Raw genomic sequence first — 111,809 nt, 5'->3', positions numbered from 1 at the left:
CGGCGACGACGTCGACCGGGCGATCCAGTTCCACGACGCCGACGCCGCCGAGCACCCGGACGTCGCTCACGCTCCGGAGGCCCGAAGCGGGACGCAGCGCGGTGGTCAAGGAGTGGTGCAGGGCGGTGGTGGACTCCCGCCAGGCGGGTTCGGACTCCCCCGCGGCGAGCAGGTCCAGCGAAGCCGCGGCCACCGCGCAGGCCAGCGGGTTCCCCATGAACGTGGGGCCGTGCAGGATCGCGCCGTGTTCCGATCCGGACAGGGCCGCGGCGACGCGCGTGTGGCACAACACGGCCGCCAGGCTCAGGTAGCCGCCGGTCAGCGCCTTGCCCACGCACATGATGTCCGGCACCACGCCGCCCCACTCGCTGGCGAAGAGTTTTCCGGTCCGGCCGAAGCCGGTGGCGATCTCGTCAACGATCAGCAGCAGCCCGTGCCGATCGGCCGCGCGGCGCAGCATCCGCAGGGCCTCGGGCGGGTAGACATGCATCCCGCCGGCCCCCTGCAACACCGGTTCGACGACGATCGCGGCCAGTTCCGCCTCGTGCGTGCCGGCCAACCGCCCGAGTTCGGCCTCCCACGCGGCCAGCGCTCCGGCGTCGTACTCCCAGGTCCCGGAATCCAGTGGCTGGCCGTCGGGCACGCGCAGGCGTGCGGCCGGGGGCCGCGGGGCGTGGACCTGCCCGGCGACGAGCCCGGGGAAGGCCGCGTGCATCCCGTCCACCGGGTCGCACACGCTCATGGCCGCGAAGGTGTCGCCGTGGTAGCCGCCGCGGATGGTCAGGAACCGCTGCCGACCCGGCCTGCCGGACGCGGCCTGGTACTGGACGGCGGCCTTCAGCGCGACCTCGACCGAGACGGAGCCCGAGTCGGCGAGGAAGACGTGCTCCAGCCCCTCGGGGGCCATGCGCACCAGGCGTTCGGCTAGTTCGACGGCGGGGGCGTGCGTCAGTCCGCCGAACATCACGTGGCTGAAGTCGCCGAGTTGGCGGGCCGCCGCGGCGTCGAGCGCCGGGTGCCCGTAGCCGTGGACCGCGGACCACCAGGACGCCATGCCATCGATCACCGTGTGGCGGCCGGCGCCGTCGTCCAACGTGAGCGTGGGACCGGACGCGCCCGTGACGGCGAACAGCGCCCCGCCGTCCAGCGGCGCGTACGGGTGCCACAAGAGGCCGGCGTCGCGCTCCAGGAGCCGCGGGCTCACGCGTTCGGGGCGGCGCCGGTTCCCGCCCCGCGCTGCCGGAGGACGGGGCTGGAGGCCGAGGCACCGGCGTCGTGCCCCAGGATGGTGAAGCCGGCGTCGGCGATCATGGCCAGGTCCGCCTCGGCGTCCTGACCCTCGGAGGTGAGGTAGTCGCCGAGGAAGAGGGAGTTCGCCACCTCCAGCGCGGTGGCCTGCAGCGAGCGCAGGTGCATTTCGCGGCCGCCGGCGATGCGCAGTTCCTTGTCCGGGCAGGCGAGACGGACCATGGCGAGGATCCGCAGGCAGCGCAGCGGGGTCAGCTCCCACGTGCCCTCCAGCGGGGTGCCCTCGAACGGCATGAGGAAGTTGACCGGGATCGAGTCGCTGTCCAGCTCGCGCAGCGCGAAGACGGCCTCGACGAGCTGCGCGTCGCTCTCCCCCATGCCGACAATCAGCCCGGAGCACGGGGACAGGCCCGCGTCCTTGGCCTTCTCGACGGTGGCGACGCGGTCCGCGTACTCGTGCGTGGTGCAGATGTCCTGGTACTTGGACTCGGCGGTGTTGAGGTTGTGGTTGTAGGCGTCGACGCCGGCCCCGCGCAGCGTCTCGGCCTGGCCCTGCTTCAGGATGCCCAGGCAGGCGCAGACCTCGACGCCGGGGTGCTCGTCCTTGAGCTGCCCCACCATTCCGGCGACGCGCTCGACGTCGCGGTCCGAGGGCCCCTTGCCGCTGGCGACCATGCAGACGCGCGTCGCGCCCCCGCGGATGCCGAGGGTTGCCTGCTGCACGGCCTCCTCCGGCTTGAGCCAGCTGTATTTGAGGATCTGCGCGGCCGAGCCGAGCCGCTGCGAGCAGTACGTGCAGTCCTCGGGGCAGAGGCCGGACTTCAGGTTGACCAGGTAGTTGACCTTGACCGTGTCGGCAAAGTGGCGGCGGCGGAGCGTTCCGGCCGCGGCGACCAGGCCGAGCGTTTCGGCGTCCGGCACGGAGAGGATGGCGAGCGCCTCCGCCTCGGTGAGCCGGTGGCCCTCCAGGATCCGCCGGGCAAGGTCCGCCGGACGCGCGCCCCCCGTTTCCGCCTGCTGTCGATCAATGGTTTCCGTCATGGCCGTCCTCCTGAACAGTGTTCAATTGTCTTGGCAACAGATTACACGGCGGACGGCACGGTGCACTGAAGAGCGCGGCGCCGGCCCGTCGGCCGGTGGCGCGGAGGCCCAAAAGGTCGCGGCAGGGCACTTTCGTGCGCCGCGCCCGAGCCGCAGCCAGCCGCACGGGAGACATCGGCCCGGCGGGGCATCCACCCCGCGCCGCCGCCTGGACTCCACGGACGGAGCACTGAGCGTTTGGCGCTTGACGGTGAACGTGGGCCTGATTACAGTTAGCTACCGAGCGATCGCTCGGTATGGTGGCGAAATGAACTTGGAGATCGATGAATTCGACAACTAGCCCGGAAAGCATTACCTCCGTGATGAGCCTTGGTGGGCGTCCGGCGAACAGCCGTCGTGAAATCAAGATCATCGACACGACCCTGCGCGATGCGCATCAGAGCCTCTGGGCCACCCGGATGCGCACCGAGCACATCGTTTCGATGGCCGGTGATTTCGACAAGGTTGGTTTCGAGCAGGTTGACCTCATGGCGCCGATCCAGTTCGACGTGGCGGTCCGCTACCTGAAAGAGGACCCGTGGGAGCGGGTACGGCTGGCTCACCAGAGCGCGCCCAACACCCGCTTCAGGGCACTGATTCGCTCCAAAAACATCGCCGCATTCGACTTCTTGGCCGACGACGTCATCGAGGCCTGGGTTGAGAACCTGTACGCCAACGGCTTTCGGGTCATTGGCTCGTTCGATGGCCTCAACGACATCGACAACATAGCTCCCGGCCTGATCCGGGCCAAGCAACTGGGTGCCTCCACCTTTGGCGCGGTTTCCTTCAGCGAGAGCCCGGTGCACACCGACGAACTCTTCGTCGCCAAGGCGCTTGAGTTGATCGAGAAGGCCGATGTCGATGCCATCATGCTCAAGGACGCCGCTGGACTCTTGACACCCGACCGCATCCGCACCCTTGTGCCCGCCCTCAAGGCAGCTATTGGGGACAGGTCCCTCGAGCTTCACAGCCACTGCCTGACGGGGCTCGCGCCGCTCGTCTACGTCGAAGCCGTCGAACTGGGATGCGACGCGTTGCACACCTCGATCGCGCCGTTGGCGAACGGCGCCGCACAACCGGCGACGCAGGACATCGTGCGCGATCTGCGCGCGCTCGGATACAAGGTCAACGTCGACGACGAGCGGATCGAGACGATCAGTAAGCAGCTGTCGGCCATAGCCGAGGCGGAGGACAAGCCGGTTGGCCATCCGGTTGCATACAACGGCCTGCACTTCATGCACCAGCTTCCCGGCGGCATGCTGTCGAACTTCCATTCGCAGCTGGCGACGGCGGGACTGTCGCATCGCTTCGACGAACTCCTCCATGAAGTGGCCCGGGTGCGTTCCGAGCTGGCGTTCCCGATCATGATCACTCCGTTCGCCCAATTCGTGGGGACCCAGGCGGTCATGAACGTGATTTCAGGTGAGCGCTACTCGATCGTGCCGAACGAGATCAAGAAATACGTCCTCGGCTACTACGGCAAGTTGTTGGCACCCATTGAGCCCGCGCTCATGGAACGGATCATTGCCAACGGCGCATCGAACATTGCGCTCGAACCCGCCCCGACCGCACCGATGCTCCCCGATCTGCGTGAACGCCACCCCGATGAGGGCATCGACTTTCTGCTCCTCCGGGCAATGTTCGCTGGTTCCCAGGTTGATGAGATGAAGAAAACCGTGCAGGCGGGCGGAAACGCCGAGGAGATTCACCGGCCGTTCCTTGGCCTGATCAAGGCACTCCATGAGAAGAGCGCGACCGGAACGAAGACGCTAAAAGCAGGACACCTGCAGATCAGCATTGAAAAAGGAAAGAGTGAAAATGCAGCTTAACCCACCTGATATCAAGGAACTCCGCGCGATCGTCGATTGGGTGAACCTCGCCGAGGACGTGCGAGAGGTCTCGCTTAAGTTCGGCGATGTGGAGTTGTTCATCTCGCGCGACCGCCAGCGGCCCGGCACCGCTCCCGCGACGCCAGTTGCGGCCGCGCCAGTAGCGGCCGCGCCGGTGGCCGCGCCCGCGCCGGTGGCCGCAGCGCCAGCACCCTCCGCGAGCGAACCGTCGCCCGCCGACACGCTGGCACCCGACGAGGTGCTGATCAAGGCACCGATGGTTGGTATCTTCTACGCGTCGCCCAAGCCCGGTGCGCCCCACTTCGTTTCCGTCGGCGACAGCGTCACTGCCGACTCGGTGCTATGCATCGTGGAGGTCATGAAGCTGATGAGCAACGTCGAGGCCCAGGTCGAGGGCACCGTTGCCAGGATCTTGGTCGACAACGAGCAGGCGGTCGAATTCGGTCAGCCGCTCATGGTGATTAAGCGCAGGGCATGACCGGTGGCGCAACAGGAGGAACGGATGGTTGAACCCCTTAAGAGCGTGCTCATCGCGAATCGCGGCGAGATAGCCCTGCGTGTCGTCAGGGCGTGCAAAGAACTGGGCATCCGTAGCGTGATCGCGCATTCGGAGGCCGACGCGGACTCCCTGCCCGTCAAAATGGCGGATCAATCCATCTGTATCGGTCCGGCACAAGCGAACCTGAGCTACCGCGATGCCCGCGCGGTATTGGGGGCGGCGTTGGCCTTCAAGGTTGATGCTATCCATCCCGGCTACGGCTTCCTGTCCGAGAACGCCGATTTCGCCGAAATGTGCGAACAGGAAGGTGTCACCTTCATTGGCCCCGCTTCCCACGTCATCCGGCGCATGGGCGACAAAATCGAGGCGAAGAAGATCGCGCGTCAAGCCGGGGTGCCAACCGTCCCCGGTTCGGCGGGAGCGATCGCCGAGTTCAGTGAAGCGCTGGCGGTGGCGAGCGAGGTCGGCTACCCACTTCTCATCAAGGCGGCTGCAGGCGGTGGTGGACGAGGGATGCGCGTCGTCCAAGCTGCGGAAACGCTCGAAAAGGACCTGGCAGAGATCATGTCCGAGGCCGAGGTGGCCTTCGGGGATCCCTCGGTATATCTCGAGCGCTATCTCACCGACATCCGGCACATTGAAATCCAGTTGATCTCGGATGGCCACACAGCACTGCATGTGGGGGAACGCGACTGCACCGCGCAACGCCGGAACCAGAAGCTGGTCGAGGAATCGCCCTCTCCGGTCCTGGATGCAGACCTGCGAGAAGGCCTGGCGCAGGCCGCGGTAGCCCTCTGCAAGGAAGCGGGTTATCGGAATGCCGGAACCGTCGAATTCGTTTTCGACAACATCGAGCGCAAGTACTACTTTATCGAGATGAACACCCGGATTCAGGTGGAGCACCCCGTTTCGGAGATGGTCAGCGGCATCGACCTCATCAAGCTCCAGCTGCACATCGCCGGCGGGTCGCTCCTGGGCTTGGAACAGGACGACATCGTTTTCAGCGGCCATGCGATCGAGTGTCGCATCAACGCAGAGGACCCTGAGAACAACTTCGCTCCGGGTCCCGGGAAGATTACCAACTTCCGGGCGCCTGGCGGCTTCGGGGTAAGGATGGATACCCACATCGAATCGGGTTACCGCATCCCTCCATACTACGACTCGATGATCGGCAAGCTGATTTGTTGGGGTCAGGATCGCGATGAGGCAATTGCCCGCATGATCCGTGCTCTCGATGAACTCGTCGTTGACGGCGTCACAACCACGGCGCAGTTCCAGAAGAGAATCCTCGAAAGCGCGGAGTTTACAAGCGGGGATTTCAATACCGCATTTGTCGCCCAGCTCTTGGAGCGAGAAAGAGCCGTAAGGGAACCCGCACTGTCATAGCCCCGGAGGGACATAACGGAGTTGCCGTACGATTCTGGCGTGATGCGGTGAGACCTACGGTTAGATGAAGCTGCTTGGCCCCGGTCTTTCACGGGGTGGCTGTCCCGGGTGTGCGTGAGAACGATAAAGGCGCTCCTGACCTGAGGAAACGGTATCGCGAGAGAGCTGTTTTCGACCGAAAAGGAGCGCCTTTGCGGTGAGGAAGTATACCCGTTTCCACCGAACTCCAGCGTCCCACTTCTTCGAGGCTTTTCAGGGCCCCTGCAGATGCTTCCCCGGCCCGCTTGGCATGGCAGAGGGGTTCCTCGTCCGGGACCGCGCGGTCCCCGAAACAAACGCGGTGCCGACATGGCTGTCCCGAGGCTGATTCGGCGGGGCGGCGCGGTCCTCCACAATTTCCGAAGCATGTGAAGCATCCAAAGGTGCTGTGCTCATGTGCGGCGTTCATTTCAGGAGCAGATCAGGCCGTGCCGCCGGCAGCCGCGAGGCCGCCATCGAGGGTCAGGACCTGGCCGGTCACCCATGCCGAATCCGCCGAGGCCAGGTAGGTGACGGCGGCTGCAATGTCCTCCGGCGTTCCCAACCGTCCGAGTGGGTAGTCGCGGGCCACCTCCTCCTCTTTGCCCTCGTAAAGGGCGCGGGAGAACTTCGTCTTCACGACCGCTGGGGAAACGGCGTTGACACGGATCTGCGGACCCAGCTCCACGGCCAAGGTCCGGGTGAGGTGGGAGACGGCGGCCTTGCTGATGCCATAGAGACCGATGCCCGGGGAGGGTGTCTGTCCGGTGACGGAGGACAAATTGACCACCGTCCCTCCTCGTTCCCGGAAACGGAGGCCGGGGTGGTTGACTGCGCCCTGCACCCAGGCCAACGTCGCGAATACGTTGACCTCGAAAATCTTGCGGGCCGCGTCGAGATCAAGGTCCAGAAGGGGTCCATAGACGGGATTGATACCGGCGTTGTTGACGAGGATGTCCAGTCCGCCGAACCTCTCCGCCACGGCGTCGAGGACTTCCCGCCGGTGGAAGGGGTCATCGGACGCGCCCGGGACCGCAATGACCTGAACCTCGGGAAAGCCTGCCGCGGCCTCCTTCAACGACTCGGGTCGGCGGGCGGTGATGCAGACCCGCGCTCCATGGGCGACGAGGTCACGTGCGACGGCCAAACCGATGCCCCGGCTGGCGCCGGTGACGATTGCCGTCTTTCCGGCGAGTCCGCGGTCGGTCCTCACCGCCGGCTCTTCCCAAGCGGGGCTCCCCGCAGCGCGCGGCGGCGGATCCCATTGGCCGGCGTCTTGGGCAGTCCGTCGACCATGTAAACGATGCGTGGATACTTGTACGCCGCAAGGCCCTGCTGGGTGAATTCAGTCATCTCTTCCTCGGTGATGGCTTGCCCCGTTTAGGCGGAGACGGAGGTGGCGGAGTGTTCGCAGAGAACGTCCTCAGCCGCCCGTGGCCGTAGTTTGTCGTCGAGACACTGATATCATCCTGAAGCCGGTCGACGATGTCGATTCAGGCACCTTCGTCCACCATGCGCATGTGGCCGTTCCGCGGCCACCTACTTACCGTACCGCTTCCGGAAACCCTTCACCGTTCAGGCGGAATCGGCCCTACAGCGCGATTGCCTACCGACCGATCGATCGGTACGCTGTGCGGAGTCGATCATACTCGGATGTCCGGATTTGAGATTTTGGAAACCCCAACGCGAGGCTGAGCTGTCATGACGAGAACTTCCGAGAATACCAACGGGGCCGAGGCGCCGACCGGCTCGTCGCAGTGGCGCGACTACGCCCAAGACGACCTCCCCCCGATGCTGGGCAGTGCGCTCGAGTGCTTCATGGAACAGGGTTACCACGGAACGACGATACGCCAGGTGGCGGCCCGCACCGGCCTCTCCGTTCCTGGGTTGTACCACCACTATCCCTCTAAGCACGCCTTGCTGGTAGCGGTCATGTCGCATGCCATGTCCGACCTGTGGATGCGCAGTCAGCTAGCCATCGCAGAAGCCGGGCCGTCCGTTCCGCGCCAATTCGACCTCCTTGTCGAGTGCCTCGTTCTGTTCCACGCGCGCCGCAGAGAGCTGGCCTTTATTGCATATAGCGAGATCCGGAGCTTGAACGGCATAGCGCGCTCCGAACATATTGCCGCCCGCGACCGCCAGCAACGGCTTATGGACTCGATCATCGAGCGGGGCGCCAGGTCGGGGATTTTCACCACTCACTATCCCCGGGAAGTCAGCACCGCCGTGATCACCATGTGCACCGGCGTCGCCCAGTGGTTCCAACCGGACGGACGGTTGACGCCCGAGGAACTGGTAGAGCGATACCGCGAGGTCACAACCATGGCCGTCGGACGACCGGCGGTGTTCTAACCGTTCGGCGGGCAAGGCACCGCCACGGTTGCCTCTGAGGGGCAAGGTGCGCGGCGTTCGCGCCCAGCGTGTCGAGGAAGGCCGGTATCGCCGTGGACGCGGGCGGCCCACCCCGGCGGCACGCCAAGCGATGCGCATCGACTGCGTGATGGTGGTGTTATAGCCCCGGGAGGCCGGCCCACGCACCCGGTGTACCGACGGTTAGGGGCCGGTTGCGAAAACTATGGCCAATCGCCAAGCCTTGATCCACCGGCGGCGGGCGCCGGAAACCGATCGGTGGATCAAGGCCGAGGGGCAAAAGTCTGCCGCGGACTTCCACGGCACCGGCGGACTCGGACCGGCAATGCCGCCTTCCGCGACAGTTGCCGGTTTCGTCAACGGACGGCCCGTGTCGGCGGTGCTGCGGCCGTGCATACGCACCCAACGGATGCGAGACACCGACCAGAGCCACCCATTGGAGCGGGAACCCGGAGTTCGCCACGGCAGGCATTCAGCTTCTCGGGCGGCCACGGGCAACGACGGCTGCTTCCGCCGACGCTCGGTTGAGCCCAGCCGGCTCGAGGTGTCCTTAGCCGCGATTACCCACTGGCATCGACGCCCGGAGGGGCAGGCTGAGCCTGATCGCTCAGCCTGCAGCGACGATGAGCAGTGTCCCGGCGAAGACTAGGCCGCTCAAGACCAAGGTGATGAATGTGTAACCGAGAATGTCGCGGATCTTCAATCCGGCCACGGCCAGCAAGGGGATCGCCCAGAACGGCTGGATCATGTTGGTCCATTGGTCGCCGTAGGAGATCGCCATGATCACCACGGCCTGATCGACATGCAGCGCATTGGCGGCCTCGGCGAACAGGGGGGCCATGACGGCGAACTGCCCGCCGCCGGAGGGAATGAACATGTTGAGCAAGCCTGCAGCAAGGAACGTCCACAGGCCCAGTGTCGTCGCCGAGGAAATCTCGATGAAGAAGTTGCTGATGATATTCACGAGCCCGCTGACGCTCATCATGCCAATGATGCCAGCGTAAAGGGGATACTGCAGCAGGACCTCGCCGACGGTTCGTCCGCCTCGGGCAATGAGGGAGGCCAGTTCGTTGGCGTTTCCGACCAGAAGCATGATCAAGCACAGGAAAGTCCAGTTCACAATGTTCAGAGTGAGCTGGAAGCCGTTGTTGCCGAAGTAGAGAACCAGGTATAGGCCCAGCATTACACCGAGGATCAAGGTGAATACCCTCAGCCTCTCCACACGTTCCGCCGGGGTCCGGCGGGACTTCGTGGCAACGTCCTCTCCGTCCGCCTCCGCGGCTTCGCCCTCGGCGAAGACGGCATCCGGGGCAACGACGATCTGTTCGTGATTCTTCGGTGACAACAGCATCATGGCGGCGGCGATAACCACCAAGGTGACAATGGTGGCAACGATGTTCCACGTGGAGAACGTGGTGCGTGTGATATCCACGAGACCGCCGGGGAGCGCCGAGTATGCGCCACCTTCCGTGGCTGCGTTCAGCGGACCGGAGCCGGAGTAGCCCATGTGCCAGACAACGAACCCGCTATAAGCCGACGCAACGAGCAGCGGATAGTGAAGCTTGGTTCCCCGGGACCGGGCCACGCGTGCAACCTCAACGGCGATGACACCACCGACGATCAGTCCCAGACCGAAGCTGACCAGAGAGGCCAAACCGCTGACGATCGTGACGAACCCGTAGGCCTGACGGGGCGTTCGCGGGAGCGACGCCACGCGCACGAGGAGCCGGTGCACGGGCCGCGTGTTGGCCAGTGTGAAGCCCAACAACAGGACCAGAGCCACCTGCGTCATGAACTCGAGCAAGCCCGTTAGCCCTTCGCCCCATCCAAGCACGAGGTCGTCAGGGGCGATATCCGTCATGAGCAACGCCATGGCAGCGACGGTCACCGTAAGGATCACGGCGAGAATCAACGGGCTGGGAAGCCATCTCTCCACGAGACGGCTCATTGGGCGAGACAGGGTCTGCAACATCTTTGTCATCCTTTTCTAATGGATATGGGCCCCGTTCGCCGCGAAGGGGCTGATCGATGGGGGCTATACCCGCGCTTTATCGCGATGCCATGCTGGAAGAATCGACGGCGACTCTTCCGGATTGCGCGACCGGCCTCCACGAATCGGCGCAGGATATTAGGCACGGTGGTCGCTGGACCCCGATACCGGACATGCTGGACGGCTCCAACGCCAATGGCGAGAGCCCCAACGCTTCGTGCACACCTGTGGCTCAGGGGACAGTCCGCTAGTGTCAGGTCATCGATGGCGCCTTCGCGGTAAGAAACTTATTCCGGCCATACATCCCGAGCGATCGATCGGTAGCCAACTGTAACGTGGGTCATACCCGGGGTCAAACTCCGCGTTGACTTGCCCAAGGCGTCCCCGTCGGCGGCACTCACCGAGACGGGCTTTGCCGGTTTGTCGCGTTCGACGACGTCGGCGTGCTGCGCCACGGCGGAACCCGCCGGATACAGGGTCCGGCAATCGGCTTGTGAGCGAGTCTTCGCCGCAGCGCCACCGGAAACCAGCGTGGAACACCATCGGCAGCAGGGCCTGGACAGGACCACGCAAAAGCCGGACCGACGGCGGGGCCCGCGCCCCCGCCTAGACTGTGGACATGGCGCTGACACGGGAACAGGTAGTGCGCACCGCCGTCGGAATTCTCAGCGACTTCGGGCTCGGGGACCTCTCGATGCGCCGGTTGGCCCGCGAACTCGACGTCCAAGTCGGCGCGCTGTACTGGCACGTCAAGAACAAGCAGGAGCTGCTTGTGGACGTCGCGGCGCAGCTGCTGAGGGACATCGGCGCCGAACCTACCCCGGTCGGCGCGCCGCGGGATGCCATCAAGCGCCTGGCCGGCGCGATCCGCGCCGCACTCGTCCCGGTCCCGGACAGCGCCGAGGTGGTCCAGTTGGCCCAGACGATGCAACCCGCCGCCCTGGCCCCGCTTACCCGGCTCCGCGATCTCCTGGAGGCGGCCGGCGTTCCCGCGGACCGCTCCGCGTGGGCCCAGCACCTGCTGCTCAACCACATCCTGGGCTCCGTGGCCGCGCAACAGGACCGGGCGACGCTCGACGCCGTCGGCGCGACCGGCGGTCCCGACCTGGGCGAGGCGGCGTTCGCGTGGGGCGTCCGCGCGATCCTCGACGGCGTGCTGGGCCGGCCTACGGAGCCGCTTCCGCATACCGCTTGAAGTTGGCGAGCTGGGTCTGGTCCGCCTCGGCGACCGAGGCGGCGATGTCCGACGCCATGTCCCCCAGCTGGTCGCCGATGTGGACGGTGACTTCGAGCGTCAGCCGCGTGTCCAGACCATCGGCCGCCAACAGATACGCGTAGTGGACGCCCGCGTCCCCCTCCCCCGTGGAGATGGTGATGCTCCGCCCGGGATCCAGCGCGGTGATCTCCGCGGTGCGGTCGTGTCCGCGCGCGTGGAAGTCGATCACGAGTCCCGGTTCAGTGGGTCCCTCCGCGTGCATTTCCGTCACTCCGGGCATCCACACCGGCGCGGCCACCCAGTCCGTGAGCAGGGCCCACGCGCGAGGAGGGGGAATGTGCACAACCACGCTCTCGGCGAGCGCCTGGACCGGTTCCATACCTGCATGATGCTCGCCCGCCGGCGATCTGGGAAGAGCGGTCGGTCCCGGGACCCCGGTCGGAGGACTCAGGATCCCAGCCGGCCGCCGGACGCCTCGAGGTAGCAGGACCCGCACAACGACTCGTACCAGACGTCCTGGCCGTCGATGGCGACCTGGTCGCCGTCGAACACGACGCCGTCCCCGACGCGACGGGTGTTGAAGATGGCTTTCCGCCCGCAGCGACAGATGGTCTTGAGCTCCTCCAGCGTGTGGGCGATCTCCATCAGCCGGTGCGATCCGGGGAACGCCCGCGTCAGGAAGTCCGTTCGGATGCCGTACGCCAGCACCGGCACGTTGTCCCGCACGGCGATGCGGAAGAGGTCGTCGACCTGCGCGCGGGAGAGGAACTGGGCCTCGTCGACCAGCAGGCACGCGACGGGCTGCCGGTCCACGTGTTCCAACAGGGCGTCGGGATCGTCGCCGGCCGCGTGCGCGGAATACAGGGCGCGGACGGGCGCGTCCGGCGGAATCAGGAAGTCCACGGAACGCGTCATGCCCAGGCGGGACACGATCTCCGCGTCGCCCTTGGTGTCGACGTCCGGCTTGGCCAGCAGGACGCGCTGGCCGCGCTCCTCGTAGTTGAACGCCGCCTGCAGCAAGCCGGTCGACTTCCCGGAGTTCATGGCGCCGTAGCGGAAGTAGAGCTTGGCCAAGGGGGTCCTTTCGACGGGTGCGGCTATCGATTCTATGCGGAGCGGCCCCGTAGCGTGGGGCCATGGAACGCTTCACGGGGTACATTGCCGGGTTCGGCACCACTGGGGGCCGGCGGCTGGTGGTCGGGCATTGGACCGAGTCCCCGCTGGGCGCCTTCACGGACGTGATGACGGAGGACCGAGCCGGAAACCGAACGTTGCTGGCCCCCAACCGCGCGGTCGCGGACTACGTGTGGGCGACCTACCGATTCGACGACGTCGTGGTGTCCCCACTGACCGCAGCCCTGACCGGGGACCTCGTCCTGCGGGTTTGCGGCGGTCCCCTGGACCTCACGGTCCACCTGGGCGCGGTCACCGCGCTGGGACGGGCGGTGGAGCGCATCCCGGCGCGTCTCGCCGTCCATCCCGCGTGGCTGGCCGCCATCAACCCGTTGGCGCGCGCGCTGGTGCCCGGCGTCGCGACGGCGGGCTCGGCCGGCGGGGGCCGCCGCGAGTTCTACGGAGTCCGCTCGATCCGCGGCATCGACCGGGTTTCCGCGGGCTGGGGCGGCGCGGACCTCGGCGCGTTGGCCCCGGTCGATCCGCCCGTGCGCTTTGGGTTCAGTTCGGTTCCCCGCACTCCCCAAGCCGTGGCCATCACGACGACGGTCCTCCCACCACGGCGCGGGGCCGCGGCGGAAGGACCGCCGTAGTGACCTGTGGCTATTCGCCGGCCTCGATCGCGGCCTTCGCCGCCGGGTCCGAATCGTCCAGGAACTTGCCGATCCGGTCGACCTCGTCCGCTTCGCCAATCGCCGCGGCCGCACGGCCCAGCGCGTACAGCGAGCGCAGGAAGCCGCGGTTCGGCACGTGGCGCCACGGGACGGGCCCCTGTCCGCGCCAGCCGGACTTCCGCAGCGAATCCAGGCCACGGTGGTAGCCCACCCGGGCGTACGCGTAGGACTCGACCGGGTGGCCCTCGGCGAACGCGTCGTCCGCCAGCAGCGCCCAGGCGAGGGACGACGTCGGCTGGGCCGCCGCGACGTCCACGGGCTCGTCGCCGGCCGCCAGGCGGGCGTCCACCTCCGTCTCGTCCGGAAGCAGTGTTTCGGGAATGCCGAGCAGGTTGCGGCCCAGGCCCTCGCTCACGCCGCCGCCTACTTCAGGCTCTTGCCGGCGGAGCCGAGCTGACGCGCGGCCTCCACGATGCGGGCGGCCATGGAGGCCTCGGCCGCGGCTCCCCAGACGCGCGGGTCGTAGGTCTTCTTGTTTCCGACCTCGCCGTCGATCTTCAGGACGCCGTCGTAGTTGGCGAGCATGTGGCCGGCCACCGGGCGGGTGAACGCGTACTGCGTGTCCGTGTCGATGTTCATCTTGATCGTGCCGTAGGAGACCGCGTCGGCGATCTCCTGCTCGGAGGAGCCCGATCCGCCGTGGAAGACGAGGTCGAACGGGTTGTCCTTGCCGATCTTCGCGCCGACCTGCGCCTGGATGTCCTTGAGGATCTCCGGGCGCAGCTTCACGCCGCCGGGCTTGTAGACGCCGTGCACGTTACCGAAGGTCAGCGCGGTGATGTAGCGGCCGTTTTCGCCTGATCCCAGGGCCTCGATGGTCGCCAGCGCGTCCTCGACCGTGGTGTACAGCTTGTCGTTGATGGCGTTCTCGACGCCGTCCTCCTCGCCGCCCACGGTGCCGATCTCGACCTCGAGGATCTGCTTGGCGGCCGCGGTGCGGGGAAGCAGCTCGGCCGCGATGCGCAGGTTGTCCTCGAGGGTCTCCGCCGAGCCGTCCCACATGTGCGAGTTGAAGAACGGATCACGCCCGGCCTTGACCTCCTCCTCAGATGCGGCCAGCAGCGGCAGCACGAAGGAGTCCAGCTTGTCCTTCGGGCAGTGGTCCGTGTGCAGGGCGATGTTGACGCCGTAGCTCTTGGCGACCTGGCGGGCGAAGGCGGCGAAGCCCAGCGAGCCGACCACCATGTCCTTCACGGATGCGCCGGACCAGTAGGCCGCACCGCCGGTGGAAACCTGGATGATGCCGTCCGACTCCGCCTCGGCAAAGCCGCGGATTGCCGCGTTGAGCGTCTGCGACGAGGTCACGTTCACTGCCGGGAAGGCGTAGCCGCCGGTCTTGGCGGCGTCGATCATGGCGTTGTACTTGTCCGGGGTTGCGATAGGCATGCTGACTCCTGATTCGATGGGATGGGAGTAGACGTCGTTGGCTCTGTCCATCCTAACGATTCCCCGGGCGGCGGTGCGTTCTGTGTCACACGGCTACAGGCGCCAGCAGCTCGAGGGTTGCCCCGCGCCGTCGAACCGCGCCTTGAGAAACGGCAGCACCCCCCGGGGTGGGGGCAACGTCGTCGAGCAGGTGCAGTCCCGGGTCCGCGCGCAGCCGTGGAGGTCGGCACAGCGAACGGGCAGGCTCCTCCGCTATGCTGGGCTGAGCGTGAGGGAGTATCCCCGCGCTGCACCCGTCAACACGCGAGGCACCGTTGCCGCGCCGGGTGCAGCGACCGGACGGCGTCCGGTGGAGAGACTCGCGGGAATCAACGTCCCCGAAAGGATCCGCCCGTGACCGTTCCCCCGTTTGTCTGGATAGCGACGATCATCGCCATTGTGGGCCTGCTGGCCTTCGACTATTTCTTCCACATCCGCAAGGCGCACATTCCGCAACTCAAGGAAGCCGCCATCTGGTCCTCCGTCTACGTGGGCTTGGCTATCCTGTTCGGAATCGGGGTGCTCGTTGTCGGAGGCGGAACCATGGGCGGGGAGTACTTCGCCGGGTACATCACCGAGAAGGCGCTTTCGGTGGACAACCTGTTCGTGTTCCTGGTCATCATGGCCAGCTTCAAGGTCCCGCGCGAGGACCAGCAGAAGGTGCTGCTCTTCGGCATCGTCTTCGCCCTGATCATGCGCACGGCGTTCATCTTCGCCGGTGCCGCGCTCATCAACACGTTCTCGTGGATCTTCTACGTCTTCGGCCTGATCCTGCTGCTCACGGCCGGCAACCTGCTCAAGCCGAGCGGGCACAGCGACGACCAGGCAAACAACTTCATCATCCGGCTCGCCAAGCGCTTCCTGCACACCTCGGACCACTACGACGGCGACAAGCTGTTCACGATCGTCAACGGCAAGAAGGCCCTGACCCCGATGCTGCTGGTGATGGTGGCGATCGGCGGGACGGACATCCTGTTCGCGCTGGACTCGATCCCGGCGATCTACGGCTTGACCCAGAACGTCTTCATCGTCTTCACCGCCACGGCCTTCTCCCTGATGGGCCTCCGCCAGCTCTACTTCCTGCTCGACGGACTGCTGGACCGGCTCATCTACCTCTCCTACGGACTCGCCGCGATCCTGGGCTTCATCGGCGTCAAGCTCTTCCTGCACGCGCTCCACGAGAACAACCTCCCGTTCATCAACGGCGGCGAACACGTGGACGTCATTGAGATCACCACCGCGCTCTCCCTTTCGGTGATTGTCGGCGTCCTGGTGCTCACCGTCGTCGCCTCCCTGGTCTCCAAGGCCGGCAAGGCCCAGACCGCCATCAACAACGCCCGCCGGCACGCCGAGACGTACCTGGACCTGGACTACACCGCCGACACGGCCGAGCGCGAGCGGATCTACACGAGCCTCGTCCAGGAGGAGGAGAACATCCGCACCATGGAGAAGAAGTACCGCGACAAGGCCAAGGACGTGGACGCGATCCGCGCGAAGGTCGCCCTCGCCCACGAACGGCACCGCGAGCTGGCGTCGGGCCCGGCCTAGGGAGGCGCCCCGGGGAACTCAGGCGGGAAGCTGGCCGAAGACGTGCCGGCGGATCCACGCGTGCATGGCAATGCCCGCGGCGGAGGCCGCGTTGATGGAGCGGGTGGAACCGAACTGCTCGATGCTCAGCGTGGCCTCCGCCGCCGCGTGCACCTCCTCCGAGAGCCCCGGGCCCTCCTGCCCGAACACCAGGACGCAGTTGCGCGGCAACTCGAAGGTCTCCAGCGGCACGGAGTCCGGGAAGATGTCGATCCCGATGACCGCGAGCCCCTCGCCGGCCGCCCATTCGGTGAACTCCGCGACGGTGGCGTGGTGCCGCACGTGCTGGTAGCGGTCGGTGACCATCGCGCCGCGCTTGTTCCACCGGCGTCGTCCGATGATGTGGACTTCCTTGGCGAGGAACGCGTTGGCCGTGCGCACCACCGTGCCGATGTTCATGTCGTGCTGCCAGTTTTCGATCGCGATGTGGAAGTCGTGCCGCCGCGTGTCCAGGTCGGCGACGATCGCCTCGTGCGACCAGTACCGGTACTTGTCCGCGACGTTGCGCCGGTCGCCGTCGCGCAGCAGCTCCTCGTCCCAGTGCGTCCCCTCGGGCCGCTCGCCCTCCCACGGCCCGACGCCGACGGGCGGGTTCGGGTCCTGCCACGCCACGGTCGGCTCCGCGGCTTCGGCGGGCGCGGCGGCTGAATCGGGGGCTTTTTCGGGGGCGTTCTTCACCGTCCAATCCTAGTTGGTGGAAGACTGGCCCTACCCGCACGCCGAAAGGAGCCCGCCCGTGGCAATTGTGGACAGCGCCATCTACGTCGACGGCAAGCGGACCGCCGCGCCCGCGGACTTCACGGAGACCTTCGAGCACATGAAGGCGGTCGGGGGCATGGCGTGGCTGGGCCTCTACCGCCCGGACCATGCCGAGCTGCGCGCCGTCGCGGACGAACTCAACCTGCACGAACTCGCGATCGAGGACACCCTCAACGGCCACCAGCGCGCGAAGATGGACCACTACGGGGACCACACGCTGGTGGTGCTGCGGCCCGCGCGCTATCTGGACGACGTCGAAAAGGTCGAGTTCGGGGAGCTTCACGTGTACACCGGCCCGGACTTCGTGGTCACGGTGCGCCGCGTGGAGGTACCCCATCTCGCGCCCGTGCGCCGGCGGCTCGAGGACGATCCGGCGCTGCTGTCCATGGGCCCGCACGCCGTGCTCTACGCGATCCTGGACCAGGTCGTCGACGAGTACGTGCCCGTGGCCGACGGCCTGGACAACGACATCGAGGAGATCGAGTCGGAGCTGTTCACCGGGAACACCCTGGTGGCGCGGCGCATCTACGAGCTATCCCGGGAGGTCGTCGAGTTCCAGCGTGCGGTCTCCCCCCTGGAGCGCATGGTCTCCGTCCTGCGCCGCGCGGCCGTCAACGACGACGCCGAACCGCGAGGCAGCGCCGTCGAGCGTCCCGGCGCGGACCCGGCGGCACTGGAACTGGACCGGCTTCTCGCGGACGTCCAGGACCACGTCATCCGCCTGACCGAGCGGATCGCCGCCATGCGCCAGGTGCTCACCAACGCGCTGTCCCTGTCCTCCACGCTGATCTCGCAGCGGGCGGCGGAGGCCAGCGTGGAGCAGAACGAGCAGATGAAGCAGATCTCCTCCTGGGCCGCCATCCTCTTCGCCCCCACGCTGGTGGGGAGCATCTACGGCATGAACTTCCAGCGCATGCCGGAGCTGTCCCTGGCCTGGGGCTACCCGGCCGCGCTCACCCTGATGGCCGCCACGAGCGTCTGTCTTTTCCTGGTCTTCAAGAAGAAAGGTTGGCTATGAGCCCCCTGATCCAAAGCCGCACCCCCCACGACATCGAATGCTGGCTGACCGACATGGACGGCGTGCTGGTGCATGAGAACCAGCCGATTCCCGGCGCGTCGGATCTGATTTCGCATTGGGTGGACACGTCCAAGCGGTTCCTGGTGCTGACGAACAACTCCATCTTCACGCCTCGGGACCTGCAGGCGCGGCTGTCCGCGTCCGGGCTGGACATCCCCGAGGAGAACATCTGGACGTCCGCGCTGGCGACGGCCGAGTTCCTCAAACGCCAGGTGCCGGGCGGCCGGGCGTATGTCATCGGCGAGGCGGGATTGACGACGGCGCTGCACGAGGCCGGCTTCATCCTCACCGACCAGGATCCGGACTACGTGGTCCTCGGCGAGACCCGCACCTATTCCTTCGAGGCGATCACGAAGGCGATCCGGCTAATCGACAGCGGCGCCCGGTTCATCTCCACCAACCCGGACGCCACCGGCCCCTCGACCGACGGCGCGCTGCCGGCCACCGGCGCGGTGGCCGCGCTGATCACCACGGCGACGAAGCGCACGCCCTACGTCGTGGGCAAGCCGAACCCCATGATGTTCCGCTCCGCGATGAACCGGATCGAGGCGCACTCGGAGACCACCGCGATGATCGGGGACCGGATGGACACGGACATCATCGCCGGCATGGAGGCCGGGCTGTTCACGGTGCTCGTGCACACGGGAATCACCCGGCCGGCGGACATCGCCGCCTACCCGTTCCGCCCGGACGCCGTCTACCCCTCGGTCGCGGAGCTGCTGCGCGAGATTTGACCAAGCCACGCCGTCGCCGCGTGGGCGATCTCGGCGGGCCCGGCGGCGATGTCGAACACGCGCCCGGACTCGTCCGTTTCCAGCTCTTCGAGCGTCGCGAGCTGGGAGTCCAACAGGCTGGCCGGCATGAAGTGCCCCGGCCGGTCTTCCATCCGCTCCCGAAGGAGCGCGCGGCTGCCGTGCAGGTGCACGAACGCGGCCTCCGGCGCGGCGGCGCGGATCAGGTCGCGGTAGGAACGCTTCAGCGCGCTGCACGCGATCACCAGGGTCTCCCCCGGGGCGGCGGAGGCCAGGCGTTCGCCGATCTCGCGGAGCCAGGGCTCCCGGTCGCCGTCGTCCAGCGGCTGGCCCGCGGCCATCTTGTCGATGTTGGCCTGCGGGTGCAGCGCGTCGCCGTCGAGGAACGTCCCGCCCAGGTCCTGCGCGGCGAGCGCCCCGACCGTGGACTTGCCACAGCCGGAGACGCCCATGACCACCACGCGGTGGCCGCCTTCGGTCCGGGTGCTCACCAGTCGTGGACCGTTCCGTCGATCAGGCGGTTGTACGGCAGGTAGGCCTGCTGGTACGGGTACTTCGCCGCCGCCTCCGCGTTGAACTCGACGCCGATGCCGGGCTTGTCGCCCGGGTGCAGGTAGCCGTCGGTGAAGGACATCGACTGCTCGAAGACCTCGTTGGTGGCCACGGAGTGCTGCATGTACTCCTGGATGCCGTAGTTGTGGATCGCGAGCCCCACGTGCAGCTGGGCCGCGAAGCCGATCGGCGAGATGTCCGTCGGGCCGTGGAAGCCGGACTTGATCTGGTACTGGGCGGCGAAGTCCATCATCTTCTTCAGCGGGGAGATGCCGCCGAAGTGGGTGGAGGCGGCACGCACGTAGTCGATCAGCTGTTCCTTGATGATCGCCTGGTAGTCGTAGACCGTGTTGAAGACCTCACCGATGGCCAGCGGGGTGGTGGTGTGCTGGCGGACCAGGCGCAGGGCCTCCTGGTTCTCGGCCGGGGTGCAGTCCTCGAGCCAGAACAGGTCGTACGGCTCCAGGGACTTGCCCAGCTTGGCCGCCTGGATGGGGGTCATCCGGTGGTGGCCGTCGTGCAGCAGCGGGATCTCGGGGCCGAACTCGTTGCGCACGGCCTCGAACACGGTGGGCAGGTGGCGGAGGTAGGCGCGGGTGTCCCAGTCCTCCTCCTGCGGGCACGCGCCGCGGCCGGCGGGCTCGTAGTCGTAGCGCTCGCCCGAGGACTGGGTCTGCGCGGCGACGCCGTAGACGGCCTTGATGCCCGGGACGGCGGTCTGCACGCGGATGGACTTGTAGCCCAGCTCCAGGTGCTCGCGGATGGAGTCGAAGAGCTGCTCCGTGTCGGTTCCGGAGGCATGCCCGTAGGCGCGCAGGCCGTTGCGGGACGCCCCGCCGAGCAGCTGGTACACCGGCAGGTTCGCGACCTTGCCCTTGATGTCCCACAGCGCCATGTCAACGGCGGCGATCGCGGCCATGGTGATCGGCCCGCGGCGCCAGTAGGAGGAGCGGTAGAGGAACTGCCACGTGTCCTCGATCCGGTGCGGGTCCTTGCCGATGAGCAGCTGGGCGACGTGGTCCTTCAGGTAGCTGGCCACGGCGAGCTCGCGGCCGTTGACGGTCGCGTCGCCGATGCCGACGACGCCGTCGTCCGTGGTCACGCGCAGGGTGACGAAGTTGCGCGACGGGCTGGTCACGAACACTTCGGCTTTGATGATCTTCATCGGTGGGGGTCCTCTCGGAGGTGGGATTCCGTGTAGTGGGAAGGAAGCGTGGAAGGTGTGCGGCGGGCCTAGCCGGCGATGGTGCCGCGCTGGCGCACGACGCCGGCGACGGCCTCGGCATCGTCGCCCAGCGCCGTGTCGACGACACGGAGCAGCGCTGCGGTCTGCGCCGTGGCGTCGCCCGCGGAATCCGCGAGGATGGACGCCAGTTCGGCCGCGGCCGGGTCGGAGATTTCGACGCCGGCGGCCGCCTGCGCGGCCATCTGGTCCGCCCACGCGGCGAGCAGCCGCAGCGCGGCCTCGCCGTCCCGGCCGGCCTCGCGTTCGGCCCGGTAGACCGGGACCGCGCGCATGGCGAGCTTGACGGACCCGTCCATGGCGATCTGCGCCAGGTGGTGGGCGATGCGCGGGTTCCCGAACCGGTCCAGCAGCGCGGCGCGGTAGCCCGGGACATCCAGCACCGGATCGGTCAGGTGGGCGGCGGCGGCGTCCCAGAACGCGTCGACCCAGCCGGCGACAGCGGGGTCGACGAGCGCCTCGGCGACCGTGGCGTGCCCGCGGAGCTGGCCCGCGTAGGCCATGAGCGAGTGCGCGCCGTTGAGCAGCCAGAGCTTGCGGCGCTCGAAGGGCTCGAGGTCGTCGACGAACACGGCGCCGGCCTCCTGCCAGTCCGGGCGTCCCGCGGGGAACTCGCCGCTCAGGACCCAGCTGCTGAAGGGCTCCGTCACCACGGGCGAGGCGTCGGCGTAGCCGGTGCCCTCGGCGACCGCGGCGCGGTCGGCGTCCGTGGTGCGCGGGGTGATGCGGTCGATCGACGTGTCCACGAACGAGACGTTCTCCGCGATCCAGGCGGCCAGCTGCGCGTCGACCAGCTCGGCCATTCCGACGACGGAGGCCCGGGCCGCGGCCCCGTTGCCGGCGAGGTTGTCGCAGGAGACGACCGCCAGCGGCCAGCCGTCGGCCGCGCGGCGGACGGCGAGCCCGGCGACGAGGCGCCCGGCCGCCGTCGTGACCTGGCGTCCGGTGAGGGATCCGGCCGCGTCGGGATCGGCGAGCTCCAGCAGCCCGTCGGAGTAGTGGGCGGACAGCGCGGCGGCATCCGCGGCGACCGCGGCGTCGGCGATGTCCAGCCGCGGCTTTCCGCCGCCCGGCGCCAGCTTGTAGCCGGCCTCGGTGACGGTCAGCGTGACCATGGCCGTGGAGGGCAACGCCAACAGCGAGGCGAGCGCGTGGAGGTCGGCGCCGTCGTGTGCCTCGACGATCGAATCGACGACGGCGAACGTGTCACCCTCCGCGCCGCGCTCGACGAGCGTGAACAGCCCGTCCTGTTCGGCGAGCTCGTCGGCGGCGGCGGCGCTACGGCCGGTGAAGGCGGCGATGCCCCACTTGTTGCCGCCCGCGAGCTGCGTGTACCGCGCCTGGTGCGCGCGGTGGAACGCACCCAGTCCGAGGTGGACGATGCGCACGGGGGCGCGCTCGCCGGCGTCGTACGTGGTGGCGTTCAGCGGACGCGCGGCCATGGTCGGCGCGCTCACAGCTTGAACGCCCGGCGCGGCGAGGTGTCGACGACGTCGACGATGAGTTCGCGGGCGCGCTCTTCGCTGACCCGGTGTTCGGCGACGAGCCGGGCCAGGAAAGCGGCCTCCGTGCGGCGGGAGGCGTCGTGGCGGGCCGGGATCGAGCAGAAGGCGCGGGTGTCGTCGATGAACCCGGAGGAGCGGGAGAACCCGGCGGTTTCGGTGACGGCCGAGCGGAAGCGCAGCATCGCGTCCGGCGCGTCCAGGAACCACCACGGGGCGCCGATGTACACGGCCGGGTAGAAGCCGGCCATCGGGGCGAGCTCGCGGGAGAACACCGTCTCGTCCATGGTGAAGAGGATGAAGTTGAAGCCCGGCGCGGTGCCGAAGTCCTGGAGCACGGCCCGCACGCCCTCGGTGTAGCTGACGGGGAACGGGATGTCGTGGCCCGTGTCGGCCCCGAACTTCTCGAAGGTCGGGAGGTGGTGGTTGCGGAAGGAGCCGGGGTGGACGGTCATGACCAGCCCGTCCTGGACGGACATGCGCGCCGATTCGTACATCATGTGCGCCTCGAAGACGTCGCGGTCCTCCGCCGTCGCCTCGCCGCAGCGCGCCTTGGTGAAGAGGCGCTCCGCCTCGGCCCGGTCCAGCTTCAGAGTCTGCGGCGTCTTGCTGCCATGGTCGGCGGAGACCGCGCCGTGCCGGATGAAGAACTGGCGGCGGTTCTCCAGGGCCGCGATGTAGCCCGCGTAGCCGGACGCGCCGTCGCCGGCCTCCCCGATGAGCCGGTCGACGTTCTCCACCCAGTCCGGGTGCGCGATGTTGAGGTAGGCGTCCGGGCGGAACGTGGGGACCACGCGGCCGGTGAAGGTCGGGTCCGCCGCGATGTCCGCGTGGTGCCGGAGGTCGTCCATCGGGTCGTCGGTGGTGGCGAGGACCTCGATGTTGAAGTCCTTGAAGAGCTGGCGGGGGCGGAAGCCCGGCTCGTTGAGGCGGAGCTGGAGCGCGTCGTAGGTGGCGTCGGCGGTCTCCTCGGAGATCTCGTCGCCGAGCTTGAACACGTGCTCGAACTCGGAGCGGAGCCAATAGCCGGAGGCGGTGCCGTCGAAGAGTGGCCAGGCCTTGCAGAACTCGCGCCAGATGGAACGGGAATCGACGTCGGGCCCGGAACCGAGGGTCAGGCGCTCCATGGGGACGCCGTTGGCGTGGATCAGGCGCTTGACGTAGTGGTCCGGCGTGACCAGCAGCGACGCCGGGTCCGGGAACGGGGTGTCCTTCGCCAGAACTGCCGCGTCGACGTGGCCGTGGGGGGAAATGATCGGAAGGTCTTCGACGAGGGCCAGCAGGTCCCGGGCGATGGCGCGGACGGCGGAATCGGACGGGAGGAGCCGGTCTGGCGCGGCGGCAATCGATGGGGACATGCCAACATCGTTTCCGTCCGGCGGGCCCGGGGTCAAAGAGTTGCCATTTGTTGGCAACAAAGAGGCTCAGGAGGGCGGGGCGGTCGTGACTCAGGCGGGGGCCGGACCGGTCGAGTCGCGCACAACCAGCCGCGTGGGCAGGACCACCGGCGTGTTGGACCTGGACTTCGCGCCGGCCGCGAAGGCCAGCAGGTTGTTCACCGCGGTCGCACCCAGCGAATACAGCGGCGCCTCGACTGTGGTCAGCGACGGCGTGACGAGCGCGGCGCCGTAGCTATTGTCGAAACCGACCACGCTGAGGTCTAGCGGCACGCGCACACGATACCGGCGCAGCGCCCGGATGAAGCCGATCGCCATCTGGTCGTTGTACGCGATCACGCCGGTGGTACGGTGCTGCAGCCATTCGGCCGCCAGCTCCTCTCCCCCGCCGATCGTCGGCGCCCTGGAGCTGGTCCGCCGCACGGAGAGGTCCAGTTCCAGCGCGGCCTCGCGGAGCGACCGCCACCTCATCCCGTCCGCCCAGGACGCCTCGGGTCCCGCGAGGTACGTGATGTTCCGGTGCCCCAACTCGCCCAGGTGCTCCGCGGCGCGGCGGATCCCGCGCGGGTTGTCGGTGACCACGCTCGCGACGTCCTTGACGGCGCGGTTCATCACGATCATCGGCTTCTGCTTGGCCAGCATCCGGATGGCGGAATCGGACATCCGGGAGCTGGAGAGCACGATCCCGTCCACCGACGCCAGCGCGCGCTCCAACGCCAGGCGCTCCTTGGCCTCGGACTCCTGGGTGTGGGCCAGCAGCATGGTGTAGCCGGATTCGGCGGCCGCAGCCTCCGCCCCACGCACTATTTCGGCGTAGACGGGGTTCCTGATGTCCGCGATGACCAGGGCGATCATCGAGGTCCGCTGGCCCTGGGCATGGCTGATGCCCCTGACGTGCGCGGAGCGGTATCCCACGGCGGCCGCCGCCTCGAAAATCCGTTGCGCCGTCTGGTGGCTGACGCGGCCCGGCCGGGCGAAGGCACGGGACACCGTGGACGCCGAGACCCCGGCGGCTTCGGCGACGTCGTAGATCGAGGGCAGTTTGGACGCATCTGTCATGTGGACCTCCCGCGCCAACTGTAGGCGCGGCGCGTGCAACTAGTGGCAACTTGTTGAAAAGTGAAGCTTAGGACTGGCTCCATAGAGTTATGGCAATGGCCCGCCGCCCCCGGCGGAAGGGTCTTTCGTTGCGAGTGAGTCGGCCGGACATCCGCGCCCTTACAGATGCCCATGAAGGGGCAGGAAAAGGTAAACCATGCGTACCACCAAGTTTGTTGGACTCGCAGGCACCGCGACAGTGATGATGCTGTCGCTCGCGGCCTGTGGCGGCGGCGCTTCGGAAGGCGGCGAAACGAAGGAGTTTCGCCTCGCTCTGAACCAGACCGAGACCCACCCCTCCTACATCGCCCTGGACAACTTCGGCACCAACGTCGGCGAAGGCACCGAGGACCGCGTGTCCGTCGACGTCTACGCCAACGAGACCCTCGGCGCCCAGCAGGAGGCCATCCAGCTGGTCAGCGACGGATCGGTCGAGATGGCCGTCGTCTCCGGAACGCAGCTGGAGAACCTGAACTCCGAGTTCCAGGTCTTCAACCTCCCGGGTGTCTTCGACAGCGTCGAGCACCAGATGAGCGTCATCGGCGACGACGCGATCGTCGGCGACCTCTACGCCTCGCTCGAGGACCAGAACATCACCGTCCTGGGCGGCCTCACCCAGGGCACGCGCAGCATCTACAACTCCGAGCGCGCGATCAACACCCCGGAAGACATGAAGGGCATGAAGATCCGCGTCCAGGAGTCCGACGTCCAGATGGACATGATCGAGAGCATGGGAGGCTCCGCCACCCCGATGGCCTTCGGCGAGGTCTACACCGCGCTGCAGTCGGGCGTGATCGACGGCGCCGAGAACAACGAGGTGTCCTACCTGACGCAGAAGCACAGCGAGGTCGCCAAGTACTTCTCCAACACCAACCACCTGGTGGGGCTGGACTACGTGGTCATCAACACCGACGCCTACGAGGACATGTCCGAGGAGGACCGCGCGGTCTTCGACGAGCAGTGGGGCGCGGCCGTCGAGGAGCACACCGAGCTCTGGACGACCGAGACGGAGAAGGCCCACGCCGAGCTGGAGGCCGCGGGCACCGAGTTCAACGACGTCGACACCGAGGCGTTCCGCACCGCTCTCGAGCCGCTGATCGAGAAGTACGTGACGTCCGATTCGGTCCAGGCAATCTACGACGCCGCACGCGCGGCCGCCGAGTAGCCAACGCATCGCCGACGAACAGGTAGTTCCATGCAAGTAGTCAAGAAAAGCCTCGACCGGGTCCTCGCGCTGGCGTGCGTCGCCCTCTTCGCGGTCCTCGTGGTGACGGTGGTCTGGCAGGTGTTCTCACGCCAGGTCCTCCAGAACCCCAGCGCCTGGACGTCTGAGTTGGCGCAGTACCTGTTCGTTTGGCTCGGCCTCTTCGGGGCGGCACTCGTGTTCGCCGAACGAGGCCATATCGCCGTCGACTTCCTGGTCCGCAAGTTCGCACCGGCCGTGGAGAAGGCGACGGCGATCTTCGTCCAGGTCGCCATCATCGCGTTCGCCGTGCTCGTGCTGGTCTGGGGCGGACTCCGGGTGACGGAACGGACGTGGGGGCAGGCCCTGTCGGGCTTGCCCGTCACGGTCGGTCCGCTCTACCTGGTCATGCCGGTCACCGGACTCATCGTCGTCTTCTACGCGGTCTACCACGCCCTCGCGATCATCCGCGGGGACGAACAGCCCACCGAAGACACCGAACCCGACGTTATCTAGGAGTCACCGTGGAAACTGCATTGCTCGCGGGGCTCATACTCCTCGTCGGGATCGTGGTGCTCATCGCACTGTCCGTTCCCATCGCCGTCGCCATCGCGCTTCCCTCCGTCGCGGCGATCATCGCCGTGATCGGCTTCGACCGCGCCGTCCTCACCACCTCGCAACAGATGTTCGCCGGCATCAACTCGTTCACGCTGCTGGCCATACCGTTCTTCATCCTCGCCGGCGTGCTCATGAACAACGGCGGCATCGCCGCGCGCCTGATCGACGCCGCCAAGGTGCTGGTCGGACGGATGCCCGGTTCGCTGGCGCAGACCAACGTCGTCGCCAACGCGCTCTTCGGCTCCGTCAGCGGGGCCGCCGTCGCGGCGGCCGCCGCCGTGGGAACCGTCATGGGGCCGCGTCAGGCCAAGGAGGGCTACGACCGCAGCTTCTCGGCCGCCGTCAACGTGGCCTCCGCGCCGTCCGGAATGCTGATCCCGCCGAGCAACACGTTCATCGTGTACTCGCTGGTCAGCAGCACCTCCATCGCGGCGCTGTTCGTCGCCGGCTACGGTCCGGGCCTCGTCTGGATCGCCGCCTGCATGCTGGTGGTCTACTTCTACTCGCGCAAGCGCAAGGAGATGAGGTCCACCGAGCGGGTCACGTTCGCCGTGGCCGTCCAAACCCTGCTCAAGGCCGTTCCGTCGATGCTGATGATCGTCATCGTGATCGGCGGAATCCTGGCGGGCGTCTTCACGCCCACCGAGTCCGCGGCGATCGCGGTCGTCTATTGCCTGGTCCTCGGGTTCGCCTACCGCGCCATCAAGGTCCGCGACCTGCCGGAGATCCTGCTCAACGCCACCAAGACGACTGCGATCGTCATGCTGCTGGTGGGCGTCTCCACGGCCATGTCCTGGCTCATGTCCTTCGCGAGGATCCCGGACCTGATCTCGGATAGCTTGCTGGGACTGACCGAGAACCCGACGATCATCCTGATCCTCATGATGGTGATCCTGCTGGTCGTGGGAACGTTCATGGACCCGACGCCGGCCATCCTGATCTTCACGCCGATCTTCCTGCCGATCGTCATGGAGTTCGGCATCCACCCGGTCCACTTCGGAACGATGATCGTCTACAACCTCTGCGTAGGCACCATCACCCCGCCGGTGGGCAACGTGCTGTTCGTCGGCGCCCGCGTCGCCGGGCTCCGCCTCGAGCCGGTCATCCAGCGGATCATCCCGTTCCTGATCGCGCTCATCGTGGGGCTGTTCCTCGTGGTGTTCGTGCCCGAGTTGAGCCTGTGGCTGCCGACCCAGCTGGAGCTGATCAAGCCCTAGCGTTTCCGCGTCGCCCCCAGGATCCCCCGCAGGCCGTGTGCCCGCGGGGGATCCGGCGTTAACCGGCCGCTCCGAAGCGGCGCGGCCGGCTGCAACAGGGCAACAAAAGCAATTGTTGGCAACCAGTCGGACATTCAACGTGTCTCGGGTCACTGTGGAGATGCGCCATGCGGCGGCCTTTCCTACGGGCCCCGCGCGCACCTCGCACCCATCCGACGGAGGCTTCAGCATGATCCGAATGTTCCCCCCAGCCCACCGGGGCCGCGCCGTTGCGGCCCTGGTCGTGCCCCTGGCGCTCGCCCTGGCGGTTCCCGCCGCCGGCGCGCCGCACGCGCGCGAGAGCGCACCCGCAAACGTGCCCGCCGCCGCACAGAAGGACCAAGGCAACCATGGGAAGCCGCCCACGCTCGGCGCCCGGGTGAAGGACACCATCAAGGTCAACGGACGGACGTTCAAGGACCTCAACGCCAACGGCAAACTCGACGCCTACGAGGACTGGCGCCTTCCGGCTGGCGAACGCGCGGCCAACCTGGTGTCCCTCATGACGCTCGAGGAGAAGGCCGGCCTCATGCTGATCGACACCCTCAACGCGGCCTGCGACCAGGACACGCAGACCCGGGGGACGCTCGATCCGGCCGCGGAGGGCTACATCAACGACCAGAAGATGCACCGCTTCGTCTTCCGCAACACCGTGACCAGCGAGGACAAGGCCGTCTGCGGCGGCGCCACGGGCGGTTTCCAGGCCGGCACCTCCCTGACGCCGGAAGAGGCCGCCACGTACACGAACTCCGTCCAGGAGCTCGGCGAGGCCACCCGGCTGGGCGTCCCGATGCTCTTCAAGTCCAACGCGCGCAACCACATCGACCCCAACGCCCGCGCGGGCATCAACGAATCCGCCGGCGCGTTCAGCGCCTTCCCCAAGGAGGCCGGCATCGCCGCCGCGGCCCTGGGCGAGGAGACGCTGCGCACGGGCGAGGCACCCACGGACGGGGACATGTCCGTCGTCGAGGATTTCGCCGGCGTCATGGGCGAGGAGTGGGCGTCGATCGGCCTCCGCGGAATGTACGGCTACATGGCCGACCTCTCCACCGAACCGCGCTGGTACCGCGCCCACGAGACCTTCTCGGAGGACGCGGACCTCACGTCCAACATCATGTCATCGCTGGTCGAGAACCTGCAGGGACCGGTCGGCGACGAGGGAGTCTCGCTCAGCCCGGACTCCCCTGTGGCCCTCACCATGAAGCACTTCCCGGGCGGCGGGCCGCAGGAACTGGGCATGGACGCGCACTACTCGTTCGGCAAGACGCAGGTCTACCCCGGCGACGGCTTCGGGTACCACCTCCAGCCCTTCGAGGCCGCCATCGAGGCCGGCGTCTCGTCGATCATGCCGTACTACGGCGCACCGGTGAACGTGACCCACAACGGCGTCGACTACGACGAGACCGGCATGGCATTCTCTAACCAGATCGTGAACGACCTGCTCCGCGGCGAACTCGGCTTCGCCGGGTACGTCAACTCGGACACGGGCATCATCAACGACCGCGCCTGGGGCCTTGAGGACAAGACGGTTCCGGAGCGCGTGGCCGCGGCCATCAACGGCGGCACCGACACGCTGTCCGGGTTCCACGACGTCAAGACCATCACCGAGCTCGTCGACGCCGGACTTGTCACAGAGGAGCGCGTCACCCTCGCGGCCACGCGCCTGACGGAGCCGTTGTTCCAGATGGGGCTCTTCGAGAACCCGTACGTCGATCCGGCCGCGGCCGGCGGCGTCGTCGGCAACGCAGCCAACCGCGAGGTCGGCCTCGACCTGCAGCGCAAGTCGGCAGTGCTTTTGGAGAACAAGGAAACGGCCGACGGCGACAAGGTCCTGCCGCTGAAGCCCGACTCCGACGTGTACGTCCTGGGTGATTTCACCGAGGAGACGGTCGCCAGCTACGGCTACGACGTGACCAACGGCAACACCGCGGACCCGGCGGATCGCCCGAGCGCCAAGGACAGCGACTACGCGTTGATCTCGGTCACGGTCAACAACAAGGACACCGGTTCCTACGTCAGCAACGCCGCGGAATCGGGAATGAACCCCGAGCACATCAACCCCTCCGTGTTGGAGGGCGTGACGGGTCTCGACGGCCAAAGCCCGTTCGGCGCTGCGGACGCATGCGTCGCCCAAGGCGCGGCAAGCTGCACCGACAACGGGCTGCGTTTCGGCGGTTCGCTGCCGTGGGAGACCAGCGTGCTGGACTTCACCGGCATGGCCGAGTCCGAATCGTGGGAAATCAGCCCGTCGCTGGACACCATCCAGCAGGTGATGGGCGAGGTCGAGGATCCCAGCAAGGTGGTCCTGCACGTGTACTTCCGCCAGCCGTTCGTGATGGACGAAGCCAGCGGACTGCGCGACGCCGGAGCGATCGTGGCCGGGTTCGGCATGAGCGACACCGCGCTGATGGACGTCCTTTCCGGCAAGGTCGCGCCGCAGGGACGCATGCCGTTCGCCCTGGCCGGCACCGCCGACGCCATTCGCCAGCAGTTCAGCGACCTGCCGGGCTACGACGAGACCGATGACGGGGCGCTGTACCCGTTCGGATACGGGTTGGACTACTGATCCGTCCCGTGTAGCCCCCGACAAGGAAGGCGCCCGCTCCGATGGGAGCGGGCGCCTTCTGTGTTTTGCCGGGTCAGGGACCCTGTTAGTCGAGAAGCCCGAGCTCGTCCTTGCCGAACGCGAAGAGGTACGGAACGCCCGCCTCCGCCTCGATGCGCTCCTTGGAGCCGGTGCTGCGGTCGACGATGACCGCCACGGCCTTCACGTTGCCGCCGGCGTTGCGCACACCCTCGACGGCGGTCAGCGCGCTGCCGCCCGTGGTGGAGGTGTCCTCCAGGACCACCACATCGCGCCCGTCCACCGAGGGGCCCTCCACCTGGCGGCCCATGCCGTAAGACTTCTGCGCCTTGCGGACCACGAAGGCGTCGACGGCGCGTCCCGCGTCGCCCGCGGAGTGCATCAGCGCCATGCCGACCGGGTCAGCTCCCATGGTCAGCCCGCCCGCGGCGGCGAACTCGATGCCGGCCTGGTCCAACAGCTCGAGCATGACCTGGCCGACCAACCGCGACGCCTCGTGGTGGAGGGTGATGCGGCGGAGGTCGATGTAGTAGTCGGCTTCCTTGCCGGAGGACAGAATCACCTTGCCGCGGACGACGGCCAGCTCCTTGATGAGTTCGAGCAGGCGGGCACGGGCATCGCTGTGGGTGGTCATGGTTCGATTCTAGTCGGGCGAGGAGGGCGGCGATCCGGGCGGCGGTGGCGGTGTCCCGGGCGGCACCGGCGCCGTGGATGTGTACCGATGGCCGCTCGGCGTCGTCGTCGTGATGGTGTTCCGGACTCCATCCGCGACCGCCGCGACCTCCGAGAACCATCCCTCGGCGTCCTTCGAGTAGTTGCAGGTTTCGCAGAGGCCCTGCGCATTGGCCATGCTCGTTGCGCCCCCGGCCACGAACGGGACGACGTGGTCGTGGTGACGGATGGGCGCGTCGCACCACGACCGTCGGCACTCAAGGTCCCGGGCCGCGATGAGCCGGCGCATGTTGTCGGGGAAGACCCTTGCCTTGGAGTCCATGGCCATCAACTGGCCGGTCGTCGGCGCCGTGTACAGGCGCCGGATCCAGACTTCCGGCGCGGCTCCCGGGTTCGCGGTCCGGCTGGGCCGCGAAAGCGGAGAAAACCGCACGAGGTCCCGCACGGTCTGCGCGGGAACCACGCCGTACCCGACGAGTTGCGCGGGCTCCGCGTCCCCTTGGAACAGCGTCCGGTCGGTCAGCACGACCTGCAGCTCCACCTTCACCGCTCCCGCGTGGGACTGCCCGGTCACGCGTTCGACGAGCGTGTCCGCCATGACCTGTCCGCGGTTGCGCTCATCGCCGGCCGCCCGGCGGCTGTCCGCCTCCTGGCTCAGCGCCTTGTAGACGGCGACCCCCTGCGCTACAGGCAGAAGCCCCGACAGATAGACCATGGTGTCCGGCGCCGGGCGACAGGTCACCGTCCGTTCCTCGACCGCCTTCGCCGCCCGCTTCACCACGGCGCGCGCATCGAGGGCCATCGCCGCGGCCCTCACCTCTCCCGCGAGTTGCTTGGTGCCCTTGCCCTCCAGCAGCGAGGGATCGCCACAGATTTGTTCATCGATCCGCGCCCGATCCTCGACGTCGAGACACGCCGTCTCGCGGACGATCACCGTGGCGCGCCATTCGTTCAGGTTGCCGTGGGCCAGCGCGGCGAGGGTGTGGGGCATCTCGCGCACCAGCATCTTGGCCGTGCCCAGCTGAATCTTGCCCTGATGGGGAGATTCCTTCCGCGCCAACGCCACCTGCGCGGCCACGGCGGAACCGCGTTTCCTGGCGGGGACCCCGGATGCGGCCTCGTCTCGCCGAACGGCCTCGTCCAACCGGACCGCCAGTCGGGCCTGGGCGGCACACGCCGCCGATTTGAGGACCTCCAGGGCACGGAGCTGGTCGACCAACGGCGCCTGCCCCGGTTCGCCGACGGCGCCTCCCGCGCCGACTGGCCCCATCCGGGACACCCAATCCAGCACTTCGACCGCATCCGGCACAAGACCCACGTCCGGCACGGACGTTCGCGCGTCGGGAACGGCTGGATCGAAAGGCATGTCCCCAACGTATCGACGGTGCAAGGCCCGCAGGGGAACACGCCTTCGAATGTGGATGGCCGGGATCGGCAACTCGCCTGTGGGGGACGAGTCCGTGCGGCGGGAAACGAACGGCCGCCGTCATCTAGGACACTGCGGGCGTGGCGTCCACGGGCTAAGGGTAACCCCGCGCCTGCTTGGGCGACATCGGGGTATCCCGGCGTTAGGCTGGGGCCATGGATGCTCAGAGATCGCTTGGATACTGGCTGAAACTAGTGGACTCGCTCATTTCGGAGCAGTTCGCGGTTTCGCTTGAGGAACACGGCGTCACCCGCCGGCAATGGCAACTGCTCAACGTGCTCGAGAAGGGGCCCGCGACGGGCGGCGAACTGACGTCGGCCCTGTCGCCGTTCTTCGGCGAGCCCGTGGCCGAAGGCGAACCCACCAGCCCCTCCGAACACCTTGCCGAACTCGTGGAGTCCGGCTGGGTCGCCGAGGACGGCCACACGTTTACGCTCACGGAGCGCGGGGCCACGAGCCTGGACCGTCTGACGGAACTGGTCGACTCGATGCGCGAAGAATCCAGCGCCGGCGTGTCCCCCGAGGACTACTCGACCACCGTCTCCTCGCTCCGCCGGATGGCCCTCAACCTCGGCTGGAACGATCCCGCCGGTCAGGCCAACTAGATGGCCAACGCTCTCACCCCCGCCGATGTGACCCCCGGCGAGGTCTACCACGGAGCGCCCGAGCCCGAGTCGCCGTTGGGCGAGGTCCGCGAAGTCACGTCCCCCGAGGCGATGGCCCGGTTCCTCGACCGTGAGGACATCGTGCGGGTCAAGGGCCGCTACGCGCTGCTGAACAAGACGATGACCCCGCACACGGCCATGGTCGCGGACCTGTTGTTCGTCCGCGGCGTGCTCGAGCACGCCGGCATCCCCTACCTGCTGGTCCGCGGAAACGACGCGCGGCCCGTCATCGCCGTCGATTGGGAGAAGCGCAAGCAGCTCCGCAAGGCCCTGGTCGCCGCCTGCCAGAACGAGCCGTTCTATTCGATGACGGTCGATACCCGCAAGGACAAGGCGCTCCTGGTCGCCGACGGGCGCCTCGGAAGCAGCGGCAAGGCGCGCATGTTCCGCCTCTACCGCCCGCGCGTCGAGCCCGAGGGCGGGCTGCACTACGGGCAGGGCACGGGCGTACAGATCGAGCTCTGGCGCTGGAACGACGACGGAACGCTCCACCTGCCGATCGAGAACTCCCTCACCCGCGCCACGCTTCCCGCGGCCGAGGCGATCCGCGGCACCGTCTGGCGCTTCGGCGTCGAATGGCCGACGATCGAGAACATGTTCGCCGACCACGCCGCGGACATCGACTTCCCCATCGACATCGTCTTCTCTTGGGTGGACGGCAACAACCCCGAATACCAGCGCTACCGCGCGTCGTTCATGGAGAACGTCGTGGTCGGGGAGGGGGACGACGCCGAGGCGCGCTTCCGCCAGATCGACGAGTTGAAATATGCTCTGCGGAGCATCCACATGTTCGCCCCGTGGATACGGCGGATCTTCATCTGCACCGACTCGGACCTTCCGGAGTGGCTGGACACCGAGCACCCGGATGTGACAATCGTGCGCGCCGCGGACCACTTCAAGGACCCGGCCAGCCTCCCCACGTTCAATTCGCAGGCCGTCGAGTCGCAGCTCCAGCACATCGAGGGGCTCTCCGAGCACTTCCTGTATTCCAACGACGACATGTTCTTCGGCCGTCCGGTGGGCCCCGAGATGTTCTTCTCCCCGGGCGGCATCACCAAGTTCATCGAGGCGCCCACGCGCATCGGCCTGGGCGACAACCACCTGGACCGTTCCGGCTTCGAGAACTCGGCCCGCGTCAACCGCCGCCTGCTGCACGACAGGTTCGGCCGGATCACCACGCGCCACCTCGAGCACACGGCCGCGCCATTGCGCCGCAGCGTCATGATCGAGCTCGAGGAGCTGTTCTCCCGGGAGTTCCGCGAGACGGCGGCCAGCCGCTTCCGCGCGAAGGACAACATCTCCGTCACCAACTCGCTCTACCACTACTACGCACTGCTCACCGGTCGCGCCGTCACAAAGGTCGGCTCCAAGGTGAAGTACGTGGACACCACCATGTACTCGGGGCTGGATGCGCTGGCGCGGATGCTCGCCAAGCGCAACCAGGACTTCTTCTGCCTCAACGACGGCAGCTTCCCGGAGGTCCCCGCCCAGGAGCGGCAGCAGGTCGTGACCTCTTTCCTGCGCCGCTACTTCCCCGTGCCGGGACCATGGGAGAAGCCGGAGGAAGGCTAGGCGATCTGGCGCCGCGGCGCGATCGGCGCCTCCGCGTCGTCGTCGTCGTCGTAGTTCTCGTAGTCGAGCCCGTGGTTGGCCAGCGACTCGGTGACCTCGGCCGGGTCGTACACCGTGCCCACTGACTCCCCCCCGGCGCGCGGGACCACGGAGTGGACGATCGTCTCCGGATAGACGTGGATCAGGTTGTAGGACTGCGCGGCGTCGCGTCCCCGCGTGCCGCGGACGCCGTTCACGGGGTCGACGGCGGTCGCGAGGTCCTGCGTGTAGCAGGTGGCCGAGGCGACCGATACGGGGATCCCCGCGAACATGGCGTTCGTCGAGTAGTGCAAGTGCCCGCCGATGATGGCGCGCACGTCCGTGCCGCGCAGGATGTTCTCCAGTGCCGCCTGGCCGCGCAGCTCCACCAGGGTGGCCAGCGGCTGGATGCTTGGCACCGGCGGGTGGTGCAGGGCCAGCAGTGTCCCCTCCGGAGCCGGCTGGAGGAGTTCGGCGTGCAGCCAATCGAGCTGGTGCGGGGTGAGTTCGCCGTGGTGGGATCCCGGGACGGTGGTGTCCAGCGTGATGACGCGCAGTCCCCCGATCCGGTACACGCGGTCGAGCGGCTCTGTACTGCGGCCCTCGTCGAGCAGGTTCTCGCGCAGGTTAGCCCGGTCGTCGTGGTTGCCCATCGCCCAGATGATCTGGGCTCCGAAACGCTCCGCCGCGGGTTCGACGATGGCCCGGAGCCGGGCATACGCGTTCGCCTCGCCCTTGTCCGCGAGGTCGCCGGTGAAGATCAGCGCCTCCGGCCGCGCGCCGCTGGCCTCGAGGGCGGCGAAGACCTCGCGCAGCCGGGCCTCGCTGTCCAGGGTCCCCAACAGCGGCACGTCGCCGCCGACCAGGTGGGTGTCGCTCAGGTGTACCAAAAAGTGCTCCGGGCGGGGATGCTCGGGCCGGATGGTTGCCATGACCAGCTCTCTCCGTTGTTGGCGGGACCTTTCGGCCCGCCGCGTGGACTGTCTCCACAATCAATATCCAAGCACGGCTTGCGCGAACCGGGAACGCAATCCCGGGGCAAGTTGCGTTCCCGTCGCCGGATTGGCGCGAATTTGCCCGCTGTTAGGCAACGCGCACGAAACGACGGCCCGCTAGGGTGGTTTCCATGCGCGATCTACAGGTGAGGATCATCGAAGAAATGGGCGTGAAGCCCACCGTCGACCCCGCGGAGGAGGTGGCACGCCGGGTGGGGTTCCTGAAGGACTACCTCAAGACCACCGGGACCCGCGGCTTCGTGTTGGGCATATCCGGCGGGCTGGATTCCACGCTCGCGGGCCGCATGGCCCAGATGGCCGTCGAGGAGCTGGCCGCCGAGGGCGTGGAGGCGGACTTCGTCGGCGTCCGCCTTCCCTACGGCGTCCAGCACGACGAGGACGACGCCCGCGCGGCGATGGACTTCGTGGGCGCCAAGACGGAGCAGACCTACAACATCAGGCCGGGCGTCGACGGTTTCGAGGCGGAGTACGAGTCCGCCACCGGCGAGCGCATCTCCGACTTCAACAAGGGCAACATCAAGGCGCGCATGCGCATGGTGGCCCAGTACGCGCTGGCCGGCGAGGGCAACTTCCTGGTCGTCGGCACGGACCACGGCGCCGAGTCGGTCACGGGGTTCTTCACCAAGTACGGCGACGGCGGTGCGGACATCCTGCCGCTCTTCGGCCTGAACAAGCGCCAGAACCGCCAGCTGCTGCGCCACCTCGGCGCGCCGGAGCGGCTCTGGGCCAAGGTCCCCACCGCCGACCTCCTGGATGGCAGGCCGGGGCGCACCGACGAGGACGAACTGGGTCTGTCCTACGAGGACATCGACGACTATCTGGAGGGCCGCGAGATCGCGCCGGAGGCCGCCGAGCGGATCGAGGCCATGTACCTCCGGACGCGCCACAAGCGAACCGTCCCGGTCAGCATCCTGGACAACTGGTGGAAATGACCGGCTAGCCGACGTCCCCGGAGCGGTCGCGGATGTCCGTGATGATGCCGGAGAAGTCGCGGCCCGCGCCGCCCTCCTCGGCGAACCGGTCGTAGATGCGCGAGGCCAGCGGGCCGAGTTCCGCGGCCACGCCCGCGCCCTCCAGCGCGTTCAGCGCCAGTCGGAGGTCCTTGGCCATCAGCGCCCCGGCGAATCCGGGCTGGTAGTCGCGGTTCGCGGGGCTGGTCGGCACGGGTCCCGGGACGGGGCAGTTGGTCGTCACGGCCCAGCACTGCCCGGAGGCGGTGGATACGACGTCGTACAGGGCCTGGTGGGTGAGCCCGAGCCGCTCCCCCAACACGAACGCCTCCGACGCCGCGATCATGGAGATGCCCAGGATCAGGTTGTTGCAGACCTTGGCCGCCTGCCCGGCGCCGTGGCCGCCGCAGTGCACGATCCGCCGCCCCATGATCTCCAGCAGCGGTTCGATGGCGGCGAAGTCCTCCCCCAGCGCACCGACCATGAACGTCAGCGTCCCGGCCTCGGCGCCCACCACTCCCCCGGAGACGGGGGCGTCCGCGGACCGGTGTCCGGCGGCGACGGCCAGCTCGGCGGCCTCCCGCGCCTCGTCCACGTTGATCGTCGAGCAGTCCAGGAACATGGTGCCGGCCGGCGCCGTTTCCAGCAGGCCGGGTCCGCCGTTTCCGCGGTAGGCGTCCAACAGGTGCCTTCCGCTGGGGAACATGGTGAGCACCACGGCCGCGCCGTCGGCCGCCGCGGCCGCGGATTCCGCCGTGGGCACCCCGTTCTCCCGCGCGGCGTCCAAGGCGGCGGGCACCACGTCGAACCCCAGGACGTCGTGGCCGGCCGCCACCAGGTTTTTGGCCATCGGTCCGCCCATGTGCCCCAGCCCGAGGAAGGCGATCCTTCCCGTCTCCTTGCTCATCGCGCGTTCTCCTTCGTTGTCCGGATGCCCCCACGCCGTCGCCTTCAACCTACTCGCAGTCGCGGTCGAGGGCCACGGCTCCGGGGACCCGCGGGCGCCCCTTCGCAGGACCTCGGACTCCGGCGCGCACTTGATAGGTTGGAGGCGTGAAGATCGCTACCTGGAACGTGAATTCCCTCCGTGCCCGCGCCGACCGCGTCGAGGATTGGCTGCGGCGTACCGACGTCGACGTCCTGGCCATCCAGGAGACCAAGTGCAAGGACGAGAACTTCCCCTGGGAGCTCTTCGAGAACAACGACTACGAGGTGGCGCACTTCGGGCTGAGCCAGTGGAACGGCGTCGCGATCGCCTCCCGCGTGGGCCTGGAGGACGTGGAGCGCACGTTCATGGACCAGCCGCCGTTCGGCAAGGGCGGCAAGGACCCGGTCCAAGAGGCCCGCGCCATCGCCGCGACCTGCGGCGGCGTCCGCGTCTGGAGCCTCTACGTCCCCAACGGCCGCGCTCTTGAGGACGAGCACATGCCGTACAAGCTGCAGTGGCTGGACACGCTGAAGCGGCACGCCTCCGCGTGGATCACGGAGGACCCCGCGCGCGAGGTCGCGCTGATGGGCGACTGGAACATCGCCCCGCACGACGACGACGTCTGGGACATCGACTTCTTCCGCGCCAACGCCATGACGCACGTGAGCGAGCCGGAGCGCGCGGCGTTCAACGCGTTCCTCGACGCCGGGTTCGTGGACGTCGTCCGGCCGCACACCCCCGGCCCCGGCGTCTACACGTACTGGGACTACACGCAGCTGCGCTTCCCCAAGAAGGAGGGAATGCGGATCGACTTCGTGCTGGGCTCCCCCGCCCTCGCCGCGCGGGTGACCGGGGCGTCGATCGACCGCGAGGAGCGCAAGGGCAAGGGCGCCTCGGACCACGCCCCCGTCATCGTGGAGCTCGGCTAGCCGTGGCCCCGGACGCGGGCGGCACGAACGGCACGGCGCGGCGTAACGTTCCGCCGACGTCGTACCTTCGCGTCTACGAGCCGCTGCGCGCCTATTCCGACGCCGATCAGCTGCTGATCGCCGCCCAGCGCTCCGTGCCGCGCACCGTGTTCGAGGAGCGGGCCGCCACCGAGTCGATCGGGCGGGTCACCCGGCACGTCTCCGACCCGTTCCCGCACCACACGGGCGAGCGGTTCCGCATCCTGCACTACCCGGGCGCGGACGGGGCCACCACCGCGTACTTCTGCCCCGACCAGCTTCCCGTGCGCGCCACGCTCGCCGCGGAGCAGCTGGACGGGAGCATGCGCCCGCAGCTGCTGGAGCTCCTGGTCCCCGACGCCGCCCGGCAGGCCAACGCCGGCCGCCTGGAGCACGACGGCTTCGCGGACGCCGTCGCCGCGCTGCACACGCGCAGCGCCACCTGGGGCGTCCCCTTCGCCTGGTTCGTGGTGCTGCGCGAAGACGACCACTGCGAGGTGGACGACGACGGCGGGGCCGTCCACAGCGTCCGGCTCGCCGCTCCGGCCGTCCAGGTCCTGGAGCGCGCGCGCTTCGCCGCCGCGTCGCTGGCGGTCAACGCCCCCGAGCTGGACATGCTGGACGAGCTGACCGCGCTGAGCGAGTGGCTCCGCCTGTTCCACGCGGACTCGATCGTGGAGCTCGACTACGGGCGCCTTGCCGAGCTGGTGTGGCCGGACGATTCCCCGCACGACATCCGGATGGGCATCGAGTCCCTGGCCGAGGGGGACATGCTGGGCGCCGCCGCGTCCTACCGACGCCTGGCCTCGCGCTGGCTGAAGATCCGCCAACTGGGCCGCGCCAGCTAGGGGAGTTCTCCCCATCGACGAATCCCACAGACCCTCTAAAGTGTTGAGTCGAGGGGGTCAACATGCCTGGTAAGTACGAGATCAACGTCGGCGACGCGCGGGCTGCCGTGTCCGGCGCGCGGAGCAACTTCGACGACCTCCACGGCCACGAGGCGAAGATCAAGGCGTCCAGCGGGGAACTCGCCGACGCCTCCCGCGAGCCGAAGATCGAAGCGGCTCTGCAACAGGTCTTCGACGACTTCCTGAAGCCGTGGACCGCCACCTTCGTGGAGCACGGGGACAACATCCTCACCGCCGCGGACGCGATCATCTCCGAGTTCGTCGCGGCCGACGGGGAAATGGAGTCCGCGGCGAACCTCGTCCGGCAGGCGGGCATCCAGCACCGGGTCGGGACCATCGACGACACCCCGGACTACGGCGGATGAGCGCGGGCGAAGGGACCCATGTCCCGGACATCGTGTTCTCGGCCTACCTTCCGGAGAACCTGCCCGACGCCGGCCAGATCCGCGGCGCGGGCGCCGGCCTCAAGGCGGAGGGCGACAAGGTCGACACCGTCTACTCGAATACCATCGGGCACTGGAACAGACTGCCCGCCGCGGCGACCTACCCGAACTCGTCGACCGTGGACAACGCCTTCAGCACGGCGATCCTGCCGCTCGCCGAGGCGGTCGTCGCGGGCATCGACGGCATCCGGAAAGCCACGGACGCGTTCGCCGCGAGCCTCGACGACTTCGGTGGCCGGTACGCCGCCCTGTCCGCCGATGTCGCCGCGTTCAACGCCCTTCCGGCCCGCGTGTACTCGGCGGAGCAGCAGACGGAGGCCCGGGACACGGGAAGCTACCTGCCGACCACGCGGACGGTGCCGGAACACCAACGCCTCGCCGGGCTGCTGGCGACGGCGAAACAGGACTACGAGGGCTTCGTCGACACGTGCGAGGCCGCGATCAAGGCGTCGGCCCCCGCGGCGGCGGCGGCGCCGTCGTCGGGCCGGGCCGTGGTCGCGGTCATCAAGGGCTTCAAGAACACCTACGGCATGGTCAACACCAGTATCGACCGCGCCACCACCATCCAGTCGACGCGGGGCGGCCGCCTCAAGCTGGTCTGGTCGATGAGGGAACGCAAGTTGTCGCAGTTCGCGTTCGACGGCGCCCCGAACCTGAAGAAGTTCCTGTTGGACGGAAAACTCGGTCCGTTCTCCACCCCCGAGTTCGTGGGGCGCCACTCGGACGAGTTCGCCCGCTGGGCCGACGCGAAGTACCTGAAGTTCACGACCGGCGCGAACACCTGGGCCGATTCGGTGCTCCACCCCGGGCTCATGCTCATGATGCCCGCGGCACTCCGCGGCAAGCTCTCCGCCCTCGGGGGATCCAACCGGATCAATCTCGGTTCCGATCGTCTTCAGCTCTTCCGGAAGAGCAACAGCCACGGCCGGACGCAGTTCACGCTGAACATCGGCGGGGCCGGGGAGCGCGGACGCCACAACAAGGCGATCGAACGCATCGCGAAGGCGGACGGCGCGCTCGACAAGTTCAACAAGAGCCCCATCGCCAAGTGGGGCGGCCGCGGCCTGGGCGTGCTCGACACGGGCATGACGTACTACGACTCCTACACCTCCAACTACAACGAGGCGCTGAGGAACAACCCCGACGCCGATCCGTCGGACATCCGCAGCGAGGCCGTGAAGTCGACGGCCGTCGAGGGGACCGCGGAAACAGCCGGCAAGATCGCCGGCGGCGTGGCGGGCCGGGCGCTCGGCGCGGCCGCGGGCCAGGCGCTCATCCCGATTCCGGGCGTCGGGGCGGCGGTCGGCGGATTCGTCGGCGGCATCGCGGGCGAGTGGGTCGGCGGCAAGATCGGCAAGGGCGTCGGCGAGTTCATGAACGACTGGCGGCAGGGCGGCTCCAGCAAGGCCTTCGGCGATGCGGCCGACGCCGTCGGGGACGCGGGTGCCGCCGCGGTGGACGGACTCAAGGACGTCGGGAAGAGCATCGGAAAGAAACTGCTGGGATGGGGCTAGTACTCTCGATGGACACCAACAGACCGGAGAACGTCCCGCATGCTTGAGGACACGAATTGGTACCTGCTCTTCCGCTTCGAGTTCTGGGGCGGCGTCGCCGTTGCCCTGCTCCTGTGGTGGTTCCCCACGACCCTGGCGCGCAGGGCGCTCGGCGGTAGTTGGCGCAGCTGGGTCATGTCCCCGCCCATTCCGTTCCAGATCTCGTCGCGGAACACGTGGCCGTTCATGGCCGCGGCCGCGGCCGTCGCGATGGCCATCGCGCTGCTCAGCCTCCCGTTGGAGGTCCTGAACTGGGAAGGCGCGCGGCAGGGGATCTGGAATCTGTTCTTCGTGCCGTGGGTGTTCGTCTTCCTCTCCTTCTTCTGGTGGCCGCTGGGGCTGAGCCCTGCGTGGTACCGGGAGTGGGCCCGGTCCCGAGGCTCGCGCGGAACCAACCCGTGGTCCCCCGCCGAAGCGGCCGCGGTCCGCGACGCGCCTCCGTCGAAGAAGCGCGACCGCCGGCTGGCCGACGTCGAACGTTGCCTGAGCAAGGAGGACCGCCGCCCATGACCGAAGCGACCGGACGCACCGGAACCGTGTCCCTGACGCTGCCCGAGGGGTGGCAGGCCGGCCCCGATCGGGACGAATACGAACTGCTGGCCCTCCTCCCCGCGCCGTCCGAATCCTTCGGGCCGACCGTCGTCGTCACCGTCAACCCGTACGCCGGCGGCATCGCCGAGTTCCTGGAGCGGGCGCTGGAGGGCATCGCCTCCGGGACCGCGGCCCCGCAGATCGTCGATATCCGTCCCTGGGGACGCGCGCCGGAGTCCGGGCGGAGCATCGCGTACACCCAACTCTCGCCGACGCACGGGCTGAGCCTGTTCACCACCGATTTCCTCTTCATCGAACGGGGCCTGGCCGTCCAGGTCACGGCGACGGCGACCGTCCAGCAGTGGCAGTTCCTGGGTCCGTTGCTGCACGACGTCGCCGCCTCCGCGCGGCTCGCCGGGGCCAACGCGGCGGGCGACGGCGCGGGCGCGGCGCTGCCTCCCGTTCCCGCCGGCGCCGTGGATCCCGTGGCCTCGGCCGCGCTGGGGCACGAGGTGGAGAAGATCGACGGCCTCGTGAAGGCGCAGCCGTTCGAGTTCGACGGCGCGTGGATCCACGGCAGGTCGCTCGAGGTCCTGACCGAGCTGTGCGAGGGGCTCCGGATCGGGTCGCTGAACCGGTCCTCCTACGCGGAGCCCCTGCGCGAGCTGGAGGAGCTCGAGTTCGTCGACGGCGCCGCGCTGACCGATCTGGGGTCGGCGGTCGGGGCGCATCTGGTCGAGCCGCAGGCGTCCTACCGCATCACCGGACTGGACAGCGGGGGCGAATCCTGGTTCCAGGCGTGGGCGCACGGCGCGACGGCCCTGCTGGTCGCCGAACCCGGCTACCACCGCGTGCTGGGCGGCCCGGCGGAGGGCCGCCCCTCGCCCGAGCACTTCAACCTCCAGCTGGTCCCGCTGACGATGCTCTCCACGCTCATGGCGCGGTGGGTGGGCCTGCAGCCCGCCTGGAACCTGGCGCTGCTGCCCAGCCCGCTTCCGGTGGACGACCTGGCCCGCGGATGGACGGGCGACCGCACTCCCCCGGCCGGGTCCAACGCCGCCATGCGCGCGTTCTGGGACGAACCGTGGTTTTCCTGGACGCTCACCGCGACCGGCGTCGACTCGGAGCCGGACGACGTCGCCTACCTCAACGGCGGGCGGGTGGGCCACCAGCGGATGTTCGACGAGGGTTCGGCCGTGACCCTGTCCCCCACGGACTCCACGTTCGTCTTCCTGCAGCTCGAGGACCGGATCCAGGCGACCATCTTCGGACGCCGCGCGGTGGTTCTCTAGGAGCGGCGGGGCAAGTGGCCGGGGTGGAACCGCTTTCACGCCGTCGTTAGACTGTCCGGGTCACCAACCGTCGACGCGATCCCGGAGGACGCCCGTGCAGCAGCCCAGCACCACCCCAGCAGGCACCGAAGCCGCCCCGTCCCGCGGCCCGTGGTGGGCCGACGCAGTCATCTACCAGGTCTACCCCCGCTCGTTCGCCGACGCGGACGGGGACGGGATGGGCGACCTGCGCGGCATCGCCGGGAAGCTGCCCTACCTCGAACGCCTCGGCGTGGACGCCGTGTGGCTGTCCCCGTTCTACAAGTCCCCGCAGGCCGACGCCGGGTACGACGTCGCGGACTACCGCGCCGTGGATCCGCTTTTCGGCACGCTCGAGGACTTCGACGCGATGCTGGCGGACGCGCACGCCCGCGGCATCAAGGTGATCGTGGACCTGGTTCCCAACCACACCTCCGACGAGCACGTCTGGTTCCAGGCGGCCCTCGCCTCGGCGCCCGGTTCCCCGGAGCGCGCCCGCTACATCTTCCGCGACGGCGTCGGGCCGGACGGCGCGCAGCCGCCGAACAACTGGCAGTCGATCTTCGGCGGACCGGCGTGGACGCGCACCACCGAACCCGACGGCGCCCCGGGACAGTGGTACCTGCACCTGTTCGACACGAAGCAGCCGGACCTCGATTGGGAGAACCCCGAGGTCCACGAGGAGATGAAGGACGTCCTGCGCTTCTGGCTGGACCGCGGGGTCGACGGCTTCCGCGTGGACGTCGCCCACGGCATGGTCAAGGCCGAGGGGCTGCCGGACTGGTCGGCGAAGGTCGCGATGGTCGCAGGCAACGAGAAGCCGACGGTCGCCGAGCCGACGGACACCGGGAACGTCTCCGTCATCGAGCCGTCCATGGACCTCCCGCCGGAGGACCGGAACGAGACCAACATGGCGCCCTCGGGCGAGGACACCCCGCCGTACTTCGACCAGGAGGGCGTCCACGCGATCTACGAGTCGTGGAACAAGGTCCTCGCGGAGTACGACGGCGACCGCATGATGGTCGCCGAGGCGTGGGTGGAGCCGATGTCCCGGATCTTCCGCTACGTCCGCGCGGGCGAGATGCAGCAGGCCTTCAACTTCGGCTTCCTGCTGGCCGGCTGGGACGCCGGGCGCATCGCCGACAACGTCACCGAGACGCTCGCCGAGGCCGCCGCCGTAGGCGCCCCTCCCACCTGGGTGATCTCCAACCACGACACGGTCCGGCACTCGACCCGCTACGGGCTCAGCGACCCGACGACGTTCCCGAAGGGCATCGCCGCCGCCGACGAGCAGCCGGACGAGCGCCTGGGCTGGGCCCGCGGCCGCGCGGCCGCCATGGTGATGCTCGGCCTGCCGGGCTCCTCCTACGTGTACCAGGGAGACGAGCTCTCGCTCCCGGAGCACACGACGCTGCCGGCCGAGGCGCGCCAGGACCCGAGCTTCTTCCGCACCGGCGGCAAGGAGCGCGGCCGCGACGGCTGCCGCGTGCCGATGCCCTGGGCCGCCAACGCCCCCGGGTACGGGTTCTCCGACGGCGACGCGGCAACTTCGGGCCGGGCGTCTGCGCCGTGGCTCCCCCAGCCGGACAGCTACTCCGCCTACGCGGCGGACCGCCAGGTCGGCGTCGAGGGCTCCACGTTCGAGCTCTACCGCGAGCTGTTGGCCCTGCGCGCCGAGCACGGCCTGGGACACGGCGCGCTGCGGTGGGCCGAAACGCACGACGCCGAGCACGGGCTCCTGGGCTACAACAACGGCGGCGTGCTGGTGCTGGCGAACATGGGCGTCGCCCCCGTCGAGCTGCCGGCCGGCCACCGCGTGGTCGCCTCCAGCCACACAGAGGCCGTCGCCGACGGGCAGCTGTCCGCGGACGCGGCCGCCTGGCTGCTTCCGGCCTAGCGGACGCGCTCGGCCCGCGACATGCGGGTCCGGGCGCCGCCGGCGAGGTGGATGAGCACCGGGCCGCCGCGGCCCAGCGCGGCCTGCACGGCGGCGACGGCGGCGGAGACGTCGTCGGCGATCCGTCCGGGGGCCGCGCCCAGGCGCGGCTGCACCTTGACCCGCAGTCCGGCGTCGTGCTCCGCCTCCCACGTGGTGACGTGCACGGAGACGACGTCGGGGCGCCCGGCGAGCGCGGCGCGGATGGCCTGCTCGGGGACGGCGGCGGCCATTTCGACGACGCCACGCGCCTCGTCGTCGTGGTATTCGCGGGCGAAGACCCCGGTCTTGCCCTTGCCCTGGACGGCGACCCACCAGGCCATGAGCAGGATGAGGCCGATCATGGCGACGGCGACCATGATCCACAGCCAGGAGTCTCGCTGTCCGGTGAGCGTGGTGGCCTCGAAGAGGGCGCCGCTGGATTCGCCGACGCGCGCGGCGAGTCCGCGCCACCCGTCGGCGTACCCGGGGAACGCGGTGAGCAGCAGGCCGTGGGCGCCGGCGGCGGTGAGCAGCAGTCCCAGGAGGGTCAGCACGGTGCGGTTGACGGCGCGCGGTGTCTGGTTCACTGTCCCAGCACCCCGCTTTCGGCGACGCGGACGCGGACGTCGGGGACCGGTTCGATCCGGTTGCGGCGCAGTTCGTCCTCGACGGCGGCGCGGATCCCCTCGGGGTGGACGGGGATTCCGGACGTCGGGCGGACCTGGACCTCCACCCGCGATCGGGAGACGACGACGAGCACCTGTTCGGGGGCGACGGCCGCCTCGGTGCGGGCGCGGCGGGCGAGCGTCGCGGCGATCACCTCGTTGTCCACCACGACGACGGCGTGCGGGTCCGGCAGCGCGTGGCGGGCGCGGCGGCCCGGCAGGATGCCCTGCAGCAGGAAGTAGAGCCCGAGTCCCAGGACGGCCAGGCTGCCGGCGGCGAGGACGAGCGGATCGGCCGATCCGGGGAGGTTGGCGAGCCAGTCCCACCACTGTTCGGGGGACCGGATCCAGACGTCCTGGCCGATGGACTTCAGCGCGGCCTCGAACATGAGGTAGAGGCAGAAGGCCGTGACGACGACCGCCGCGACGACCGATGCGGTGGACCGGGCCGAGTGGAGTTCGTGGCGTTCCAGCCGTTCGCGTTCCTGCTCCGTCACCGGACCCTCCTCTCCGGGCGGGCCGCGGTGCCGGTGACCCGGACGTCGACGCGGCTCACGTGGGTCCCGGTGAGCTCCACGAAGCGGTCGCGGACGGCGGCGCGGGAATCGCGGGCCTTTTCCCAGACCGTGGGAGCGCCGTGCCGGTCGGCGCCGGTGGCGTGCCGGCCGATGGGGAGGGGCAGGCTGAGGCCGAGGGCCAGGGAGCCGAATTCGTCGTTCAGTCCCACGCGGACCTGGGCCGGCGGGACGGCAAAGACGTCCGCCGCGACCGCGCGGGCGGTGCTGGTGAGGGCCTGCGTGCTGATCCGCGTGTGCCCGGCGTACTCGGGTGCCGGCTGCGTCACGACGACGAGCGCCGTCCGGTCAGCGCGTCGCGCACGCCGCGCAGGTCGATCCGCCCCTCGAGCACGCGGCCGACCAGCAGGCCGACGGCGAGGAAGATCGCCATGAGGACGAAGCCCCCGAAGCCGTGCTCCAGGGAGGCCCAGCCGAGCACGGCGGCGACCGCGAGTCCGAGCAGGGTGGGGTTCATCGTGGCTCCGTTGGTGGTGGGGCCGGCGCCGCGGGCGGCAGGCCGGGGAGGTGGACGTCGCCGATCTCCACGTTGACCTCGATCACGCGGAAACCGGTGAGGGATTCGACGGCGCGGAAGACCGCGGCGCGGACGTCGGCGGCGATGGCGTGGAGCGGGCGGCCGTAGGTGGCGGTGAGGACGACGTCGATGGCGGCCTCGGCGGTTCCGACCTCGGCGGTGACGCCGTGCGCGGTTTCGGCGGTGGCCCCGACGGCCCCGCGGAGGGCGCCGAGGGCGCGGTGGGAACCGATGCCGAGGGAGAACACCCCGTCGACGGTGCGGGCCGCCGCGGCGGCGACCTTGGCGACGGCGGCGTCGGAGATGGCCGTGGTACCGGTCGCGCCGGAATGCGTTTCCTGCCTGGGCGGGGTGCTGGGTGGAGCACTGGGCTCCGGCGGCAGCGGGTCCGGCGTGGCGTCGAGGCGGTCCATGGATCCACCCTACCGCCCGGCGCCTGAGGCGGGCAGGACTATTAGAGGCTGCGGTAGTAGTCCCTGATGAAATGCGCCATCAGGCGCCTGCGTTCTTGGAGGAAACCTTGGTAGGACTCGGCGGTCGTGGTGTAGATGCTGTCCGGTATGGCGTTTGCGGCGAGATTCTCACGTAGTTCGTAGCCTTCGGAAATCTCACCCAGTTCACGGGCGCCCGATCCGATCTGGGCTTGGACCCGGTTCATGTAGTCAGCGGGGGCCGAATCCCTGATGGCTATGTTGATCGGTGTCTCTGTGAGTGCGTAGTTGGCGATCTGGTTGTAGTCGCCGCGGTCCGGCACGCCGTTCTTCTGGAGATAGTTCTTGGGAACCAGGTGGTGGATGTCCCCGGCTTCCTCCACCATGCTGCGCACCGTGATGTTTTTCGAGAGGAATCCGCGAGCTCCGGAGTGGACTTGCGCCGCGAGAAACGTCTGGAAGTACGGACTCCGAATGCTTGTGGATTCCATGTCCATGGGTACGGCGACGTCCCAGAAATTCTCACTCATGGCGGACTTCTCAATATTCGCCAAGAGCTCGGGCGCCCCTTGCTCCGCGATGCGGCGGATGTCGGCTTCGAAGGCAGTCTCGAAGGACCCCGTGTATCGGCTCGTGATCAGCGACATCACGAACCAGCGGCGCACCACGTTTTTGATCTCGCCTTCCGTCATCCTCTGTTCGCTGCGCAGGTGGAGGTACAGGGCATAAGCGAAGTTCAGGGCGTTTCCGGAGGTGATCATGCTGGATGAGATGAAGCCGGCCGACTTGATGGTCATGGTGAACTGCTGGAAGTTGTACTGGTTGACGATTTCCAGAAGCACGTTCTCGAGCCGCTTGAACGATTCGACGGCCAGCTGCTCATCGAACCGCCTGGTTTCGAAGTCCCTTCCCGACAAAACGCTGACCAGCGCGGCGACTTTGCCGCGCTTGAACTCCTTGATTCCGGCTACGCGAATAACGTCGGTATAGCTGGGGTCGTACAGGTCCGAGGAATCGTTGCGGAGCCAGGCAATCCTCTGCATATAGCCGGAAGCAGCGAACGCAGCGTCGTTTCGGGATATGTCGTCGTATACATGCGGCGCTACGGCCAGATGGCAGAAATAGTCGATCAGTTTGCGCAGATTCGAGCCGAACGTACCGTGGCTGGCAATCTTGCTCATCGCGAAATCGGCGCTGCTGAGGGGCACGCCTTTGGAGTTAATTCGGATGAAGATCTCGGTGACCGTGTTGATGTCCAGATCGTCAGCAAGCGTGATGATCCCGACCTGCGCGGTCCTGATCGCCCCCAGCTTTCCGAATGCCTGCTCGACGGAGAGCTCGTCGGCTTCGGGGGTAGCCGCTAGGTAATTCCTGATGAAGCTCATGACACCGGGTGCACTGATGTACTCGGCGATGTCGGAAACCCATTCCGGGCTTCGCTCAATGACTGGAGTAAGCGTGGCGAACTCTTCGGTGACTGGGTTGAACGCGATCTTGATGCGCTTCTTCCGGTAAGTCTTATCGACAACATTGGCCCCTACGAGTGCCGCGGTCATGGCGGTGATCCGCTGCTGGCCGTCGATGAGGATCTGTTTGAAGTTGGACGTACTCCCGTCCTTGAGACCGACGTCAAGGCTCTGCCACGTGATGAGCTAACCGATGGGGAAGCCATTGTAGAGGGAATCCATGAGGTCGCGCACTTTGGTGGTGTTCCACACGAAAGGCCGCTGCATCTCGGGAATGGCGACCTGCCCACTGCGGACCCACCCCAGGAGCGTGTCGACCTGCTGTTGCTGGACGGTGTATTTGGCCACGGTCAGATCTCTCTCCCGGACGAATCGTCGCGGTCATGTGTAGAAGTGTCAACGGCCTCGGCTGTTCGCAAGAGTTCGTTCAGGTCGTGCGCTTCCTCTTCGAGAGCCAGTTCGGCGTCCTCGGTACGGCGCCGGTTGTTGAAGTCCTCGTATCGGCGAGCCACTTCGGTTTTCATCGACTCGTGGGACACGGAACCGGCGCCTCGAAGAAGCGAACGCTCGTTGAAGTCCAGGAAGCGGTCCGCCTGCGCTACCCAATCGGCCATGAGGGTCTGTTGGCGACGGCGCGCGCGGTCCTCTGCGAAATCGAGGAACATCACGGTCAGGCGGTCGAGTTCCGTGACTTCGTCCGCCGTGAGGTAGTTTTTTGCTGTCTCCGCGTCGCTTCGCTTGACCTGTTGACCCGCCCAGTTGGTGAGCCCCATGTTGGCCGAGCTCGAGTCCGCACGCTCAAGGACAAGCTCCGCCGCGGTCCTGCCTGCAACCGCGTAGATCAACTTGTTCTGAATGGTGGCGAAGAACGTCCGGGCGGTATCCGAACGGCTGTCGTAGTCCGCGCTCGTCTTCGCGAAGATTTCACGGACCTTTTGGTAGAACCGCTTCTCCGAAGCCCTGATGCTGCGAATCCGCTCCAGCAGCTCGTCGAAGTAGTCAGTTCCTGCCGGATCCTTCAGGTAACCGTCGTTCATCGCGAAGCCCTTAACCAGGTACTCCTTCAAAACGGTGGTGGCCCATTGCCGGAACTGCACGGCTCGGGGTGTAGTCACCCGGTAACCGATGGCAAGAATCATGTCGAGGTTGTAGAACTTGACCTCGCGCTGCACCTGACGCGTGCCCTCGGTTCGAACACTTAACTCTGAGTTAATAGTTGAACTAGGCACCTCACCGTCGGCAATGATCCGCCGGATAAGTTGTGCGATATTTGGAACGGACGTCCCGTACAGCTCCGCCAACTGGGTTTGAGACAACCAGGCTGTCCCTCCCGACGCCCGCAGTTGGACTCTCTGCTGACCATCGTCGCTGGCGTACAAAATAACCGCGCCGGTCCCCTCCTGTTCCCCCATCGTCCCCGTCCCCAGTTATTCGGCAATGTCTAGCGCCGGCAGCGCTGCCACGATCCTATGGGTCTCCACCGACACTGTCACGATCCGTTTGATGAGATCGATGACGTACCGCGGATTCCCAACCTCGCGGCAGTAGTCATTGGGATCGTTGGTGATCTGCGAGTCCTTGTGGGTGGTTACCGGGTAGCGGTCCAGGATCCACTCCAACGCCGACTTGCCGTTCACCTGGTCTCGAAGACCTCCTCCGGGATGCCCTCGAGGGTGATGTTCTGGCTGTAGACGATCCGCGTCTTGTCCTTCCGTGAACCCCGGGACAACTTCTGCACGCGGTAGTACGCGTACTGTTCCTCACCGGACGATGGCGGCTCGGAAGAACGCACTTCCGTCAACTCGCCCGGGACTAGGGGAGAGAATCCCCCCACCTGGATATGGACCTTGAAGATCCGGGCACCCTGTTCCAGGCTGTGCGCGACGATTCGTTCCACACCGGGCTCCGGGTAGAACGTGGCGGAGTGGATGGCATCGCAATGCACCGAGGCGAACGCCGTCGAGTAGTCGTTGAGCCACTCAGCCATGCCTGGGCGGTGTGCGTAGTTCAGCGTGGTGAAGGCCTTCACGCCCATGTTCCGGAGCGTTCGCACGCGCTCCTCCTCGGTATCCCGGTAGACGATGCGCCAGGCCGGAGCGCCGCTGTCCGCAACGCCGTCGAAGAATGCCCAAACCTTCTCCATCACGTTCCGGGGCATGAAATGCACGTGCAGGTCGATGATTCCCGGCACGCCCAACGAGTCGAGGTAGGTGCGGATCTCCGCATCTGAACCCGGTACGGCCGGTATGGCCACGACGAACCTCCCATGGTTGCTTCTCATCGGCGGGCGTACCCGTTTCCCACGCGCCGAGACTCAGCCTAAGCAGGCCCCGGGCGGAGCCACCCGTGCAACTCGCTGAGGGGCCGCACTAGGGACGAACGGACTTCCGATCCGCCCCCTGTCGATCTTCACATGCCCAAGCGGGCAGGGCACAGGGCCAACCCAACAGGTGGGCGCTGGTCCGCGCGTTCCCTACACGCGCTGGGGGAACGATTCCACCTTGGCGGGGTCGCGCTCCACGACATCGCCCAGAGCACCGTCGATCAGCTCGAGCGTGTCATGATTCAAGGCCAAACCGGCGGCCTTAACCGTGTCCTCTAGCTGCTCGGGCCGGCTGGCCCCGACGATCGCCGCGGAGACGTTGGTGTTGGCCAGCACCCAGGCAACGGCCAGAGTGGGCAGCGGCACGCCCAGGTCAGCAGCTATCGGCTTGAGCTTTTCGACCCGTTCGATGACCGCCGGCTGCATGAACCTGTGCTCGGTTTTCAAACCGCCGTCGTCGGAGCTGAAACGGCTGCCGGTCGGACGGGTCACGGCACCGTACTTGCCGCTCAGCACGCCCTGGGCCAACGGCGACCAACACACCTGGGTGATCCCGAGCTCCTCGCACACCGGCACGACTTCGGCCTCGATGACCCGCCACAGCATGTTGTACTGGGGCTGGCTGGAGACGAGCTGGATACCCAGCTCGGCCGCCAGCGCGGCACCAGCCCGGATCTCCTCCACCGTCCACTCGGAAACGCCGATGTAGTGGGCCTTGCCCGCCCGGACGATATCGGCGAAGGCACCCATGGTTTCCTCCAACGGCGTCTCGTAGTCGTACCGGTGCGCCTGGTAGACGTCCACGTAATCCGTCCGCAAGCGGCGCAAGGAACCGTTGATGGACTCCATCACGTGCTTGCGGGACAGGCCGCGGTCGTTCCTGCCCGGCCCGGTGGGGAAGAACGCCTTGGTCATGACCTCGATGCCCTCGCGGCGCACCCCGCGGAGGGCTTCGCCGAGCATCGTTTCGGCTTTCGTGCCCGCGTAGGCGTCCGCCGTGTCGAAGGTGGTGACGCCAAGGTCCAGCGCCTTGCGCACGCATGCCGTGGCGAGATCCTGCTCCACGGTTTCCCCGTGCGTCGCCCAGTTGCCCAGCGCGATCGCGCTGACGTACATGCCGCTGTTGCCCAGTTTGCGGTATTGCATGGAATTCCTATCGAAAGGTGCCGGAGCTGTTCCGCCCAAAGCCTGGACCGATCCCCTAAGGCTATTCGACGGCAGGAACGGCACTCGCGGAGGCACCCGGTGGTTCCACTGGTGCCGCGGCATGTCGACGCAGGTACTGGTACACCGTCTCCCGGCTGAGCCCATACTCCCGGGCCAGATCGGGTTTCGGGGTGCCTGCCCCCGCACGGCGGACGAGCTCGGCGACCTGCTCCGTGTCCAGGGTTTGTTTGCGTCCCCGGTAGTAGTACTTTGTTAGGTTTAGCGTGTGTCGCTTTGAATCTTGTTATGTCGCAGGACATCAGTGACGGTTCTGCCTCAACACATCGGTGACACTTTGGCGTGTTTTGGTCGTGACACTTTCCGAGGGTCAACACGGCTTTGACCGGCGGGGCATAAAGAATGACTGGTGAAGAAGAATGAGCCTGTCGACGCCCGTATCCGCCTTGCCATCGCCCAATGGCCCGATGATGCGCCACGCGGGTCCGTCACCACGTTCTGCGACGAGCACGGCATCACCCGCAAGACGTTCTACGCAATCCGGGCCAGGGCACGGGGCGAGGGCCAGGCCGCGGCCTTGGAACCACGCTCACGCCGCCCGAAGAACTCTCCCACGAAACTCACCGAGGAGCGCAAGCAAGAGGCGCTGAAGGTGCGGGCCGCCCTGGAATCGCCGGACTGGACCACGGGCCGATCAGCGTTCACGACAAAATGGTGTCCCTGAAGATGCAAGCCCCGTCAGTTGCCTCGCTGGCACGGATCTTCCGGGAAAGAAACGTGGCCAGGCTCTAACCAAGGAAAAAGCCCCGGGCCGCGTACCGCCGGTTCGTCTACCCCGCCCCGAACGCCTGTTGGCAACTCGATGCCACCGAATACGTGCTCACCGGCGGACGCAGGTGCGTGATCTTCCAGCTGCAGGACGACCATTCCCGCCTCGCACTGGCCACCCACGTGGCGAGCGGGGAAACCAGCGAGGCTGCCCTGGCGGTCGTCAAGAAGGGCATCGCCGCCCGCGGGGTACCTCAAAGGATCCTCACCGACAACGGGATGGCCCTCAACCCCTCACGCCGCGGGCGGGAAGGACAGCTCGTCACCTACGTGTCCTCGCTCGGCGTCGAGCCGATCACCGGCAAACCGTACAAGCCGACCACCCAGGGAAAGAACGAGCGATTCCACCAGACCCTCTTCCGGTGGCTGGACAAGCAACCCTTCGCCCAATCCCACGCAGAGCTGCAGGCCCAGGTCGACCGCTTTGACCAGATCTACAACACCGAGCGCCCGCATCAGGGACTGCCGGGGCGCAACACCCCTCAGCAGTCCTGGGACGCCACAGCCATCGCCGAGGCGCCGAGACCCAAGCCCGTCCCAGTTCCTCCCGAGCCCCAGGGCCCAAGCCCGGTGCTCCCACTTGTGGGTGCCGCCGAAGCAGCTCCTGACCCCGCCGGCGACGCGGCCGAGAGCACCTCGACTGACCAGCAACCAGAAGCACCACGGGAGGCGGCACAAAGCACCATCACCGGCAGCATCGCCCACCCGGCAACCACGGGTAGCCAGAAACTGCGGGTCTATCCCAACGGCGTCGTCAACATCGGCAGGACATTGTTCTCCTTGACCAAGGCGATGGGCGGCCGCATCGTCATCGCCGACTGGGACGCCGAGGGAATCGTCTTCGTCAGCACCGAGGGCGAGATCATTGTGGAGTACCTATGGCCGCCGGAAGGTACCGCGTACGTGGGCATCCGAAAGGCCCGCGCCCGCTTCCGCAAGTAGGCGCTGGCGAGGGGAACTGTTACCGATGTCCGGAGAAATCGAGTGTCACCATTGTCCTGAGACAGAACTGTCACCGATGTTTCGAGACATCACAGTTTCAAAGACCGGGAGGACCGCGAGGTGGCGGGAATCCGTCAGCGGGTGATCTGATGGATCTGACCGGACGCCCCCGGTTCGAAGACCAATGCGTAGAGTTCGTCGTCCTCGTCCTGGCCGAAGCCGATGAGCTGGACGTCCAGGGGCTCGTCGCGGAGCTCGACGACGCTGTGGGGCCCTGTCTTGGAGCCGGAAGTGGCGAACAGTCTGCCGTGTGCGTTGTTCAGCCGACGAGAGGTGTCGCCGAATACGTACTGGCCTTGGAGGGCCGGGACCTCGGTGCCCCGGTAGACGTACCCGCCGATGACGGCGGTGCCGTCGTCGTGGTCATACTGGGCCACTGGGTCGGTGAACGTGGCGTCACTGGTCGTTCGAGCAAACACGAATGCGTCGGAGCGTGAACCCTTGAGTTGGAATTCGCCGGGGTTGAACAGGAAGCTGCCTTCCCGGGCTCGCCAGCCGTAGTTGCCGCCGGCGGAGACCACGTTGACCTCCTCGACGTCGTTCTGACCGACGTCGCCGACCCAGGCCTGGGCAGGGGTTCCGGTGTTGGTGGGGGTGAAGTCTTGGGCGTCGAAGGAGAACCTGTAAGGATTGCGGAAGCCCATCGCGAAGAGCTCCGGGATCTGGCCGGCGGGGCGTGTGGTGGCGAAGGGGTTGTCCGCCGGTATGCCGTACTGCTTGTTTTTGGAGTTGGTCCCGTTGACGTCGATCCGCAGCAGGTCACCCAGCGGGTTCGTAGGGTTCTGCCCGTTGCCGTTGGCGCCGTGGCCGAACATCGGGGTGTCGTCGAAGTTCGTTTGGCAGTTCTGGTCGTCTGCGCCGCCGCCGTCACCGAACGCGATGTACAGCATGCCGTCGGGACCGAAGTGCATGTCGCCCGCGTTGTGGTTGGATTGTGGCTGGTCGACCGTGAACAGGACGCGGCTGCTGGATGGCGCGCCGAAGCGGAGCGGATCGGTGCTGGTCGGGCGCCATTCTCGGATCACGCTGCGATGGTCGGGTACGGCGCCGGAGAGATCGCAGGGACCGGGCGGGTCAGGAGGCAGTGGGAAGGTGGCCTGATCGGCTGGGTCGAATGCTTCGGAGGTGTACGTGAAGAGCCGGCCGTCGGCGGCGAAGGCCGCACCGAGGAAGCCCCGCTCATCGTCGGGGGCCTGGGGGCCGACCAGCAGTTCGCTGACGTCAAGGACGGTGGTTAGCTGCGCTACCGGGCGAGGGGCGTCGATGCTGAGCTCTTTGAGATGCCCGATCTGGTCGACGATGTAGAGCTTGCGGCTCTGCCCTGGTGCGGTGATCCCTGCGAGCGGTGCGGTCACGTCGGTGCTGACGAGCGCAAGCCCGACTTTTACAGGACTCTGAGGCACGTCGGGGACGGGGTCGCCAATCCCATCGCCGCCGCTGGCGGACGCCGAGCTTAGGGCGAGCGCAGAAATGGCCGCCCACGCAGTCGCGACGACGGTCAGCCGGGCAAGCCGCGGGCGCCGCGAGGAGCGGCTATAGCCTGGTGATTGGTCACGCATGAGGAGTCCTCTCAGAAGCGACTCAGGCGTCGAGTGCCGCCTGAGGGGGCGTCATCGAACTACCATGCTTCGGATGCTCACAGAAGGCTCAAGACTAAGCCCCAAAAGCAGGTTTAGTCCTGGGCCGAAACGCTGTCAACCCTTCAGAACGGCATCGTCGTAGACGACTGACCCCGCTTCAGTCGATCCCTTGCGGCCCCGGGGGAGGAACATCTGAATGACAGGCGTTAGCAAGGCTGGCCGACCAGTACGGCGCCTTGGTCGAGGCGCCCCGACGGCCAACGTCACTTAGCGAGGATCCCGGATACCCCACCGCGCGCCGGGTGCTCTCGGCCGCGGGGGCCACGGTCGAAACCCTTCCGGTCGGCGCCGACGGCCTGCGCGCGGACCAACTCGCCACGCTCCCCCACCCGCCGGACGCCGTGCTGGTGACCCCAGCCACCAGTACCCCCTCTGCGGCCACATGCCCGTCGGGGAACGGCTGGCGCTGCTGGCCTGGGCCACCGAAAACAACGTCCTCGTCCTCGAAGACGACTACGACAGCGAGTTCCGCCACCGCCGCATGCCGCTGCCGGCCGTGGCCTCGCTTCCCTCGGAAGCGGAGGTCGTGCTCGCGGGCAGGTTCTCCAAGACCCTGAGCCCTCGGCTACGCTGCGGCTACCTCGTGGTCCGCGGCGAAGCCGGACGCATGCTCAAGAACACGCGCCGGGACCCCGACACGCCGGTGGCGGCCTCGCCCGGCACATCGCCCGGGCCCGGCGGGATTACGCACACCGCCGCCGGCTCCTCCTCGAACGCTTCGGCTCCCGGGACGACGTCGACCTGTCCGCCCTCCACCCCGTCCTGAGCTTCGGCTCGGAAACCGACGCCAGCCAACTCGCTGCGACGCTGCTCCAGCGCGGGCTCCGCGTCGCGACGCTCGCCCGCTTCTACGCCCGCATACACCCGCCCAACGGCCTCGTCATCGGTTACGGAGCGCCCACCGACCTCGAACTCACCCAGGCACTCGACACCCTCGTGGCGCTCATCGAACAGGACTGTAAGCCACCCGGGGCAAGCCACCAATCCGTCGGAAGGACCCCCTGACCCCGGAAGGCAGCCCAAAAAGTCGAACCCCGACCCGGTAACTTCCCAAGCGCCACCGGCTTCCTGTTTTCGGAGATTGAACTAAAAGCTCCTATTCGTCGATCCGTCGAGGGATGGGGACGGATTCCTGTGGCATTGGGGACCATTGATCCTTGCTGGGTGGGTTGGCGGGCCGGTTCGGGGCGTCAGCGGGAGGTTCGTCCTTGGGATGCGGAGGTCACTAGGTCGCTCTTGGACAGCGGCTCGCCAGCCGTGGCGGCGGACGTCCAGGTCTCGGTGTCGGCGACGGCCGCCCAGTTGGAGTGCAGCAACGCCATGATCGTGCCGTGGACCTGAGGGGCGCCGGCGCTACCGGCCTCGTTGGCCAGATCGATCGCTCCGGTCGCATCGGAAACGACCTCGACGGCGAAGCCGAGGGGTTCGGCCGCGGCGGCCGAGGCGATCACGCAGTTGTTCGTCATGTAGCCGACGAGCGTGAGGGTGTCGACGTCGTTCTGGCGCAGCCATGCCTCGAGGTCCGTGCCGGCGAAGACGCCGGAGAAGTTCTTGACGACGTGCTTGGCGGCAGCCTTCTGGCGCTCGGAGACGAGGGGGTGGCTCTGCGAGGTGGCGGAACCGGCACCGAACACGGGGGCTCCGTCCGGGAGCTCGTGCCGCACGATCACGATCGGGATGCCTGCCCGTTCGGCGGTGTCGATCGCAGTCCGGATGCGGGCGATCGACTCGTCTCGGGGCGGGTACTCGATAGGAAGCAGGCCCTCGAAATACTCCTGCTGGGCGTCGATGACGATCAGGGCTCGGCGTGGGACGGTCATGGGGTTTTTCCTTCGATCGTGGTTGGCAGCGCGTAGTGGTCTGCGATGAGTTCGATTCCTCGTTCGTCGCGGGCAGCCGAGTGGCCGCCGACAACGAGCATCACCTCGTCGGCGCCGGTGCGTTCGTGCAGGGCTTCGAGTCGGTCGGCAACGGCCGCGGGAGTCCCGTGGAAGCTGCGGTTCGTGTACGTGTCGATGACCTGCCGCTCCTGCACGTCGGCGGGGTAGGCGGCGACCTCGTCCGGCGGCAGCAGCAGGTAGCCCTTGCGCTGGAACATGCGCAGCATCGCCATCGCCGAGGTCGCCGCCTGCCTTTTGGCCTCGCCGGGATCGTCGTCGATGGCCACGGGGATGCTGACGAGCGTGTGGGGTGCCGCAAGCACGTCGGAGGGGCGGAAGTTCTCCCGGTAGAGGCGCAGGGCCGTGTCTATGTCGGCGTCACCGAACTGCAGGGCGAACGCGTAGGGCCTGCCGAGTTCCGCGGCCAGCAGGGCCGAGTACGGGGACGATCCCAGGACCCAGACCTCCGGGCCGGTTGACCGCGCGGGCACGCGGTTCTCGGCGGCCTGCCACGGTCCCGGGACGGCGTGGACGTCTCGATACGGGTGCCCCTGCGGGAAGTCGTCACCGAGGAACCCCAGGAGTTCCACGACCTGCTGCGGGAACCGGTCATTGGCTTCCGTCCCGCGGCGCAGCGCGGCCGCCGTCGCAGGGTCGGTGCCGGGAGCCCGGCCCACGCCGAGGTCGATCCGCCCCGGCGCCAGGGCATCGAGCATCCCGAACTGGTCGGCGATCACAAGCGGCGCGTGGTTGGGGAGCATGATCCCACCCGCACCCAAACGAATGCCCGAGGTCTCGCCAATAAGGCGGGCAACCATCAGCTGCGGCGAGGAGACGGCCGTGGCGGCCATCGCGTGGTGCTCGGACATCCAGAACCGGTGGTACCTCCGCCGGTCCGCCGTCCGTGCCAGCGCGACGGTTCGCGCGAGGCCATCCGCGGCGGTCACCCCCACCCCGGTGCTGCCGTTGGCGAGCACGGATAGGGCGAAGGGGGCGGTGGCGGAAGGGGAAGTAGCGGGCATGCGATCTCGACTCTCATGGAAACAGCAATGTTTTCTCGTGACAAAGAGGCTAGCACGATCATCACGGAAGACGTCAACTGATACCATGAGAACTATGGCGGACCTTCTCTTGCAGCCCGCGCCCGGGGCCGACGAACACCCCTCGCTCGCGCTGATCAACAGCGCGGCACAACTTCCCGGGGACAGGCGCATCGACGAGCTGAGCAGTCCAGCGGCGGCGACCGCCTGGATGGTCGAGCGCGGCCTGGCCTCGCCGGAGGCCGCGGTGCAGGAGTATTGCCGCGGCCGGCTGGCAGGACTCCGCGACGACCTTCGCTCGGTCTTCGCCGCACACGTGACCGGCGGCGCCCCGGACGCCCGGTCCTTGGAGGCCGTCAACCGCGCCTTGAGCAGCGCGCCCGGCGCGCTGCTCCTGCGGCACGACCCGGCCGCGGGCTTCACCCGCACGGCGGCGCACCCCGTGACCCAAATCGTCGAACACGCCATGGCGGTCATCGCCGAAGACGCCGTCGCGCTCCTCACCGGGGAACAGGCGGCACTCGTCACGCGCTGCGAGGCCACCTCGTGCGACCGGTTCCTGTTGCGCACCCATGCCCGGAGGCAATGGTGCTCGACTCGCTGCGGCGACCGGGTGCGGGCGGCCCGCGCCTACGCGCGCAAACACGACCGGGTCGCGGCAAGCTAGGGCCGACTCAAGGACGACGGCGCTCCGGCACCGTCCGGGCAAAAGCAAAACCCCCCGGGACATCCCGAGGGGTTCTAGCTGGTGGCTCCGACCGGCGTCGATCCGGTGACCTTTCGATTTTCAGTCGAACGCTCTACCAACTGAGCTACAGAGCCTGGCATCATCTGTCGATGATCACCGTGATCCTCCGTCGCCGGAAAACCAAAGCGACCCTGACGGGACTTGAACCCGCGACCTCCGCCGTGACAGGGCGGCGCGCTAACCAGCTGCGCTACAGGGCCTTGCTCGTGGGTTTCACCCCACTGTTCACCGGCTTTGAACCCGGCTCACAAGACCTAAACTTTAGCAGAGGGAAACCCCGCTTGTGAAATCAGGCCTTGCTGGTACCCCCAACGGGATTCGAACCCGTGTCGCCGCCGTGAAAGGGCGGTGTCCTAGGCCTCTAGACGATGGGGGCTCAGAACTCCGCGCGGGATCACTCCCGCGCAGTGGACCTCATAAACTATAAGCGACGCCCGGGCATCCGCAAAACCGGCTTCGCGAACGGCCCGGCACGTCCCGCTGGGTAGAGTCGGGGCATGGCCTACAGCATGTCCGGGGACGACTTCGAACGCGCGGTGGTCCGCGCCCTCGACGAGGTCCCGGAGCCGCTGCGGGACATGATGGACAACGTCGCGATCTTCATCGAGGACCGCTACGAGCCGCTCCCCCACGAGGACCCGGAGACCGTCCTGCTGGGCCTGTACGACGGCGTCCCGCTCACCGAGCGCGACCAGGGCTGGGGGGCCGGCTCCATGCCGGACCGGATCATCCTCTACCAGGACTCGATCCTGGACATCTGTGACACCGAAAAAGACGTCGTCGAGGAGGTCGGCATCACCGTGGTCCACGAGATCGCCCACCACTTCGGCATCGACGATGACACCCTGCACTCCCTGGGCTGGGGCTGATGGGCGCCGGGCACGGGGCGCACGCGGGCCACACCCACGGGCTGACGGGAGGGACGGCCTCCTCGCGCCACCGGCGGCGGCTGGCCGCCGTCGTCGCCATCACCCTCCTCGGCGTGGCCGCGCAGTTCATCGGGGCTCTGGTCTCGGGCTCGCTGGCGCTCCTCGCGGACGCCGGGCACATGCTCTCAGACGCCGCCGGGGTGTCGATCGCCCTGTTCGCCGTCTGGGTCGCGGGCCGCCCCGCGACGTCGAAGCGGACCTTCGGCTGGCAGCGCGCCGAGGTGCTCGCCGCGCTGGCGAACGCCACCGCGCTGGTGGCGATCGCCGTCGTCATCTTCGTCGAGGCCCTGCGCCGCTTCGGGGAGTCGCCGGAGATCCAGACGACGCCGATGCTGCTCGCCGCCGCCGTCGGCGGCCTCGCCAACCTGGTGTGCCTGGCGATCCTCCACGGCGGGCACCGCGAGAGCCTCAACGTCCGCGGCGCGTACCTGGAGGTGCTCGGCGACCTGCTGGGCTCGGTCGCCGTGGTGGTCGCCGCCGTCGTCATCATGCTCACGGGGCGGACGGTCGCGGACCCGATCGCCTCGATCGCGATCGCCGTGATGATCCTGCCGCGCGCCTGGTCGCTGATGCGCGAGGTCGTGGACGTGCTGCTGGAGGCCGCGCCGCGGGGCGTGGACCTCGACGAGGTGCGCCGACACATCCTGTCCGTCGACGGCGTGACCGGCGTCCACGACCTGCACGCGTGGACCATCACCTCCGGCGTCCCCGTGTGCTCCGCCCACGTGGTGCTGGACGGCGAATCGTTCACCCCGGAGCGCGCCCACCTGGTCCTGGACCAGCTGCTGGACTGCCTGGGCGAGCACTTCGACACCGAGCACTGCACCTTCCAGCTGGAGCCGGCGGGACACGTGGGCCACGAGTCGGCCGGCCACGCGTAGGTTCGAAAAGCCCGAAATTCCGGGTCAGAATGACACTGATGTTATTCGTGATGAAGTTGTGACGCTTGTTGCATGTGTTGCTCCAGTTGACTTAGTCTCGAGATAAGTCAGTATCCGAACCGTGACCTTTTGGCGTCCTCGCACCCGCCCGGCACGGGCTCCCGCAGTGAGGATCAGCATGGCCAAGCGGCACACACTGGGCGTCGCCCTGTGCACAATCGCACTTCTGGGGAGCACCGCCCTGGCGGGAACCGGCGCCCTCGCCGCCCCCGGAAGCGGCTCCCTGACCGCCAGCGTCGAGTTCAGCGCCGCGCAGATCGAGGCCGCGAAGAACAACCCCACCCGGCTCGCCGGCATGGTCGCCAAGATCGAGACGGCCATCGGGGATTCGAACGCGGAACTGCTCGGCGCCGAGGCGTCCGCCCTCGAGGGGCTCGACGCCTCCACCGCCGCGGCCGAGGTGCTGCGCGAACGCAACGCCGCCGCGCAGGACGCCCAAACCCAGGCCGCCAAGGCCTCCGCCTACCACCGCGCCGTCCGCGAACAGGTGGGACAGCTGGCCGGGGACCTCTACCGCAACGGCGGCATCAACCCCGGCGTCGTCTCGCTCCTGGAGGACGGCGACGACAACGACATCCTCTACAAGGCCGCCACCATGAACACGCTGGCCGCCAACCGTTCGCGCACCCTCAGCACGGCCGAACAGGCCGCCACGCTCTGGGCCGAATGGCGGAACTACGCCGCGGCGACCGAGGACGCCGCCGCCGAGGCCGCCGGGGCCAGCGCCGCCGCGCTCGACGAGGCGGAACGCACCCGCGCCGCCTACGAGGACCGCGCCGCGGCCCAGCAGAAGCTCCGCGGGGAACTCATCGCGCAACTGGCCTACCTGCGCGACACCTCCGTGGCCGCCGAGTCCGAGCGCATCGAGGCAGTCGAGAACGCCCAGCGCGAGGAGGCCCTGCAGGCCACGCTGGCCGCCGGCCCGGCGGCACCCGCCGCCGTCGCCCCCGTCGCCGAGGCCGCTCCGGCGGCGCCCGACGCCGTCCCCGACGCGGTGCCCGTGGCCAGCTCGCTGTCCCCCATCGCCCCCGCCGCGCCGGCCGCCGAGTCCCGCCCCGCACGGGCGGCCGCGCTGCCCACGAGGCCCGCCACCAGCACCACGCCGGAGCCCGCACCCGCGCAGGCCGCCGCCAGGACCACCGCGCCGGCGGCCGCGCCAATCAAAACCACCCCAACCAAAGCCGCTTCCCCCAAGAGCACGCCGGCCCCGGCCACCCAGGCAGCGCCCACCCAGGCCGCGCCCGCCCCGAGCAGGACGGCCAGCCCGACGCCGACCCCCAAGCCCACGCCGGTGGCTAAGCCGAAGCCCGTCGTCAAAGCCACGCCGACGCCGACCCCCACGCCTCCGCCGGCCCCGAAACCGGCGCCCAAACCCGAGCCGACCCCGGAACCGGAGCCAGCCCCGGCCCCGTCTGCGGGAACCAGCTCGTCCATCGTCGAGCCGGCGATCTCCTGGGCCATCCGGACCGCGGACGACGAGAGCATCCAGTACCGCTACGGCGCGAACGGCCCGGACTTCTACGACTGTTCGTCCTTCACCCAGCGGGCGTTCGGCAAGGGCGGGCTGTCCCTGACGCGGACGTCCACCAGCCAGTACTTCAACGCACCCACCAAGATGCCGCTGAGCCAGCTCAAGCGCGGGGACCTGGTGTTCTCCTCCAGCAACGGCGGGTCGTCGTTCTACCACGTGGCGATCTACCTCGGTAACGGCCAGGTGGTCCACGCGCGGAACCCGTCAGTGGGGATCTCCGTCACGCCACTGAGCCACGTCAACAACCTCTACCCGTACGCCGGGCGGTACTAGCCCCTACCGGGTGTCGGCCGGATCGTCGAAGTCAGGGCGGTTCGCCAGGCGGGCGTCGTCGCGGTCCGGGACCACCATCACCGGGCCGCGCGAGTGGTGCAGCACCCCCTGGCTGGTGGACCCGAGCAGCATGCCGGCGAATCCGCCGCGTCCGCGGGAGCCGGTGACCAGCAGGCTCGCCTTGGACGACTCGTTGATCAGCACCTCGATCGGCGGCCCGTCGATGACATCGGACTCGATGACCAGGTCAGGGAAGTGGCTCTGCAGCCACCGCGTCCCGGAACGCAGCTGCCGGCGCACGTCCAGCGTGAGCGCCTCCTGGTCGACGGTCGCCGGCATCCAGGCCAGCGAACCGGTCAGCGGCGGGAGCGCGCAGACCACGCGCAGCGGAACGCCGCGCGCCGTCGCCTGCTCGGCCGCGACCAGGACAGCCAGCCGCGCGCGCTCGGAACCGTCGACGCCGACCACCACGATGTCCCGCTGCCCGGGCGTCTGCTCCGCGCGGTCCCTCACGCACAACGGCACGACGACGGAGGGGCACTTCGCGTGCGCGGGCAGGGCGCTGCTGACGGAACCCAGCAGGCGCCCGACGAATCCGCCGCGGCCACGCGTCCCGACGACCACCAGGTCCGCCTCCGCGCTGAGGTCCAGCAGGACGCCGGAGGGATCCCCGGACTCCACCCGCGCACGGACCTCGATGCCGGGATCCGTGATCCTGTCGCGGGCCTGGCGGAGGACTTCCTCGGCGCCGTCGCGGATGACCTGGTCGTCCAGCGTCGCGTAGCCGGCGTCCATGCTGGAGGCCGCGAAGACGGGGATCGTGTAGGCGGTAACGATGTTCAGGGGGACCCCGCGGCGTTTGGCCTCCGCGGCGGCCCAGTCCAGGGCGCACAACGCGGGATCCGAGCCGTCGACACCCACCACGATTCCATCCGTCGGAATGGTCGATCGATCGTGAGCTTGTTCACTCATGGCCTTCGCTCCTTCGTCATTGGCGGGGCTCCGTTGCCTCCATTGTTCACCCTACCCAGACAAGCGTCCATGTCAGCCGGGCGAACCGCATAGGATTTGCCCATGCAAAAACAGGCCTCTGCGGTTGTGGACCGCTACTTCCGCATGACCGAGCGCGGTTCCAACTATTCCCGCGAGATCCGCGGCGGTTTCGCCACGTTCTTCGCCATGAGCTACATCGTGGTCCTCAACCCGCTGATCCTCGCGGGCGCGGACTCGACCGGCGCCGAACTCGGCATCCCGCGCGTCGCCGCGGTGACGGCGCTCGTGGCCGGCGTCATGACCATCCTCATGGGCGCATGGGCCAAGCACCCGTTCGCCATGGCCACCGGGCTGGGCGTCAACGCGTTCATCGCCATCACCGTCGCCACCAACCCCGGCCTGACCTGGCCGGACGTGATGGGTCTGGTCATCGTGTCCGGTGCCACCATGCTGGTGCTGGTCCTCACGGGCTTCCGGACCGCCGTGTTCAACGCCGTCCCGGCCTCCCTGAAGACCGCGATCGTGGTGGGCATCGGCATGTTCATCGCCCTCATCGGCCTCGTCAACGCCGGTTTCGTCCGCCGCGTGCCGGACGCCGCGGGCACCACGGTCCCCGTCGGCCTGGGCTTCGACGGCACGCTCACCGGATGGCCGATCCTCGTCTTCATCGTCGGGCTGCTCCTGACCATCGGGCTGGTGGTGCGCCACGTCAAGGGCGCCATCCTCATCGGCATCGTCGTCTCGGCCGTCCTCGCCAACATCCTCGAGGCGGTCTTCAGGATCGGCCCGAGCTTCAACGGGGCAACCGGCGAGTTCAACCCGGAGGGCTGGTCGCTGGTGGTGCCCTCCCTGCCCGAATGGACCCTGCCCGACCTGTCGCTGATCGGCGAGGCCAACGTGTTCGGCGCCTTCCAGAACCTGGGCGCCACCGCGGCCCTCCTGCTGGCGTTCGTGATCCTGCTGTCCATCTTCTTCGACGCGATGGGCACCATGGTGGGGCTTGCCAACGAGGCCGGGACCGTGGACAAGGACGGCAACATCCCCAACGTGGACCGGGTCCTGCTGGTGGACGCGCTCGGCGCGATCGCCGGCGGCGGCGCCTCCACGTCGTCGAACCAGATCTACGTGGAGTCAGGCGCCGGCATCGGCGAGGGCGCCCGCACCGGGCTGGCGTCCATCGTCACGGGCGTCCTGTTCCTGCTGGCCATGTTCCTGACGCCGCTGATCTACCTGGTGCCGTTCGAGGCCGTCGCGCCGGCCCTCGTGGTGGTCGGTTTCATGATGATCAGCCAGGTCTCGCGGATCGATTGGACCGACTGGGGCGTGGCGATCCCGGCGTTCCTGACGTTTGTGCTGATGCCGTTCACGTACTCGATCGCCAACGGAATCGGCGCGGGCTTCGTCGCCTACGTCTTCATCCGCGCGGTTCAGGGGCGCGCCCGCGAGGTGCACCCGCTGATGTGGGCCGTCGCGGCCGCCTTCGTGCTGTTCTTCGGCATCGGGGTGATCGAGCAGGCCGCCGGCATGTAGGGGCGCGTCAGCACGCGAAGGCGCGCACGGCGGCGTCGTCCAGCATCTTCGCGGGGACGGCTCCGCCGAGTAGCTCCCGCACCAGCGCCGGGGTCGGTTCGATCGGGGCGTCGGAGCCGGCGATGACGACGTTCCCGCGGCGGCGCCCCTTGAGCATGGCCGGATCCGCGACGATCGCCGTGTGCGGGAACACCGAGCCGATCACCGCCGCCTCCGCCCGCGCGTTCCCCAGGTCCGGGGTGTCGCCGCAGTTCACCACGTAGAGCCCGCCCGCAGCGAGCACCCGGTGCGCCTCGCGGGTGAACTCCGGCGTCGCCAGCTCCGGGGGCGTCTTGTCCCCGGCGAAGACGTCCCGGATGACCAGCTCCCGCGTCGCGGACGTCAGCGAGGACAGCACGACGCCGGCGTCCCCCACCCGCAGCCGCAGCAGCGGCGCCCGGGGCAGGTCGAACCACGCGCGCACCAGTTCGGCGAGCCTGCCGTCGAGTTCGACGACGACCTGCCGCGCGTCCGTGTATTCGGCGGCCGCCCAGCGGGCCATGGAGCACGCCCCGCCGCCGAGGTGCAGCGCGCGGAGGCGACGCGCGGCGCCGTCGTGTTCGCCGCCGTCGTACTCGGTGGCGGGGAAGCGCGCGCGGACTAGGGCCGCGATCCAGCGCATGTACTCGAAGTCCAGGCGCGCGGGGTCGGCGAGGTCGACGTGCGAGGAAGGCACTCCGTTGACCTTCAGGATCCACCCGGTGTCGCTGTAGGCGTCGCGCTCCAGGGTGGCGGTGCCGGTGTCTATCGGATAGTCGCCGGGCGCGGGGCCGGCCGCCGCCGCGCCCGGCGACTTGCCCGAGCCCCTACCCACGCCGGACCATGCGCACCTCGTTCAGGCCCGACCACCGGCCCTCGAGCGCCTCGGTGCGGCCGTCGGCCGCGAAGCCGTTCTTGCGGTAGAAACCCTGCGCGCGCGGATTGTGCTCCAGGACCCAGACCAGCGCCGGGAGGTCGCCGATGGCCCGGCGCATCAGCCGCGCTCCCAGGCCGGAACCGTACGCCTCGGCGAGCACATAGAGCAGCTGGAGTTCGACGCCGACGCCCGCGTCCACGTCGTCGGCCAGTGCCGGGGCCGCGCCCGAGCAGCCGACAACGCGCCCGGCGGCGTCCTCCGCGAGCCACAACTCGGCGCCGGCGTGCAGGCCGCGGGTCCACCAGTCAACCTGCCCGTCGCGGCCGGCCGCCTCCTGCTCGAAGAACGGCTCGGGCCGTTGCGTGGAATACGCCTCGCGCCAGGCGGCGAGCTTCATGTCCAGGACGGCCGGAACGTCGGCCACGGCGGCTCGGCGGATGGTGAATGCGGGGGTGCTGGAATATGGAACGGTCACGCTGACAAGGTTAGCCGCGGTCGGGGCCGGCCGGGGTCGGTTCCGGGGTCCGGGCTAGTCGCTGTCGAGGCGGACCAGCGCCTCCTCCAGGCGCTCGACCTTGCCGTCCAGCTCGCCGGTGTGGCCGGGGCGGATGTCGGCCTTGAGCACCAGGGAGACGCGCGAGCCGTGGGCCGCGACGGCCTCCGTGGCGCGCTTGACGACGTCCATGACCTCGTCCCACTCCCCCTCGAGCTCGGTGAACATGGACGACGTCCGGTTCGGGAGTCCGGACTCGCGGACGATCCGCACGGCGGCGGCAACGGCGTCGTGCACCGAACCGTCCGTGCCGGAGGTGGACGGGGCGACGGAGAAGGCGACGATCATAAGGACAATTGTGTTGCATAACACGACCTATGGAAAACTTGATGCGGCCGACGCCCCACCGGGCGCGCCGCTCCCCACGCCACGACCCAGGCAGGACCATGCACACGAACACCGACAACGCCCAGGCAACGGGCTCCCGGACCGCGCTGAACCGCAAGCTCTCGCTGCGCCACATCAGGTTCATCGCGCTCGGATCCGCCATCGGCACCGGCCTCTTCTACGGATCCTCGGCCACCATCCAGGCCGCCGGCCCCGCCGTCCTGATCGCCTACGTCATCGCCGGTTGCGCGGTGTTCGTGGTGATGCGCGCGCTCGGCGAAATGGCCGTGCGGCACCCCGTCGCGGGCTCCTTCACGCAGTACGCGAACCGCTACGTCAGCCCGCGCATCGGCTTCCTCACCGGATGGACCTTTGCGTTCGAGATGGTCATCGTCGCGATCGCCGATATGACCGCCGTCGGGCTGTACATGGGCATGTGGTATCCGGACGCGCCGGGCTGGATCTGGATGCTCGCCGCCATGCTGCTGATCGGCGGGCTGAACCTGATGCGCGTGGGCGTGTTCGGGGAGCTGGAGTTCTGGTTCACGCTGATCAAGATCACCACGATCGTGGCGATGATCGGCGGCGGCCTGTACCTCTTGGTCTTTAGCGTGAGCATCGGCGGCTACCAGCCGGGGTTGCACAACCTCTTCGACCACGGCGGCTTCGCACCGTTCGGGGTGTGGGGCATCGTCATGAGCCTGGGGATCGTGGTGTTCTCCTTCGGCGGCATCGAGACGCTCGGCATGACGGCCGGCGAATCGGAGAACCCGCACACCGCGATTCCGAAGGCCGTGAACACGGTCCCGGTCCGGATCCTGGTGTTCTACGTGCTGTCCATCGGCGTGATGCTGTGCCTGTTCCCCTGGAACGAGATCGGCTCCGAGGGCAGCCCGTTCGTGCAGGTGTTCGCGGGGCTCGGCATCCCCGCCGCCGAGCACATCATCAACGGCGTCGTGCTCACGGCCGCACTCTCGGCGATGAATGCCATCTTCTTCGCCGCCGCCCGGACCATGTACGGGCTGGCGGAGCAGGGCCACGCGCCCAAGTCCTTCACGCACGTCTCGCGCAACGGGATCCCCGTGTGGCCGGTCGCCATCATCGTCGCCTGCCTCATTGTGGGGCTGGGGCTGTTCTTCTGGATCCCCGACCAGCTGTTCCTGCTCGTCGCGTCCATCGCCACGTTCGCCACGGTCTTCACGTGGGGCTCCATCCTGCTGTCGCACCACCGGATGCGGCGCGAGATGCGCGCTGCCGGCGAGCCCGCCGGCAGCTTCTCCCTCCCCGGATGGCCGGGACTGACCTATGTGGCGATGGCCTTCATGGCGTTCGTCGTGGTGATCCTCGCGTTCACGCCCGCCGGACGCACCGCCCTGGTGGTGGGCTTTGTCTGGCTGGGTCTGCTGCTGGTGGCGTACCACTTCCTGGTGCGCAGCGAAGGCCGACGCCGGATCGAGCTCGAGGTCCGGGACTGACCAACGCAACACCGAGAATCCCGGGCCCTCCGGCGGCGGGGCTGCAGGTCAGCCGGCGACGAGGATCCCGTCCTCGTCGCTCCACAGCATGGCCCCGGGAGTGAACACGACGCCGCCGAACTCGAGGACAACCTCCGTTTCACCCACGCCGTCCTTCGCGGATTTGCGCGGATTCGAGCCCAACGCCTTCACGCCCAGTTCCAGTCCGGCCAGGGCCGCGCGGTCTCGGATCGCCCCGTTGACCACGACCCCGGCCCAGCCGTTCGCGACGGCCGCAGCCGCGATCATGTCCCCCATCAGCGCCGATTCAAGCGACCCGCCGCCGTCCACCACGAGCACGGCTCCCCCGCCCGCGGAATTGAGGGTCGACTTGACCAGTCCGTTGTCCCGGTGGCAACGGATCGTCCGGACGGGTCCGGAGAACCTGGTGTGTCCACCCAGATTGAGAAGTTGCAGGGACACCGACTGTAGCGTTTCGTCGGCGTCGAAGAGATCGCAGGTGGTGAACGTCATGCGCCCAGCCTATGGGACGGCGGTTGCGGTTAGATTGGACGGATAGCCCATCCGCACCACAGGAGGAGCACCATGGCCCGCGGCCTGTACGTGAGCGCATCGACGTCGTCGAGCGGAAAATCGCTGGTCACCCTCGGCCTGGCGGACATGCTGCACCGGCGGGCCGACAGGATCGGCTTCTTCCGCCCCATCGTCGAGGGCGACTGCGGCGCGACGGCGAACGGGGCCGGGGACGCCGTGGTCACCCTGATCGGCGACCTCTTCGGCCTCGAACCGCAGCATGCCGTCGCGGGCATGACCCGGGCCGAGGCGCGCGAACTGATCGTCGACGGGCGGATCGACGAGATCTACTCGCGCTCGCTCGCCACCTACGCCGAGATCGCCCGCAACGTCGACGTCGTCATCGTGGAGGGCACGGACCTGACGGGGCACGACTTCGCCGTCGAATTCGACCTCAACGCGCGTTTGGCCAACCACCTCGGCTGCCACGTCGTCGCCGTCGTGAGCGCCGCAGACAAGAGCGTGGCGGAGGCGGCCGACGCCGTCGACGTCGCCCGCGAGGCGTTCCACGAGGAGAAGGCCGCGCTGCTCTCCGTGATCGTGAACCGCGCCCGGCCCGACGACGTCGAGGCCATCCGGCGGGCCGTGCGCCCCGGCCAGAAGCGCCGCCCGGTCTACGTCCTGCCGGAGATCGAGGAGATCGTCCGCCCGACCGTCGGCGAGGTCTCCTCCGCCCTCGGCGCGCGGCTCATCGCCGGGCTGCCCGACCTCGACCGCGACGTCCGCCACGTCATGGTCGCGGCGATGAACGTCGGCTACCTGCTGGAGCGCTACCGCGACGGCGCGCTGGTGATCACCCCGGCGGACCGCTCCGACGTGATGGTCGCCGCCGTCGCCACGTCCCGGACGCCCGGCTTCCCGTCCACCGTCGGGCTCCTGGTGACCGGCCCGCGCCCCGTCGAGGACTCCGTCCTGCCGCTGTTGGCCGAGGCGCCGTTCCCGGTGTTCGCCGTCGAGGAGGACACGTTCACCTCGGCCCACCGAGTGTGGGAGGTCAGCGGCGCGCTGAAGGCCGGCCAGCCGCGCAAGACCGCGGCGGCGCTGGGCACCTGGTACCGCGAGGTCGACGAGGACGAGCTCCTGGCGCGGATCAGCCTTCCGGCGCCGGAAACCATGACTCCCCTGCGCTTCCTGCACCAACTGATCGACCGCGCCCGCGCGGACCGGAAGCGGATCGTCCTCCCGGAGGGCGAGGACCTGCGGATCCTGCGTGCCGCGGAGATCATCCGCCGCCGGGACATCTGCGACCTGGTCCTGCTCGGCAAGACGGCGGAAATCCGGGACCTGGCGACGCGCCGCGGCGTGGACCTCACCGGGATCGACGTCGTCGACCCCGAACGCAGCGACCTGCTGGAGCCTTTCGCGGCCGAATACGCCCGGCTCCGCGCGCACAAGGGCGTCACCGTCGGGCAGGCGCGCGAACGGATGGTGGAGCGCTCCTACTTCGGGACCATGATGGTGCACCTGGGGCACGTGGACGGCATGGTCTCCGGCGCCGCCCATACCACCGCCAACACCATCCGGCCCTCGCTGGAGTTCATCAAGACCAAGCCCGGGGTGTCGATCGTGTCCTCGGTCTTCCTGATGCTGATGGCGGACCGCGTCCTCGTCTACGGCGACTGCGCGGTCAACCCCGAACCCGACGCAGCTCAGCTGGCGGACATCGCCGTCGCCTCCGCCGCGACCGCCCGGAGCTTCGGCGTCGCGCCCCGCGTCGCGATGCTCTCCTACTCCACGGGCACGTCCGGTTCCGGCGGGTCGGTGGACGACGTCCGCGCCGCAACCGAGCTGGTCCGCGCGCGCGAGCCCGGCCTCGACGTCGACGGGCCCATCCAGTACGACGCCGCGGTCGACGCCTCGATCGGCGCCTCCAAGCTGCCGGGCTCGTCGGTCGCGGGCCAGGCGACCGTGTTCGTGTTCCCCGACCTCAACACCGGAAACAACACCTACAAGGCCGTCCAGCAGTCCGCGGGCGCCGTCGCGGTCGGCCCCGTGCTGCAGGGCCTGAACAAGGCCGTCAACGACCTGTCGCGCGGATGCACCGTCGACGACATCGTCAACACCGTCGCCATCACCGCCATCCAAGCCCAGGAGTCCTGAGCATGCGCGTCCTCGTCATCAATTCCGGTTCCTCCTCGCTGAAGTACCAGGTCCGGGACACCGACACCCACGAGGTGCTGCTGTCCGGCCTGGTCGAGCGGATCGGCGAAGAGGTCCCGGACCACGCCGCCGCGCTGGACACCGTCGACGCGCACCTGCACCGGGTCCTCGGGGAAACCACGGTCGACGCCGTCGGCCACCGGGTGGTGCACGGCGGCGAGCGCTTCGCCGAACCCGTGCGGATCACCGACGACGTCACCGACGCGATCGAGCGCCTCGCTCCGCTGGCCCCGCTGCACAATCCCGCCGCCGCCCTGGGCATCGGCGCCATCCTGGAGCGCTGGCCGGGGATGCCGCAGGTGGCGGTGTTCGACACCGCCTTCCACCGCACGATGCCCGAGCATGCGTGGCGCTACGCCGTGCCGGAGGCCCTGTACCGGGAGCACGGGGTGCGCCGCTACGGCTTCCACGGCACCAGCCACGACTACGTCACCGGCCGGGCCGCCGAGCTGCTCGGCGTGGACCGCGCGGACTTCAGCGCCGTCGTCGCGCACCTCGGCAACGGCGCGTCCGTCACGGCGATCCGGGCCGGCGTCAGCGTCGACACGTCCATGGGCTACACGCCGCTGGAGGGACTCGTGATGGGCACCCGGTCCGGGGACCTGGACCCCTCGATCATCACCCAACTCATCATCCGCGGGGAATATACCGCCGAGGACATGGACCGGATCCTCAACAAGGACTCCGGGCTGAAGGGGCTGGCGGGCGAAAACGACATGCGCGCCGTCGTGGAGGCGGCCGCGGCCGGCGACGACCGCGCCGAGCTGGCCCTGTCCGTCGCCGCGTACCGCCTGCAGAAGTACATCGGGGCGTACCACGTCGCCGTCGGCGGGGCCCAGGCGATCGTGTTCACGGCCGGCATCGGGGAGAACTCCTCGCCGTTCCGCGAGCGCGTCGCCGCCGGACTCGCCGCGCTCGGCGTCGAACTGGACCCCGCCGCGAACCTCGAGCGCTCGCCCCGGCCCCGCGTGGTCTCCACCGCCGCATCCGCCATCCCGGTACTCGTGGTGCCCACCGACGAGGAGGCGGAAATCGCCCGCGCCACGGCCGACATCGTCCGCGCGGACGTCCCCGGACAGACCTAGGCCGATGGCCATGACCGCCGATCCACCGAGGGGTGCGACGCAGGGAAACGCCGGGCCGCGCCTGATCGTGTTCTGCGGCCTCCCGGGGGCGGGCAAGACCGCCGCCGCTGACGCGCTCGCGCGCCGGCTGGGACTGCCGGTGTTCGGCGTCGACCCGCTGGAGGCGTCCCTCGTGGCCGCGGGCATCAACCAGAACCGGCAGCCGACGGGCCTGGCCGCGTACTCGGCCGTGGAGGCGATGGCGGAGGCGCAGCTGCGCAACGGCCTCGGCGTCGTCATCGATGCCGTCAACGACGTCGCCGAGGCGCGCGGGCAATGGATCCGCCTCGCGGCCCGGACCGGCGCCGCCCTGTCCTGGTTCGAGGTGATCTGCTCCGACCCGACGACGCACCGCATGCGGCTGCAGAAGCGCCAGCGTACCGAGGACCCGCTGATCGGCGCGCCGACGTGGGAGTCGCTGAACCGCCGTCGTCGTCAGCTGGCCATCTGGCGCGACCCCCGTACGGTCCTGGACTCGCTGCACCGCACGCCCGAGGAACTCGCCGAGGATGCCGCGGCGGCACTGTCCCGGGCACACACCACGGCGCGAAGCCAGTTGTGACCGCACTCACTTTTGCCGTGGACTAGGGCAGGATGGAGGGCATGACCGAACACCGCGCCGAGCCCCTCGACATCACGCCCCGCGACAGCCCCGCCGCAGGATCGCCGCCCCCCGGGGGCGAGCCGTCCGTCCTGTTGGAGATCTCCGACCTCGCCGTTGGCTTCGCCACCATGCACGGCGAGGTGAGGGCCGTCGAGAACGCATCACTGCGGTTGCGGGCCGGGCGCACGCTGGCGATCGTCGGCGAGTCCGGGTCCGGGAAGTCCACCACCGCCATGGCGGCGATCGGGCTGCTGCCGGCCAACGGCCGCGTGACTGCCGGCAGCATCAAATTCGACGGCGAGGAGCTCGTCGGGATGCCCGAGTCGCGGATGCGGGCGATCCGCGGCCGGCAGATCGGGCTGGTGCCGCAGGACCCGATGTCCAACCTGAACCCCGTCACGAAAATCGGCCAGCAGGTCGCCGAGACCCTGCTGGCGCACGGCATGGCGACGTCCCGGAACGTGGATGCGAAGGTGGTCGCGACGCTCGAGGCCGCCGGACTGCCCGACGCGCGCGAACGCGCCAAGCAGTACCCGCACGAGTTCTCCGGCGGCATGCGGCAGCGGGCCCTGATCGCGATCGGCCTGGCGTGCCGGCCGCGGCTGCTGATCGCCGACGAGCCCACGTCCGCGCTGGACGTGACCGTGCAGCAGACCATCCTGGACCAGATCGGGCGCATGACCGACGAGCTCGGCACCTCGGTCCTGCTGATCACCCACGACCTCGGCCTGGCCGCGGAGCGCGCCTCGGACCTGGTGGTGATGCACCGCGGGAAGGTCGTGGAGGCCGGGCCCGCGCGGCAGCTCCTGGAGGACCCGCAACACCCGTACACGCGGTCGCTGGTGGGGGCGGCGCCGTCCGTCGCCGCGGTGCGCCTGCGACCGGGCGCGTACGCGGGCGACTCCGCCGCCCGTGCGGCGGCCGCCGCCGAAGCCGTCGCCGAGAACCTGGATCCCGCCGTGGCGACCGGGAACATCGTGGAGATCCGGGACCTGAACAAGGTGTACAAGCGGCGCGGGTCCAAGGAGGACTTCTACGCCGCGAAGGACGTGTCGCTGGACATCCCGCGCGGATCCACGGTCGCGATCGTGGGCGAGTCCGGGTCCGGGAAGACGACGACGGCGCGCATGCTCCTGAAGCTCATCGAGCCGACCAGCGGCACCATGGTCTTCGACGGGATGGACGTCGCCACGCTGTCCAAGGCGCAGCTGAGGGACTTCCGCCAGCGCGTCCAGCCGGTGTTCCAGGACCCGTACTCCTCGCTGAATCCCATGTTCACGATCGGCCGGATCGTCGAGGAGCCCCTGACCACCTACAAGCGGGGCAACGCGCGGGAGCGGGCCGCCCGGGTCCGGGAGTTGATGGACCAGGTGTCGCTGCCGCATTCGATGCTGCGGCGCTACCCGGCGGAGCTGTCCGGTGGTCAGCGCCAGCGCGTGGCGATCGCGCGGGCGCTGGCGCTGAAGCCGGAGCTGATCGTGTGCGACGAGCCCGTGTCCGCCCTGGACGTCCTGGTGCAGGCGCAGATCCTCCACCTGCTGGGCGACCTGCAGGCCGAGCTGGGCCTGAGCTACCTGTTCATCTCCCACGATCTCGCCGTGGTGCGCCTCATTTCCGACTACGTGTGCGTCATGAAGGAAGGCGAGCTTGTGGAGGCCGCCAGCTCCGAGGAGATCTTCACGAACCCGCGCCACCCCTACACCCGCCGCCTGCTCGCCTCGATCCCGGGCAACGAACTCGAAATAGATCCGGATGCCGCCTGACCCGGAGGTCCCCGCCGACGGCGAGCGCAACGCCGGGCCGGAGCCCCAGGGGTTCGGTTTCCGGACCGGCGTGCGCAGCGCGCGCGTGGCCTTCGGAATCGCGGTTTTCCTGCTGGTGCTGGCGACGTCGCTGGTGTTCATGGGGGCCGCCTTGGCCGTGCGGTCCCAGGCATGGTGGGCCCTCGCGGCGTTGGGCGTGCTGGAACTGGGCTTCATCGGAGCGTTCGCGGCCCTGGCAACCCGCGCCCGGTCAAGAAGAATCCGGTAGCCCCCTCACCACCTCCCCCACCACCGGAAGTGGACATTTCCTCGCGTTGGAGCGTGTGGTTTCGTCCACTTCCGGTGGTGTGGGGCGGACGGCGGCCGGATTGATTGTCCACAGGCGGCAGCTGTCGGACGCGGACCGGCAGGCATCCACAGCCCGACCAGAAGGCGGGCGTGGGCCCGCGCTCCGGCCCACGCTGGTTCCATGGAGTTTCCCGCAGCGCGCATCGTCACCTCCGCCTCCGTCCGCAGGGCCGGCGGCAGCCTCCGGGCCGTCGCCCGCGAATACGAGTCCGGCGTTCTGGTGCGGCTGATGCGCGGCGTGTACATCGACACGGACGATTGGATCGGCGCCACGACGTGGGACCGATACCTGCTGACGACGGCGGGGCTCGCCCTCGCCGAACACCATTACGTCTTCTGCCGGGAGACGGCGCTGGTCCTGCTCGGCATCCCGCTGGCCACGGTCCCGGACCGCGTCCACGTGTTGGTCGGACACCCGGCCAGGGTCGGGGCACGGCGCGGGACCCTGGCCTACGCCAAGCCGCCGGAGGGGCGACCGCCGTCGGGTTTTCCGGTCACCGGACATCGCGTGGAGGGCATGGGCAGGGCACACGTCGACTCCGAAGAACTCGAGGTCAGGCTCCACTGCACGGATCTGGACACCACCCTCGCGGACACACTCGCCGACCTCCGACTGGACGCTTCCGCCGTCGTACTGGATGCCGTCATGGCGGGCCGCGACGCGTTGGCGGAACACCGGAGAACCCGCGCGCAGCTCGCCGCCTTGGCGCGGAAGGAGTCTTCGGCCGCGCCCCGGCGGCGGATGCTTGCGGCGGTGAGGTTCGCCGATCCCGCGTCGGAGTCCCCGGGCGAGTCGCGTAGCCGTGCGGTGATCCACCAGCTCGGCTTCGTGGCTCCCGTGCTGCAACGCGAGGTGCGGGACGCGCGCGGGCTGGCCGGCAGGGCCGATTTCTGGTGGCCGTCCGTCAACGTGGTCGGCGAGTTCGACGGGATGGTGAAGTACGCGCGGTCGCGGGAACTGTCGGGACAGGACCCTTCGGAGGTCGTGGTCTCCGAGAAGTTGCGGGAGGACCGGCTGCGGGCGGCGGGGTGCGGCGTCGTCCGGTGGGGCTGGGCCGACCTCGAGGATCCGCGACGCCTGGCCGCGAAGCTCGACGCCGCCGGAATCCCCCGCTTCCAGCGCAAAAAACATCGCGAAGTGGACAATACCGCCGGTTAACAAACCGTTGTATTGTCCACTTCGCGGGGTTGGGGGGGGGTTAGCGCTGGCGGGACTTGGGGTCCAGCGCCTCGCGCAGGGATTCGCCCAGGAGGGTGAAGCCCAGCGCGGTGATGGCGATGCAGATGCCCGGCAGGAAGGCGAGCTGCGGCGCGATGCCGAGCTCGGCCTGCGCGTAGGTAAGCATGCGCCCCCACTCGGCGGTCTGCGGCACGCCGCCGCCGAGCCCCAGGAAGGACAGCGCGGCCGCGTCGATGACCGCGGTGGCCAGCGTCAGGGTGGCCTGGACGATGACCGGGCCCACGGAGTTCGGCAGCAGGTGGCTCATGGTGATGGTGCGCCGGCTCAGGCCCAGGGTCTGCGCGGCCAGGATGTAGTCGGCGCCCTTCTGCTGGAGCATGGACGATCGCAGGAGCCGCGCGAAGATCGGGACGGCGGAGACGCCGATGGCGATCATGATCGCGTAGGCGCCCTGCCCCAGCACCGCGGCGATGGAGACCGCCAGCAGCAGGTTCGGCACGGACAGCAGGATGTCGACGAACCGCATGATCACGTTGTCCACCCAGCCGCCGATCCCGCCGGCCAGCAGCCCCAGGATCATGCCGCCGACCAGGCCCATGGCGGTGGACACGACGCCGATGGTCAGCGACGCCTGCGCCCCCCAGATGAGCTTGGAGAGCACGTCGCCGCCGAAACGGTCCAGGCCCAGCGGATAGCCGTCGATCTCGCCGGGTCCCGGGATGTTGGTGGGGGTGATCTCCGTGCGTCCCGGGAGGTCGTTGCCGCCGTACGGCGCGAGGATCGGCGCCAGCACCGCCACCAGCAGGAACGCCAGGACGATCACGGCTCCGGCGATGGCGGCGGGATTGCGGCGCAGCCGGATGAACGCGTCGCGCCAGACGCTGGTGCCCTTGGCATCCCGGACCTCGGACGACGGCGGAGGCGCGGCGGCGCCGTCTCCGGCCGGGGACATTTCGGGTCCGCCGGGGGCGGGGGGAAGAGTCATGCTCATTGCACACGCACCCTCGGGTCGATAAGGCCATAGGAAACGTCAACCAGCAGGTTGATCAGCGAATAGATGATCGCGATGAAGATGATGAACCCCTGCAGCACCGGATAGTCGAGTGTGAAGATGGCATCGCGCAGGAACCGTCCGATCCCGTTGAACGCGAACACGGTCTCGGTCAGCACCGCCCCGGAGATCAGCAGCCCCAGCTGGAGGCCGATGGTGGTGGTCACCGGCAACATGGCGTTGCGGAGGATGAATCGGTTGCGGATCAGGGTTGTCGAGAGGCCCTTCGCCCTGGCCGTGCGGACGTAGTCGGCGTTCATGACCTCGAGGACGGAGGCGCGCGTGATGCGCACGATGATCGCCAGCGGGATGGTGCCCAGGGCGACGCCGGGAAGGATCAGGTGCACGAAGGCGTCCCAGGCCGCGTCCCACTCCTGGGTCATCAGGCCGTCCAGGACGTAGAAGTCGGTGACGTGGGTGGCGTTGATCCGCGGGCTTTGGCGTCCGTCCGTGGGGAACCACGGCAGTTGGATCGCGAACACCCACTTGAGGATGAACGCCAGGAAGAACACCGGGATCACGATCCCGAAGAGCGAGATCAGCACCGAGGCGTGGTCCTGCCACTTGCCGACGTTCCTGGCCGCCCAGTAGCCCAGCGGGATGCCTATCCCGATCGCGAAGACCAGCGCCACCGCGCTGAGTTCCATGGTGGCGGGAAAGCGGCTGGCGAACTCCTCCAGGACGGGCCGGCCGGTGCGCAGGCTGACCCCGAAGTCCCCCGTGAGCAGCTTGCCCATGTAGAGGAAGTACTGCGACAGGATGGGCTCGTCGAAGCCGTAGAGCTCGTTGATGCGGGCGACCGCCTCCGGGGTGGCCTTGTCGCCGAGCAATGCGGTGGCCGGCCCGCCGGGCAGGTTGCGGACCCACAGAAACAGCAGGATCGACAGGCCGAAGAGGGTGGGAACAAGCAGTGCTAGCCGCTTGCCGATGACTCTGAGCACGGGGTCCTCTCGAGAGTGGTCAAGACGGCGCGGCGGCGGGCCCGGGCCCGCCGCCGCGCGCGATGAGGGGCTACTTGTTCAGTTTGATCTCGTTGAAGACCTCGTCGTTGACCGGGCTGGTCGGGAACGAGTCGACGCGTTCGTTGAAGGCCAACGACGGCGCCGGGTGCGCCAGCGGGACGGCCGGGACGAGCTCGGCGATGTCCGCGTTGATCTCCTCGTACAGCGGGGTCTGCTCCTCGAGGACCGGGACGCCGCGCGCCTCGGTGAGCTTGCCGAACAGCTCCGGGTCGTTGAAGCCGAACTCCGGCTTCTCGCCGCCGAAGAAGACGCCGACGAAGTTGTCGGTGTCGTTGTAGTCGCCGGTCCAGCCGAGCAGGTGGATGCCGTGGTCGGCACCGCCCTGGATGCGGTCCAGGTAGTCCGGGCTCCACTTGTCCGGCTGCGCGTTGACCTTGATGCCGACCTCCGCGAGCTGGGCGCTGATGTTGGTGAACACCTGCTCCGGCGTCGGCATGTACGGCCGTGAGACGCCGGTCGGGTAGTTGAAGTCCAGGTCGAAGCCGTCCTCGTAGCCGGCGTCGGCCAGTAGCTGCTTCGCCTTCTCCGGGTCGTAGTCGTACGCCTCGACGTCGGGGTTGTAGCCGTTCACGGAGTCCGGGATGAACTCGATGGCCTTCTTGGTGCCCTCCGGCAGCGTCTGCTTGATGAGCGCGTCCTTGTCGATCGCGTGCGCGATCGCCTGGCGGACCTCGAGCTTGGCCAGCTCCTCCACCTTCTGGTTCATGCCGAGGTAGAGGATGGTGAACGGGTCGCGGGCCATGATCTTGTAGCCGGCTTCCTCCAGTGCCGCGGTGTCGGCCGGGGCCACCAGGTCGTAGCCGTCGATGTCGCCACCCTCGAGCGCCTGGCGGCGGGCCACCGGGTCCTCGATGACGCGGAAGACGATGCGCTCGATCTGGCCCTTCTCGCCCCAGTACTCCTCGTTGAAGGAGAGCTCGATCTGCTGGCCGTTGTCCCAGCTGCCGAACTTGAACGGGCCGGTTCCCACCGGGTGGCCGGTCGCGTACTCGGAGAGCACCGGGGCCTCGGACGTCCCGCTGATCTCGTCGGCGCCGAACTCCTCCATGGCTGCCGGGGACTGCATGGAGAACGCCGGAAGGGACAGCGACGCGATGAAGCCGGCGAACGGCTTCGCCAGCGTGATCTTGGCCTCCGACTCGGAGACCGGCTCACACGACTCGTAGACGGCGTTCTCGGGACTGTCCTTGTAGCCCTTGAACAGCGCGTTGTAGTAGTAGCCGACGCTGGCCGCCTGCTGGATGCCCTCGAAGTTGTACCAGCGTTCGAAGTTGGCGCATACGGCTTCGGCGTTGAAGTCCGTGCCGTCGTGGAACTTCACGCCCTCCTTGAGCTTGAAGTCGTAGACGAGTCCGTCCTCGGAGTTCTCCCAGGACTCGGCCAGCAGCGGGGCCGGGTTCGCGGTTCCGGATTCGGTGCCGACGAGGCCCTCGAAGATCTGGCGGGAGACGCGGAACGATTCGCCGTCGGAGGCGAAGGCCGGGTCGAGGGATTGCGGGTCCGAGGACGCCGCGAAGATGAAGGTCGAGTTGACGTCGCTGTCAGCCCCGGCCCCCGCGTCCGCGTCCTCGCGCTCGCTCTGGGCGCATCCGCTGAGGACGAGCGCCCCGATCGCGAGCGATGTGGTGATGGTGGCAAAGCGGCGGGCGGCCGTTCGCTTCGGCCTGCCATTGTGGGTCATGGCTTCTCCTGGGTTCGAGTCCTGGCACCGGCAGCCGCGCCTGACGACGTCGGCCCTCCGGGTTCGGAGCGTCGGTGCATGATGTGAGCCTAGTCTCATTCAAGACTTGTTTCACGCGTTCCCGGGAAGGATCACAGGGCCGACGATCACGATTCGATTACGGGCGCGGACGTGCGCCCGGGAGCGCCGGACCGTCGCCGGGTTAGGGCAATCCCGCCAGGCGCAGGAGGGCCGCGGTGGCCGCCCCGACGATCACCACCACCAGGAACGGGGCGCGGAGGGCCAGTACGACGCCGGCGGCCAGCAGCGCGCCGAGGCGGGAGTCGAGTGCCAGCTCCTGGCCGGAGCCGAACGCGTTCACCGCGGTGAGCGAGGCCAACAGTCCGATGGTGAGCGCGCCGGCGACGCGGGTGACGTGCGGGTTGTCGAGCAGGCGGGCGGGCACCAGGTAGCCCAGCAGCTTCGTGGCGTACGCGACCGCGCAGGCCACCAGGATCCAACCCCAGAGGCTCACGGCGCCGCCTCCCCCGCCGCCCGCGCGTGCTCCGCGGCGTAGGGATCCACGTCCGGCTCCAGGCCCTCCCCGTCCTGGCCCCGGACAAACCAGCCCCAGATCCCGGCGACCAGTGCCGCCACCAGGATGGGCAGGCCCGGCGGCGCGAACGGCACGGCCAGGACGGTCACCAGGGCGGCGACGACGGCGAGCGCCACCGGCTGACCCGAGCGGAGCCGCGGCCAGAGCAGTCCCAGGAAGGCAGCGACCGCCGCGCCGTCGAGGCCCCACGCCTTGGGATCGCCCAGCGCGTCGCCGAGCAACGCGCCGGCGACCGTGAAGAGGTTCCACATCACGAACACGCCGAGGCCCGCGACCCAGAACCCCCGGCTCCGCTCGCCCGGCTCGGTCTGCCCGGAGGCCGTCGCCGCGGATTCATCGATCGTAACGTGCGCCGCGAGGGCCTTGCGCCATCCGGAGGGCCGGAGCAGGGCGTTCATCTGCATTCCGTAGACCACGTTGCGCACTCCCAGCAGGGTTGCGGCCCCGAACGCGGCGGACCCGCCTCCGCCGCCGGCCAGCACGCCGATGAACGCGAACTGCGAACCGCCCGTGAACATCAGGGCGCTGAGCGCCACGGCCTGCCAGACGTCGAGCCCCGAGGCCACGGCCAGGGCCCCGAAGGAGATGCCGTAGAGCCCGGTCGCGACGGCGATGGCGGCGCCGACCTTGACGGCGGGCGACTGGGCGAATTTCACCAGTCCAGTCTAGTGCGGGATCGCCTGCGGGGACGCGGCCAGGGCGGGTGGCACCGCACCGTTCCGGGCGGCGAGGTGCCGTTTGACGTGGGCGGGACGGTTGCTGGTCAGTTCCTGCACGCCGAGCCCCACGAGGTAGTCGACGTCGTCGTCTGCGTCCACCGTCCAGGCGCGGATCCGCAGGCCGGCCCCGATCCACCGACGCAGGGTCTCGGAATTCGCGCGCGCGAACGCCACCCCGGGGCCGGCGATGCCGACCGCCCCGGCGTCCAGCCTGTCGATGCCGCCGTCGAGGGTGCGGAGGATGACCTGCTCCATGGCCGCGCGGCCGATCATCCCGAAGTCGTCCATGAAGTCCTCGTCGATCCCGGTCACGAGCTGGCAGAGGTGGTGCCCGGGAACGCCCTGGAGCAGGTAGTCGATCGAACCGGGGTCGAAGCTCATCAGGCTCACGGCGACCTTCCCGATCCGGGAGGTCTCGGGGTCCCATCCGGCCCGCATCAGTTCCGCCAGGACCCGTTCCTCGAGCTTCCGGCCAAACGGACTGGGGTGCTTCAGTTCGATCGCGAGGCCGATTTCCCGGTCCGCCAGTCGCGTCATCGCCAGGATTTCCGGCAGCGTGACCAGCTGCTGCGAGCGGGCCCCATACGGGTCGGGGATGCGCGCCCCCTTCCACGAGGAGAAGTCCAGGCGGCGCAGCTCCCGCAGGGTGTACCCGGCGACGGACCCCGTGCCGTCGGACGTCCGGTCCACCGTCTGGTCGTGGTGGCAGACCACGTGGAGGTCCTGACTCAGCTGGACGTCGCACTCGACGCCGTCCGCTCCCTCGTCGATGGCCTGCTGGTACGCGGCGCGGGTGTTTTCGGCGTAGGCCAGGCTGGAGCCGCGGTGCGCGAAGACTCTCTGCATATTCCCAAAAATACGCGATGATTCCGGCTCCGGCACCGCATGGGGGGACGGAGCGGGTGAACTATCGTTGAAGCCTTGGGAGCCGCCTAGCCCTAGAGATGACGCCCAGCCGCGAGGAGCCCACGATGGACGAGACCACCGACGCGAAAACCGGAGCGACGACGGACGCGGAGCGGGCTGTGGCCCTGACCCGCATGAAGCGGCTGGCGACCGGGCTGCTGGTGGTCCTCGCCGTCGTCTTCGCCGTGTCCTTCTCTTTGCAGGACCGGTACCCGTGGCTCGAGTACGTGCGGGCGGCGGCCGAGGGGGGCATGGTCGGCGCGCTGGCGGACTGGTTCGCCGTGACCGCGCTGTTCCGCCATCCGCTGGGGCTGAAGATCCCGCACACGGCCATCATCCCGCGCAAGAAGGACCAGATCGGCGAGAGCCTCGGCGGATTCGTGCAGGACAATTTCCTGTCGGACGAGATCGTGTCCCGGAAACTGGACGGCTTGGCGCTCGCGGCGACGGCGGGCGCCTGGCTCGCCCGGCCCGAGGGCGCCGAACGCGTGGCCACGGAGGGCGCGACCGTGATCCGCGGCGTCCTCGGGGTCCTCGACGACGAGGACGTGCTGCGCCTGCTGGAGTCCCTCGCCCGGAAGCACATGCTGGCCCCCGAGTGGTCCTCCACGCTGGGCCGCGTCCTGGAGACGGTGGTGCGCGACGGCCACCACCGCCAGCTCGTGGACCTGTTGGCCGACCGTGCGGCGGACTGGGTCGCCGCGAACCGCGCGACCGTCGTCGGACTCGTCGCCGAGCGCTCCCCCACGTGGCTGCCCGGGGCGCTGGACCAGCTGGTCGGCGAGAAGCTGCACCGCGAGCTGGGCCGGTTCATCGATGCCGTGCGCGCGGACCCCGGGCACAGCCTGCGCCGAAGCATCGACGGTTGGCTGGGCGACTTCGCGGCCGACATGCAGTCCAACGCGGACACGGTGGCGAAGGTGGAGCGGCTCAAGCATTCGCTGCTGGGGGACCCGCAGCTGCGCGAGCTGGCCGCGGCGGGCTGGGCCAGCATCAAGGCGGCGCTCGTCGACGCGGTGGAGAACCCGGAGTCCGAACTGCGGCGCTCGTTCGTTCGCGCCGTCGCGGACCTCGGACGGCGGCTGACCGAGGACGCCCGGCTGGCGGGCAAGGTGGACGCCTGGGTGGCCGGTGCCGTCGGCTACGTGGTGCGCACCTACCGCGGCCAGATCGCCGACGTCATCCGCGAGACGGTCGCGCGCTGGGACGGCGCGGAGACCAGCCGGAAGATCGAGCTCCAGGTGGGACGGGACCTGCAGTTCATCCGCATCAACGGAACCGTCGTCGGCTCGCTCGCCGGGCTGACGATCTTCGCGGCCGCGGACCTGCTGCTGCGGTAGCCCTACGGACGGCTACGTCTCGGGCGTGGGTCCGCGCGGAGACTTCCTAGGACCCGGAACGACGCCGGCGCTCGGCCTCGATGTCGCGCTCGACGTCGGCTTGCGCGCGTTGGATCGCGCCGCCGTCGTGCCCCTGGGACCGTCCCGATGCCTTCGCGAGCTCGCCCGGGATGATGGTCGGCAGCGGGCCGAAGGCCAGCGACGCGGCCTCGACGACCTTCTTGCCGAGGAAACGGTTGCCGGCGCCGCCAACGGCGGCGCCGATGCCGAACGGGATGGCCCGCCCGAGCAGCGAGGCGCCCTGGGTCGCCAGCATCCGGCGCAGGAAACGCTTTTGGACGCTCTTGGAGATGCCGCCCCACATGCCGCCCTGGCCGGTCGCGCCGAACACCGAGCCCCATCCGCGGACCGGACCCGCGCCCTTGCCGGCGGCCTGATGCGTGAGCGCGGAGATCATGGAGCTGCCCTCCTCGCCCATCAGGACGGCCATCACCAGGGCGCGCGCCTTGTCCGGATCCGCGGTGGTGATGCCGTGAAGCTCCGCCAGCGACTGCGCGTAGAGCGCGCTCGCCTCCAGGAAACCCACGGTCGCGGCGGCGGAGAGTCCCAGCGAGGCCACCGTCCCGACCCCGGGCACGACGGCGGTCGCGCCGACCGCGGCGCCGCCGCCGGTCACGGCCACGAGATAGTCGCGTTCGATCAGGCGGGCCAGTTCGGCCGCGCTGGCGCCGGGGTTCTTTCGGTGCAGCCTGGACAGGTAGGCGAGGACCAACGGCCGCTGGACGCCGATCGCCCTGAGCATGGCGCCCTGGATGCCCGGCACCGGCTTGCCGTCCTCGCCGAGGACCACGGAAGTGAATTTGTCTGTCATAACAGCACCACTCTATGGGGTGGAACCGACGACCGCGAGGGATGCGAATCGCGGTGTCCATGCCGTGTGGTTTGGCCCGGTCAAGGGTAGTTTGGGTGTTGTGGCACCGGCCACACGGCGGTTGTTGCCGCCGCAGTCGAAAGGGGCACCCCCATGCGCATTGGCCTTTCCATCTTCCTCCTCGCCCTCGGGGCGATCCTCGCGTTCGCCGTCAGCGACGCGGTCCCCGGGGTCGACCTGACGATCGTCGGCTACATCCTGATGGCCGCGGGCGTCCTCGGCGTGATCATCTCGCTGGTCGTCGGCATGCCGCGGTCCAGGCGCCGGGTCAGCGAGTCGCGGACCCTCCAGGACCCGCACACCGGCGAGGCCGTGACGCGAAACGAAACCCGGAACGACCTCTAGACGCCCTCCCGCGGCAGGTAGTGCCGCAGGAACGCCGCCGCGTCGCGCAGCTCGTCCGCGCTCGTGGCGTGCCCCATGCCGGGGTAGGTCCGCGCGGTCAGCCGCGTATGCCGCTGCAGCCACCCGGCTGTGTGCTCGACCGCGTCGGCGTTGATGACCGGATCAGCCCGGTCGCGCCCCCAGAAGAACGGCGTGCGGCCGACCGGGCCCCCCGGTTCCGGATCGATCAGCTCGAGGAGCTTGCTATCCAGCACGAACCCGCTCAGCCCGACCGCCGAGCGGTACGCCCCCGGCCTCAGCCGCATCAGCGTGGTGGCCATGGCCATGCCCTGCGAGTAGCCGAACAGGTTCACCGATTCGAACGCTTCGGCGTGGGCGTCCTGGAAGTCCAGCACCGACTGGGCGGAAGCGACGACGTCGGCGAAGTCATGCGCCAGGAAATAGTCCAGCAGGAACCAACCGCTGGCCCCGCCGACATCGAGTCCGCCGCGGAGTGCGACGCCCGTCACGTTCGGCGGCAGCGTGCCGAAATGCCGTGCCATCGCCGTCTCCGATGAACCGTAGCCGTGCAGCATCAGCAGCAGGTGCGTGCCCGCGCGCGCCGCGTGCGGCTTGGAGAACAGGGCTTCGGGCATGGGGACATCCTAGGTCCGGGCGTATCGCATCTCGGCCCCTTGCCCGGGGTGGCTAGGTCGCGGAGAGGCTGACGTCCACCCAAACCAGCCGATGGTCGCTGGTCCGGAACGGGTTGCCGCCCACCAGGTCGGCGCCCTCTTCCGCGGCCGAGGGCCAGAAGACGCCCGATCCGGCCACCGGGAGGTCCCGCGACGGAAGTACGTAATCCACACGGAGTGGTCCGGTGCCGCGGCCCCGGAAGTCCGCCGTCCGCAGCCTGGCAGCATCGTCGGACTCGTCCCGTGGCACACCGTCGGGCGTGAACGAGGTGAAGCCCCATGATCCCCCGCCGGCGGCCGCCCCCGTGGACGACGGAAGCGGATCCGTGAGCCGCGGGTTGTCGAGGAGCCGGGAAACCGCGCCCTCGTGGGACCCGCCGCGCAGCGGATCCGCATTGAGGTCGCCCAGAACGACGAAGCGCTCACCGGCCGGGAGACCGCCCTGTGCTCCGGCGTCGTCATAGATGTACTCGGCGGCCTTGCCGCCGGAGACGTAGTCGCTCAACAGGCGGATCTCGTCGTGGTTGCGGCGGGCGTTGCGGCGTTCCGGGCCGTCGAAGACGGGCGGTGTGGGGTGCGCGGCCACCATGTGGACGACCTGGCCATCGACGTCGACGGGCACGTCCCAGTGCGACTTGCTGCTGAGCCGGAAGACGTTGCGCACCAACGGGCTGTAGTAGCCGGACGGCATCAGGTTCTTCGGCATGTCCTTCCACAGGAAGTTCTGGAACGTGCGGACCTCATCCTCGAGAATCGGATACTTCGAGTAGAGGACCATGCCGTACTGGCCCGGAAAATCGCCGAAACCGAAGGAGTCGTCGGCGCCGCCCACGGATCCGTCGCGGTCCAGGTCGGCCCCGATCGGGACACCGGTGTTGGTCGGAGCGGCGTACTTGTAGGGGTAGGTGAGGCCCGACTGGCCGTTCTGTCCGGCGGAGAGGTAGTTGTCGCGGAAGAGCGTCGCGGCCTCGTGGTCCTCGTCATAGTCGAACTCGTTCAGCAGCACCACGTCCGGTGCGGTGCGCTGGATCACTTCGGCCACGGCCTGGACCTGGGCGTTGTTGGGACTGGTCAGATCCGAGACCAGGTCCCCCGCCGCGGCACGGTTGAGGGAGACGTTGTAGGTCGCGACCCGAAGGTCCGCGGCGCTGCCCGATTCCGTCGACGAGAATCCGTCCGCCCAATTCCGCGCGCCGTCCGCGGCGATGTTGTTGCCCATCAAAACCGGTCCTCCCGCGGGGACTTGGCGTTCCGCGTATGCCGGCGCGCCCACACCGACGGCCAGACAGGCAGCCAGCAGGACGGCAAAGGCCGCACGGGGAAACGAATGCATGGAACCAGACTAGGCGCTCGGCCTTCGCAACGGCCGTGACAAACGCCACTTGTGGATGGCAGGGCCTCTTGGGCGGATGTGGGGGGAGGCCAGCGGGCACGCCCCGATCGCCGTTATTCCGCGGATCTCCGGGGAGGTAACGGGCCGGCGGCCGTTCCCTCGGACAAGCCCATCGTTGCCGGATCGATATCTGCGACGTACGTATCCGGCGTCCTTCCATCGGCGGACGTCACGATGCCGAACCAAAAGCGCCCCGCGCCGGCCGTGGCCGACGCGGGGCGCCCGGGGTGGGCCCTGCGGGGATCGAACCCGCGACCCGCGGATTAAAAGTCCGATGCTCTACCATCTGAGCTAAAGGCCCCTGGCCGCAAAACGGCCGAACACCATGCTAGCGCAAGCCCGGCGCCGTGCGGCGTCGACGGGAGTATCGTTCCTGCCATGGCTCCCACGAATCAAGGCCGCGGATCCGGTGCTCCGCGCCACCACAAGCCCAAGCCCTTCGCGCCGGCCGACTTCGAGCCGTACGTCGGTGGAGCGGATCCGGCCCGCGTCTCCGAGGCGGCGCACCTGGCCGCCCAGGCGCTGGTGCATCACGGCCGCGCCAGCGAGGATCCGGCCGTCACCGAGCGGCTCGTGGCGCTCGCGGACAAGGAGGGGCTCGAAGCCATCGCGGAAATGTGGGCCGAAAGCCCCGCGCGTTCACTCCCGGGCGCGCTCTGGCGGCTGTACGCGCTGCGCGCCGTGACCGTCCAGGACCCGGAACGCATGGCCGCGTACTTCTCGGCCGGACGCCAGCGGGCCCAGGTGGAGCACGTCGTCGCCGGCGTCGCGGAACCGCCGGGCGCCGAGGAACTGCGCACCATGGCCGACTCGATTCTCTCCGGGGCGTTCGACGGCGACTTCGACGTCGCGCTGGAGCGCGCGGCTGCCTTCTGCCGGGTCGTGGCGCTGGGACAGGTGGACCATGCCGACGCGGCGGAACACGCCAACGGCGCCCACGCGAGCAAGTTGACACGCAATTCACATCTGCTGGTTCGGACCGCGGAGGACTTGGAGGCCGCGGCGCACGCCTGGAGACGCGAGGAACTGGCCTGACTAGGGCTTGTTGACAGGACCGGCGGCGGGGAGAACACTGTAGGCGGTGCCGGACCGCGGTAACCCCGGGCTCCAACTTGCAGCCGCTTCGAGCGGCCTTCCGCCGAGAGGCGTTCCCGGTTCGGCACCGCCCCGCCTCGCCGCGTCGCCTGTGCGTAGACTTGCAACCGACCCTTGCATCCCCCGCACACCACTTGGCGGTTACCTCGTGAAATTCAGCCTGTTCCCCTCGGAAAAACGAGCCCTGGAACTACTGCTTGGCCTGTGCACGGAGGTCCACAACTGCCTGGAGGTCCTTTCCCAGATGCTGGGGTCGATCGCCGAAGACCGCCCGGAACTCGTGGATGAGCTCAACCGCATCGAAATCGGCGCCACCGACCTGCACTACGCCCTGCTGACGCACCTGCGCACCAGTTTCGTGAACCCGCTGCCCCGCGAGGACCTGTACACCTTCTCCCGGCTGCTGCACGAGGTCGTGACCGACCTGTCCGGCGCGGGCCAACTCATGGGCCAACCCGGCGTCAAATGGTTGTCGGAACGCGCCGCCGAGCAGCTGGAGATCATCGCCCGACAGACGGAACTGACCACGACCGCCATCGGCGAACTGGACCGACTGGACGACCTCGAGGACACATGGCTCCAGATGGTCCGCACCACCAAGCGGGCGCACCGGACACACCACACCTGGCTGGGCGAAATCGGCGAACTCCACAAGGCCTCGGCCATCGTCAGGCACCGCGCGGTGGCCGACCAACTGCTCGCTTCGGCCAATTCCCTGCGCGCCGTCGCCGACCACCTGGGCCGAGTCCTGGTCAAGGAGTCCTGAGCCCGGGATGGAGACACCCTTCCTGGCCGTGGTGCTCGTGGCCATGTGTGGATACGCCTTCCTCAACGGCTATCGCGACGCCTCCAACTCCGTCGCCGTGGCCGTCCGCACCCGCGCCCTGACGCCCACGGTCGCCGTCGTGACGACCGCCCTGTTCGTCTTCGCCGGGACCATGCTCGGCACCGGATTAGGCGCCTACCTCGTCTCCGCCGTCGGGCTGAACCTCCCCGCCGGGAAACAAGGGCTGGGCATCATGCTTGCCGCCGTGGTCGCGGCGGGCGCCTGGGGCCTCTACTGCCTCTGGCGCGGGTTGCCCATGTCATCCACGCACGCCGCGATCTCGGGATTGGCCGGCGCCAGCGCCGCCTCCGCGGTTCTGGACGGAAACGGCGTGGGTGCCGAAGTCGGCCTGATCCTTTTGGCCGTCGGGCTTCCCCTCGTGCTGACGCCGATCGTCGGATACTTCGTGGCGTATGTATTGGTTGTCCCGGCGACCTGGTTGCTGCGCCACTCGTCGTCCGGCGACGTGAACCGCATCGGGCGGGCGGGCCAGGGCATCGGCACCTGCGCCGTCGCCCTGGGACACGGCCTCCAGGACGGGCAGCGCACCGGCGCGATGATCACGCTGGCGCTGGTGGCGGGCCACGCAACCGAACCCGGTTCCATTCCCTTCGGCGCGCAGCTCGCGGGCGCCGCCTTCCTGTCCGCCGGCGCCCTGGGGGGCGGCTGGAGGATTGCCCACACCCTCGGCTACAAGCTGGTCTCCGTGGATCCCATGCGCGGCGTGACGGCCCACGCCGTCTCCGCGACCATGCTGTATCTGGGCTCCATGGTGCTGCACCTGCCGCTGTCCACCACGCAGGCGGTGGCCAGCGCAACGGTGGGCGCCGGAGCCAACCAGCGGTTCGGGTCCGTGATGTGGCGCAACGTGCTCCAGATGGTGCGCTATTGGCTCGCCACACCGCTAGTCTGCGCCCTGACGGCAGGCATCCTGTTCCTCTCCCTGCACCCGCTGCTGGCCTGACGCAAAGGGAAACGGCGGGCGCCGGCACGAAGCCGGCACCCGCCGTCGATCCCCTCAAGATCCCCTGAAGATCCCCCTCCAGGGCCGTCCCCGTCCGGCGCAGGCGCCGGACGGGGAACGCTAGCCCGGCCTATCCGAAGCGGCCCGAAACATAGTCCTCCGTGGCCTTCACGGAGGGATTGCTGAACATGGTGGCGGTGTCGTCGAACTCGATCAGCTTGCCGGGCTTGCCCGTGCCCGCGATGTTGAAGAACGCCGTCCTGTCGGACACGCGCGCCGCCTGCTGCATGTTGTGCGTGACGATGACGACCGTGTAGTCGTTCTTCATCTCGTTGATCAGGTCCTCGATGGCCAGCGTCGAGATCGGGTCCAGTGCCGAGCACGGCTCGTCCATCAGGATCACCTGCGGCTTGACCGCGATGGTACGGGCGATGCAGAGCCGCTGCTGCTGTCCGCCGGAGAGACCGGAGCCCGGCTTGTCCAGGCGGTCCTTGACCTCGTTCCAGAGGTTCGCGCCCTTCAGCGAGGACTCGACGAGATCGTCGGCGTCTCCCTTGCTGATGCGCTTGGAGTTGAGCTTGACGCCGGCCAGCACGTTGTCGCGGATGGACATGGTGGGGAACGGGTTGGGCCGCTGGAAGACCATGCCGATCTGGCTGCGGACCGTCACCGGATCCACCCCCGCCTCGTAGAGGTTGTCCCCGTCGAGGAGCACCTCGCCCTCCACACGGGCTCCGGGGATGACCTCGTGCATGCGGTTCAGGGTGCGGAGGAACGTGGACTTGCCGCAGCCGGAGGGGCCGATGAAGGCCGTCACGGACTTGGCTTCGATTTTGATGTTGACGTCCTCGACGGCCTTGAAGTTGCCGTAGTAGACGTTGAGGTCTTTGACGTCGATGCGCTTGGACATGGGATTCCTTAGCTGAATTCTTGGCGGCCTAGCGGCCGGTCTTGGGGGCGAAGATGCGGGCGATCAGGCGGGCGCCGAGGTTGAGCACCATGACCATGGCGATCAACAGCAGGGCGGCGGCCCACGCGCGCTGCGCGCTGGGGTCGATGTTGGTCGGCGACGTCGGCGTCAGGATCTGGTAGTAGATGAACGTCGGCAGGGTCGACATCCAGTCCGAGAAGACGTTCCAGTTGATGGCGTTCGCCAGCCCGGCCGTCACGAGAATCGGCGCGGTTTCGCCGATGACGCGGGCGATGGCCAGGGTGACGCCGGACGCGATGCCGGAGATCGCCGTCGGAATGACGACCTTGGTGACGGTCCGCCACTTGCGCACGCCCAGCGCGTAGCTGGCCTCGCGCAGTTCGTTCGGGACGATCTTAAGCATCTCCTCGGTCGCGCGGACTACGGTCGGGATCATTAGGACCGACAGTGCGACGGCGGCGACGATGCCCATGCGCGTGCTGGGGCCGAACAGGAGCCCGAAGAGGGCCGCCGCGAACAGGCCGGCCACGATCGACGGGATGCCGGTCATGACGTCCACGAAGAACGTGATGCCCCGGGAGAGGGCGCCGTTCTTGCCGTACTCCACGAGGTAGATTGCGGCCAGCATTCCGATCGGCACGGAGATGATGGTGGACCACAGGGTGATCAGCAGCGTCCCGACGACGGCGTGGTAGGCGCCGCCGAGCACGGGCGTGCCCGCCTCGACGGTCTCGTTGTCGATGGCTCCGGTCATCCCGTTCATCGACGTGAACAGGAAGTCGTAGGTCATCCCGGGCATTCCGCGCTCGAGCACCGTCCAGATGACGGAGATCAGCGGCACGAGGGCCACGAGGAAGGCGCCGTAGACCAGGTAGGTCGCGAAGGCGTTGCCGCCGTGGCGGCGCCCCTCGACGGCGACCGTCGTGGCCGTCGCGGCGACGACGAAGAGGACGGCGGCGAGGATCAGGAACGTCGCGACGCTGAAGCCGATGAGCGTGGACAGCGCGGCGCCGACGATCAGCGCGCCGGCGCCGACCGCGGGGATGGCCCAGCGGGGGAGCCTGCCCTTGGACAGGCGGTTGCGCCGGGAGGCGGTGGTTTCGGGAATCATGGTGTTTGTGTGGCTCATCAGTTGGCTCCCGAGAATTCCTTGTGCCGGGCAATGATCCAGCGGGCGATCATGTTCACGGCGAGGGTGATGAGGAACAGGACCAGGCCCGCGGAAATGAGTTCGGCGAGGCGCAGGCCGAAGGCCTCCGGGAAGTTCAGCGCGATCTCGGCGGCGATGGTCTGGTTGCCGGTCTTGATCAGCGACGGGATCAGGCCGCCGGTGGAGAGCACCAGCGCCACGGCCATGGTCTCGCCGAGGGCCCGGCCGAGGCCGAGCATCACGGCGGAGATGATGCCGGGCCGCGCGAACGGAAGCACCGCCATGCGGATCATCTCCCAGCGGGTCGCGCCGAGCGCCAGGGCGGCCTCCTCGTGCAGGCCGGGCGCCTGGAGGAAGATCTCGCGGCTGAGCGAGGTGATGATGGGCAGGACCATGACGGCGAGCACGATGCCGGCCGTCAGCATGGTCTTACCGGTCTGGCTGGCGGGGCCCTCGAAGATCGGGATGAAGCCCGCGTTCCGGGACAGCCACTCGAACGCCGGCACCAGGGCCGGGGCCAGGACCATGTAGCCCCATGCGCCGTAGATAACGGACGGAATCGCCGCCAGCAGGTCGATCACGTAGCCCAGGCCCGCGGCGAAACGGCGCGGGGCGTAGTGGGAGATGAACAGGGCCACGCCGATGCCGATCGGCGTCGCGATGAGGATCGCGATGGCGGCCGCGATGACCGTTCCCACGACGATGGGCCAGATGTAGGAGAAGAAACCCTCCCCGCCGCTGATGTCGGCGGGGTCCGCCTGGAAGGCGGGGATGGCCTGCACGAGCAGGAACATGGCAACGGCGAAGAGCGTCACCAGGATGAGGATGCCGGCGGACAGGGAAAGCCGGGAGAATATCTTGTCTCCGGCCTGTCCCGACCTCCCGCGGCTTGTCAGCGCACTGGTAGTCATAACGACCTTTCGGTCCTTTGGCGTCCGCTGCCCTGTGGGGGGATCCGGCGGGCGGACGCGCTGTCTTGAGGGGACGAACGGCCGGTCCCGTCCTGCGCGACCACGGGTCTCGCGGGACGGGACCGCCCACTTCGCTTACTTATTAGTACAACACGGGCCGATCAGCACCAACATTGGCCGGTACCGCGCCCGCGGACGCCCGATGGCTAGGACGCGACCTCGATGGAGTCGATCGCGGCCAGCGCCCGCTCGCGGAGGGACTCGGACATGGGCGCGCTGCCGGCGGAGTTCGCGGCGTCGTCCTGGCCCTGCTCGCTGACCACGTACTCGCCGAAGGCCTTGACCAGGTCAACCGTCTCCTGGTCCTCGTAGGACGTGCAGAAGAGCTCGTAGGACACCAGGACCACCGGGTAGGAACCGATTTCGGTGGTGTCCCTCTTCAGGTCCAGCGACATGTCGTTCTCGGAGCGGCCCGCAACCGGGGTGGACGTCTCGACGGCCTTGGCCGCGGCCTCGGCGGACAGCTCGGTGTATTCCTCGCCGACCTTGACGCTCACGGTGCCCAGTCCGCCGACTGCGGAGGCGTCGGCGTAGGTGATGGCGCCGTCGGTGGCAGTCGTCGTGGAGACGACGCCGGAGGTTCCCTTGGCGTTCTCGGCCTGGATGGCGGAGGGCCAGTCTCCGGAGACGTCGTAGGTCCACACGTCCTTGGCGGCGGCCGCGAGGTACTCGACGAAGTTCTCGGTGGTGCCGGACTCGTCGCTGCGGTGGACCACGGTGATGGCGGTGTCCGGGAGCTCGACGCCCTCGTTCTGGGCCGCGATCTCCTCGGCGTTCCACTTGGTGATCTCCTGCTTGAAGATCTTGGCGATCGTGTCGGCGTCGAGCTTCAGGGTATCGACGCCCTCGAGGTTGTAGGCGATCGCGATCGGGGAGATGTAGGCGGGGATGTTGATCGCGCCGTTGGGGCCGCACACTTCCTTCGCGGCCTCCATCTCCTCGTCCTTCAGGTACGCGTCCGAGCCGCCGAATTCGGCGGCGCCGGCGATGAACGCCTCGCGGCCGGCGCCAGAGCCGTCCGGGGAGTACTGCAGCGACGCTCCGCTGTGCTGGGCGGAGAATCCGGCCTTCCAGGCGTCCATGGCGGCGTTCTGGGCCGAGGAGCCGATGCCGGTCAGCGTGCCGGAGACCGAGGAGTCCCCGGCCGGGGCGTCGCCGCCGGCCGAACCGGTGGCGTTGTCGGAACCGCAGGCGGTCAGGCCGAGTGCTGCGACGGACAGGACTGCTGCGGCTTTGCCGAAACGGGTAACCTTCACGATTTTTTTCCTTCGTTAAGCGGGATTGAACGGAAACGGTGGGGATCGCTCGCCAACGACGCTATGGGGACGAGGTAACGGAATGTCCGGACGAAGGTGAACAGGGGATGAACAGGTGCCGCGCACCGGCGGCAAACCTCACTATTCCCACGCTTTTCGGCTAGCTTGCGGCCCTCTCGCGGTCACGTGAGATTCGCGTCACCCCGCGCATACGGCAAACTGTAGGCATGACCCCGGCGAACCCCCTGCGCAGACTGGCCGCGTTCGCCGCGCGGCGCACCCGCGTCGGCGCGCTGCGCGTGAAGTCGTCCCTGCTGAAGATCGTCCAGATCACCGTGTGCGCCGTCTCGGCGTATTGGTTCGCGGAGATCGTCCTGGGCCACGAGGGCCCGCTCTTCGCCGCGACGTCGGCCATGATCGCGTTGGGGTTCGGCCGGGACACGCGCATGCGGCGGACCCTGGAGGTCGCCTTCGGGTGCACGCTGGGCATCCTGATCGGCGACGTCCTGCTCTCGGTCCTCGGCACCGGCCTCTGGCAGGCGGCCCTCGTCGTTTTCATCTCGCTCGTCGTCGCCCGCTTCCTGGACAGCGGGACCATCTTCAGCACGCAGCTGGGGCTGCAGGCGCTGCTCGTGGTCCTCCTGCCGGCCCCGGAGGACGGCGTGTTCTCCCGCAGCGCGGACGCGATCGTCGGCGGGGTGGTCGCGCTCGCGATCACCGTTCTGACACCGCGGGATCCACGCCGCGAGCCGGCGCACGAGGTACGCAGCCTCCTGACCGAGCTGGCCGGGGTCCTGCGGGACAGTTCGACGGCGATGCGCCAGTCCGATTCGACGCTCGCCTGGCATGCCCTGGTCCGCGCGCGCGGCACTCAGTCACTCATGAACACCATCCCCGCGTCGGTGCGCGGGGCCCAGGAGATCGCGACCATGTCGCCCGCGTTCCGCCGCCAGCGCGGCGAGCTCATCCGTCTCCGGAGGATCGCCGGCAACGCCGATCTCGCGGTGCGCAACTCCCGGGTCTTCGCGCGCCGGCTCGCCTCGGTCATCAACCACGCGGCATTGAGCGACGAGGCCATCGAGGAACTCTCACCCCTGCTGGACGAGCTCGCCGATGCCGTGGACGTGCTGGCCCGCTCCGTCGCGGAACCGCAGCAGGCCGGCCGGGACCGCGCCGAGCACACGGCCAGGAAGGACCTGGCCGCCTGCGCCACGCTGTTGAATCCGCAGTCCCTGAACGTCGCGGGGGTGCAGGGAGAGGGCCTGGTGCTGCTCCTGCGCCCGATGACCGTGGACCTGATGGAGGCCGCCGGGATCCAGCACGACGAGGCCGTCGGCTACCTGCCCGGACTTTAGGCGGCACGGCGAACACCGGGCTGTCGGGACGAGCGGATAGAGTCGTTCTCCATGGCCACCAAGACCTCCACCCGCGCGAAATCGGGCCCCGCCTACCGCTGTTCCGAATGCGGTTGGACCACCGCGAAGTGGGTGGGCCGGTGCGGCGAGTGCCAGGCCTGGGGAAGCGTCGACGAGATCGGACAGGTCGGCGCCAAGACGACGGCGGCGGCCACCATTTCGCGCCCGGCGCTGCCGATCGCCGACGTCGACTCCTCCGTCGCCGGCTACCGACCCACCGGGGTCGGCGAACTCGACCGCGTGCTCGGAGGCGGGCTGGTCCCGGGCGCGGTCATCCTGCTCGCGGGGGAACCGGGCGTGGGGAAGTCGACGCTACTGCTCGACGTCGCCGCCCGGACGGCCCGCGGCAGGCGCCGCGTGCTGTACATAACCGGCGAGGAATCCGCCGCGCAGGTGAAGATGCGCGCCGAGCGGATCAACGCCGTCGCCGAGACGCTCTACCTCACGGCGGAGACCGACCTGGGGATCGCACTGGGCCAGATCGAACTCCTCGATCCCGAACTGCTGATCGTCGATTCGGTACAGACCCTCTCCTCGTCGGAGACCGACGGCGCCGCGGGCGGCGTCACGCAGGTGCGCGAGGTCGCCGCGTCCCTGATCAACGCCGCGAAGAAGCGGAACATGACCACGCTGCTGGTCGGCCACGTGACGAAGGAGGGTTCGATCGCCGGACCCCGGCTCCTGGAGCACCTGGTGGACGTTGTGTGCCAGTTCGACGGTGAGCGCCATTCGCGCCTTCGCCTGCTGCGGGCCATCAAGAACCGCTACGGCCCCACGGACGAGGTGGGCTGTTTCGACCTCACCGAGACCGGGATCGAGGGCCTCGCGGATCCCAGCGGCCTCTTCGTCACGCGGACCAAGGAGCCCGTGTCCGGCACCTGCATCACGGTGACGCTGGAGGGTCGCCGCCCCCTGGTCGCGGAGGTCCAGTCGCTGCTGGCCAAGACGGCCAACTCGCAGCCGCGCCGGGCCACCAGCGGACTCGACTCGGCGCGCACCGCCATGATCCTGGCGGTGCTGCAGAGCCGGGCGGGCCTGGACCTGTCCACCCTGGACTCCTATGTGGCCACGGTCGGCGGCGTGAAGCTCAGCGAGCCCGCCGTGGACCTGGCGGCGGCGCTGGCGATCGCCGGCGCCAAGCTGGACCGGCCGCTGCCGTCCCAGTTCATCGCCTTCGGCGAGGTCGGCCTGGCCGGGGAGGTCCGCCCCGTGCCGGACATCGCCCGCCGCATCACCGAGGCGGAACGGCTGGGCTTCCGCTACGCGGTGGTTCCCGCCTCCCCGAACGGTCCCGGCCAGGTGCCCGAAGGGTTCCGCGTGTGGCAGGTCAGCACGCTGACCGAGGCGCTCGAGGTGGCTTTCCGGGCCTGACGCGCGCGCCCGGGCGGGCGGCACATACGATGGTGGTAACCGCCGGAAGGAACCGCCATGCCCAAGAGCCCCGAAGAAGCGCTGCGGACAACGCTCGCCCGCGTCGCCCCGGGCACCCACCTGCGAGACGGACTGGAACGGATCCTCCGCGGGCGCACCGGAGCCCTGATCGTCCTGGGGTCAGACCGGACCGTCGACAGCATCTCCTCGGGCGGCTTCGACATCGACATCGTCTTCTCCCCCACGCGGCTGCGTGAACTGGCCAAGATGGACGGCGCGATCGTGTGCGACCGCGACGGTTCGAACATCCTGAAGGCCGCGGTGCAGCTGGTTCCGGACCACACCATTCCCACGCAGGAGTCGGGAACGCGGCACCGCACCGCGGAACGCGTCGCCATCCAGACCGGTTTCCCCGTCATTTCCGTTTCCCAATCCATGCAGATCATCGCCATCTACATTCAGGGCATCCGCCACGTCCTCGAGGGTTCCGAGCCGATCCTCGCGCGCGGCAACCAGGCCCTCGCGACCCTGGAGCGCTACCGGAACCGGCTGGACCAGGTCACCAGTTCGCTCTCGGCGCTCGAGATCGAGGCGATGGTGACGGTCCGCGACGTGGCGGTGGTCCTGCAGCGGCAGGAGATGGTGCGGCGCATCTCGGACGAGATCGCGCAGTACGTCCTGGAACTCGGCATCGACGGGCGCCTGCTCGCGCTGCAGTTGGACGAACTCAGCGCGGGGTTGGGCGCCGGCAGCGACCTGCTGCTGAAGGACTATTCCGAGCTCGGCAGCGAGCCACAGGACATCGAGGCGGCACTGTCCAGGCTCCACGAATTCTCGTCGGCGGACATGATCGACCTGGGGAAGATCTCCACCGTCCTGGGCTTCACGCCCGGGACCGATTCGCTCGACGCCGTCCTGCACCCCAAGGGGTACCGCCTGCTGGCGGGCATCAAGGCCGTGCCGCGCGCGGTCGCGGACCGGCTCGTGGCCAGTTTCGGCGGCCTGCAGAACCTGATGGCGGCGAACATCGAGGACCTGATGGCCGTGGACGGAATCGGCGAGCAGCGCGCGCGCACGGTCCGCGAAGGCCTGTCCCGGGTGGCGGAGTCCAGCCTGCTGGACCGGTTCATGTAACTACTGGAGCGTGAAGGGCGCCCTGTTGCTGGCGGTCTCGCCCAGCTTGGCGGTGAAGACGTAGGTTCCGGGCCGCGGTTTGGCCTCGACCGTCTTGCATCCCGGCGCGCTGCGCAGCCGCTCCCACGTGAAGCGGGCGGTTTCGGTCTTGCCCGCGGCGATCGACACCTCGACGTCGGTGGCCTCCGCCAGGCAGTCGACGGTGGAGAAGATGCGGTCCGAGCCGCTGACCACCGTGAACTCCTGTTCGGCGGTTCCGACGTTCACCGTGCATTCGGCATCCCCGGTGTTCTCGATGGACATCACCAGCACCGGGTCCTCGTTGGCCCCGTAGGCGGACTGGTCCGTGTCCGCCGTGACGGAGATGTTCCCCGCCCCGCAGTCCTCCGGCGCCGTTTCCTCCGAGGCCGAGGCCGACGGCGATCCCTCGGCGCCGGACGGGGAAGCGGACGCGGACCCTGGGGACGTCGACACAGAGGACCCGGCCGACGACGGCGCGGCCGCGCCCCCGGCGGCGTCCGGATCCGCGTTGGCCCCGAAAAGGCCGGCCAAGGCGACGACGCCCCACGCCAGCAGCCCGAGGACCACCATCGCCAATACGGCGGCGACCGTGCGCCGCCGTCGGAGGACCTCCGAACTGGGGCGCCCGGCACCCGATCGCGACTGCTGGTTTGCCATGCCTCTAGGCTATGGAAGACCCACTGCGCGCGGTGGTTCCCACGCCGGGCGCTAGGGTATTTATGCCGCAACCACCCGAACCAGGAGCGCCGTGCCCCCTCAAGCAGAACGTGCCCGGCCGGTCGCGCACGCCGAACCGCCCGCCGGCCTCCACCGCCGCGTCACCGAATGGTATGCCCTGAACGCCCGCGATCTGCCGTGGCGACGGGACGATCGCACCGCCTGGGGCGTGATGGTCAGCGAGTTCATGCTCCAGCAGACACCCGTGGTTCGCGTGACCCCGGTATGGACGGAATGGATGGCCCGCTGGCCGCGGCCGGCCGATCTCGCCTCCGAGCCGGTCGGGGAGGCCCTGCGGGCGTGGGGCCGCCTGGGCTATCCCCGTCGCGCCCTGCGCCTCCACGCAGCCGCCCAGCGCATTGCCGAGGACCACGACGGCGCCGTGCCCGACTCGCACGCCGAGCTTCTGGCCCTCCCCGGCGTTGGCGCGTACACGGCCGCAGCCATCGGCAGCTTCGCGTTCGGCAGGCCGGAGGCGGTGGTGGACACGAACATCCGCCGCGTCCACGCCCGCCTGGTTTCCGGGCGCGCCCTCCCCGAACCGAGCTACACGGCCGGGGAGGCCCGGCTCGCCGAGGCGCTGATGCCGGATTCCGCGCACGACGGCGGTGCGCTGGCCAACGCGTGGAACGCCGCCGTCATGGAGCTGGGCGCCCTCGTCTGCACAGCGCGGTCGCCGCGTTGCGCCGAATGCCCGGTACTGGAATCGTGCGCGTGGGTTGCCGCGGGCCGGCCCGAGCCGCACTACGTCCCCAAGGGGCAAGCGTGGGCGGGAACGGACCGACAGGTGCGCGGCGCCATGATGGGTGTGTTGCGCGCCTGCGACGGACCCGTGCCCAGGCACCTGTTGGTGGGAGGCGCCGACGTCGTGTTCGCCGGTGGCGTCCGGGACTCCGGACCGGTCGAAGGCGCCGCGCTCCCCGGCGGCGGGGACGCGGAGGCCGCGTGGCGGCGCCTGACGGAGCTGCCCGCCGCGGCGCCCCAGCGCGAAGGCTGCCTGCGGGGCCTGTTGTCCGACGGGCTGGCGCACGAGGGGCCGGACGGCGTCGCCCTGCCGCACTAGGGGTGTTCCGCGCCTATCCTGAAACCATGTCCACGCGTCGGTCGGGTCTCCGTGCCCGACGGGACGCTGACGGGGTCCTGGCCCGTGGACGGGTTCGCCGCCGAAGTCGAGGGGACGAACGCGAAGTCCCCGCCGGCACATGGCCGGCGGGGACGTCCCGTGTTGCGGCACCGCCGCGGAGACTACTGGTTTCAGCGGTTCCGGCCGTCCTGGTTGCCCTGCTGCTGGTCGCCGTCCTGACTGCCGAGGTGCTGCTCCTGCAACGAGTCAACTCCGTCGTTGATCTTGTCGCCGTGCTCGTTCTTGAGGTTTGCCGCGTGTTCGCCGAGTCCACCGATTTTGTCGAATTCGCGGTGAACAGCCGGCGCGTCACCTAGGAGCGGAACTCCGCGATCATCCGCGTGTTCCCGAGGGTGTTGGGCTTGACGCGTGCCAGGTCAAGGAATTCGGCCACGCCCTCGTCCGTGGAGCGCAGCAGTTCGGAATAAACGGTGGGGTCCACGACGCTCTGGTCCGCCATCACCTCGAACCCGTTGCGCCGGAAGAAATCGACCTCGAAAGTCAGGCAAAAGACCCGGCCGACGCCGATGTCCCGCGCCTCCTCCATCAGCCTGGCCAGCAACGCCTTGCCGACGCCGTGCCCGCGCCAGGCGCCGGAGGTCGCCAGCGTGCGCACCTCCGCGATGTCCTCCCACATCACGTGCAGCGCACCGCACCCGACGATCCCGCCGTCGTGCGCCTCCGCCACGAAGAACTCCTGGAGGTTCTCGTAGTACGCCACCGCCTCCTTCTCCAGCAGGACACGGTCGTCGGCCAGGGGCTTAACGAGCTTGCGGATGCCCGCGACGTCCGGAGTGCGTGCCCGGCGGATGGAAAACGAAGTCATGCGCCCCATCTTAGGCGCGCGGAGAGGCCCGCCCCGCATGTGCGCGGAGCGGGCCTCGTGCGTAGCTGCCGGTGTGCCGCCGGGGCTACTTGCCGTCGTGTGCCAGGTGGCCCTCGATGGCGGCCGGTTCGTCCGCGCCATCGATGGCCGCGTCCTCGACGTGGCCGACGAAGGTGAACTTCGCGTCGTCGCCCTCGCCCTCGACGTCCACCGTCACGGTCTGGCCGGTGACCAGTTCATTGAAGAGGATCTTCTCCGAAAGCTGGTCCTCGATGTCGCGCTGGATGGTGCGGCGCAACGGACGGGCACCCATGGCGGGGTCATAGCCGCGTTCGGCCAGCAACACCTTTGCGGCGGGTGTGAGCCTGACGTGCATTCCCTTGTTCACCATCCGCTTCTCCAGGCGAGCCACGAACAGGTCGACGATCTTGACGATCTCCTCCCGGGTCAGCTGCGGGAAGACCACCACGTCGTCGACGCGGTTCAGGAACTCCGGGCGGAAGTGCTGGCGCAGTTCCTCCTGGACCTTGGCCTGCATGCGGTCGTAGCCGGTCTTGGTGTCCGTCGCCGACTGGAAGCCGGTCATGACGCCCTTGGAGATGTCGCGGGTTCCGAGGTTGGTGGTCATGATGATCACCGTGTTCTTGAAGTCCACGACGCGGCCCTGGGAGTCCGTCAGGCGGCCGTCCTCGAGGATCTGCAACAGCGAGTTGAACAGGTCAGCGTGGGCCTTCTCCACCTCGTCGAACAGCACCACGGAGAACGGGCGGCGGCGGACCTTCTCGGTGAGCTGGCCGCCCTCCTCGTAGCCGACGTATCCCGGAGGGGCGCCGAAGAGCCGCGAGACCGTGTGCTTCTCGGAGTACTCGGACATGTCCAGCGTGATGAGCGCGTCCTCCTCGCCGAAGAGGAACTCGGCGAGGGCCTTGGCGAGCTCGGTCTTTCCGACGCCGGTCGGGCCGGCGAAGATGAACGAGCCGCCGGGGCGGTTCGGGTCCTTCAGCCCGGCGCGTGTGCGGCGGATCGCCTGGGAGATGGCCTTGATGGCCTGGTCCTGGCCGATGACCCGCTTGTGAATCTCCGCCTCCATGTTGAGCAGGCGGCTGGACTCCTCCTCGGTGAGCTTGATGACCGGGATGCCGGTGGAGTTCGCGAGGACCTCGGCGATCAGTTCGGCGTCGACCTCGGCGATCTCGTCCATGTCGCCGTTCTTCCAGGCCTTTTCCTTCTCGGCCCGGGCGTCCTGGAGCTTCTGTTCCTTGTCGCGCAGCGACGCGGCACCCTCGAAGTCCTGCGAATCGATGGCCGCCTCCTTCTCGCGGCGCACGTTGGCGATCTCCTCGTCCATGGCCTTGAGCGCCGGCGGCGCCGTCATTCGGCGGATGCGCAGGCGCGCGCCCGCCTCGTCGATCAGGTCGATCGCCTTGTCCGGGAGGAAACGGTCGGACACGTAGCGGTGCGCCAGCTGCGCGGCGGCCTCCAGCGCCTCGTCCGTGATGGACACGCGGTGGTGCGCCTCGTAGCGGTCGCGCAGGCCGCGGAGGATCTCCGTGGTGTGCTCCACGGAGGGCTCCTTGACCTGGATCGGCTGGAAGCGGCGCTCCAGCGCGGCATCCTTCTCGATGTGCTTGCGGTACTCGTCCAACGTGGTGGCGCCGATGGTCTGCAGCTCGCCGCGGGCCAGCATCGGCTTGAGGATGGAAGCCGCGTCGATGGCGCCCTCCGCGGCGCCGGCGCCGACGAGGGTGTGGATCTCGTCAATGAACAGGATGATGTCCCCGCGGGTGCGGATCTCCTTGAGCACCTTCTTCAGGCGCTCCTCGAAGTCGCCGCGGTACCGGGATCCGGCGACGAGGGAGCCGAGGTCCAGCGTGTACAGCTGCTTGTCCCGGATGGTTTCGGGAACGTCGCCGCGCACGATCGACTGCGCGAGGCCCTCGACGACGGCGGTCTTGCCGACTCCGGGCTCGCCGATGAGCACCGGGTTGTTCTTGGTGCGGCGCGAGAGCACCTGCATCACGCGCTCCATCTCGAACTCGCGGCCGATCACCGGGTCGAGTTTGCCCTCGCGGGCGGCGGCCGTGAGGTTGCGGCCGAACTGGTCCAGGACCACGGAGCCCGCCGGGGTGCCCTCCTGCTGGCCCTGTCCGACGCCGGCGCCGGCGGTCTCCTTGCCGCCCTGGTAGCCGGAGAGCAGCTGGATGACCTGCTGGCGCACGCGGTTCAGGTCGGCGCCGAGCTTCACGAGGACCTGGGCGGCGACGCCCTCGCCCTCGCGGATCAGGCCGAGCAGGATGTGTTCCGTGCCGATGTAGTTGTGGCCGAGCTGCAACGCCTCGCGCAGGGAAAGTTCGAGGACCTTCTTGGCGCGCGGCGTGAACGGGATGTGGCCGGAGGGCGCCTGCTGGCCCTGGCCGATGATCTCCTGGACCTGCTCGCGCACGGCCCCCAGCGAGATGTTCAGCGACTCGAGCGCCTTGGCGGCGACCCCCTCGCCCTCGTGGATCAGGCCGAGCAGGATGTGCTCGGTTCCAATGTAGTTGTGGTTGAGCATGCGCGCCTCTTCTTGGGCGAGCACGACAACGCGACGGGCACGGTCGGTAAATCTCTCAAACATGCGGCACACTCCTAGCTAACGCGTATTTCGATGCTACGCACCAAACGCGCGCTTGGGGCGCTTGTTCGCCGTAGGGATAAACCTCCCGGCGCCCGGCGGGCTAGGGATGCGCCGTGCGGTAGGCCTCGATGACCTCGGAGTGCAGCCGGCCCCGCTCGCTGACGTGGAAACCCTGCTCGGCGGCCCACGCGCGGATTGCCGGAGCCTCGGCCGAGGAGTACGCGTTCGAGCGCCGCGCGGCGTCGACGAACGGGGCGAGGATCTCCCGCAGGCGGCCGGCGTTGGCGGCGCCCAGGTCGATCTCATAGTGGCTGCCGTCCAGCCCGAAGTGCACGGTCTCCTCCGCGGGCGACCCGTCAAGGTCGTCGACCAGCGTGATTTCGACTTTCCGTGCCACGGTGGCTCCTAGGTCAAGTCAGGGGTGCGTTGCCAGTCTATGCACTTCCCGCGGGCGGCAACCATCTTTGCCCGCGACGGAAACTCAATTTCCGGCGTCGTCCTTTGGGTTTTCCTCGGCGCTGCGCGCGTCCGCCTCCGCCTCGGCGCGCCGTTCGTTGCGGTCCACGCGGAAAAGCGTGCGGACGACGAACCAGAAAATGAGCGCGACGACGACGGTCGGCGCGAGGACCTCCACGTATTGCATCCCGAGCCTACGCTTCCGGCTTCAGGAGCGGGAAGAGGATGGTCTCGCGGATTCCGGCGTCCGTGAACAGCATGACCAGGCGGTCGACGCCGAGCCCGATGCCGCCCATCGGCGGGGCGCCGTACTCCAGCGCCCGCAGGAAGTCCTCGTCCAGCTGCATGGCCTCGTCGTCGCCGCCGGCCCCGAGCGCGGACTGCTCCGTGAGCCGCTCGCGCTGGATCACCGGGTCGATCAGCTCGGAGAAGGCGGTGCCGCGCTCCATGCCGCCGATGATGAGGTCCCACGCCTCGATGACGCCCGGCTTGGAGCGGTGCGGGCGCGCCAGGGGCTGCGCCGTCGGCGGGTAGTCGAAGACGAACGTCGGATCGATCAGCGTGGGCTCGACGATCTCGCCGAACAGCTCGATGACGAGCTTCTCGGCTCCCCACTTCGGGTCCGTCTTGACCTCGTGCCGCTCGGCGATCCCGCGCAGCGTGGCCTCCGGCGTCTCCGGGGTGATCTCCTGGCCCACGGCCTCCGAGAGCCCGGGGTAGACGCCGAGCCAGCGCCACTCGCCGTCGAGGTTGATGGTGCCCTTGGACGTCTCGATGCTCCTGCCCGCGCCGACGGCGTCCGCGGCGTTGAGGATGATTTCCTTGATGCGGTCCGCCATGACGAACTGGTCCGCGTAGATTTCGTAGCACTCGAGCGTGGTGAATTCCGGGGAGTGCGTGGAGTCAACACCCTCGTTGCGGAAGAGCCGGCCCACCTCGAACACGCGCGGGATGCCGCCGACGACGGTGCGCTTGAGGTAGAGCTCCGTGGCGATGCGCAGCGTCATGCCCTGGTCGAACGCGTTCAGGTGCGTGCGGAAGGGGCGTGCCGCCGCGCCGCCGTGGACGAGTTGCACAATGGGCGTCTCGACCTCCACGTAACCGTGGCCGTACAGGGTGTCGCGGATGGCGCGGGTGACGGCGTCGCGCTTGTAGATCATTTCGCGGGCCTCGTCGCGGACGATCAGGTCCGCGTAGCGCTGGCGCACGCGCGTCTCCTCGTTGAGGTCGGCGTGCAGCACCGGCATCGGGCGGATGGCCTTGGACGCCATCTCCCATTCGGTGACCATGATGGAGAGCTCACCGCGGCGGGAGGAGACCACCGCACCCTTGACGAACAGGTGGTCGCCGAGGTCGACGAGCCGCTTGAAGTCCGCGAGGGACTCCTCGCCGACGTTGGCCAGGGACAGCATGGCCTGCAGTCGCACGGCCGCGCCGGACGGACCGGACTCTTGGAGGGTCGCGAAGCAGAGCTTCCCGGTGTTGCGCTGGAAGACCACGCGTCCGACGACGCCGACCAAGTCCTCCGTCTCCTCGCCCGCCTCTAGGTGCGCGTACGCGTCGCGGACCTCCAGCAGGGTGTGCGTGCGCGCGACGCCGACCGGATACGCCTCGCGTCCGGAGGCCAGCAGCTCGGCGCGCTTCTCCAGGCGCACCTGGCGCTGGTCGCTGGCGTCGATGGGCGCGGGAGTCGCGGCGGGGGCGGCGGTTTTGTTCTCGGCAGTCACGGTAGACAATTCTACGTCCTTCGGGATGTCCGCGCCCCGGGGCCGGCGACGCCGCCCCGGGCACGCCCTCTCCATAGGATGGGGAGACCATGAAAGAGCGCATAGTACCCACGCCCGACGGCGGCCGGCTGGCCCTGCACACGTACGGCCAGGCCGACGCGCCCGGGGACCGGCGCGTCCTGGTGGTCGGCGGCGCGTTCATCACGGCCCTGATCTACCGGCCCTTCGCCAAGTCCCTCAGCCGGTGCCTCGGCGAAAGTTGGGCGGTGGATGTCTACGACCGGCGGGGCCGGGGACGCTCCTCCGACCAGCCCGACGGCTACGGGATGCACACCGAGATCGCCGACCTCGCGCTGATGCTTCGGGCCACGGGCGCGCGTAACCTCTTCGGCCACTCGCTCGGCGGGGCCGTGGTGCTCAACGCCGTGCAGGCCTTCCAGTCCGGGGACCCCGACGACGCGCGCTTCGCCGACCCGTCGCTGGTCCCGGACCGGCTCGCCGTCTACGATCCAGCGATCAACATCGACGGGAGCATCGACTCGGCATGGGTCGAGGGGTTCATCCAGGCCGTCGAGGCGGGACGGTGGCGGCTCGCGCTGGCGCGGCTGCAGCGCGGAACGCGCCACTCCCCCACCCTGTCCAAGGTGCCCGAGCCGATCCTGGCCGTCCTGTTGGCGGGAACCGCCCTCACGCGCGCCGGACGGATGTTCCGGCGGCTGCTGCCCACGGGCGTGGGCGAGTTGCGGGCCGCGCTCCAGGAGGAGGACACGGCCGCGCATTTCGCCAGCCTGCCGCCCAACACGCGTTTCATGGCCGGCGCCAACAGTCCGGAGTATTTCCGCGAGACCGCCCGGATCCTGCACGGGACGGTGGCCGGCTCCGGCTACGAGGAGTCCCCGAAGGGGATCCACGCCTCCGTGCCGGCCGCCGTCGGCGAGCTGGTCAGCGACGTCGCCGAATACTTCCAGACGCCCTAGCGGCTACCAGATCTCCACGCGGTCGGCAGGGTCCAGCCACATGCCGTCGCCCGGTTTTGTCCCGAAGGCCTCGTGGAAGGCCACCATGTTGCGGGGCACCTGGTTGCAGCGGAACTCCCCCGGCGAGTGCGGGTCGGTGGTGATGCGGGTGACCATCGTCTCCGGCCGCGTCAGCGAGCGCCAGCATTCGGCCCACGCGTGGAAGAAGCGCTGGTCCCCGTTGCGCCCGTCGAGGACCTCGTCCTCGTCCTGGCCGCGCGCGGTCAGGTCCAGCTTGTAGGCCTTGTACGCGATGCCGAGCCCGCCGAGGTCGCCGATGTTCTCGCCGAGGGTGAGTTTTCCGTTGACGTGGTACTCCGGCGCCTCGGGCGGAACCAGGGCGTCGTACTGCGCCACAAGCTTCCCGGTCAGTTCCTCGAACGCGGCCCGGTCCTCTTCCGTCCACCAGTTCTTGAGCTCGCCGGTGCCGTCGAACTGGGATCCCTGGTCGTCGAAGCCGTGCCCGATCTCGTGGCCGATCACCGCGCCGATGGCGCCGTAGTTGGAGGCCGCGTCGCGGTCGGCGTCGAAGAAGGGCGCGCGGAGGATGCCGGCGGGGAAGCCGATCTCGTTCAGCAGCGGGTGGTAGTACGCGTTCACCGTCTGCGGGAACATGAACCACAGGTCGCGGTCCACGCCGTCGTCGATTTTCTTGAGTTCGCGGGCGAACTCGAACGCGTTGGTGCTGGCGACGTTGGCGATCAGGTCCGCCGGATCCGCCTCGATGGCCGAGTAGTCGATCCACTTGACCGGGTAGCCGATCTTGGGGCGGAACATTGAGAGCTTCTCCAGCGCCTTGGCGATGGTCTCGCGTCCCATCCACGGCAGGGCGGAGATGGAGAGGCGGTAGGCCTCCGTGAGGTTGGCGACCAGGCCCTCCATCAGTTCCTTGCTGCGCTGCGGGAAGTGGCGCTCCACGTAGAGCTGGCCGATGTCCTCCCCGACGGCCCCCTCGGTAAACGCCACGCCGCGCTTCCAGCGCTCCTTGAGTTCCTTGGTCCCGGCGAGCTTGGCCGAGTAGAAGGAGAAGTTCTCCAGGACGAACGCCTTGGAGAGGTACGGCGCGTTGCTCCGGACCACCTGGACCGCGAGCCAGTGCCTCCATGCGCCCAGCGGCTGTTCTGCCAGCACCTTCTCGAGGCCCTCGAGGTAGCTGGGCTGCCAGACGTCGACCTCCGCGTAGTACCGCTCCGCGATCCCGGCGCCCTCGAGCCACAGGCGCGCGGAGGGGTGCAGCGCGAACAGCTCGTCGGCGGTCATCAGGTTGTAGCGGGCCTGGGCGTCGCGGCACTTCACGCGGTCCCAGTGGTGGGCGGCCAGCGCGGCCTCCAAACGCACGACGGCGTCCGCCGCCTCCTCGGCGTCGGGCACCTCGGCGAGCGTGAGCAGGCGCCCGAGGTGTGTCCGGTATTCGGCCAGGAGGTCGGCGAACTGCTCCTCGCGGTAGTACGACTCGTCCGGCAGGCCGAGGCCGGACTGCAGGATGGTCAGCAGATTCCGGTCCGGGGCGCCCGCGTCGCTGCTTGCGCCGGCCTGGAAGTATCCCGAGACGCCGCGGCGCTGCAGGGATCCCGCCAACCGCACCAGGGACCCGATGTCCCCCAGCTCGTAGACCGCCGCCAGATCTCCCCGGATCGGTTCCATGCCGCGGGCCTCGATCGCGTCCTCGTCCATGAAGCTGGTGTAGAGAGCGCCGATCCGCACCTTCCGGGCGTCGCCGGCCCCACCGTTGGACGCCGCGGCCCGCGCGTCCTCGATGATCTCCAGCACGGCCGCCTCGGACTCGTCGCGGAGCTGCATGAAGGAGCCGTAGCTGCCCTGGTCGCCGGGGATCTCCGCCGTGGACAGCCAACCGCCGTTGACGTGCCGGTACAGGTCGTCCTGCGGGCGGACCGACGCGTCGCCGTGGTCGCGCTTGGGTGTCGGCAGTGCCTTGGGTTCTGCGGTCATGGCTCCCCGTAGATCGTGGTGTCTCGGCCGCCGCCGGTTTCCCGGCGTCGACTGTGGCGTGCATTACGTTCTGAAACACTCACTTTACTGGGATGGTCACCCGAGAGCGCCCGCTTTGGCGGAAGTTTCCGGGGGTTTCCTCTCAACGCGAAATTCAGCCGGCGCGGAAACCCGGTGAGCGATATCCTCCGCGCATTTCCCTCAGAGCGTCCAGCCGTCGATCTCCGACAGGTCCTCCCCGTGGCTGCGCGTGTGGTCGTGGGCCTGGCGCAGGCGGAGCTCATAGCGGGACCGGAGCCCGGGTTGCCGGGCTTCGACCTCCGGAACCCGGTCCAACACGTCCAGCGCCAAGTGGAACCTGTCGATCCGGTTCAGCATGGCCATGTCGAACGGCGTCGTGGTGGTGCCCTCCTCGATGTAGCCGCGGACGTGGAAGTTGTCGTGGTTCGTGTGCCGGTAGGCCAGCCGGTGGATGAGCCATGGGTACCCGTGGTACGCGAACACCACGGGGCGATCGGTCGTGAAGTAGGAGTCGAAGGCGGACTTCGCCAGGCCGTGCGGGTGGGCACGGTCGTCCTGCAGCCGCATCAGGTCGATCACGTTGACCACGCGTATCCGCAGCTCCGGGTCGTCCGCGCGCAGCATGGCGGCCGCGGCGACCACCTCCGTCGTCGGAACGTCGCCGGCGCAGGCGAGGACGACGTCGGGTTCCCGCCCCTCGACCTCGCTGCCGGCGAAGTCCCACACCCCGAGCCCCGCGGCGCAGTGCTCCGCGGCCTGCCGCGGATCCAACCATTGCAGGGCCGGGACCTTGCCCGCGACCACCACGTTCACGTAGTCCCGGGTGCGCAGAACGTGGTCCATGGTGTGGATCAGGGTGTTCGCGTCCACCGGCAGGTAGACCCGCACCACCTCCGCCTTCTTGTTGACCACGTGGTCGATGAAGCCCGGATCCTGGTGGGAGAAACCATTGTGGTCCTGCTGCCAGACGTGGGAAGACAGCAGGTAGTTGAGGCTGGCCACCGGACGGCGCCATGCCAGTTCCCGGTGCACCTTCAGCCATTTGGCGTGCTGGTTGAACATGGAGTCGACGATGTGCACGAACGCCTCGTAGGAGTTGAGCACCCCGTGCCGGCCGGACAACAGGTAGCCCTCCAGCCACCCCTGGCAGAGGTGCTCGCTCAGCACCTCCATCACGCGGCCGGCGCGGGCCAGGTGCTCGTCGACGTCGCGGATCTCGCCCTGCCACACCTTGTCCGTCGCCTCGTACACGGCGGAAAGGCGGTTCGACGCGGTCTCGTCCGGCCCGAAAAGGCGGAAGTTGCGGGGGTTGCGCCGGATCACCTCGCGCATCCACCCCCCGAGGTTGGCCATGGCACCCAGCCGTTCGGTGCCGGGCGCGCCGACGTCCACCAGGTGCTCCGCCGGATCGGGAAGGTCGAGTGGCTCCAGCAGCCGACCCCCGTTGGCGTGGGCGGTAGCGCTCATGCGCAGCTCGCCCTCCGGCGCGAGTCGCACGACGTCGGCGCGCGGCGTCCCGTCGCCGTCGAACAGTTCGTCGGGGCGGTAGGACAAGAGCCACTCCTCCAGCTGCGCCAGGTGACCGGGGTCCTCGTGGATGCCGGAAAGCGGGACCTGGTGAGAGCGCCACGTGCCCTCCACGGACTGGCCGTCGACGGTGCGGGGGCCGGTCCATCCCTTGGGTGAACGGAACACGATCATCGGCCAGATCGGCTGGGCCTCGTCGGCCCGATGCCGGTCCGCACCGGGCCGTTCGTCCGCGGCATGTCCGCCGCGGGCCCGGTCCTGGATCCCGCGGATGCCGTCGAGGCACGCGTCCAGCGCCGCCGCGAAGTCGGCGTGCGCCCCTGCGTGGTCGTCGGGGTCTCCGACGGTGACGAACCGCGGGGCGTAGCCGAGGCCCTCGAAGTATTTCCGGAGCCGCTCTTCCGGCATCCGTGCCAACACCGTGGGGTTCGCGATCTTGTAGCCGTTCAGGTGGAGGATCGGCAGGACGGCGCCGTCGTGGACCGGATCGATGAAGTTGGTCGACTGCCAGGATCCGGACAGCGGGCCGGTCTCGGCCTCGCCGTCGCCGACGACACAGGCGACGATGAGGTCCTGGTTGTCGAAGGCGGCCCCGTAGGCATGGGCCAGGGAGTAGCCCAGCTCGCCTCCCTCGCTGATGGAACCCGGCGTCTCCGGCGCCGCGTGGCTGGGCACGCCGCCGGGGTAGGAGAACTGCCGGAACAGGCGATCGAGGCCGGCCTCGTCGGTGGTGACGTCCGGATAGACCTCGGTGTAGGTTCCCTCGAGGTAGGCGTTGGCCACGTTGGCGGGCCCGCCATGGCCCGGTCCCGTGACGAACAACATGGATTGGGCGCGTTCCCGGATGGCCCGATTCAGGTGAGCGTAGATGAAATTCAGTCCGGGCGTGGTTCCCCAGTGGCCCAGCAGGCGCTTCTTGACGTCGTCCGCCTCCAGCCGGCGACGGAGCAGGGGGTTGGCCCGGAGGTAGATCTGGCCGACGGAGAGGTAGTTGGCCGCCCGCCACCAGCGTTCCAGCGCTTCCACGTCCGGGGCGTGCTCGGATGAATCCAGATCGGTGTTCGAAGTAGCCATGGGCCGTACGCTACCCGCAGCCGTCCGGCGGTTGCAGGGGTGGCGGCGCACCGGATGGACGCCACGCCACCGGAATTCGCTCTTCAATCTG

Annotated in this window: 104 protein-coding genes, 4 tRNA genes and 3 pseudogenes (1 of these 111 running past the window's edge); 48 read left to right on the top strand and 63 right to left on the bottom strand. The window is 68.7% G+C overall.

What is annotated here, in order from left to right:
• Positions 1–1,204 carry the 5' portion of an adenosylmethionine--8-amino-7-oxononanoate transaminase gene (locus tag ACHAAJ_RS08840; RefSeq protein WP_435727718.1) on the bottom strand. It extends 164 nt beyond the left edge of the window, so only the first 1,204 of its 1,368 coding nucleotides appear in the window; the start codon lies at positions 1,202–1,204; its stop codon lies off the left edge, out of view.
• Complete coding sequence (gene bioB, locus ACHAAJ_RS08835; protein WP_435727717.1) at positions 1,201–2,289, bottom strand: biotin synthase BioB; 1,089 nt, start codon at positions 2,287–2,289, stop codon at positions 1,201–1,203. The genes ACHAAJ_RS08840 and bioB overlap by 4 nt, the downstream gene beginning before the upstream one ends.
• 323 nt (positions 2,290–2,612) lie before the next feature.
• On the opposite strand from bioB, the gene ACHAAJ_RS08830 reads away from it, so the two are divergent.
• From ACHAAJ_RS08830 to accC, 3 genes are read left to right on the top strand one after another with little or no spacing between them, the layout of a single operon-like run.
• Entirely contained in the window at positions 2,613–4,157 is a 1,545-nt protein-coding gene (locus tag ACHAAJ_RS08830) for a pyruvate carboxylase subunit B (RefSeq protein WP_435727716.1), read from the top strand.
• Positions 4,147–4,656 carry an acetyl-CoA carboxylase biotin carboxyl carrier protein gene (accB, locus tag ACHAAJ_RS08825; RefSeq protein WP_435727715.1) on the top strand — a complete coding sequence of 170 codons (510 nt, stop codon included), beginning with the start codon at positions 4,147–4,149 and terminating at the stop codon, positions 4,654–4,656. Before ACHAAJ_RS08830 ends, accB begins: the two co-directional genes overlap by 11 nt.
• Before the next feature lie 24 nt (positions 4,657–4,680).
• Positions 4,681–6,063, top strand: a complete 1,383-nt coding sequence (accC, locus tag ACHAAJ_RS08820) for an acetyl-CoA carboxylase biotin carboxylase subunit (RefSeq protein ID WP_435727714.1) — start codon at positions 4,681–4,683, stop codon at positions 6,061–6,063.
• A 460-nt stretch (positions 6,064–6,523) separates the two neighbouring features.
• Here the strand turns inward: accC and ACHAAJ_RS08815 are convergent, their stop codons facing one another.
• Positions 6,524–7,294: an SDR family oxidoreductase gene (locus tag ACHAAJ_RS08815; protein ID WP_435727713.1), complete on the bottom strand. Its 771-nt coding sequence runs from the start codon at positions 7,292–7,294 to the stop codon at positions 6,524–6,526.
• A complete protein-coding gene (locus tag ACHAAJ_RS08810) occupies positions 7,291–7,434 on the bottom strand; it encodes a hypothetical protein (RefSeq protein WP_435727712.1) in 144 nt (47 codons plus the stop codon). The genes ACHAAJ_RS08815 and ACHAAJ_RS08810 overlap by 4 nt, the downstream gene beginning before the upstream one ends.
• A gap of 348 nt (positions 7,435–7,782) precedes the next feature.
• Here ACHAAJ_RS08810 and ACHAAJ_RS08805 point away from each other — a divergent pair, with 348 nt between their 5' ends.
• The gene (locus ACHAAJ_RS08805) at positions 7,783–8,433 is read left to right on the top strand and encodes a TetR/AcrR family transcriptional regulator (protein WP_435727711.1); all 651 of its coding nucleotides are present in this window, start codon (positions 7,783–7,785) and stop codon (positions 8,431–8,433) included.
• 625 nt (positions 8,434–9,058) lie between these two features.
• On the opposite strand, the gene ACHAAJ_RS08800 is transcribed toward ACHAAJ_RS08805, so the two are convergent.
• Positions 9,059–10,423 (bottom strand): short-chain fatty acid transporter, encoded by a 1,365-nt coding sequence (locus ACHAAJ_RS08800; RefSeq protein WP_435727710.1) that lies wholly within the window; start codon positions 10,421–10,423, stop codon positions 9,059–9,061.
• Between the two features lie 637 nt (positions 10,424–11,060).
• Here ACHAAJ_RS08800 and ACHAAJ_RS08795 point away from each other — a divergent pair.
• Entirely contained in the window at positions 11,061–11,636 is a 576-nt protein-coding gene (locus ACHAAJ_RS08795) for a TetR/AcrR family transcriptional regulator (RefSeq protein ID WP_435727709.1), read from the top strand.
• Here ACHAAJ_RS08795 and ACHAAJ_RS08790 read toward each other — a convergent pair.
• Together ACHAAJ_RS08790 and ACHAAJ_RS08785 are read right to left on the bottom strand one after the other, a co-directional pair.
• Positions 11,608–12,036, bottom strand: coding sequence for an SRPBCC family protein (locus ACHAAJ_RS08790; RefSeq protein ID WP_435727708.1), 429 nt, complete (start codon positions 12,034–12,036; stop codon positions 11,608–11,610). The two genes, ACHAAJ_RS08795 and ACHAAJ_RS08790, sit on opposite strands and share 29 nt — an antisense overlap.
• Before the next feature lie 68 nt (positions 12,037–12,104).
• Positions 12,105–12,731 carry a thymidine kinase gene (locus ACHAAJ_RS08785; protein WP_435727707.1) on the bottom strand — a complete coding sequence of 209 codons (627 nt, stop codon included), beginning with the start codon at positions 12,729–12,731 and terminating at the stop codon, positions 12,105–12,107.
• A 62-nt stretch (positions 12,732–12,793) separates the two neighbouring features.
• Here ACHAAJ_RS08785 and ACHAAJ_RS08780 point away from each other — a divergent pair, with 62 nt between their 5' ends.
• Positions 12,794–13,423 (top strand): hypothetical protein, encoded by a 630-nt coding sequence (locus ACHAAJ_RS08780; RefSeq protein ID WP_435727706.1) that lies wholly within the window; start codon positions 12,794–12,796, stop codon positions 13,421–13,423.
• Positions 13,424–13,433: 10 nt separating this feature from the next.
• On the opposite strand, the gene ACHAAJ_RS08775 is transcribed toward ACHAAJ_RS08780, so the two are convergent.
• Together ACHAAJ_RS08775 and fbaA are read right to left on the bottom strand one after the other, a co-directional pair.
• Positions 13,434–13,859, bottom strand: coding sequence for a DUF3151 domain-containing protein (locus tag ACHAAJ_RS08775; RefSeq protein WP_435727705.1), 426 nt, complete (start codon positions 13,857–13,859; stop codon positions 13,434–13,436).
• A gap of 8 nt (positions 13,860–13,867) precedes the next feature.
• On the bottom strand, positions 13,868–14,890 hold the full coding sequence (gene fbaA, locus ACHAAJ_RS08770; protein WP_435727704.1) for a class II fructose-bisphosphate aldolase: 1,023 nt from the start codon (positions 14,888–14,890) through the stop codon (positions 13,868–13,870).
• A gap of 393 nt (positions 14,891–15,283) precedes the next feature.
• Between fbaA and ACHAAJ_RS08765 the strand changes: the two genes are divergently transcribed.
• Complete coding sequence (locus ACHAAJ_RS08765) at positions 15,284–16,477, top strand: TerC family protein (protein ID WP_435727703.1); 1,194 nt, start codon at positions 15,284–15,286, stop codon at positions 16,475–16,477.
• An 18-nt stretch (positions 16,478–16,495) separates the two neighbouring features.
• Here ACHAAJ_RS08765 and ACHAAJ_RS08760 read toward each other — a convergent pair whose 3' ends face one another.
• A complete protein-coding gene (locus ACHAAJ_RS08760; RefSeq protein WP_435727702.1) occupies positions 16,496–17,194 on the bottom strand; it encodes a TrmH family RNA methyltransferase in 699 nt (232 codons plus the stop codon).
• Positions 17,195–17,252: 58 nt separating this feature from the next.
• Between ACHAAJ_RS08760 and ACHAAJ_RS08755 the strand changes: the two genes are divergently transcribed.
• Both ACHAAJ_RS08755 and ACHAAJ_RS08750 read left to right on the top strand, forming a co-directional pair.
• On the top strand, positions 17,253–18,293 hold the full coding sequence (locus tag ACHAAJ_RS08755; protein ID WP_435727701.1) for a magnesium and cobalt transport protein CorA: 1,041 nt from the start codon (positions 17,253–17,255) through the stop codon (positions 18,291–18,293).
• A complete protein-coding gene (locus ACHAAJ_RS08750) occupies positions 18,290–19,087 on the top strand; it encodes an HAD-IIA family hydrolase (RefSeq protein WP_435727700.1) in 798 nt (265 codons plus the stop codon). The genes ACHAAJ_RS08755 and ACHAAJ_RS08750 overlap by 4 nt, the downstream gene beginning before the upstream one ends.
• Here ACHAAJ_RS08750 and ACHAAJ_RS08745 read toward each other — a convergent pair.
• The 5 genes from ACHAAJ_RS08745 to ACHAAJ_RS08725 form a co-directional block, all read right to left on the bottom strand.
• The gene (locus ACHAAJ_RS08745) at positions 19,051–19,596 is read right to left on the bottom strand and encodes a gluconokinase (RefSeq protein WP_435727699.1); all 546 of its coding nucleotides are present in this window, start codon (positions 19,594–19,596) and stop codon (positions 19,051–19,053) included. The two genes, ACHAAJ_RS08750 and ACHAAJ_RS08745, sit on opposite strands and share 37 nt — an antisense overlap.
• Entirely contained in the window at positions 19,593–20,822 is a 1,230-nt protein-coding gene (gene manD, locus ACHAAJ_RS08740; protein ID WP_435727698.1) for a D-mannonate dehydratase ManD, read from the bottom strand. Before manD ends, ACHAAJ_RS08745 begins: the two co-directional genes overlap by 4 nt.
• A 68-nt stretch (positions 20,823–20,890) precedes the next feature.
• Entirely contained in the window at positions 20,891–22,342 is a 1,452-nt protein-coding gene (locus ACHAAJ_RS08735; RefSeq protein WP_435727767.1) for a mannitol dehydrogenase family protein, read from the bottom strand.
• 11 nt (positions 22,343–22,353) lie between these two features.
• The gene (gene uxaC, locus ACHAAJ_RS08730) at positions 22,354–23,760 is read right to left on the bottom strand and encodes a glucuronate isomerase (RefSeq protein ID WP_435727697.1); all 1,407 of its coding nucleotides are present in this window, start codon (positions 23,758–23,760) and stop codon (positions 22,354–22,356) included.
• Between the two features lie 90 nt (positions 23,761–23,850).
• Positions 23,851–24,858: a LacI family DNA-binding transcriptional regulator gene (locus ACHAAJ_RS08725; RefSeq protein WP_435727696.1), complete on the bottom strand. Its 1,008-nt coding sequence runs from the start codon at positions 24,856–24,858 to the stop codon at positions 23,851–23,853.
• Between the two features lie 196 nt (positions 24,859–25,054).
• On the opposite strand from ACHAAJ_RS08725, the gene ACHAAJ_RS08720 reads away from it, so the two are divergent.
• The 4 genes from ACHAAJ_RS08720 to ACHAAJ_RS08705 all read left to right on the top strand — a co-directional run bounded on the left by ACHAAJ_RS08720 (position 25,055) and on the right by ACHAAJ_RS08705 (position 30,520).
• Positions 25,055–26,062: a TRAP transporter substrate-binding protein gene (locus ACHAAJ_RS08720; RefSeq protein ID WP_435727695.1), complete on the top strand. Its 1,008-nt coding sequence runs from the start codon at positions 25,055–25,057 to the stop codon at positions 26,060–26,062.
• Positions 26,063–26,092: 30 nt separating this feature from the next.
• On the top strand, positions 26,093–26,596 hold the full coding sequence (locus ACHAAJ_RS08715) for a TRAP transporter small permease (protein ID WP_435727694.1): 504 nt from the start codon (positions 26,093–26,095) through the stop codon (positions 26,594–26,596).
• A gap of 8 nt (positions 26,597–26,604) precedes the next feature.
• Positions 26,605–27,915 carry a TRAP transporter large permease gene (locus ACHAAJ_RS08710; RefSeq protein ID WP_435727693.1) on the top strand — a complete coding sequence of 437 codons (1,311 nt, stop codon included), beginning with the start codon at positions 26,605–26,607 and terminating at the stop codon, positions 27,913–27,915.
• Between the two features lie 238 nt (positions 27,916–28,153).
• Complete coding sequence (locus ACHAAJ_RS08705) at positions 28,154–30,520, top strand: glycoside hydrolase family 3 protein (protein ID WP_435727692.1); 2,367 nt, start codon at positions 28,154–28,156, stop codon at positions 30,518–30,520.
• Positions 30,521–30,605: 85 nt separating this feature from the next.
• Here the strand turns inward: ACHAAJ_RS08705 and pyrE are convergent, their stop codons facing one another.
• On the bottom strand, positions 30,606–31,172 hold the full coding sequence (gene pyrE, locus ACHAAJ_RS08700) for an orotate phosphoribosyltransferase (protein WP_435727691.1): 567 nt from the start codon (positions 31,170–31,172) through the stop codon (positions 30,606–30,608).
• Positions 31,173–31,181: 9 nt separating this feature from the next.
• The gene (locus ACHAAJ_RS08695) at positions 31,182–32,576 is read right to left on the bottom strand and encodes an HNH endonuclease (protein ID WP_435727690.1); all 1,395 of its coding nucleotides are present in this window, start codon (positions 32,574–32,576) and stop codon (positions 31,182–31,184) included.
• Between the two features lie 215 nt (positions 32,577–32,791).
• Here ACHAAJ_RS08695 and ACHAAJ_RS08690 point away from each other — a divergent pair, with 215 nt between their 5' ends.
• Both ACHAAJ_RS08690 and ACHAAJ_RS08685 read left to right on the top strand, forming a co-directional pair.
• Positions 32,792–33,241: a MarR family winged helix-turn-helix transcriptional regulator gene (locus tag ACHAAJ_RS08690; protein WP_435727689.1), complete on the top strand. Its 450-nt coding sequence runs from the start codon at positions 32,792–32,794 to the stop codon at positions 33,239–33,241.
• The gene (locus tag ACHAAJ_RS08685) at positions 33,242–34,873 is read left to right on the top strand and encodes a stealth family protein (protein WP_435727688.1); all 1,632 of its coding nucleotides are present in this window, start codon (positions 33,242–33,244) and stop codon (positions 34,871–34,873) included.
• Here the strand turns inward: ACHAAJ_RS08685 and ACHAAJ_RS08680 are convergent.
• The gene (locus ACHAAJ_RS08680) at positions 34,870–35,823 is read right to left on the bottom strand and encodes a phosphodiesterase (RefSeq protein WP_435727687.1); all 954 of its coding nucleotides are present in this window, start codon (positions 35,821–35,823) and stop codon (positions 34,870–34,872) included. The two genes, ACHAAJ_RS08685 and ACHAAJ_RS08680, sit on opposite strands and share 4 nt — an antisense overlap.
• A gap of 194 nt (positions 35,824–36,017) precedes the next feature.
• Between ACHAAJ_RS08680 and nadE the strand changes: the two genes are divergently transcribed.
• On the top strand, positions 36,018–36,839 hold the full coding sequence (gene nadE, locus ACHAAJ_RS08675; protein ID WP_435727686.1) for an NAD(+) synthase: 822 nt from the start codon (positions 36,018–36,020) through the stop codon (positions 36,837–36,839).
• Positions 36,840–36,843: 4 nt separating this feature from the next.
• Here nadE and mmsB read toward each other — a convergent pair whose 3' ends face one another.
• A complete protein-coding gene (gene mmsB, locus ACHAAJ_RS08670; protein WP_435727685.1) occupies positions 36,844–37,764 on the bottom strand; it encodes a 3-hydroxyisobutyrate dehydrogenase in 921 nt (306 codons plus the stop codon).
• A gap of 146 nt (positions 37,765–37,910) precedes the next feature.
• On the opposite strand from mmsB, the gene ACHAAJ_RS08665 reads away from it, so the two are divergent.
• From ACHAAJ_RS08665 to ACHAAJ_RS08635, 7 genes are all read left to right on the top strand, one after another.
• The gene (locus ACHAAJ_RS08665; protein WP_435727684.1) at positions 37,911–38,714 is read left to right on the top strand and encodes an exodeoxyribonuclease III; all 804 of its coding nucleotides are present in this window, start codon (positions 37,911–37,913) and stop codon (positions 38,712–38,714) included.
• A gap of 2 nt (positions 38,715–38,716) precedes the next feature.
• Positions 38,717–39,580, top strand: a complete 864-nt coding sequence (locus tag ACHAAJ_RS08660; RefSeq protein WP_435727683.1) for a DUF8083 family protein — start codon at positions 38,717–38,719, stop codon at positions 39,578–39,580.
• A gap of 62 nt (positions 39,581–39,642) precedes the next feature.
• Positions 39,643–40,005, top strand: coding sequence for a hypothetical protein (locus ACHAAJ_RS08655; protein ID WP_435727682.1), 363 nt, complete (start codon positions 39,643–39,645; stop codon positions 40,003–40,005).
• Positions 40,002–41,597 (top strand): hypothetical protein, encoded by a 1,596-nt coding sequence (locus ACHAAJ_RS08650; RefSeq protein ID WP_435727681.1) that lies wholly within the window; start codon positions 40,002–40,004, stop codon positions 41,595–41,597. Before ACHAAJ_RS08655 ends, ACHAAJ_RS08650 begins: the two co-directional genes overlap by 4 nt.
• Positions 41,598–41,636: 39 nt before the next feature.
• Positions 41,637–42,146, top strand: a complete 510-nt coding sequence (locus ACHAAJ_RS08645; protein WP_435727680.1) for a hypothetical protein — start codon at positions 41,637–41,639, stop codon at positions 42,144–42,146.
• Positions 42,143–43,459 carry a hypothetical protein gene (locus ACHAAJ_RS08640; RefSeq protein ID WP_435727679.1) on the top strand — a complete coding sequence of 439 codons (1,317 nt, stop codon included), beginning with the start codon at positions 42,143–42,145 and terminating at the stop codon, positions 43,457–43,459. Before ACHAAJ_RS08645 ends, ACHAAJ_RS08640 begins: the two co-directional genes overlap by 4 nt.
• Positions 43,460–43,553: 94 nt before the next feature.
• Entirely contained in the window at positions 43,554–45,374 is a 1,821-nt protein-coding gene (locus tag ACHAAJ_RS08635) for a glycoside hydrolase family 13 protein (RefSeq protein WP_435727678.1), read from the top strand.
• Here the strand turns inward: ACHAAJ_RS08635 and ACHAAJ_RS08630 are convergent.
• The 11 genes and pseudogenes from ACHAAJ_RS08630 to ACHAAJ_RS08580 form a co-directional block, all read right to left on the bottom strand.
• Positions 45,371–45,982, bottom strand: a complete 612-nt coding sequence (locus tag ACHAAJ_RS08630) for a hypothetical protein (protein ID WP_435727677.1) — start codon at positions 45,980–45,982, stop codon at positions 45,371–45,373. The genes ACHAAJ_RS08635 and ACHAAJ_RS08630 overlap by 4 nt on opposite strands.
• Positions 45,979–46,557, bottom strand: coding sequence for an Asp23/Gls24 family envelope stress response protein (locus ACHAAJ_RS08625; protein ID WP_435727676.1), 579 nt, complete (start codon positions 46,555–46,557; stop codon positions 45,979–45,981). The genes ACHAAJ_RS08630 and ACHAAJ_RS08625 overlap by 4 nt, the downstream gene beginning before the upstream one ends.
• The gene (locus tag ACHAAJ_RS08620) at positions 46,554–46,904 is read right to left on the bottom strand and encodes a hypothetical protein (RefSeq protein ID WP_435727675.1); all 351 of its coding nucleotides are present in this window, start codon (positions 46,902–46,904) and stop codon (positions 46,554–46,556) included. The genes ACHAAJ_RS08625 and ACHAAJ_RS08620 overlap by 4 nt, the downstream gene beginning before the upstream one ends.
• Entirely contained in the window at positions 46,901–47,092 is a 192-nt protein-coding gene (locus ACHAAJ_RS08615; RefSeq protein WP_435727674.1) for a hypothetical protein, read from the bottom strand. Before ACHAAJ_RS08615 ends, ACHAAJ_RS08620 begins: the two co-directional genes overlap by 4 nt.
• Complete coding sequence (locus tag ACHAAJ_RS08610) at positions 47,089–47,565, bottom strand: Asp23/Gls24 family envelope stress response protein (RefSeq protein WP_435727673.1); 477 nt, start codon at positions 47,563–47,565, stop codon at positions 47,089–47,091. The genes ACHAAJ_RS08615 and ACHAAJ_RS08610 overlap by 4 nt, the downstream gene beginning before the upstream one ends.
• A 41-nt stretch (positions 47,566–47,606) precedes the next feature.
• Positions 47,607–49,397, bottom strand: a pseudogene (locus ACHAAJ_RS08605) (GmrSD restriction endonuclease domain-containing protein).
• Positions 49,398–49,399: 2 nt separating this feature from the next.
• Positions 49,400–50,461 carry a virulence RhuM family protein gene (locus tag ACHAAJ_RS08600; RefSeq protein ID WP_435727672.1) on the bottom strand — a complete coding sequence of 354 codons (1,062 nt, stop codon included), beginning with the start codon at positions 50,459–50,461 and terminating at the stop codon, positions 49,400–49,402.
• Positions 50,462–50,476: 15 nt separating this feature from the next.
• Positions 50,477–50,686, bottom strand: a complete 210-nt coding sequence (locus tag ACHAAJ_RS08595) for a type ISP restriction/modification enzyme (protein ID WP_435727671.1) — start codon at positions 50,684–50,686, stop codon at positions 50,477–50,479.
• Positions 50,683–51,330, bottom strand: coding sequence for an amidohydrolase family protein (locus tag ACHAAJ_RS08590; protein ID WP_435727670.1), 648 nt, complete (start codon positions 51,328–51,330; stop codon positions 50,683–50,685). The genes ACHAAJ_RS08595 and ACHAAJ_RS08590 overlap by 4 nt, the downstream gene beginning before the upstream one ends.
• A gap of 192 nt (positions 51,331–51,522) precedes the next feature.
• A complete protein-coding gene (locus ACHAAJ_RS08585; RefSeq protein ID WP_435727669.1) occupies positions 51,523–52,518 on the bottom strand; it encodes an aldo/keto reductase family protein in 996 nt (331 codons plus the stop codon).
• A gap of 61 nt (positions 52,519–52,579) precedes the next feature.
• A pseudogene (locus ACHAAJ_RS08580) lies at positions 52,580–52,780 on the bottom strand (helix-turn-helix domain-containing protein); the annotation flags it as partial.
• A gap of 165 nt (positions 52,781–52,945) precedes the next feature.
• Here ACHAAJ_RS08580 and ACHAAJ_RS08575 point away from each other — a divergent pair.
• Positions 52,946–54,306: pseudogene (locus tag ACHAAJ_RS08575) on the top strand (integrase core domain-containing protein).
• 134 nt (positions 54,307–54,440) lie between these two features.
• On the opposite strand, the gene ACHAAJ_RS08570 reads toward ACHAAJ_RS08575, so the two are convergent.
• Positions 54,441–55,769 carry a PQQ-dependent sugar dehydrogenase gene (locus tag ACHAAJ_RS08570; RefSeq protein ID WP_435727668.1) on the bottom strand — a complete coding sequence of 443 codons (1,329 nt, stop codon included), beginning with the start codon at positions 55,767–55,769 and terminating at the stop codon, positions 54,441–54,443.
• Between the two features lie 619 nt (positions 55,770–56,388).
• On the opposite strand from ACHAAJ_RS08570, the gene ACHAAJ_RS08565 reads away from it, so the two are divergent.
• On the top strand, positions 56,389–56,772 hold the full coding sequence (locus ACHAAJ_RS08565; protein WP_435727667.1) for a hypothetical protein: 384 nt from the start codon (positions 56,389–56,391) through the stop codon (positions 56,770–56,772).
• A 424-nt stretch (positions 56,773–57,196) separates the two neighbouring features.
• Here the strand turns inward: ACHAAJ_RS08565 and ACHAAJ_RS08560 are convergent, their stop codons facing one another.
• Together ACHAAJ_RS08560 and ACHAAJ_RS08555 are read right to left on the bottom strand one after the other, a co-directional pair.
• A complete protein-coding gene (locus tag ACHAAJ_RS08560; RefSeq protein ID WP_435727666.1) occupies positions 57,197–57,826 on the bottom strand; it encodes an isochorismatase family protein in 630 nt (209 codons plus the stop codon).
• Positions 57,823–58,908 (bottom strand): LLM class flavin-dependent oxidoreductase, encoded by a 1,086-nt coding sequence (locus tag ACHAAJ_RS08555; protein WP_435727665.1) that lies wholly within the window; start codon positions 58,906–58,908, stop codon positions 57,823–57,825. The genes ACHAAJ_RS08560 and ACHAAJ_RS08555 overlap by 4 nt, the downstream gene beginning before the upstream one ends.
• 94 nt (positions 58,909–59,002) lie before the next feature.
• Here ACHAAJ_RS08555 and ACHAAJ_RS08550 point away from each other — a divergent pair, with 94 nt between their 5' ends.
• Positions 59,003–59,593 (top strand): CGNR zinc finger domain-containing protein, encoded by a 591-nt coding sequence (locus tag ACHAAJ_RS08550; RefSeq protein ID WP_435727664.1) that lies wholly within the window; start codon positions 59,003–59,005, stop codon positions 59,591–59,593.
• Positions 59,594–59,672: 79 nt separating this feature from the next.
• Here ACHAAJ_RS08550 and ACHAAJ_RS08545 read toward each other — a convergent pair.
• The 3 genes from ACHAAJ_RS08545 to ACHAAJ_RS08535 all read right to left on the bottom strand — a co-directional run bounded on the left by ACHAAJ_RS08545 (position 59,673) and on the right by ACHAAJ_RS08535 (position 60,050).
• Positions 59,673–59,748, bottom strand: a tRNA-Phe gene (locus ACHAAJ_RS08545).
• A 52-nt stretch (positions 59,749–59,800) separates the two neighbouring features.
• Positions 59,801–59,874: transfer RNA gene (locus tag ACHAAJ_RS08540), tRNA-Asp, on the bottom strand.
• 100 nt (positions 59,875–59,974) lie between these two features.
• Positions 59,975–60,050 (bottom strand) — tRNA-Glu (locus ACHAAJ_RS08535).
• Positions 60,051–60,171: 121 nt separating this feature from the next.
• Between ACHAAJ_RS08535 and ACHAAJ_RS08530 the strand changes: the two genes are divergently transcribed.
• The 3 genes from ACHAAJ_RS08530 to ACHAAJ_RS08520 all read left to right on the top strand — a co-directional run bounded on the left by ACHAAJ_RS08530 (position 60,172) and on the right by ACHAAJ_RS08520 (position 63,348).
• Positions 60,172–60,543, top strand: coding sequence for a metallopeptidase family protein (locus ACHAAJ_RS08530; protein ID WP_435727663.1), 372 nt, complete (start codon positions 60,172–60,174; stop codon positions 60,541–60,543).
• The gene (locus ACHAAJ_RS08525; protein WP_435727662.1) at positions 60,543–61,484 is read left to right on the top strand and encodes a cation diffusion facilitator family transporter; all 942 of its coding nucleotides are present in this window, start codon (positions 60,543–60,545) and stop codon (positions 61,482–61,484) included. Before ACHAAJ_RS08530 ends, ACHAAJ_RS08525 begins: the two co-directional genes overlap by 1 nt.
• 178 nt (positions 61,485–61,662) lie before the next feature.
• Positions 61,663–63,348: a C40 family peptidase gene (locus ACHAAJ_RS08520; RefSeq protein WP_435727661.1), complete on the top strand. Its 1,686-nt coding sequence runs from the start codon at positions 61,663–61,665 to the stop codon at positions 63,346–63,348.
• Between the two features lie 3 nt (positions 63,349–63,351).
• On the opposite strand, the gene ACHAAJ_RS08515 is transcribed toward ACHAAJ_RS08520, so the two are convergent.
• Positions 63,352–64,320, bottom strand: coding sequence for a universal stress protein (locus ACHAAJ_RS08515; RefSeq protein WP_435727660.1), 969 nt, complete (start codon positions 64,318–64,320; stop codon positions 63,352–63,354).
• A 102-nt stretch (positions 64,321–64,422) separates the two neighbouring features.
• Between ACHAAJ_RS08515 and ACHAAJ_RS08510 the strand changes: the two genes are divergently transcribed.
• Entirely contained in the window at positions 64,423–65,871 is a 1,449-nt protein-coding gene (locus ACHAAJ_RS08510) for an NCS2 family permease (RefSeq protein ID WP_435727659.1), read from the top strand.
• A gap of 7 nt (positions 65,872–65,878) precedes the next feature.
• On the opposite strand, the gene ACHAAJ_RS08505 is transcribed toward ACHAAJ_RS08510, so the two are convergent.
• The 3 genes from ACHAAJ_RS08505 to ACHAAJ_RS08495 are packed head-to-tail and all read right to left on the bottom strand — an operon-like array spanning position 65,879 to position 67,607.
• The gene (locus ACHAAJ_RS08505; RefSeq protein WP_435727658.1) at positions 65,879–66,724 is read right to left on the bottom strand and encodes a spermidine synthase; all 846 of its coding nucleotides are present in this window, start codon (positions 66,722–66,724) and stop codon (positions 65,879–65,881) included.
• Positions 66,717–67,241, bottom strand: a complete 525-nt coding sequence (locus tag ACHAAJ_RS08500; protein WP_435727657.1) for a GNAT family N-acetyltransferase — start codon at positions 67,239–67,241, stop codon at positions 66,717–66,719. Before ACHAAJ_RS08500 ends, ACHAAJ_RS08505 begins: the two co-directional genes overlap by 8 nt.
• A gap of 54 nt (positions 67,242–67,295) precedes the next feature.
• Positions 67,296–67,607 carry a thiamine-binding protein gene (locus tag ACHAAJ_RS08495; RefSeq protein ID WP_435727656.1) on the bottom strand — a complete coding sequence of 104 codons (312 nt, stop codon included), beginning with the start codon at positions 67,605–67,607 and terminating at the stop codon, positions 67,296–67,298.
• 98 nt (positions 67,608–67,705) lie between these two features.
• Between ACHAAJ_RS08495 and ACHAAJ_RS08490 the strand changes: the two genes are divergently transcribed.
• Positions 67,706–69,121, top strand: a complete 1,416-nt coding sequence (locus ACHAAJ_RS08490; RefSeq protein WP_435727655.1) for an amino acid permease — start codon at positions 67,706–67,708, stop codon at positions 69,119–69,121.
• A 48-nt stretch (positions 69,122–69,169) separates the two neighbouring features.
• On the opposite strand, the gene rraA is transcribed toward ACHAAJ_RS08490, so the two are convergent.
• Entirely contained in the window at positions 69,170–69,634 is a 465-nt protein-coding gene (rraA, locus tag ACHAAJ_RS08485; protein ID WP_435727654.1) for a ribonuclease E activity regulator RraA, read from the bottom strand.
• Between the two features lie 72 nt (positions 69,635–69,706).
• On the opposite strand from rraA, the gene pta reads away from it, so the two are divergent.
• From pta to ACHAAJ_RS08455, 6 genes are all read left to right on the top strand, one after another.
• A complete protein-coding gene (gene pta, locus ACHAAJ_RS08480; RefSeq protein WP_435727653.1) occupies positions 69,707–71,794 on the top strand; it encodes a phosphate acetyltransferase in 2,088 nt (695 codons plus the stop codon).
• 2 nt (positions 71,795–71,796) lie between these two features.
• Positions 71,797–72,939 carry an acetate/propionate family kinase gene (locus tag ACHAAJ_RS08475; protein ID WP_435727652.1) on the top strand — a complete coding sequence of 381 codons (1,143 nt, stop codon included), beginning with the start codon at positions 71,797–71,799 and terminating at the stop codon, positions 72,937–72,939.
• 10 nt (positions 72,940–72,949) lie between these two features.
• Complete coding sequence (locus tag ACHAAJ_RS08470; protein WP_435727651.1) at positions 72,950–73,540, top strand: P-loop nucleotide/nucleoside kinase family protein; 591 nt, start codon at positions 72,950–72,952, stop codon at positions 73,538–73,540.
• Between the two features lie 41 nt (positions 73,541–73,581).
• Positions 73,582–75,345 carry a dipeptide ABC transporter ATP-binding protein gene (locus tag ACHAAJ_RS08465; RefSeq protein WP_435727650.1) on the top strand — a complete coding sequence of 588 codons (1,764 nt, stop codon included), beginning with the start codon at positions 73,582–73,584 and terminating at the stop codon, positions 75,343–75,345.
• Positions 75,335–75,613, top strand: coding sequence for a hypothetical protein (locus tag ACHAAJ_RS08460; protein ID WP_435727649.1), 279 nt, complete (start codon positions 75,335–75,337; stop codon positions 75,611–75,613). Before ACHAAJ_RS08465 ends, ACHAAJ_RS08460 begins: the two co-directional genes overlap by 11 nt.
• A 201-nt stretch (positions 75,614–75,814) precedes the next feature.
• The gene (locus ACHAAJ_RS08455) at positions 75,815–76,852 is read left to right on the top strand and encodes a type IV toxin-antitoxin system AbiEi family antitoxin domain-containing protein (protein WP_435727648.1); all 1,038 of its coding nucleotides are present in this window, start codon (positions 75,815–75,817) and stop codon (positions 76,850–76,852) included.
• A gap of 40 nt (positions 76,853–76,892) precedes the next feature.
• Here the strand turns inward: ACHAAJ_RS08455 and ACHAAJ_RS08450 are convergent, their stop codons facing one another.
• From ACHAAJ_RS08450 to ACHAAJ_RS08425, 6 genes are all read right to left on the bottom strand, one after another.
• Positions 76,893–77,864, bottom strand: a complete 972-nt coding sequence (locus ACHAAJ_RS08450; protein WP_435727647.1) for an ABC transporter permease — start codon at positions 77,862–77,864, stop codon at positions 76,893–76,895.
• The gene (locus ACHAAJ_RS08445) at positions 77,861–78,865 is read right to left on the bottom strand and encodes an ABC transporter permease (protein WP_435727646.1); all 1,005 of its coding nucleotides are present in this window, start codon (positions 78,863–78,865) and stop codon (positions 77,861–77,863) included. Before ACHAAJ_RS08445 ends, ACHAAJ_RS08450 begins: the two co-directional genes overlap by 4 nt.
• Positions 78,866–78,935: 70 nt before the next feature.
• Positions 78,936–80,627, bottom strand: a complete 1,692-nt coding sequence (locus ACHAAJ_RS08440) for an ABC transporter substrate-binding protein (protein ID WP_435727645.1) — start codon at positions 80,625–80,627, stop codon at positions 78,936–78,938.
• Positions 80,628–80,829: 202 nt separating this feature from the next.
• On the bottom strand, positions 80,830–81,141 hold the full coding sequence (locus ACHAAJ_RS08435; RefSeq protein ID WP_435727644.1) for an AzlD domain-containing protein: 312 nt from the start codon (positions 81,139–81,141) through the stop codon (positions 80,830–80,832).
• Positions 81,138–81,878 (bottom strand): AzlC family ABC transporter permease, encoded by a 741-nt coding sequence (locus tag ACHAAJ_RS08430; protein WP_435727643.1) that lies wholly within the window; start codon positions 81,876–81,878, stop codon positions 81,138–81,140. The genes ACHAAJ_RS08435 and ACHAAJ_RS08430 overlap by 4 nt, the downstream gene beginning before the upstream one ends.
• A 9-nt stretch (positions 81,879–81,887) precedes the next feature.
• The gene (locus tag ACHAAJ_RS08425; protein WP_435727642.1) at positions 81,888–82,787 is read right to left on the bottom strand and encodes a glycerophosphodiester phosphodiesterase; all 900 of its coding nucleotides are present in this window, start codon (positions 82,785–82,787) and stop codon (positions 81,888–81,890) included.
• Positions 82,788–82,912: 125 nt separating this feature from the next.
• Here ACHAAJ_RS08425 and ACHAAJ_RS08420 point away from each other — a divergent pair, with 125 nt between their 5' ends.
• On the top strand, positions 82,913–84,187 hold the full coding sequence (locus ACHAAJ_RS08420) for a DUF445 domain-containing protein (RefSeq protein ID WP_435727641.1): 1,275 nt from the start codon (positions 82,913–82,915) through the stop codon (positions 84,185–84,187).
• A 46-nt stretch (positions 84,188–84,233) separates the two neighbouring features.
• On the opposite strand, the gene ACHAAJ_RS08415 is transcribed toward ACHAAJ_RS08420, so the two are convergent.
• Positions 84,234–85,058, bottom strand: a complete 825-nt coding sequence (locus ACHAAJ_RS08415; RefSeq protein WP_435727640.1) for a hypothetical protein — start codon at positions 85,056–85,058, stop codon at positions 84,234–84,236.
• A gap of 153 nt (positions 85,059–85,211) precedes the next feature.
• Here ACHAAJ_RS08415 and ACHAAJ_RS08410 point away from each other — a divergent pair, with 153 nt between their 5' ends.
• Positions 85,212–85,463, top strand: a complete 252-nt coding sequence (locus tag ACHAAJ_RS08410; protein WP_435727639.1) for a DUF6458 family protein — start codon at positions 85,212–85,214, stop codon at positions 85,461–85,463.
• Here the strand turns inward: ACHAAJ_RS08410 and ACHAAJ_RS08405 are convergent.
• The 3 genes from ACHAAJ_RS08405 to ACHAAJ_RS08395 form a co-directional block, all read right to left on the bottom strand.
• A complete protein-coding gene (locus ACHAAJ_RS08405; protein ID WP_435727638.1) occupies positions 85,460–86,098 on the bottom strand; it encodes an alpha/beta hydrolase in 639 nt (212 codons plus the stop codon). The genes ACHAAJ_RS08410 and ACHAAJ_RS08405 overlap by 4 nt on opposite strands.
• Positions 86,099–86,150: 52 nt before the next feature.
• The gene (locus tag ACHAAJ_RS08400) at positions 86,151–87,470 is read right to left on the bottom strand and encodes an endonuclease/exonuclease/phosphatase family protein (RefSeq protein WP_435727637.1); all 1,320 of its coding nucleotides are present in this window, start codon (positions 87,468–87,470) and stop codon (positions 86,151–86,153) included.
• A 288-nt stretch (positions 87,471–87,758) separates the two neighbouring features.
• Positions 87,759–87,831, bottom strand: a tRNA-Lys gene (locus ACHAAJ_RS08395).
• A 77-nt stretch (positions 87,832–87,908) separates the two neighbouring features.
• On the opposite strand from ACHAAJ_RS08395, the gene ACHAAJ_RS08390 reads away from it, so the two are divergent.
• The 3 genes from ACHAAJ_RS08390 to ACHAAJ_RS08380 all read left to right on the top strand — a co-directional run bounded on the left by ACHAAJ_RS08390 (position 87,909) and on the right by ACHAAJ_RS08380 (position 90,415).
• Complete coding sequence (locus ACHAAJ_RS08390; RefSeq protein WP_435727636.1) at positions 87,909–88,565, top strand: hypothetical protein; 657 nt, start codon at positions 87,909–87,911, stop codon at positions 88,563–88,565.
• A 208-nt stretch (positions 88,566–88,773) separates the two neighbouring features.
• On the top strand, positions 88,774–89,391 hold the full coding sequence (locus ACHAAJ_RS08385; protein ID WP_435727635.1) for a hypothetical protein: 618 nt from the start codon (positions 88,774–88,776) through the stop codon (positions 89,389–89,391).
• Positions 89,392–89,398: 7 nt separating this feature from the next.
• A complete protein-coding gene (locus ACHAAJ_RS08380; protein ID WP_435727634.1) occupies positions 89,399–90,415 on the top strand; it encodes an inorganic phosphate transporter in 1,017 nt (338 codons plus the stop codon).
• Between the two features lie 130 nt (positions 90,416–90,545).
• Here ACHAAJ_RS08380 and pstB read toward each other — a convergent pair whose 3' ends face one another.
• The 4 genes from pstB to ACHAAJ_RS08360 form a co-directional block, all read right to left on the bottom strand.
• Entirely contained in the window at positions 90,546–91,325 is a 780-nt protein-coding gene (gene pstB, locus ACHAAJ_RS08375; protein ID WP_435727633.1) for a phosphate ABC transporter ATP-binding protein PstB, read from the bottom strand.
• Between the two features lie 28 nt (positions 91,326–91,353).
• Positions 91,354–92,475: a phosphate ABC transporter permease PstA gene (gene pstA / locus ACHAAJ_RS08370; protein WP_435727632.1), complete on the bottom strand. Its 1,122-nt coding sequence runs from the start codon at positions 92,473–92,475 to the stop codon at positions 91,354–91,356.
• Complete coding sequence (gene pstC, locus ACHAAJ_RS08365) at positions 92,475–93,407, bottom strand: phosphate ABC transporter permease subunit PstC (RefSeq protein WP_435727631.1); 933 nt, start codon at positions 93,405–93,407, stop codon at positions 92,475–92,477. Before pstC ends, pstA begins: the two co-directional genes overlap by 1 nt.
• A gap of 206 nt (positions 93,408–93,613) precedes the next feature.
• Positions 93,614–94,723, bottom strand: a complete 1,110-nt coding sequence (locus tag ACHAAJ_RS08360; protein ID WP_435727630.1) for a phosphate ABC transporter substrate-binding protein PstS — start codon at positions 94,721–94,723, stop codon at positions 93,614–93,616.
• 227 nt (positions 94,724–94,950) lie between these two features.
• Between ACHAAJ_RS08360 and ACHAAJ_RS08355 the strand changes: the two genes are divergently transcribed.
• The 3 genes from ACHAAJ_RS08355 to disA are packed head-to-tail and all read left to right on the top strand — an operon-like array spanning position 94,951 to position 98,643.
• Entirely contained in the window at positions 94,951–96,078 is a 1,128-nt protein-coding gene (locus tag ACHAAJ_RS08355) for an FUSC family protein (RefSeq protein WP_435727629.1), read from the top strand.
• Between the two features lie 51 nt (positions 96,079–96,129).
• Complete coding sequence (gene radA, locus ACHAAJ_RS08350; protein ID WP_435727628.1) at positions 96,130–97,509, top strand: DNA repair protein RadA; 1,380 nt, start codon at positions 96,130–96,132, stop codon at positions 97,507–97,509.
• A 57-nt stretch (positions 97,510–97,566) separates the two neighbouring features.
• Positions 97,567–98,643 carry a DNA integrity scanning diadenylate cyclase DisA gene (disA, locus tag ACHAAJ_RS08345; RefSeq protein ID WP_435727627.1) on the top strand — a complete coding sequence of 359 codons (1,077 nt, stop codon included), beginning with the start codon at positions 97,567–97,569 and terminating at the stop codon, positions 98,641–98,643.
• Here disA and ACHAAJ_RS08340 read toward each other — a convergent pair whose 3' ends face one another.
• A complete protein-coding gene (locus ACHAAJ_RS08340) occupies positions 98,644–99,321 on the bottom strand; it encodes a hypothetical protein (RefSeq protein WP_435727626.1) in 678 nt (225 codons plus the stop codon). It abuts the gene before it with no gap.
• A 91-nt stretch (positions 99,322–99,412) separates the two neighbouring features.
• Here ACHAAJ_RS08340 and ACHAAJ_RS08335 point away from each other — a divergent pair, with 91 nt between their 5' ends.
• Complete coding sequence (locus ACHAAJ_RS08335) at positions 99,413–100,444, top strand: HhH-GPD family protein (protein WP_435727625.1); 1,032 nt, start codon at positions 99,413–99,415, stop codon at positions 100,442–100,444.
• Positions 100,445–100,470: 26 nt separating this feature from the next.
• Entirely contained in the window at positions 100,471–100,821 is a 351-nt protein-coding gene (locus ACHAAJ_RS08330) for a hypothetical protein (RefSeq protein WP_435727624.1), read from the top strand.
• On the opposite strand, the gene ACHAAJ_RS08325 is transcribed toward ACHAAJ_RS08330, so the two are convergent.
• The 5 genes from ACHAAJ_RS08325 to lysS all read right to left on the bottom strand — a co-directional run bounded on the left by ACHAAJ_RS08325 (position 100,818) and on the right by lysS (position 106,130).
• Positions 100,818–101,330 (bottom strand): amino-acid N-acetyltransferase, encoded by a 513-nt coding sequence (locus ACHAAJ_RS08325; protein WP_435727623.1) that lies wholly within the window; start codon positions 101,328–101,330, stop codon positions 100,818–100,820. The genes ACHAAJ_RS08330 and ACHAAJ_RS08325 overlap by 4 nt on opposite strands.
• An 85-nt stretch (positions 101,331–101,415) precedes the next feature.
• A complete protein-coding gene (locus ACHAAJ_RS08320) occupies positions 101,416–103,947 on the bottom strand; it encodes an ATP-dependent Clp protease ATP-binding subunit (protein WP_435727622.1) in 2,532 nt (843 codons plus the stop codon).
• A gap of 100 nt (positions 103,948–104,047) precedes the next feature.
• Complete coding sequence (locus ACHAAJ_RS08315) at positions 104,048–104,344, bottom strand: histone-like nucleoid-structuring protein Lsr2 (protein ID WP_435727621.1); 297 nt, start codon at positions 104,342–104,344, stop codon at positions 104,048–104,050.
• An 84-nt stretch (positions 104,345–104,428) separates the two neighbouring features.
• A complete protein-coding gene (locus ACHAAJ_RS08310; RefSeq protein ID WP_435727620.1) occupies positions 104,429–104,590 on the bottom strand; it encodes a hypothetical protein in 162 nt (53 codons plus the stop codon).
• 7 nt (positions 104,591–104,597) lie between these two features.
• Positions 104,598–106,130 carry a lysine--tRNA ligase gene (gene lysS / locus ACHAAJ_RS08305; RefSeq protein WP_435727619.1) on the bottom strand — a complete coding sequence of 511 codons (1,533 nt, stop codon included), beginning with the start codon at positions 106,128–106,130 and terminating at the stop codon, positions 104,598–104,600.
• Positions 106,131–106,219: 89 nt separating this feature from the next.
• On the opposite strand from lysS, the gene ACHAAJ_RS08300 reads away from it, so the two are divergent.
• Complete coding sequence (locus tag ACHAAJ_RS08300; RefSeq protein ID WP_435727618.1) at positions 106,220–107,107, top strand: alpha/beta fold hydrolase; 888 nt, start codon at positions 106,220–106,222, stop codon at positions 107,105–107,107.
• A gap of 3 nt (positions 107,108–107,110) precedes the next feature.
• On the opposite strand, the gene ACHAAJ_RS08295 is transcribed toward ACHAAJ_RS08300, so the two are convergent.
• The gene (locus tag ACHAAJ_RS08295; protein WP_435727617.1) at positions 107,111–109,096 is read right to left on the bottom strand and encodes a M13 family metallopeptidase; all 1,986 of its coding nucleotides are present in this window, start codon (positions 109,094–109,096) and stop codon (positions 107,111–107,113) included.
• A 201-nt stretch (positions 109,097–109,297) separates the two neighbouring features.
• Positions 109,298–111,718, bottom strand: a complete 2,421-nt coding sequence (locus ACHAAJ_RS08290; protein ID WP_435727616.1) for a phosphoketolase family protein — start codon at positions 111,716–111,718, stop codon at positions 109,298–109,300.
• Positions 111,719–111,809 lie beyond the last annotated feature (91 nt).

This window comes from Arthrobacter arnarulunnguaqae (assembly GCF_051262515.1).
In the GTDB taxonomy this organism is placed as follows: Bacteria; Actinomycetota; Actinomycetes; order Actinomycetales; family Micrococcaceae; genus Arthrobacter_N.
The sequence above is the reverse complement of the archived record's forward strand: the minus strand, read 5'-3'. Positions and strand labels throughout refer to the sequence as shown.

Bases quoted from the DNA above. Each gene is read 5' to 3' on its own strand.
- bioB (WP_435727717.1), bottom strand. From the start codon at position 2,289: ATGACGGAAACCATTGATCGACAGCAGGCGGAAACGGGGGGCGCGCGT.
- ACHAAJ_RS08830 (WP_435727716.1), top strand. From the start codon at position 2,613: ATGAATTCGACAACTAGCCCGGAAAGCATTACCTCCGTGATGAGCCTT.
- accB (WP_435727715.1), top strand. From the start codon at position 4,147: ATGCAGCTTAACCCACCTGATATCAAGGAACTCCGCGCGATCGTCGAT.
- accC (WP_435727714.1), top strand. From the start codon at position 4,681: ATGGTTGAACCCCTTAAGAGCGTGCTCATCGCGAATCGCGGCGAGATA.
- ACHAAJ_RS08810 (WP_435727712.1), bottom strand. From the start codon at position 7,434: ATGACTGAATTCACCCAGCAGGGCCTTGCGGCGTACAAGTATCCACGC.
- ACHAAJ_RS08805 (WP_435727711.1), top strand. From the start codon at position 7,783: ATGACGAGAACTTCCGAGAATACCAACGGGGCCGAGGCGCCGACCGGC.
- ACHAAJ_RS08800 (WP_435727710.1), bottom strand. From the start codon at position 10,423: ATGTTGCAGACCCTGTCTCGCCCAATGAGCCGTCTCGTGGAGAGATGG.
- ACHAAJ_RS08795 (WP_435727709.1), top strand. From the start codon at position 11,061: ATGGCGCTGACACGGGAACAGGTAGTGCGCACCGCCGTCGGAATTCTC.
- ACHAAJ_RS08790 (WP_435727708.1), bottom strand. From the start codon at position 12,036: ATGGAACCGGTCCAGGCGCTCGCCGAGAGCGTGGTTGTGCACATTCCC.
- ACHAAJ_RS08780 (WP_435727706.1), top strand. From the start codon at position 12,794: ATGGAACGCTTCACGGGGTACATTGCCGGGTTCGGCACCACTGGGGGC.
- fbaA (WP_435727704.1), bottom strand. From the start codon at position 14,890: ATGCCTATCGCAACCCCGGACAAGTACAACGCCATGATCGACGCCGCC.
- ACHAAJ_RS08750 (WP_435727700.1), top strand. From the start codon at position 18,290: ATGAGCCCCCTGATCCAAAGCCGCACCCCCCACGACATCGAATGCTGG.
- manD (WP_435727698.1), bottom strand. From the start codon at position 20,822: ATGAAGATCATCAAAGCCGAAGTGTTCGTGACCAGCCCGTCGCGCAAC.
- ACHAAJ_RS08735 (WP_435727767.1), bottom strand. From the start codon at position 22,342: ATGGCCGCGCGTCCGCTGAACGCCACCACGTACGACGCCGGCGAGCGC.
- uxaC (WP_435727697.1), bottom strand. From the start codon at position 23,760: ATGTCCCCATCGATTGCCGCCGCGCCAGACCGGCTCCTCCCGTCCGAT.
- ACHAAJ_RS08725 (WP_435727696.1), bottom strand. From the start codon at position 24,858: ATGACAGATGCGTCCAAACTGCCCTCGATCTACGACGTCGCCGAAGCC.
- ACHAAJ_RS08720 (WP_435727695.1), top strand. From the start codon at position 25,055: ATGCGTACCACCAAGTTTGTTGGACTCGCAGGCACCGCGACAGTGATG.
- ACHAAJ_RS08715 (WP_435727694.1), top strand. From the start codon at position 26,093: ATGCAAGTAGTCAAGAAAAGCCTCGACCGGGTCCTCGCGCTGGCGTGC.
- ACHAAJ_RS08705 (WP_435727692.1), top strand. From the start codon at position 28,154: ATGTTCCCCCCAGCCCACCGGGGCCGCGCCGTTGCGGCCCTGGTCGTG.
- pyrE (WP_435727691.1), bottom strand. From the start codon at position 31,172: ATGACCACCCACAGCGATGCCCGTGCCCGCCTGCTCGAACTCATCAAG.
- ACHAAJ_RS08695 (WP_435727690.1), bottom strand. From the start codon at position 32,576: ATGCCTTTCGATCCAGCCGTTCCCGACGCGCGAACGTCCGTGCCGGAC.
- ACHAAJ_RS08690 (WP_435727689.1), top strand. From the start codon at position 32,792: ATGGATGCTCAGAGATCGCTTGGATACTGGCTGAAACTAGTGGACTCG.
- ACHAAJ_RS08685 (WP_435727688.1), top strand. From the start codon at position 33,242: ATGGCCAACGCTCTCACCCCCGCCGATGTGACCCCCGGCGAGGTCTAC.
- ACHAAJ_RS08680 (WP_435727687.1), bottom strand. From the start codon at position 35,823: ATGGCAACCATCCGGCCCGAGCATCCCCGCCCGGAGCACTTTTTGGTA.
- nadE (WP_435727686.1), top strand. From the start codon at position 36,018: ATGCGCGATCTACAGGTGAGGATCATCGAAGAAATGGGCGTGAAGCCC.
- mmsB (WP_435727685.1), bottom strand. From the start codon at position 37,764: ATGAGCAAGGAGACGGGAAGGATCGCCTTCCTCGGGCTGGGGCACATG.
- ACHAAJ_RS08655 (WP_435727682.1), top strand. From the start codon at position 39,643: ATGCCTGGTAAGTACGAGATCAACGTCGGCGACGCGCGGGCTGCCGTG.
- ACHAAJ_RS08650 (WP_435727681.1), top strand. From the start codon at position 40,002: ATGAGCGCGGGCGAAGGGACCCATGTCCCGGACATCGTGTTCTCGGCC.
- ACHAAJ_RS08645 (WP_435727680.1), top strand. From the start codon at position 41,637: ATGCTTGAGGACACGAATTGGTACCTGCTCTTCCGCTTCGAGTTCTGG.
- ACHAAJ_RS08640 (WP_435727679.1), top strand. From the start codon at position 42,143: ATGACCGAAGCGACCGGACGCACCGGAACCGTGTCCCTGACGCTGCCC.
- ACHAAJ_RS08615 (WP_435727674.1), bottom strand. From the start codon at position 47,092: ATGAACCCCACCCTGCTCGGACTCGCGGTCGCCGCCGTGCTCGGCTGG.
- ACHAAJ_RS08610 (WP_435727673.1), bottom strand. From the start codon at position 47,565: ATGGACCGCCTCGACGCCACGCCGGACCCGCTGCCGCCGGAGCCCAGT.
- ACHAAJ_RS08600 (WP_435727672.1), bottom strand. From the start codon at position 50,461: ATGGGGGAACAGGAGGGGACCGGCGCGGTTATTTTGTACGCCAGCGAC.
- ACHAAJ_RS08590 (WP_435727670.1), bottom strand. From the start codon at position 51,330: ATGAGAAGCAACCATGGGAGGTTCGTCGTGGCCATACCGGCCGTACCG.
- ACHAAJ_RS08585 (WP_435727669.1), bottom strand. From the start codon at position 52,518: ATGCAATACCGCAAACTGGGCAACAGCGGCATGTACGTCAGCGCGATC.
- ACHAAJ_RS08565 (WP_435727667.1), top strand. From the start codon at position 56,389: ATGCCCGTCGGGGAACGGCTGGCGCTGCTGGCCTGGGCCACCGAAAAC.
- ACHAAJ_RS08560 (WP_435727666.1), bottom strand. From the start codon at position 57,826: ATGACCGTCCCACGCCGAGCCCTGATCGTCATCGACGCCCAGCAGGAG.
- ACHAAJ_RS08555 (WP_435727665.1), bottom strand. From the start codon at position 58,908: ATGCCCGCTACTTCCCCTTCCGCCACCGCCCCCTTCGCCCTATCCGTG.
- ACHAAJ_RS08550 (WP_435727664.1), top strand. From the start codon at position 59,003: ATGGCGGACCTTCTCTTGCAGCCCGCGCCCGGGGCCGACGAACACCCC.
- ACHAAJ_RS08530 (WP_435727663.1), top strand. From the start codon at position 60,172: ATGGCCTACAGCATGTCCGGGGACGACTTCGAACGCGCGGTGGTCCGC.
- ACHAAJ_RS08525 (WP_435727662.1), top strand. From the start codon at position 60,543: ATGGGCGCCGGGCACGGGGCGCACGCGGGCCACACCCACGGGCTGACG.
- ACHAAJ_RS08520 (WP_435727661.1), top strand. From the start codon at position 61,663: ATGGCCAAGCGGCACACACTGGGCGTCGCCCTGTGCACAATCGCACTT.
- ACHAAJ_RS08515 (WP_435727660.1), bottom strand. From the start codon at position 64,320: ATGAGTGAACAAGCTCACGATCGATCGACCATTCCGACGGATGGAATC.
- ACHAAJ_RS08510 (WP_435727659.1), top strand. From the start codon at position 64,423: ATGCAAAAACAGGCCTCTGCGGTTGTGGACCGCTACTTCCGCATGACC.
- ACHAAJ_RS08495 (WP_435727656.1), bottom strand. From the start codon at position 67,607: ATGATCGTCGCCTTCTCCGTCGCCCCGTCCACCTCCGGCACGGACGGT.
- ACHAAJ_RS08490 (WP_435727655.1), top strand. From the start codon at position 67,706: ATGCACACGAACACCGACAACGCCCAGGCAACGGGCTCCCGGACCGCG.
- rraA (WP_435727654.1), bottom strand. From the start codon at position 69,634: ATGACGTTCACCACCTGCGATCTCTTCGACGCCGACGAAACGCTACAG.
- pta (WP_435727653.1), top strand. From the start codon at position 69,707: ATGGCCCGCGGCCTGTACGTGAGCGCATCGACGTCGTCGAGCGGAAAA.
- ACHAAJ_RS08475 (WP_435727652.1), top strand. From the start codon at position 71,797: ATGCGCGTCCTCGTCATCAATTCCGGTTCCTCCTCGCTGAAGTACCAG.
- ACHAAJ_RS08470 (WP_435727651.1), top strand. From the start codon at position 72,950: ATGACCGCCGATCCACCGAGGGGTGCGACGCAGGGAAACGCCGGGCCG.
- ACHAAJ_RS08465 (WP_435727650.1), top strand. From the start codon at position 73,582: ATGACCGAACACCGCGCCGAGCCCCTCGACATCACGCCCCGCGACAGC.
- ACHAAJ_RS08460 (WP_435727649.1), top strand. From the start codon at position 75,335: ATGCCGCCTGACCCGGAGGTCCCCGCCGACGGCGAGCGCAACGCCGGG.
- ACHAAJ_RS08455 (WP_435727648.1), top strand. From the start codon at position 75,815: ATGGAGTTTCCCGCAGCGCGCATCGTCACCTCCGCCTCCGTCCGCAGG.
- ACHAAJ_RS08450 (WP_435727647.1), bottom strand. From the start codon at position 77,864: ATGAGCATGACTCTTCCCCCCGCCCCCGGCGGACCCGAAATGTCCCCG.
- ACHAAJ_RS08440 (WP_435727645.1), bottom strand. From the start codon at position 80,627: ATGACCCACAATGGCAGGCCGAAGCGAACGGCCGCCCGCCGCTTTGCC.
- ACHAAJ_RS08425 (WP_435727642.1), bottom strand. From the start codon at position 82,787: ATGCAGAGAGTCTTCGCGCACCGCGGCTCCAGCCTGGCCTACGCCGAA.
- ACHAAJ_RS08420 (WP_435727641.1), top strand. From the start codon at position 82,913: ATGGACGAGACCACCGACGCGAAAACCGGAGCGACGACGGACGCGGAG.
- ACHAAJ_RS08415 (WP_435727640.1), bottom strand. From the start codon at position 85,058: ATGACAGACAAATTCACTTCCGTGGTCCTCGGCGAGGACGGCAAGCCG.
- ACHAAJ_RS08410 (WP_435727639.1), top strand. From the start codon at position 85,212: ATGCGCATTGGCCTTTCCATCTTCCTCCTCGCCCTCGGGGCGATCCTC.
- ACHAAJ_RS08405 (WP_435727638.1), bottom strand. From the start codon at position 86,098: ATGCCCGAAGCCCTGTTCTCCAAGCCGCACGCGGCGCGCGCGGGCACG.
- ACHAAJ_RS08400 (WP_435727637.1), bottom strand. From the start codon at position 87,470: ATGCATTCGTTTCCCCGTGCGGCCTTTGCCGTCCTGCTGGCTGCCTGT.
- ACHAAJ_RS08390 (WP_435727636.1), top strand. From the start codon at position 87,909: ATGGCTCCCACGAATCAAGGCCGCGGATCCGGTGCTCCGCGCCACCAC.
- ACHAAJ_RS08380 (WP_435727634.1), top strand. From the start codon at position 89,399: ATGGAGACACCCTTCCTGGCCGTGGTGCTCGTGGCCATGTGTGGATAC.
- pstB (WP_435727633.1), bottom strand. From the start codon at position 91,325: ATGTCCAAGCGCATCGACGTCAAAGACCTCAACGTCTACTACGGCAAC.
- pstA (WP_435727632.1), bottom strand. From the start codon at position 92,475: ATGAGCCACACAAACACCATGATTCCCGAAACCACCGCCTCCCGGCGC.
- pstC (WP_435727631.1), bottom strand. From the start codon at position 93,407: ATGACTACCAGTGCGCTGACAAGCCGCGGGAGGTCGGGACAGGCCGGA.
- ACHAAJ_RS08355 (WP_435727629.1), top strand. From the start codon at position 94,951: ATGACCCCGGCGAACCCCCTGCGCAGACTGGCCGCGTTCGCCGCGCGG.
- radA (WP_435727628.1), top strand. From the start codon at position 96,130: ATGGCCACCAAGACCTCCACCCGCGCGAAATCGGGCCCCGCCTACCGC.
- disA (WP_435727627.1), top strand. From the start codon at position 97,567: ATGCCCAAGAGCCCCGAAGAAGCGCTGCGGACAACGCTCGCCCGCGTC.
- ACHAAJ_RS08340 (WP_435727626.1), bottom strand. From the start codon at position 99,321: ATGGCAAACCAGCAGTCGCGATCGGGTGCCGGGCGCCCCAGTTCGGAG.
- ACHAAJ_RS08330 (WP_435727624.1), top strand. From the start codon at position 100,471: ATGTCCACGCGTCGGTCGGGTCTCCGTGCCCGACGGGACGCTGACGGG.
- ACHAAJ_RS08325 (WP_435727623.1), bottom strand. From the start codon at position 101,330: ATGACTTCGTTTTCCATCCGCCGGGCACGCACTCCGGACGTCGCGGGC.
- ACHAAJ_RS08320 (WP_435727622.1), bottom strand. From the start codon at position 103,947: ATGTTTGAGAGATTTACCGACCGTGCCCGTCGCGTTGTCGTGCTCGCC.
- ACHAAJ_RS08310 (WP_435727620.1), bottom strand. From the start codon at position 104,590: ATGCAATACGTGGAGGTCCTCGCGCCGACCGTCGTCGTCGCGCTCATT.
- ACHAAJ_RS08300 (WP_435727618.1), top strand. From the start codon at position 106,220: ATGAAAGAGCGCATAGTACCCACGCCCGACGGCGGCCGGCTGGCCCTG.
- ACHAAJ_RS08295 (WP_435727617.1), bottom strand. From the start codon at position 109,096: ATGACCGCAGAACCCAAGGCACTGCCGACACCCAAGCGCGACCACGGC.
- ACHAAJ_RS08290 (WP_435727616.1), bottom strand. From the start codon at position 111,718: ATGGCTACTTCGAACACCGATCTGGATTCATCCGAGCACGCCCCGGAC.